The 115,343-nt window shown below is 38.7% G+C and carries 116 protein-coding genes, 1 tRNA gene and 2 pseudogenes (2 of these 119 cut by a window edge); 59 read left to right on the top strand and 60 right to left on the bottom strand.

Going from position 1 to position 115,343, the window contains the following annotated elements:
* Both RMB13_RS18570 and RMB13_RS18565 read right to left on the bottom strand, forming a co-directional pair.
* Positions 1–248 carry the start of an alpha/beta hydrolase gene (locus RMB13_RS18570; RefSeq protein ID WP_311086015.1) on the bottom strand. The gene continues 823 nt to the left of window position 1, outside the view, so only the first 248 of its 1,071 coding nucleotides appear in the window; it begins with the start codon at positions 246–248; its stop codon lies off the left edge, out of view.
* A gap of 45 nt (positions 249–293) precedes the next feature.
* Positions 294–770: a cyclophilin-like fold protein gene (locus RMB13_RS18565; protein ID WP_270902276.1), complete on the bottom strand. Its 477-nt coding sequence runs from the start codon at positions 768–770 to the stop codon at positions 294–296.
* A 285-nt stretch (positions 771–1,055) separates the two neighbouring features.
* Here RMB13_RS18565 and RMB13_RS18560 point away from each other — a divergent pair, with 285 nt between their 5' ends.
* A complete protein-coding gene (locus RMB13_RS18560; protein ID WP_311086014.1) occupies positions 1,056–1,946 on the top strand; it encodes a LysR family transcriptional regulator in 891 nt (296 codons plus the stop codon).
* On the opposite strand, the gene RMB13_RS18555 is transcribed toward RMB13_RS18560, so the two are convergent.
* Entirely contained in the window at positions 1,924–3,129 is a 1,206-nt protein-coding gene (locus tag RMB13_RS18555) for an MFS transporter (RefSeq protein WP_311086013.1), read from the bottom strand. The two genes, RMB13_RS18560 and RMB13_RS18555, sit on opposite strands and share 23 nt — an antisense overlap.
* Positions 3,130–3,390: 261 nt before the next feature.
* Here RMB13_RS18555 and RMB13_RS18550 point away from each other — a divergent pair, with 261 nt between their 5' ends.
* On the top strand, positions 3,391–3,675 hold the full coding sequence (locus RMB13_RS18550) for a GNAT family N-acetyltransferase (RefSeq protein WP_017390443.1): 285 nt from the start codon (positions 3,391–3,393) through the stop codon (positions 3,673–3,675).
* Between the two features lie 107 nt (positions 3,676–3,782).
* Here RMB13_RS18550 and RMB13_RS18545 read toward each other — a convergent pair whose 3' ends face one another.
* A complete protein-coding gene (locus tag RMB13_RS18545; RefSeq protein ID WP_081407530.1) occupies positions 3,783–3,896 on the bottom strand; it encodes a hypothetical protein in 114 nt (37 codons plus the stop codon).
* A 64-nt stretch (positions 3,897–3,960) separates the two neighbouring features.
* Between RMB13_RS18545 and RMB13_RS18540 the strand changes: the two genes are divergently transcribed.
* The 5 genes from RMB13_RS18540 (at position 3,961) to RMB13_RS18520 (ending at position 7,849) form a co-directional block, all read left to right on the top strand.
* The gene (locus RMB13_RS18540; RefSeq protein WP_002114214.1) at positions 3,961–4,620 is read left to right on the top strand and encodes an amino acid ABC transporter permease; all 660 of its coding nucleotides are present in this window, start codon (positions 3,961–3,963) and stop codon (positions 4,618–4,620) included.
* Positions 4,610–5,275: an amino acid ABC transporter permease gene (locus RMB13_RS18535; protein ID WP_311086012.1), complete on the top strand. Its 666-nt coding sequence runs from the start codon at positions 4,610–4,612 to the stop codon at positions 5,273–5,275. Before RMB13_RS18540 ends, RMB13_RS18535 begins: the two co-directional genes overlap by 11 nt.
* A 2-nt stretch (positions 5,276–5,277) precedes the next feature.
* Positions 5,278–6,009: an amino acid ABC transporter ATP-binding protein gene (locus tag RMB13_RS18530; protein ID WP_151744357.1), complete on the top strand. Its 732-nt coding sequence runs from the start codon at positions 5,278–5,280 to the stop codon at positions 6,007–6,009.
* A 30-nt stretch (positions 6,010–6,039) separates the two neighbouring features.
* Positions 6,040–6,900 carry a transporter substrate-binding domain-containing protein gene (locus tag RMB13_RS18525; RefSeq protein ID WP_003651209.1) on the top strand — a complete coding sequence of 287 codons (861 nt, stop codon included), beginning with the start codon at positions 6,040–6,042 and terminating at the stop codon, positions 6,898–6,900.
* Between the two features lie 82 nt (positions 6,901–6,982).
* The gene (locus RMB13_RS18520; RefSeq protein WP_086398872.1) at positions 6,983–7,849 is read left to right on the top strand and encodes a cysteine ABC transporter substrate-binding protein; all 867 of its coding nucleotides are present in this window, start codon (positions 6,983–6,985) and stop codon (positions 7,847–7,849) included.
* 37 nt (positions 7,850–7,886) lie between these two features.
* On the opposite strand, the pseudogene RMB13_RS18515 reads toward RMB13_RS18520, so the two are convergent.
* Positions 7,887–8,005 (bottom strand): annotated as a pseudogene (locus RMB13_RS18515) (hypothetical protein).
* Positions 8,006–8,081: 76 nt separating this feature from the next.
* Positions 8,082–9,017 (bottom strand): LysR family transcriptional regulator, encoded by a 936-nt coding sequence (locus tag RMB13_RS18510; protein ID WP_311086011.1) that lies wholly within the window; start codon positions 9,015–9,017, stop codon positions 8,082–8,084.
* Positions 9,018–9,107: 90 nt separating this feature from the next.
* Here RMB13_RS18510 and RMB13_RS18505 point away from each other — a divergent pair, with 90 nt between their 5' ends.
* The 3 genes and pseudogenes from RMB13_RS18505 to RMB13_RS18495 all read left to right on the top strand — a co-directional run bounded on the left by RMB13_RS18505 (position 9,108) and on the right by RMB13_RS18495 (position 10,624).
* Positions 9,108–9,749 (top strand): alanyl-tRNA editing protein, encoded by a 642-nt coding sequence (locus RMB13_RS18505; RefSeq protein ID WP_311086009.1) that lies wholly within the window; start codon positions 9,108–9,110, stop codon positions 9,747–9,749.
* Positions 9,750–10,388, top strand: a complete 639-nt coding sequence (locus RMB13_RS18500; protein ID WP_281832306.1) for a LysE family translocator — start codon at positions 9,750–9,752, stop codon at positions 10,386–10,388.
* Positions 10,389–10,503: 115 nt separating this feature from the next.
* Positions 10,504–10,624, top strand: a pseudogene (locus tag RMB13_RS18495) (hypothetical protein).
* A gap of 386 nt (positions 10,625–11,010) precedes the next feature.
* Here the strand turns inward: RMB13_RS18495 and RMB13_RS18490 are convergent.
* From RMB13_RS18490 to RMB13_RS18475, 4 genes are all read right to left on the bottom strand, one after another.
* Positions 11,011–12,972 carry a family 2A encapsulin nanocompartment cargo protein cysteine desulfurase gene (locus tag RMB13_RS18490; protein ID WP_311086008.1) on the bottom strand — a complete coding sequence of 654 codons (1,962 nt, stop codon included), beginning with the start codon at positions 12,970–12,972 and terminating at the stop codon, positions 11,011–11,013.
* Positions 12,947–13,879, bottom strand: coding sequence for a family 2A encapsulin nanocompartment shell protein (locus RMB13_RS18485; RefSeq protein WP_004642462.1), 933 nt, complete (start codon positions 13,877–13,879; stop codon positions 12,947–12,949). Before RMB13_RS18485 ends, RMB13_RS18490 begins: the two co-directional genes overlap by 26 nt.
* A gap of 247 nt (positions 13,880–14,126) precedes the next feature.
* Positions 14,127–15,068, bottom strand: a complete 942-nt coding sequence (epsC, locus tag RMB13_RS18480) for a serine O-acetyltransferase EpsC (RefSeq protein WP_080026793.1) — start codon at positions 15,066–15,068, stop codon at positions 14,127–14,129.
* Between the two features lie 18 nt (positions 15,069–15,086).
* Positions 15,087–15,596, bottom strand: a complete 510-nt coding sequence (locus tag RMB13_RS18475; protein ID WP_198078722.1) for a rhodanese-like domain-containing protein — start codon at positions 15,594–15,596, stop codon at positions 15,087–15,089.
* A gap of 339 nt (positions 15,597–15,935) precedes the next feature.
* On the opposite strand from RMB13_RS18475, the gene RMB13_RS18470 reads away from it, so the two are divergent.
* Positions 15,936–16,754 (top strand): AraC family transcriptional regulator, encoded by an 819-nt coding sequence (locus RMB13_RS18470; RefSeq protein ID WP_004642465.1) that lies wholly within the window; start codon positions 15,936–15,938, stop codon positions 16,752–16,754.
* A gap of 47 nt (positions 16,755–16,801) precedes the next feature.
* On the opposite strand, the gene RMB13_RS18465 is transcribed toward RMB13_RS18470, so the two are convergent.
* Positions 16,802–17,404, bottom strand: coding sequence for a LysE family translocator (locus RMB13_RS18465; protein ID WP_311086007.1), 603 nt, complete (start codon positions 17,402–17,404; stop codon positions 16,802–16,804).
* Between the two features lie 155 nt (positions 17,405–17,559).
* Here RMB13_RS18465 and RMB13_RS18460 point away from each other — a divergent pair, with 155 nt between their 5' ends.
* Positions 17,560–17,967, top strand: a complete 408-nt coding sequence (locus tag RMB13_RS18460; protein WP_311086006.1) for a DUF2000 domain-containing protein — start codon at positions 17,560–17,562, stop codon at positions 17,965–17,967.
* A 77-nt stretch (positions 17,968–18,044) separates the two neighbouring features.
* Here the strand turns inward: RMB13_RS18460 and yghU are convergent, their stop codons facing one another.
* The 3 genes from yghU to RMB13_RS18445 all read right to left on the bottom strand — a co-directional run bounded on the left by yghU (position 18,045) and on the right by RMB13_RS18445 (position 20,577).
* On the bottom strand, positions 18,045–18,893 hold the full coding sequence (gene yghU, locus RMB13_RS18455) for a glutathione-dependent disulfide-bond oxidoreductase (RefSeq protein WP_311086005.1): 849 nt from the start codon (positions 18,891–18,893) through the stop codon (positions 18,045–18,047).
* Between the two features lie 33 nt (positions 18,894–18,926).
* Positions 18,927–19,553 (bottom strand): glutathione transferase, encoded by a 627-nt coding sequence (yfcF, locus tag RMB13_RS18450; RefSeq protein WP_311086004.1) that lies wholly within the window; start codon positions 19,551–19,553, stop codon positions 18,927–18,929.
* Between the two features lie 118 nt (positions 19,554–19,671).
* Positions 19,672–20,577, bottom strand: a complete 906-nt coding sequence (locus RMB13_RS18445) for a LysR substrate-binding domain-containing protein (protein ID WP_311086003.1) — start codon at positions 20,575–20,577, stop codon at positions 19,672–19,674.
* 110 nt (positions 20,578–20,687) lie between these two features.
* Here RMB13_RS18445 and RMB13_RS18440 point away from each other — a divergent pair, with 110 nt between their 5' ends.
* Together RMB13_RS18440 and RMB13_RS18435 are read left to right on the top strand one after the other, a co-directional pair.
* The gene (locus RMB13_RS18440; protein WP_311086002.1) at positions 20,688–21,119 is read left to right on the top strand and encodes a CidA/LrgA family protein; all 432 of its coding nucleotides are present in this window, start codon (positions 20,688–20,690) and stop codon (positions 21,117–21,119) included.
* 11 nt (positions 21,120–21,130) lie between these two features.
* Positions 21,131–21,820 carry an LrgB family protein gene (locus tag RMB13_RS18435; protein ID WP_311086001.1) on the top strand — a complete coding sequence of 230 codons (690 nt, stop codon included), beginning with the start codon at positions 21,131–21,133 and terminating at the stop codon, positions 21,818–21,820.
* A gap of 7 nt (positions 21,821–21,827) precedes the next feature.
* Here RMB13_RS18435 and RMB13_RS18430 read toward each other — a convergent pair whose 3' ends face one another.
* Positions 21,828–23,321 carry a PLP-dependent aminotransferase family protein gene (locus tag RMB13_RS18430; RefSeq protein ID WP_311086000.1) on the bottom strand — a complete coding sequence of 498 codons (1,494 nt, stop codon included), beginning with the start codon at positions 23,319–23,321 and terminating at the stop codon, positions 21,828–21,830.
* 115 nt (positions 23,322–23,436) lie between these two features.
* Between RMB13_RS18430 and RMB13_RS18425 the strand changes: the two genes are divergently transcribed.
* From RMB13_RS18425 to madM, 11 genes are all read left to right on the top strand, one after another.
* Positions 23,437–24,072, top strand: a complete 636-nt coding sequence (locus RMB13_RS18425; RefSeq protein WP_311085999.1) for an FMN-binding negative transcriptional regulator — start codon at positions 23,437–23,439, stop codon at positions 24,070–24,072.
* A 42-nt stretch (positions 24,073–24,114) separates the two neighbouring features.
* Positions 24,115–24,708, top strand: coding sequence for a GNAT family N-acetyltransferase (locus RMB13_RS18420; RefSeq protein WP_005047594.1), 594 nt, complete (start codon positions 24,115–24,117; stop codon positions 24,706–24,708).
* A 165-nt stretch (positions 24,709–24,873) separates the two neighbouring features.
* Positions 24,874–26,553, top strand: coding sequence for a malonate decarboxylase subunit alpha (mdcA, locus tag RMB13_RS18415; protein ID WP_311085998.1), 1,680 nt, complete (start codon positions 24,874–24,876; stop codon positions 26,551–26,553).
* Complete coding sequence (locus tag RMB13_RS18410) at positions 26,553–27,437, top strand: triphosphoribosyl-dephospho-CoA synthase (protein WP_311085997.1); 885 nt, start codon at positions 26,553–26,555, stop codon at positions 27,435–27,437. Before mdcA ends, RMB13_RS18410 begins: the two co-directional genes overlap by 1 nt.
* 2 nt (positions 27,438–27,439) lie before the next feature.
* Positions 27,440–27,739: a malonate decarboxylase subunit delta gene (locus RMB13_RS18405; RefSeq protein ID WP_005041355.1), complete on the top strand. Its 300-nt coding sequence runs from the start codon at positions 27,440–27,442 to the stop codon at positions 27,737–27,739.
* Positions 27,732–28,583 carry a biotin-independent malonate decarboxylase subunit beta gene (locus RMB13_RS18400; RefSeq protein WP_311085996.1) on the top strand — a complete coding sequence of 284 codons (852 nt, stop codon included), beginning with the start codon at positions 27,732–27,734 and terminating at the stop codon, positions 28,581–28,583. The genes RMB13_RS18405 and RMB13_RS18400 overlap by 8 nt, the downstream gene beginning before the upstream one ends.
* Positions 28,580–29,407 carry a biotin-independent malonate decarboxylase subunit gamma gene (gene mdcE / locus RMB13_RS18395; RefSeq protein WP_311085995.1) on the top strand — a complete coding sequence of 276 codons (828 nt, stop codon included), beginning with the start codon at positions 28,580–28,582 and terminating at the stop codon, positions 29,405–29,407. The genes RMB13_RS18400 and mdcE overlap by 4 nt, the downstream gene beginning before the upstream one ends.
* On the top strand, positions 29,398–30,006 hold the full coding sequence (locus tag RMB13_RS18390) for a malonate decarboxylase holo-ACP synthase (protein ID WP_311085994.1): 609 nt from the start codon (positions 29,398–29,400) through the stop codon (positions 30,004–30,006). Before mdcE ends, RMB13_RS18390 begins: the two co-directional genes overlap by 10 nt.
* A gap of 14 nt (positions 30,007–30,020) precedes the next feature.
* Positions 30,021–30,959: a malonate decarboxylase subunit epsilon gene (gene mdcH / locus RMB13_RS18385; RefSeq protein ID WP_311085993.1), complete on the top strand. Its 939-nt coding sequence runs from the start codon at positions 30,021–30,023 to the stop codon at positions 30,957–30,959.
* 48 nt (positions 30,960–31,007) lie between these two features.
* Positions 31,008–31,424: a malonate transporter subunit MadL gene (gene madL / locus RMB13_RS18380; protein WP_311085992.1), complete on the top strand. Its 417-nt coding sequence runs from the start codon at positions 31,008–31,010 to the stop codon at positions 31,422–31,424.
* Positions 31,417–32,184, top strand: coding sequence for a malonate transporter subunit MadM (madM, locus tag RMB13_RS18375; protein ID WP_004642493.1), 768 nt, complete (start codon positions 31,417–31,419; stop codon positions 32,182–32,184). Before madL ends, madM begins: the two co-directional genes overlap by 8 nt.
* Positions 32,185–32,240: 56 nt before the next feature.
* Here madM and RMB13_RS18370 read toward each other — a convergent pair whose 3' ends face one another.
* The 5 genes from RMB13_RS18370 to RMB13_RS18350 form a co-directional block, all read right to left on the bottom strand.
* A complete protein-coding gene (locus tag RMB13_RS18370; protein WP_017390472.1) occupies positions 32,241–33,158 on the bottom strand; it encodes a LysR family transcriptional regulator in 918 nt (305 codons plus the stop codon).
* A 102-nt stretch (positions 33,159–33,260) separates the two neighbouring features.
* Positions 33,261–34,679, bottom strand: coding sequence for a PLP-dependent aminotransferase family protein (locus RMB13_RS18365; protein WP_311085991.1), 1,419 nt, complete (start codon positions 34,677–34,679; stop codon positions 33,261–33,263).
* Positions 34,680–34,777: 98 nt separating this feature from the next.
* Positions 34,778–34,912 (bottom strand): hypothetical protein, encoded by a 135-nt coding sequence (locus tag RMB13_RS18360; RefSeq protein ID WP_003651253.1) that lies wholly within the window; start codon positions 34,910–34,912, stop codon positions 34,778–34,780.
* 15 nt (positions 34,913–34,927) lie between these two features.
* On the bottom strand, positions 34,928–35,935 hold the full coding sequence (gene cydB / locus RMB13_RS18355; RefSeq protein ID WP_003651254.1) for a cytochrome d ubiquinol oxidase subunit II: 1,008 nt from the start codon (positions 35,933–35,935) through the stop codon (positions 34,928–34,930).
* Entirely contained in the window at positions 35,928–37,373 is a 1,446-nt protein-coding gene (locus RMB13_RS18350) for a cytochrome ubiquinol oxidase subunit I (protein ID WP_045436368.1), read from the bottom strand. Before RMB13_RS18350 ends, cydB begins: the two co-directional genes overlap by 8 nt.
* A 653-nt stretch (positions 37,374–38,026) precedes the next feature.
* On the opposite strand from RMB13_RS18350, the gene RMB13_RS18345 reads away from it, so the two are divergent.
* The 4 genes from RMB13_RS18345 to RMB13_RS18330 all read left to right on the top strand — a co-directional run bounded on the left by RMB13_RS18345 (position 38,027) and on the right by RMB13_RS18330 (position 43,484).
* Complete coding sequence (locus tag RMB13_RS18345; protein ID WP_045436371.1) at positions 38,027–38,845, top strand: hypothetical protein; 819 nt, start codon at positions 38,027–38,029, stop codon at positions 38,843–38,845.
* A gap of 117 nt (positions 38,846–38,962) precedes the next feature.
* Positions 38,963–40,258 (top strand): acyl-CoA dehydrogenase family protein, encoded by a 1,296-nt coding sequence (locus RMB13_RS18340; RefSeq protein ID WP_311085990.1) that lies wholly within the window; start codon positions 38,963–38,965, stop codon positions 40,256–40,258.
* 175 nt (positions 40,259–40,433) lie between these two features.
* Positions 40,434–41,825: an LLM class flavin-dependent oxidoreductase gene (locus RMB13_RS18335; protein ID WP_311085989.1), complete on the top strand. Its 1,392-nt coding sequence runs from the start codon at positions 40,434–40,436 to the stop codon at positions 41,823–41,825.
* A 192-nt stretch (positions 41,826–42,017) separates the two neighbouring features.
* On the top strand, positions 42,018–43,484 hold the full coding sequence (locus RMB13_RS18330) for an MFS transporter (protein WP_311085988.1): 1,467 nt from the start codon (positions 42,018–42,020) through the stop codon (positions 43,482–43,484).
* A 61-nt stretch (positions 43,485–43,545) separates the two neighbouring features.
* Here RMB13_RS18330 and RMB13_RS18325 read toward each other — a convergent pair whose 3' ends face one another.
* Positions 43,546–44,730 (bottom strand): hypothetical protein, encoded by a 1,185-nt coding sequence (locus RMB13_RS18325; RefSeq protein ID WP_311077119.1) that lies wholly within the window; start codon positions 44,728–44,730, stop codon positions 43,546–43,548.
* Between the two features lie 441 nt (positions 44,731–45,171).
* Here RMB13_RS18325 and tauA point away from each other — a divergent pair, with 441 nt between their 5' ends.
* The 4 genes from tauA to tauD are packed head-to-tail and all read left to right on the top strand — an operon-like array spanning position 45,172 to position 48,772.
* Positions 45,172–46,212, top strand: coding sequence for a taurine ABC transporter substrate-binding protein (gene tauA, locus RMB13_RS18320; RefSeq protein WP_311077118.1), 1,041 nt, complete (start codon positions 45,172–45,174; stop codon positions 46,210–46,212).
* Positions 46,213–46,221: 9 nt separating this feature from the next.
* Entirely contained in the window at positions 46,222–47,016 is a 795-nt protein-coding gene (locus tag RMB13_RS18315; protein ID WP_311085987.1) for an ATP-binding cassette domain-containing protein, read from the top strand.
* A complete protein-coding gene (gene tauC, locus RMB13_RS18310; protein WP_311077116.1) occupies positions 47,013–47,882 on the top strand; it encodes a taurine ABC transporter permease TauC in 870 nt (289 codons plus the stop codon). The genes RMB13_RS18315 and tauC overlap by 4 nt, the downstream gene beginning before the upstream one ends.
* Before the next feature lie 8 nt (positions 47,883–47,890).
* Positions 47,891–48,772: a taurine dioxygenase gene (gene tauD, locus RMB13_RS18305; RefSeq protein WP_311085986.1), complete on the top strand. Its 882-nt coding sequence runs from the start codon at positions 47,891–47,893 to the stop codon at positions 48,770–48,772.
* A gap of 66 nt (positions 48,773–48,838) precedes the next feature.
* Here the strand turns inward: tauD and RMB13_RS18300 are convergent, their stop codons facing one another.
* Both RMB13_RS18300 and RMB13_RS18295 read right to left on the bottom strand, forming a co-directional pair.
* On the bottom strand, positions 48,839–49,573 hold the full coding sequence (locus RMB13_RS18300) for an aspartate/glutamate racemase family protein (RefSeq protein ID WP_311085985.1): 735 nt from the start codon (positions 49,571–49,573) through the stop codon (positions 48,839–48,841).
* Between the two features lie 5 nt (positions 49,574–49,578).
* The gene (locus tag RMB13_RS18295) at positions 49,579–51,039 is read right to left on the bottom strand and encodes an NCS1 family nucleobase:cation symporter-1 (protein WP_311085984.1); all 1,461 of its coding nucleotides are present in this window, start codon (positions 51,037–51,039) and stop codon (positions 49,579–49,581) included.
* Between the two features lie 398 nt (positions 51,040–51,437).
* Here RMB13_RS18295 and RMB13_RS18290 point away from each other — a divergent pair, with 398 nt between their 5' ends.
* Positions 51,438–52,187, top strand: a complete 750-nt coding sequence (locus RMB13_RS18290; RefSeq protein WP_311085983.1) for a GntR family transcriptional regulator — start codon at positions 51,438–51,440, stop codon at positions 52,185–52,187.
* Positions 52,188–52,225: 38 nt separating this feature from the next.
* Here RMB13_RS18290 and RMB13_RS18285 read toward each other — a convergent pair whose 3' ends face one another.
* Entirely contained in the window at positions 52,226–53,116 is an 891-nt protein-coding gene (locus RMB13_RS18285; RefSeq protein ID WP_003651276.1) for a LysR family transcriptional regulator, read from the bottom strand.
* Between the two features lie 198 nt (positions 53,117–53,314).
* Between RMB13_RS18285 and RMB13_RS18280 the strand changes: the two genes are divergently transcribed.
* From RMB13_RS18280 to RMB13_RS18270, 3 genes are all read left to right on the top strand, one after another.
* The gene (locus RMB13_RS18280) at positions 53,315–54,001 is read left to right on the top strand and encodes a hydrolase (protein WP_001043290.1); all 687 of its coding nucleotides are present in this window, start codon (positions 53,315–53,317) and stop codon (positions 53,999–54,001) included.
* A 109-nt stretch (positions 54,002–54,110) separates the two neighbouring features.
* Positions 54,111–55,985 carry an amidohydrolase gene (locus RMB13_RS18275; RefSeq protein WP_311085982.1) on the top strand — a complete coding sequence of 625 codons (1,875 nt, stop codon included), beginning with the start codon at positions 54,111–54,113 and terminating at the stop codon, positions 55,983–55,985.
* A 57-nt stretch (positions 55,986–56,042) separates the two neighbouring features.
* Positions 56,043–56,204, top strand: coding sequence for a DUF1427 family protein (locus RMB13_RS18270; protein ID WP_000784879.1), 162 nt, complete (start codon positions 56,043–56,045; stop codon positions 56,202–56,204).
* A 71-nt stretch (positions 56,205–56,275) separates the two neighbouring features.
* Here the strand turns inward: RMB13_RS18270 and arsC are convergent, their stop codons facing one another.
* A complete protein-coding gene (gene arsC, locus RMB13_RS18265) occupies positions 56,276–56,704 on the bottom strand; it encodes an arsenate reductase (glutaredoxin) (protein ID WP_311085981.1) in 429 nt (142 codons plus the stop codon).
* Between the two features lie 84 nt (positions 56,705–56,788).
* Here arsC and RMB13_RS18260 point away from each other — a divergent pair, with 84 nt between their 5' ends.
* The 4 genes from RMB13_RS18260 to arsH are packed head-to-tail and all read left to right on the top strand — an operon-like array spanning position 56,789 to position 59,353.
* Positions 56,789–57,118 (top strand): metalloregulator ArsR/SmtB family transcription factor, encoded by a 330-nt coding sequence (locus RMB13_RS18260; RefSeq protein WP_005041303.1) that lies wholly within the window; start codon positions 56,789–56,791, stop codon positions 57,116–57,118.
* Positions 57,119–57,122: 4 nt separating this feature from the next.
* Positions 57,123–57,596, top strand: coding sequence for an arsenate reductase ArsC (locus RMB13_RS18255; RefSeq protein ID WP_311085980.1), 474 nt, complete (start codon positions 57,123–57,125; stop codon positions 57,594–57,596).
* 10 nt (positions 57,597–57,606) lie between these two features.
* On the top strand, positions 57,607–58,653 hold the full coding sequence (gene arsB / locus RMB13_RS18250) for an ACR3 family arsenite efflux transporter (protein WP_311085979.1): 1,047 nt from the start codon (positions 57,607–57,609) through the stop codon (positions 58,651–58,653).
* Positions 58,640–59,353 (top strand): arsenical resistance protein ArsH, encoded by a 714-nt coding sequence (arsH, locus tag RMB13_RS18245; protein ID WP_311085978.1) that lies wholly within the window; start codon positions 58,640–58,642, stop codon positions 59,351–59,353. The genes arsB and arsH overlap by 14 nt, the downstream gene beginning before the upstream one ends.
* Before the next feature lie 60 nt (positions 59,354–59,413).
* Here the strand turns inward: arsH and RMB13_RS18240 are convergent, their stop codons facing one another.
* The gene (locus tag RMB13_RS18240; protein ID WP_017390491.1) at positions 59,414–60,316 is read right to left on the bottom strand and encodes a LysR family transcriptional regulator; all 903 of its coding nucleotides are present in this window, start codon (positions 60,314–60,316) and stop codon (positions 59,414–59,416) included.
* A 101-nt stretch (positions 60,317–60,417) separates the two neighbouring features.
* Here RMB13_RS18240 and RMB13_RS18235 point away from each other — a divergent pair, with 101 nt between their 5' ends.
* The 3 genes from RMB13_RS18235 to ahpF all read left to right on the top strand — a co-directional run bounded on the left by RMB13_RS18235 (position 60,418) and on the right by ahpF (position 63,244).
* Positions 60,418–60,978 (top strand): chromate transporter, encoded by a 561-nt coding sequence (locus RMB13_RS18235; protein ID WP_005041294.1) that lies wholly within the window; start codon positions 60,418–60,420, stop codon positions 60,976–60,978.
* Positions 60,978–61,499, top strand: coding sequence for a chromate transporter (locus RMB13_RS18230; RefSeq protein ID WP_003651290.1), 522 nt, complete (start codon positions 60,978–60,980; stop codon positions 61,497–61,499). Before RMB13_RS18235 ends, RMB13_RS18230 begins: the two co-directional genes overlap by 1 nt.
* 179 nt (positions 61,500–61,678) lie before the next feature.
* Positions 61,679–63,244 carry an alkyl hydroperoxide reductase subunit F gene (ahpF, locus tag RMB13_RS18225; protein ID WP_311085977.1) on the top strand — a complete coding sequence of 522 codons (1,566 nt, stop codon included), beginning with the start codon at positions 61,679–61,681 and terminating at the stop codon, positions 63,242–63,244.
* A 54-nt stretch (positions 63,245–63,298) separates the two neighbouring features.
* Here the strand turns inward: ahpF and RMB13_RS18220 are convergent, their stop codons facing one another.
* From RMB13_RS18220 to RMB13_RS18185, 8 genes are all read right to left on the bottom strand, one after another.
* Positions 63,299–65,305 (bottom strand): alpha/beta fold hydrolase, encoded by a 2,007-nt coding sequence (locus RMB13_RS18220; RefSeq protein WP_311085976.1) that lies wholly within the window; start codon positions 65,303–65,305, stop codon positions 63,299–63,301.
* Between the two features lie 116 nt (positions 65,306–65,421).
* Positions 65,422–66,378, bottom strand: a complete 957-nt coding sequence (locus tag RMB13_RS18215; RefSeq protein ID WP_311085975.1) for an ABUW_2363 family tetratricopeptide repeat lipoprotein — start codon at positions 66,376–66,378, stop codon at positions 65,422–65,424.
* Between the two features lie 105 nt (positions 66,379–66,483).
* On the bottom strand, positions 66,484–67,299 hold the full coding sequence (gene cysE / locus RMB13_RS18210) for a serine O-acetyltransferase (RefSeq protein ID WP_017390494.1): 816 nt from the start codon (positions 67,297–67,299) through the stop codon (positions 66,484–66,486).
* A complete protein-coding gene (locus RMB13_RS18205; protein ID WP_311085974.1) occupies positions 67,292–68,131 on the bottom strand; it encodes an RNA methyltransferase in 840 nt (279 codons plus the stop codon). The genes cysE and RMB13_RS18205 overlap by 8 nt, the downstream gene beginning before the upstream one ends.
* A gap of 14 nt (positions 68,132–68,145) precedes the next feature.
* Positions 68,146–71,709 (bottom strand): DNA polymerase III subunit alpha, encoded by a 3,564-nt coding sequence (dnaE, locus tag RMB13_RS18200; protein ID WP_311085973.1) that lies wholly within the window; start codon positions 71,707–71,709, stop codon positions 68,146–68,148.
* A 199-nt stretch (positions 71,710–71,908) separates the two neighbouring features.
* Positions 71,909–72,976 (bottom strand): type II asparaginase, encoded by a 1,068-nt coding sequence (locus tag RMB13_RS18195; protein ID WP_005041275.1) that lies wholly within the window; start codon positions 72,974–72,976, stop codon positions 71,909–71,911.
* Positions 72,977–73,664: 688 nt separating this feature from the next.
* Positions 73,665–74,972 (bottom strand): dicarboxylate/amino acid:cation symporter, encoded by a 1,308-nt coding sequence (locus RMB13_RS18190; RefSeq protein ID WP_017390497.1) that lies wholly within the window; start codon positions 74,970–74,972, stop codon positions 73,665–73,667.
* A gap of 469 nt (positions 74,973–75,441) precedes the next feature.
* The gene (locus RMB13_RS18185; protein WP_231763574.1) at positions 75,442–76,872 is read right to left on the bottom strand and encodes a pyridoxal phosphate-dependent aminotransferase; all 1,431 of its coding nucleotides are present in this window, start codon (positions 76,870–76,872) and stop codon (positions 75,442–75,444) included.
* 239 nt (positions 76,873–77,111) lie between these two features.
* On the opposite strand from RMB13_RS18185, the gene msrB reads away from it, so the two are divergent.
* The 4 genes from msrB (at position 77,112) to RMB13_RS18165 (ending at position 79,555) form a co-directional block, all read left to right on the top strand.
* Positions 77,112–77,531, top strand: coding sequence for a peptide-methionine (R)-S-oxide reductase MsrB (gene msrB, locus RMB13_RS18180; protein WP_005041267.1), 420 nt, complete (start codon positions 77,112–77,114; stop codon positions 77,529–77,531).
* Positions 77,528–78,013, top strand: coding sequence for a glutathione peroxidase (locus RMB13_RS18175; RefSeq protein ID WP_003651303.1), 486 nt, complete (start codon positions 77,528–77,530; stop codon positions 78,011–78,013). Before msrB ends, RMB13_RS18175 begins: the two co-directional genes overlap by 4 nt.
* Positions 78,013–78,858 (top strand): AraC family transcriptional regulator, encoded by an 846-nt coding sequence (locus RMB13_RS18170; RefSeq protein ID WP_311085972.1) that lies wholly within the window; start codon positions 78,013–78,015, stop codon positions 78,856–78,858. Before RMB13_RS18175 ends, RMB13_RS18170 begins: the two co-directional genes overlap by 1 nt.
* A 64-nt stretch (positions 78,859–78,922) precedes the next feature.
* The gene (locus RMB13_RS18165; protein ID WP_311085971.1) at positions 78,923–79,555 is read left to right on the top strand and encodes a LysE family translocator; all 633 of its coding nucleotides are present in this window, start codon (positions 78,923–78,925) and stop codon (positions 79,553–79,555) included.
* A gap of 50 nt (positions 79,556–79,605) precedes the next feature.
* Here RMB13_RS18165 and dapC read toward each other — a convergent pair whose 3' ends face one another.
* The 6 genes from dapC to RMB13_RS18135 all read right to left on the bottom strand — a co-directional run bounded on the left by dapC (position 79,606) and on the right by RMB13_RS18135 (position 86,398).
* Positions 79,606–80,775, bottom strand: a complete 1,170-nt coding sequence (gene dapC / locus RMB13_RS18160; RefSeq protein ID WP_270902577.1) for a succinyldiaminopimelate transaminase — start codon at positions 80,773–80,775, stop codon at positions 79,606–79,608.
* A 25-nt stretch (positions 80,776–80,800) separates the two neighbouring features.
* On the bottom strand, positions 80,801–83,464 hold the full coding sequence (gene glnD / locus RMB13_RS18155) for a [protein-PII] uridylyltransferase (protein ID WP_003651309.1): 2,664 nt from the start codon (positions 83,462–83,464) through the stop codon (positions 80,801–80,803).
* Between the two features lie 27 nt (positions 83,465–83,491).
* The gene (purT, locus tag RMB13_RS18150; protein WP_311085970.1) at positions 83,492–84,709 is read right to left on the bottom strand and encodes a formate-dependent phosphoribosylglycinamide formyltransferase; all 1,218 of its coding nucleotides are present in this window, start codon (positions 84,707–84,709) and stop codon (positions 83,492–83,494) included.
* A gap of 103 nt (positions 84,710–84,812) precedes the next feature.
* The gene (locus tag RMB13_RS18145; protein ID WP_311085969.1) at positions 84,813–85,202 is read right to left on the bottom strand and encodes a tautomerase family protein; all 390 of its coding nucleotides are present in this window, start codon (positions 85,200–85,202) and stop codon (positions 84,813–84,815) included.
* A 130-nt stretch (positions 85,203–85,332) separates the two neighbouring features.
* Positions 85,333–85,674, bottom strand: coding sequence for an L-valine transporter subunit YgaH (ygaH, locus tag RMB13_RS18140; RefSeq protein WP_003651314.1), 342 nt, complete (start codon positions 85,672–85,674; stop codon positions 85,333–85,335).
* A gap of 1 nt (position 85,675) precedes the next feature.
* Positions 85,676–86,398: an AzlC family ABC transporter permease gene (locus RMB13_RS18135; RefSeq protein WP_311086028.1), complete on the bottom strand. Its 723-nt coding sequence runs from the start codon at positions 86,396–86,398 to the stop codon at positions 85,676–85,678.
* 121 nt (positions 86,399–86,519) lie between these two features.
* Between RMB13_RS18135 and RMB13_RS18130 the strand changes: the two genes are divergently transcribed.
* Positions 86,520–86,990 (top strand): hypothetical protein, encoded by a 471-nt coding sequence (locus RMB13_RS18130; RefSeq protein WP_311085968.1) that lies wholly within the window; start codon positions 86,520–86,522, stop codon positions 86,988–86,990.
* A 72-nt stretch (positions 86,991–87,062) separates the two neighbouring features.
* Here RMB13_RS18130 and RMB13_RS18125 read toward each other — a convergent pair whose 3' ends face one another.
* Both RMB13_RS18125 and RMB13_RS18120 read right to left on the bottom strand, forming a co-directional pair.
* A complete protein-coding gene (locus RMB13_RS18125) occupies positions 87,063–87,398 on the bottom strand; it encodes a hypothetical protein (protein WP_231761308.1) in 336 nt (111 codons plus the stop codon).
* Between the two features lie 171 nt (positions 87,399–87,569).
* Positions 87,570–88,277 (bottom strand): Crp/Fnr family transcriptional regulator, encoded by a 708-nt coding sequence (locus RMB13_RS18120; RefSeq protein WP_017390505.1) that lies wholly within the window; start codon positions 88,275–88,277, stop codon positions 87,570–87,572.
* Between the two features lie 92 nt (positions 88,278–88,369).
* On the opposite strand from RMB13_RS18120, the gene RMB13_RS18115 reads away from it, so the two are divergent.
* The gene (locus RMB13_RS18115) at positions 88,370–88,897 is read left to right on the top strand and encodes an Mpo1-like protein (RefSeq protein ID WP_311085967.1); all 528 of its coding nucleotides are present in this window, start codon (positions 88,370–88,372) and stop codon (positions 88,895–88,897) included.
* A gap of 45 nt (positions 88,898–88,942) precedes the next feature.
* On the opposite strand, the gene ychF is transcribed toward RMB13_RS18115, so the two are convergent.
* From ychF to RMB13_RS18075, 8 genes are all read right to left on the bottom strand, one after another.
* Entirely contained in the window at positions 88,943–90,034 is a 1,092-nt protein-coding gene (ychF, locus tag RMB13_RS18110) for a redox-regulated ATPase YchF (RefSeq protein ID WP_017390507.1), read from the bottom strand.
* A gap of 93 nt (positions 90,035–90,127) precedes the next feature.
* A complete protein-coding gene (locus tag RMB13_RS18105; protein WP_003651328.1) occupies positions 90,128–90,787 on the bottom strand; it encodes a methionine ABC transporter permease in 660 nt (219 codons plus the stop codon).
* A complete protein-coding gene (locus RMB13_RS18100) occupies positions 90,768–91,844 on the bottom strand; it encodes a methionine ABC transporter ATP-binding protein (RefSeq protein ID WP_132070197.1) in 1,077 nt (358 codons plus the stop codon). The genes RMB13_RS18105 and RMB13_RS18100 overlap by 20 nt, the downstream gene beginning before the upstream one ends.
* Positions 91,845–91,849: 5 nt before the next feature.
* The gene (locus RMB13_RS18095; protein ID WP_311085966.1) at positions 91,850–92,683 is read right to left on the bottom strand and encodes a MetQ/NlpA family ABC transporter substrate-binding protein; all 834 of its coding nucleotides are present in this window, start codon (positions 92,681–92,683) and stop codon (positions 91,850–91,852) included.
* Between the two features lie 13 nt (positions 92,684–92,696).
* Complete coding sequence (locus tag RMB13_RS18090; protein ID WP_311085965.1) at positions 92,697–93,527, bottom strand: MetQ/NlpA family ABC transporter substrate-binding protein; 831 nt, start codon at positions 93,525–93,527, stop codon at positions 92,697–92,699.
* Positions 93,528–93,541: 14 nt separating this feature from the next.
* A complete protein-coding gene (locus RMB13_RS18085) occupies positions 93,542–94,954 on the bottom strand; it encodes an LLM class flavin-dependent oxidoreductase (protein ID WP_311085964.1) in 1,413 nt (470 codons plus the stop codon).
* Positions 94,954–96,177 (bottom strand): SfnB family sulfur acquisition oxidoreductase, encoded by a 1,224-nt coding sequence (locus tag RMB13_RS18080; RefSeq protein ID WP_151745158.1) that lies wholly within the window; start codon positions 96,175–96,177, stop codon positions 94,954–94,956. The genes RMB13_RS18085 and RMB13_RS18080 overlap by 1 nt, the downstream gene beginning before the upstream one ends.
* Positions 96,178–96,189: 12 nt before the next feature.
* On the bottom strand, positions 96,190–97,425 hold the full coding sequence (locus tag RMB13_RS18075) for an SfnB family sulfur acquisition oxidoreductase (protein ID WP_311085963.1): 1,236 nt from the start codon (positions 97,423–97,425) through the stop codon (positions 96,190–96,192).
* 343 nt (positions 97,426–97,768) lie between these two features.
* Between RMB13_RS18075 and RMB13_RS18070 the strand changes: the two genes are divergently transcribed.
* From RMB13_RS18070 to RMB13_RS18050, 5 genes are all read left to right on the top strand, one after another.
* Complete coding sequence (locus RMB13_RS18070; protein ID WP_005041237.1) at positions 97,769–98,533, top strand: glutathione S-transferase family protein; 765 nt, start codon at positions 97,769–97,771, stop codon at positions 98,531–98,533.
* A 536-nt stretch (positions 98,534–99,069) separates the two neighbouring features.
* On the top strand, positions 99,070–99,963 hold the full coding sequence (locus tag RMB13_RS18065) for an amino acid ABC transporter substrate-binding protein (protein ID WP_005041235.1): 894 nt from the start codon (positions 99,070–99,072) through the stop codon (positions 99,961–99,963).
* 93 nt (positions 99,964–100,056) lie between these two features.
* Positions 100,057–100,899 (top strand): amino acid ABC transporter permease, encoded by an 843-nt coding sequence (locus tag RMB13_RS18060; protein WP_004642555.1) that lies wholly within the window; start codon positions 100,057–100,059, stop codon positions 100,897–100,899.
* Between the two features lie 2 nt (positions 100,900–100,901).
* A complete protein-coding gene (locus tag RMB13_RS18055) occupies positions 100,902–101,579 on the top strand; it encodes an amino acid ABC transporter permease (protein ID WP_003651346.1) in 678 nt (225 codons plus the stop codon).
* Positions 101,580–101,592: 13 nt separating this feature from the next.
* Complete coding sequence (locus RMB13_RS18050; RefSeq protein WP_281833408.1) at positions 101,593–102,336, top strand: amino acid ABC transporter ATP-binding protein; 744 nt, start codon at positions 101,593–101,595, stop codon at positions 102,334–102,336.
* A gap of 52 nt (positions 102,337–102,388) precedes the next feature.
* Here RMB13_RS18050 and RMB13_RS18045 read toward each other — a convergent pair whose 3' ends face one another.
* Entirely contained in the window at positions 102,389–103,702 is a 1,314-nt protein-coding gene (locus RMB13_RS18045; RefSeq protein WP_311085962.1) for a DcaP family trimeric outer membrane transporter, read from the bottom strand.
* 345 nt (positions 103,703–104,047) lie between these two features.
* Here RMB13_RS18045 and RMB13_RS18040 point away from each other — a divergent pair, with 345 nt between their 5' ends.
* Positions 104,048–104,518 (top strand): Lrp/AsnC family transcriptional regulator, encoded by a 471-nt coding sequence (locus RMB13_RS18040; protein ID WP_004642558.1) that lies wholly within the window; start codon positions 104,048–104,050, stop codon positions 104,516–104,518.
* A 43-nt stretch (positions 104,519–104,561) separates the two neighbouring features.
* Here RMB13_RS18040 and RMB13_RS18035 read toward each other — a convergent pair whose 3' ends face one another.
* The 3 genes from RMB13_RS18035 to RMB13_RS18025 all read right to left on the bottom strand — a co-directional run bounded on the left by RMB13_RS18035 (position 104,562) and on the right by RMB13_RS18025 (position 106,777).
* Positions 104,562–105,311, bottom strand: coding sequence for a YebC/PmpR family DNA-binding transcriptional regulator (locus RMB13_RS18035; RefSeq protein WP_005041226.1), 750 nt, complete (start codon positions 105,309–105,311; stop codon positions 104,562–104,564).
* Between the two features lie 160 nt (positions 105,312–105,471).
* A complete protein-coding gene (locus RMB13_RS18030) occupies positions 105,472–106,017 on the bottom strand; it encodes a 1-acyl-sn-glycerol-3-phosphate acyltransferase (protein WP_005041223.1) in 546 nt (181 codons plus the stop codon).
* A 187-nt stretch (positions 106,018–106,204) separates the two neighbouring features.
* Positions 106,205–106,777, bottom strand: a complete 573-nt coding sequence (locus RMB13_RS18025) for a TetR/AcrR family transcriptional regulator (RefSeq protein WP_017390518.1) — start codon at positions 106,775–106,777, stop codon at positions 106,205–106,207.
* 279 nt (positions 106,778–107,056) lie between these two features.
* On the opposite strand from RMB13_RS18025, the gene RMB13_RS18020 reads away from it, so the two are divergent.
* A complete protein-coding gene (locus RMB13_RS18020) occupies positions 107,057–107,920 on the top strand; it encodes an iron-containing redox enzyme family protein (RefSeq protein WP_205469392.1) in 864 nt (287 codons plus the stop codon).
* Between the two features lie 186 nt (positions 107,921–108,106).
* Here the strand turns inward: RMB13_RS18020 and RMB13_RS18015 are convergent.
* A tRNA-Ile gene (locus RMB13_RS18015) sits at positions 108,107–108,183 on the bottom strand.
* 1,267 nt (positions 108,184–109,450) lie between these two features.
* Positions 109,451–110,335 carry a LysR family transcriptional regulator gene (locus RMB13_RS18010; protein ID WP_311085961.1) on the bottom strand — a complete coding sequence of 295 codons (885 nt, stop codon included), beginning with the start codon at positions 110,333–110,335 and terminating at the stop codon, positions 109,451–109,453.
* Positions 110,336–110,424: 89 nt separating this feature from the next.
* On the opposite strand from RMB13_RS18010, the gene RMB13_RS18005 reads away from it, so the two are divergent.
* Positions 110,425–110,862, top strand: a complete 438-nt coding sequence (locus RMB13_RS18005) for a PACE efflux transporter (RefSeq protein ID WP_311085960.1) — start codon at positions 110,425–110,427, stop codon at positions 110,860–110,862.
* A gap of 58 nt (positions 110,863–110,920) precedes the next feature.
* Here the strand turns inward: RMB13_RS18005 and RMB13_RS18000 are convergent, their stop codons facing one another.
* The 3 genes from RMB13_RS18000 to RMB13_RS17990 form a co-directional block, all read right to left on the bottom strand.
* Entirely contained in the window at positions 110,921–112,336 is a 1,416-nt protein-coding gene (locus RMB13_RS18000; protein ID WP_311085959.1) for a cytosine permease, read from the bottom strand.
* A gap of 246 nt (positions 112,337–112,582) precedes the next feature.
* Positions 112,583–113,047: a hypothetical protein gene (locus RMB13_RS17995; protein ID WP_311085958.1), complete on the bottom strand. Its 465-nt coding sequence runs from the start codon at positions 113,045–113,047 to the stop codon at positions 112,583–112,585.
* 254 nt (positions 113,048–113,301) lie between these two features.
* Positions 113,302–114,231: a DMT family transporter gene (locus RMB13_RS17990; protein ID WP_004642568.1), complete on the bottom strand. Its 930-nt coding sequence runs from the start codon at positions 114,229–114,231 to the stop codon at positions 113,302–113,304.
* A gap of 94 nt (positions 114,232–114,325) precedes the next feature.
* Here RMB13_RS17990 and RMB13_RS17985 point away from each other — a divergent pair, with 94 nt between their 5' ends.
* The gene (locus RMB13_RS17985) at positions 114,326–115,177 is read left to right on the top strand and encodes a LysR family transcriptional regulator (protein WP_311085957.1); all 852 of its coding nucleotides are present in this window, start codon (positions 114,326–114,328) and stop codon (positions 115,175–115,177) included.
* A gap of 91 nt (positions 115,178–115,268) precedes the next feature.
* Here the strand turns inward: RMB13_RS17985 and RMB13_RS17980 are convergent, their stop codons facing one another.
* Positions 115,269–115,343: the 3' portion of a sterol desaturase family protein gene (locus tag RMB13_RS17980; protein ID WP_080026919.1), read on the bottom strand. 552 nt of this gene lie beyond the right edge of the window; only the last 75 of its 627 coding nucleotides appear in the window; the start codon falls outside the window, past its right edge; the stop codon is at positions 115,269–115,271.

The raw sequence follows: 115,343 nt of genomic DNA, 5'->3' as shown, positions 1-115,343 counted from the left end.
ATAGCGGGGGCTTTTAGTTTTTTATTTAAGTTCTTGGGGATAACCAGATTACCGACTATATCCATGTTGTATTGATTTTTAAAAGTGACTTTCTGAATAGTCACTTGCTGACTTTGATAAAAGTTATTCGCGCCGTTAGTCATGTCTGCTGCCATAGCTGAGGTTGAGGAGAATAAACCAATTGTTGCAGCGCAAATTGCCGCTGCTGTATGGGTTTTAAGCTTTTTAAATAAGGGAGATGTAGTCATGGATACCTCAATTTAAATAATTTGAATGGGTGAATTTGCTCATGCTTATTTCATTTGGGAAATTGAAATTTTGATGGGTTGTTTTTGCTTGAACTCTTGGGGAATAGCCTCAAGTTTCCCAAGCAAAATAAGACCATTTGCATACCCAACAGTTGAGTCTTTATAGAAAAAAGCCAGATTACCCCAAGGGGCGTAATAGGTAAGATCACCAGCTTGTCCTGCATAGCCATTGGGTGCATTCTGTGTAGTTAGCTTGGTATGTAGGTTGGCTATTTTTTCAGTAGAGTCATAATCTTTAAGGGTTAATGTCAACGGAAGCTGCTTGGCAAAATCTTGAACTGTCGGTGTCATGGGTAATGTTGCAAATAGTGGTTGCTTTGATCCCTCAATATCAATACGGATTTTCATCATCGATAACCTTTGTTGATTGTCGCCCGTAGGCCTTGTGGCATAAGAGATAGATATGGCTGAAAACGAGAAAAAGATGCTGAGTAAAGCGAGAAAAAACTTCTGAGTAGCCATATCGAAGAACCTCATTTCTTTAAGAGAGCGCACTTAAATGCAGAGAAGTTATTCAATTTCTAGCGTAAAGGTATGAGCTGAATTTATTAATTTTTGATAATAATAAAATCAGGTACTTTTTATGCTTGAGCTCCTCTAAATCTTGATACTCACTGCTTGATATAGAGTTTAATAAATCCTCTTTATAATGATTAGCCTAAAAAACAAACATGGACTTATGAGCAATATTCATAAATAGTTTTATCATTTATAATTAAATTAAACCGTGAAAAGAGATAAAAGCAGATGATAAACAAAGAAAACTATAATGATCTTTATGCTTTTTTAATGGTGGCTCGAGAAGGGAGTTTTACGAAGGCCGCAGGAAAAATGGGAATTTCGCAGTCTGCGCTAAGCCATACCATTCGTGGTTTAGAAGAGCGTTTAGGGATGCTACTTCTGACCCGAACCACACGAAGTGTTTCGCCGACAGCCGCGGGTGAAAGGTTAAAGCAAACCATTAGCGCCAGCTTTGACCAGATTGATAATGAATTATCGCTTTTAACATCATTTCGGGATCAACCCGCTGGTACGGTTCGTATTAATGCCAGTAGCCATGCAATACGGGAAGTGCTTATTCCAAAACTTGAAAAGATTGCTGGTGATTATCCTGATGTGCAAGTTGAGCTAGCGGCCAATAGCGGCATGGTGGATATTGTTGCAGAGCGATTTGATGCAGGAGTTCGTTTTGGAAGTCGTGTAGCAGATGGCATGATTGCGGTACGTATTAGCGCAGATGTCAAAATGGCGGTGATTGCAACGCCACAATATTTTGAGAAATATGGGATCCCTACAACCCCCAAAGATCTGGTTAATCATCAATGTATTGCCTTTCGTTTAACGACCCAAGGCAGTGTGTATGCATGGGAGTTTTTGAAGGATGGACAAGAAACAAAAATCAAAATTCAAGGACAATGGATATTTAATGAAAGCTACGATATTGTCGAGGCGGTTAGAGCGGGATTTGGATTGGCTTACATTCCGCAAGAGCTGATCCAACAAGATCTCGATCAAGGCAAACTTGTTCAGGTATTGGAAGAGTACAGTATCCAGTTTCCTGGATACCACCTGTACTATCCACATCGTAGACAGCTTTCGCCTGCATTAAGGTTGGTTATTGATGTGTTGCGTGAGTAGCACTTCGCCATGTAATAAAAGCAATGATAGCACCCAATAACAACATAATAGCGCTCATATAAAACGTAGCACTATAGCCATGCGAGTCATATAACAAGCCGCCTAAAGTTGCACCTAAAGTAATTGCAAATTGGATAATCGCAACCATCAAACCGCCACCAACCTCAGTATCTTGATGCAACGTCTGTGCAAGCCATGTGTTCCATGCGACAGGCGCCGAAGTTCCAATAAAGCCCCATAAACCCATTAATATTGCAACCAACCACAAGTGCTGACCACCAAGCACGAAGGCATAAGCAGTGCTTGCCATCATTAAAGGAATAAGGATGAGGTAGCGATAGACATGTTGATGAAGAATAAAACTAATCACGAATGTACCAACTAAACCCGCGATACCTAATATGAGTAATAAAATGGATAACATGGCCGCATCGACATGACTGACGGTTTCTAGAAATGGGCGTAAGTAGGTAAATAGCGCAAATTGCCCCATAAATAGCAATAAAATCCCTGTCATGCCATAAAACACAATCGGACGTTTGAGTAGTCCAAAGGGATTTTTTGACTTTTCAACAGACATCATTGCTGGAAGAGCGGGCATACTTTTAAATTGCCATACAAGCGCAATAATCGCGATAGGAACGATACAGAAGAACGCACCGCGCCAGCCAATGATTGAACCTAGAAAACTTCCTAAAGGTGCTGCAATTGTGGTGGCTAGAGCATTGCCACCATTTAACAGACCGAGTGCTTTGGGTACTGACAGAGGTGGAACAAGTCTCATCACAATCGAAGTCGACATGGCCCAAAAACCACCAATCACTGCACCTAAAATTGCACGACCCACCATGAATAATGCAGCAGAGTGAGCAAATGTAATCAGCATGCCAGAAACGATCATGAGTAGGGTAAGTAACAGCATGATATGACGGCGATCCCATGTCTTAAATACACGGCTAATAGTTAAGCTGGTTACCACAGCAAAAATGCCTGAAATTGCGATTGCCTGACCGACTTGGCCTTCACTCATATTTAAATCTGAAGAGATTGGTGTGAGTAAACTTACGGGCATGAATTCTGAGGCAATTAATACTGCACAGCATAGTGACATTACAAATACAGCACCCCATGCTGGTGTGCTATTCTCATGTGTATCTTGCTCAATTTGATGAAAAGAAGACATAAAAGTTCCGACTTTAAAACCGTTAAATGTTCATAAAAGAAACGAACAAATCTGGTTGCAGAGCTTATCAGCAAGGGTTTGAAAGGATTAGGCCTAGAATTACGAATAGAATTATGAGTTTTATGCATGAATTGTCTTTAAAAAGCATACAGACTCGCTGCTAAAAACAGGCTATTTTTTTACACTTAGATTTGTTCTTATAGTTCAAGATATACAAAGTCATTTTTAAATAAATATGAGTCGTAAGAAGAGGAATTTATTGTGAATATTCAACAAAAAGATGATACAAAACACGGTAGCTTTAGTTTACTTGATGGTGAAACCGTTGCAGGTGAAATGACTTATACATGGGCAGGCGAAGGCATGCTGATTATTGATGCCACAGATGTGAATGAAAATTATCGGGGACAGGGAGTAGGTCGCCAATTACTGGATGCTTTAGTTGCTTTTGTTCGCGAAAAAGAAGTGAAAGTGATTCCGCTTTGTCCATATGCAAAATCGGTATTTGATAAAGATCCAAGCATTGGTGATGTCCTCAGAAAATAAGCTATACACTGAGAGTTATTTCATAAAAATCGGACGTTGGTGTCCGATTTTTTTTATGGGTTTTTTTATTATATAGACTGTGATGAACATGTTTTAAGCGGTTATATTCAACTGATTTGAATGCTTTCGATTGCCAAATCAAATTTATCAAACTTATAGAAAAGCTTATCTAATAAAAATAGTTTTAGACCACTTGGGAAAAAAATAAACTCGGTACACAAATATTTGATCGCTGATTAGAGCTAAATATTTATAACGTTTTAATATTATTTTTTGGAATTTTCCTTGAACTGGCAGTATATCCATAGTGTGTTGCCGCAATTTTTCTCTGCAACTTTGACCACGCTGAAAATTTCAATTATCAGCATTATTCTGGCCATTATTGTAGGACTAATTTGCAGCATTTTAATCACATATCGCGTGCGGGTACTAAATAGAATTGCCCAGTTCTATATTGAGTTATCTCGAAATACCCCTCTATTAATTCAACTATTCTTTTTGTATTACGGTTTGCCAAAACTTGGCATCAAAATCGATGGTTTTGCTTGTGGTGTGATTGGGCTGACATTTTTAGGCGGAAGCTATATGGCAGAAGCTTTTCGAGCGGGGCTACAGTCTGTTGCAAAAGGGCAGATTGACTCTGCAAAAAGTATTGGTCTGCAACCGATTCAAATTTTTAGATATGTCATTTTTCCTCAAGCGCTTGCTATTTCAATTCCAGCAATTGGAGCAAATTGTCTATTTTTAATTAAAGAAAGTTCTGTGGTGAGTGCGATTGCTGTCGTTGAGCTGCTTTTTGTCACCAAAGACTTAATTGGCATGGATTATAAAACAACAGAAGCTTTGTTCTTATTAATCATGGCTTATCTGATTATTTTATTGCCCGTTTCTATTCTAACCAGTTATCTGGAACACAGAAGCCGGAAGGTGAGCCATGGAACTTGATTATTTATTTCAGGCGAGTCATCTCGAACGTTTAATGTGGGGACTCTGGGCAACCGCAAAAATTGCTTTTATTTCAGTATTTTTCTCTGCGATTTTAGGCACGGTTTTAGGCGTTATTATGACTTCTAAAAACATAGTCGTTAAAGCACTGTGCCGTGTTTATTTAGAAGCGATTCGAATTATTCCGATTTTGGTTTTGCTTTTTGTTTTTTATTTCGGTTTTGCCACATGGTTTAACTGGCAGTTTTCTGCGATGTGGGTGTGTGTTGTTGTATTTGTTTTGTGGGGCACGGCTGAAATGGGCGATTTGGTCCGTGCAGCCATTACCTCGATCGATCAGCATCAACGCGATTCTGCCTATACGCTTGGACTGACTAATGTTCAAGCATTGGTCTACGTTATTTTTCCGCAAAGTCTAAAACGAGTAACACCAGGCGCGATTAATTTATTTACCCGAATGGTGAAAACCAGCTCTTTGGCAGTTCTGATTGGGGTGGTTGAGGTCATTAAAGTGGGCCAGCAAATTATTGAAAATTCGCTTCTGACTGTGCCGAGCGCCTCGCTTTGGATTTATGGCTTTATTTTTATTTTGTATTTTCTGATTTGCTATCCCTTATCTCGTTTGGCGGCACATCTAGAAAAGGTCTGGGAGTAATTATGCCTTTGTTATCGATACAACAATTACAGAAATCATTTGCACAAAGTCATATTTTACAGGGCATTGATCTGGATGTAGAACAAGGAGAGGTGGTTGTTATTTTAGGCCCATCGGGCTGCGGTAAAAGTACCTTACTGCGCTGTATTAATGGATTAGAACCAATTCAAGGTGGTGAGATTCGATTAACAGGTTCGGGTGTGTTGGGTAAAGATGTTGACTGGACTAATGCTCGTCAAAAAATTGGCATGGTTTTTCAAAACTATGAGCTGTTTGGGCATATGAACGTCATTGACAATATTTTGCTTGGACCACTCAAAGTGCAAAAACGCCGACGTGATGAAGCTGAACAAGTTGCAGATGAGTTGTTAAAGCGCGTCGGACTCTTTGAACGAAAACTTGATTATCCGCGACAACTTTCCGGTGGACAAAAGCAGCGTATCGCCATCGTCCGTTCACTGGTCATGCAACCTAAAGTCATTTTGCTCGATGAAATTACCGCTGCGCTTGACCCAGAAATGGTCAGAGAGGTGCTTGATGTAGTACTCAAGTTAGCGAATGAAGGAATGACCATGTTGATTGTGACTCATGAAATGTCTTTTGCCCGAAAGGTTGCCGACCGCATTATTTTTATGGATAAGGGCAAAATTATTGAACAGGCATCACCTGAAGAATTTTTTGAACAGCCGAAAACAGAACGAGCTAAAACCTTTTTAAATATTTTGTCGTACTAAATTTTTATTATTTGAATCATGAGGAAGTGAATGTTTAAACGTAATTCAATAAAAATATTAAGCAGTATTGCTGTTGCTGGGGTGTTATTAACGGCATGTAGTAAAACGCCATCAACTGAGCAAGCAAGTAATACTCAAGAAGACCAGTCTTTAGAGCAAGTCAAAAAAAATGGGGTGTTGCGAGTTGCCGTTTTTGCTGATGATCCGCCGTTTGGTTATGTAGATAGTGCTGGCAATAATCAGGGCTTTGATGTTGCTTTAGCAAAACGAGTCACTAAAGATTTGCTTGGCGATGAAAAAAAAGTTGAGTTTATTGTGACGGAAGCTTCAAATCGGGTGGAGTTTTTAAAATCAAACCGTGCCGATGTTGTGTTTGCGACATTTACAGTAACGCCTGAACGTAAGGAGGTTGTAGATTTTGCCGAGCCTTATTTAAAAGGTGCTTTTGGTATTGTCTCTCCTAAAGCCAAACCAATTACTGACATTGCTCAATTAGAAGGTAAAACGTTAATTGTAAATAAAGGCACCAGTTCAGATACCTATTTTACTAAGCACTATCCGAAAGTGAATTTACTGAAGTTTGAAAGAAACTCCGATGCGTTCAAAGCCTTGACCGACGGTCGTGGTGACGCAATTTCACAAGATAGTACTTATGCTTTGGCGTGGGCCGCGAAGAACCCAAGTTATGTGGCGGGTATCCAGTCTATTGGTGATCAAGAGTTTATTGCACCAGCAGTTAAAAAGGGCAATACCCAATTATTGAATTGGCTCAATACTGAAATTAAGCAGCTAAGAACAAGCGGTGAAATTAAGAAAATTTATGATGAAACCTTAAAACCAATTTATGGTGAATCGGTTAATCCTAATGTGTTTTTAGATGTAGGCCAGTAATTTTCGATATCGCTGGAACAGTGTCTAAAAGTAGGCACTGTGATTTTAAATAAGACTTTTACAAGAACGATAGGGTGAAATAATGACAACACTAACTTTACAAAATATAAAGCATGTCCTCGCTGCATCTTTGCTGAGTTTAGGTTTGGTTGCATGTGATAAAGGCACGCAATCTAATGAAAAAACAGCTGACAGCACTCAAACTGTGTCGAGTATTGAGCAGATTAAAAAGAATGGAGTCGTGCGTATTGGTGTATTTAGCGATAAACCGCCGTTTGGATATTTAGATGCTCAAGGTAAAAATCAGGGCTTCGATGTTGAGATTGCCAAGCATGTTGCTAAAGACTTATTGGGTGATGAAAACAAGGTAGAGTTTGTTTTAACTGAAGCTGCAAATCGTGTCGAATATTTAAAAGCCAATAAAGTGGATATTATTTTTGCAAACTTTACGGTTACACCAGAACGTAAAGAAGTAGTCGATTTTGCTAAACCTTATTTAAAAGTTGCTTTGGGTGTGGTGTCTCCTAAAACTCATCCAATTACAGATATTGCTCAACTCAAAGATAAAACTTTGTTGGTGAACAAGGGCACGACGGCTGATTCATTCTTCACCAAGACTCATCCTGAAATTAAACTGCAAAAGTATGAGCAAAACACTGAAACCTTTGATGCTTTAAAAGACGGTCGTGGTGCTGCTTTAGCACATGACAACTTGCTGGTTTTAGCTTGGGCTAAAGAAAATCCAAATTACACAGTAGGCATCACAAGTTTAGGTGAGCAGGACTTAATCGCACCGGCAGTGAAAAAGGGTGATAAAGAGCTATTGGACTGGTTGAATCAAGATTTAGAAAAATTGGCAAAAGAAGGTGTAATTCATCAAGCTTATGAAAAAACTTTAAAACCAGTGTATGGCGATACGATTAATCCAAAAGATTTATTGGTTGAATAATTCTAATAAAGAGGACTCTAGATAGTATTTGCTTGAGCTAGAAGTCATCTACAGCCTGCCCATAATTTATAAAGATAATGTGTTTGCAATATTTTTATAGATGGAAACAGTGGACAGGTTCTGTAGGTGAAGAAGTTTTTTGGTTACTTTTTTCAAAAAAAGTAAAAGAATTAGCTGTCTGTTTTAGAGATAGAAAGGCAGGATTCTATCGTGTTAATTCCTTGATTCTATATCATTTGAACTTAAATAAAGTCGGCTCTGCTGCCAATTTATCTGCCAAATATTGAATAAATACACTTAATTTAGGCGGTACGTGGCGTGTTGGCGGATAGAGTAACCACAGCCCACCGCTGTAATAGGTCTTAAAATCCCAGTCGGGTAAAACTTGAACCAAAGTCTGTTGTTGTAAAGCATGGCGCGCAACAAAGTAGGGTAAGCTGGCTACTCCTAAATGCTGTAGGGCTGCGCTTAAACGAACACCTGTATGATTTGCAGCATAGCGGCCACGCACACCAACGTTAATGGACTTATTCCCTTGTTGAAATTTCCATTTTGAATCACTGATTTGTTCACCCAAATAGATACATTCATGCTGTTTTAAGTCATGAGGATGGGTTGGTATGCCATGTTTTTCTAAATATTCAGGAGTAGCACAAATCAAGTGATCGATATCAATGAGTTTTCGTCCCATTAAGCCGCCAGAGGGTTGCTCGGTAATTCGAAGCGCTAAATCAACTTCATCATCAATTAAGTCAACGTAACGGTCTTCTAAAAGCATTTGAATATCAATTTTTGGATAACGTTCTAAAAACTCTGGTAAATGTGGGTGAATCATAAAATGTCCAACGGCTTTTGGAACACTCAGACGAATGATTCCTTGCGGTTCGACATGAAATTGGCCCGAACTTTCCATGACCGCTTGTGCAGCATTCACCATATCTAAACAACGTTGATAGACCTGTTGCCCACTTTCACTTAAACGAAGTTTCCTTGTAGTCCGATAGAGTAAGCGGGTGCCTAAAGCACGTTCTAAACGGGCAATCGCACGACTAACAGCGGAAGGCGTAGTACCAAGTTGCCTTGCAGTTTCAGAAAAACTCCCTGACTCGACCACTTTAACAAAAGTCGCCATTTCATTTAAAAGAACTAAACTTTGATTTGTGCTCATGAGGCAAAAGTTATTTGGATTTTGATTGGATTATCGCGTCTAAAAAATCGCAATACAATCTTTTTCATCGTAAGGTATGTAGGAAAGAGTATGACACAAGCATTGTATTTAACAGGTGTTCTTGCCGCTGAGGTTGAAGTTCTAGCGTGTAATTCTTGTGAAGATGGGCGTTTTGCCGTGCATTTATCGGCAACCCCATTTCATCCTCAAGGTGGCGGTCAACCGAGTGATACGGGCAAAATCGCAGAAGTTGATGTAGTGCATGTAGCGATTGAACAAGGGGAAATCATTCATTACTGCACACAACCTGTTGAGTTGGGAGTGGCTTTTGCACAAGTGGATGAAGCAGTACGTCGTTATCATAGCCGCTTACATTCAGCAGGACATTTGCTTGGACATGTAATGCATCTATTTGGCTGGCAAGCTGTAAAAGCACAACACTGGCCACATGATGCGCGAGTTCAGTTCATTGCTTTGGACACAGCTCAGCAGTTAGATGCTCACATGCTTGAACAGCATTGTTTACAATATATTCAGGCTAATTTACCAGCCAATCTTCAGCAACGTGCAGATGGTTTTCGTGAAATCGGGTTTGGTGAGTTTTCTGCATTTCCATGCGGTGGGACTCATGTTGCAGCGTTGGGGGATATTGGTTTTATAGAAATTCAGTCCTATCAGATTAAGAAAGGAAAGCTCAGTGTTAGCTATAGCGTTGCCAAGGAGGCTGAATAAATGTGGCAGTTGTATGGGCATGAGTTTTTAACACTGGCACTCATTCACTTTTTGGCAGTGATTTTACCGGGACCAGATTTTGTGGTTACGGTAAGACAAAGTGTACGTTATGGCTACTTAATTGGATGTCTGACTGCGATTGGTATTGGTGTTGGAATTTCGGTCCATGTGTTTTATACGCTTGTTGGCATTGGTTTTTTGATTCAACAAAGCGAATGGCTCATGTCACTCATCAGAACAGCGGGAGCAGCTTATTTGCTTTATTTAGGATGGCAGTGTTTGCGTAGTCAGCCGAATACTAATATTGAGATTAATGACCAAGCAGACAGTGATACTCCGAGTTTATTTAAAGCCTTTACGATGGGTTTTCTCACCAATGCATTGAATCCAAAAGCTACCATCTTTTTTCTGGCAATTTTTACAACGATTGTGAGTGTAACAACTCCCATGAAAGTTCAGATCTTTTATGGCGTATGGATGTGTATGGTTAATGCGATCTGGTTTATGGTGGTGAGTGTAATGTTTGCTCATCCAATAGTACGTAAACGATTTTTGGAGTTTGGTGTTTATTTTGAGAGGGTGATGGGGCTGTTGTTAATTGGGATTGCATTGAGATTGATTTGGGGATTGTTTGTTTAATTGCCGAGAGTATTTAGTGGGGTTGCAGAAGTACGATTTTAGATTGCTTATATTGTTCAAGGCGGAGTCTTATCGTTTATATACCAATAGAAAGTAGCTAATTCTGTTACTTTTTTTGGAAAAAGTAACCAAAAAACTTTGTCATTTACAGAACCTGTTAACTGTTTTCATCTATCAGGAAATGTTACGAAAACATTATTTTTATAAATTATGGGCAGGCTGTAGATGACTCTTAGCACGAGCCGAAGGTTAATCTAGGAATCGAAATTAAAATAACAAGACTCCGCCGTGATAACCGCTTTGCGTTGTCCGAACTATTGATGACTCTTAATTCGAGCTAAAATCATCTGCAACCTGCGTGGTATTAAACAGTTTATGTTTCTGCGATATATCGATTAGATATAAGAAGAGGACAGGTTTTGCAGATGAAAATGCTTTTGCTTACTTTGGGCGAAACCAAAGTAAGTCTAGCCGAAGGCTAATTCAGAAATTGAATTTAAAATAATAAGACTCCTCTGTGATAGCTACTTTGACTTGTTCGTATATATGAAGTTGAGCTAAAGTAGTTTTAAGAAATAATCCATAAAAAAGACCGCCCAAAAGCAGTCTTTTTTAAATAAATTTAATTGCTACGCCTATTACGCGTCAGTTGATGTAATACCGAAACCAATAAATCAATTTCTTCCGTTGTATTATAAAAAGCCAAAGATGGACGCACGGTTTGTTCCACACCAAAACGACGTAAAATTGGCTGTGCACAATGGTGACCAGAACGTACGGCAATACCATGTTGGTTTAAAGCCTTACCGACCTGTTCGGTTGAATAGCCTTGTAAGGTAAACGACATGACACTGGCTTTGTGATGCGCAGTTCCAATCAAACGTAAACCAGACACACTGCTAAGCGCATTTTGACCATATTCAAGCAAATCATGTTCATAGCGTGCAATGTTATGAATACCTAGACTTTCGACATATTCAAGAGCCGCACCTAAACCGACTGCATCGGCAATGTTTCCAGTTCCAGCTTCAAACTTGTTTGGTGCAGGTTGGTAAACCACCTGTTCGAAGGTAACGTCCTGAATCATGTTACCGCCACCTTCCCAAACCGGCATGGTGTCTAGCAGTTCTGGTTTTGCATAGACGGCGCCAATGCCTGTTGGTCCAAACACTTTATGTCCAGAGAACACAAAAAAGTCGGCATCGAGGGCTTGAACATTGGTTGGTATATGCGAAACAGATTGAGCGCCGTCAACCAATACACGTACCCCTTTGGCATGGGCAATTTTAATGACTTCAGCAACCGGGGTAACTGTTCCCAAAGCATTAGAAACTTGAGTAATAGACAGCAGTTTAGTGCGTTCATTAATCAGTTTTGGCAACTCTTCTAAAATAATTTGCCCCGTGTCATCAACAGGAATGACTCGTAATTTTGCTCCAGTTTTTTTAGTGAGTTGATACCAAGGCACAATATTGGCATGGTGTTCTAAGTGAGAAACAATAATTTCATCACCTTCACCAATATTTTGCTCGCCCCATGTTTTTGCAATTAGGTTAATGCCTTCAGTGGTTCCTCGAACAAAGATAATTTCTTTGGAAGAAGGCGCACCGATAAAACGGGCAACTACATTTCGCGCATGTTCATAGGCGTCGGTCGCACGAGCTGCTAGCTCATGGGCAGCACGGTGAATATTTGAGTTTTCATGCTGGTAAAAATAAGCAATCCGATCAATCACGCGCTGCGGTTTTTGTGTAGTGGCAGCATTATCCAACCAGATTAGAGGTCGACCGTTGACGCGTTCCTGTAAAATTGGGAAATCGCGACGTATGGCATGCACATCGAGTGGTTGAGCACTACTTGCTACAAAGGTAGGTTGAGATGGTTGATAGTGACTATAACTTTGCCCGCTTTGTGGTAAGTCTAAGAAATAAAATCCAGAGCTTGGTGAGGTTTTTGTTGGTGTGTCAGCTGCAAAACGATCTTCAATGAGTAAAGACTTTAGCTGGTCTCCATGCGGCAACTGAAAAGACTGCGCAACCGAATAATTATCTTCAACACCTTTAACAGATGGCTCTGCTGCATTTGGAGCAGAAAAATCATTTAAAAAATAATAAGGTGATTCACCTGCACCCGTTGGTAAGTTTGGTTCAATGCGTGGCACATTGGGTTCACTATGAGCAGCTTGTGGCAAATGTGGCTCAAATGGTGGGCGTGGCAAATTAGCTCCACCAACCACAGGTGCAGACGCTACAATTCGACGTTCAGGGTAGTCTGGCAAATTTGGAATATGCTCAGGATATTCTGGATTGAGACTTTTCTGAAACGCGATATTGGGCGCACGACCACTCAGTGCAGAAAATGGTTCACCCGGTTGCGGTGGGTGCGGTGGCGCTCCGACAGGTAAGTCCAAGTTAAGGCCCGATGGAGAAGCAGAACTGCTTGAACTTGGCAATGCTGAAAAAAACTCATTAGCAAGACGAGCAATGGTGGACTCATCAGGGAAGTTGGCTGGTGGGTTAACACCAGTCACTTCCGATCCTGTTGGACTACCTTGCAGATTACTTGTAGTTAACTGGGTAGTCATGATATTTGTCCACCTCTACATCATCTAATACTGCCAAAGCATCATCAGTCAATACTGCAAGTGAGCAATATAATGAGATGAGATACGACGCAATCGCGTTACGGTTGATTCCCATAAAGCGTACTGAAAGCCCCGGTGACTGTTCACCAGCAAGCCCCGGTTGGAACAAACCAACAATCCCTTGACGCTTTTCACCAACACGAAGCAGCAAGATTTTAGTTTTGCCATCTTCTACAGGAATTTTATTAGATGGAATGAGTGGAATACCGCGCCATGTAATGAATTGCGAACCAAATAAGCTAACCGTTGGAGGTGGTACACCACGGCGTGTACATTCACGGCCAAATGCTGCAATTGCATCTGGATGTGCTAGGAAAAATCCTGGTTCTTTCCAGACTTTACGTAATAAATCATCTAAATCATCTGGAGTTGGTGGGCCATTTAAAGTTGGTATACGTTGGTCATCTGTCACACTCGCCAATAAGCCATATTCAGGGTTATTGATGAGCTCACTTTCTTGACGTTCTTTAATGGTTTCAATGGTTAAACGCAGCTGTTCCTTAATTTGATCGTGGGGGCTGCTGTAAAGGTCAGCAACACGTGTATGTACATCTAAAACAGTCGATACACCATTCAAAAAGTATTCGCGTGGCTCTGGGTCATAATCAACAAAAGTTTGGGGTAAAGTTGCTTCATCACGTTGTGTGCAAGCCACTTGAATATCATCGGTATTATTTACACGGTTTAGGCGATAAATACCTGCTTCAACAGGAAGCCATTGAAGTAAGTGAGTCAGCCATCGGGGAGTAATCGTAGAAAGTTGAGGAGCTGTCTTGGTTGCATTGGCCAGTTGGCGAGCCGCATGGTCCCCAAGCGCAAGTTGGGCTTTATCAGTATTTTTCGCCATGAATCATTTTTCCTTATTACAGTGGCTTGGTAAAATCAAAAAATTAAAAACTCTAGTATTGCTATAAACTAGAATTAGTTCTGGTTTTAAAAAAATAAAAAGGTTTTATAAACTTTTAATAGATGGCTTATTAATTTAAAATCTATCTTTAAAATAAAAATATATTTAAATGAGAAATAAGCATTAATTTAATTCAGCTCTTACTATTTATTTGTCTCCTTATCTATTTATTTCACATCTATAGTTTTTAACCGGGAATATGATTTTTTTGATAAGACTCATTTGGTGACTGTAAAATCTGGCTACCTGCGGCAATACTATGTGTCAGCCAGACATTTCCCCCAATAATGGACCCTCGACCAATCGTAATACGGCCTAAAATAGTGGCACCTGCATAGATCACAACGTCATCTTCAACAATTGGATGGCGTGTATAATCTTTTTTCAAAGCACCATCATCATTGGTTTCAAAGCGTTTTGCTCCAAGCGTTACTGCCTGATAAATACGGACACGTTCCCCAATGACACTGGTTTCACCAATCACTACGCCAGTACCATGATCTATAAAAAATCCTTTACCAATTTGTGCACCCGGATGAATATCAATTCCCGTTGCAGAGTGGGCTAACTCAGAAATAATGCGAGACAGTAGAGGTACTTGGGCATATAACTGATGCGCAATTCGGTGATGAATAATCGCAAATATGCCCGGATAGCAGAGTAGTACCTCATCCACACTATGTGCTGCCGGATCGCCTTCGTAGGCCGCACGCACATCGCCATCTAAAAGACGACGTATAGAAGGCAAGGTATTAGCAAAATCCTGCACAATGTTTTGAGCAAGCTCTTGTGGCTGTTGGGCTGTGCTTGAATGACCCAAATGACGCTTTGCCTCATAATTTAAAGCCAGTTGTACTTGAGCATGTAAGGCTGTGAGTACCCGATTTAAAGTATAGGCAATATAAGAATCTTCAGTTTCCTGACGTAAGTCGGCAGGGCCTAAACGCATTGGAAATAAAATCCCGCAGAGATCATCTAAAATAGCTTTCAAAGCTTCTTTAGATGGAAGTTCACGGCCCCCAAATTCTTTGATTCTGTGCTGTTGCTGACGCCAGTCATGCCTTGCTTGTTGTAAACCCTGTACAACAGCATTAATGTTCCATTGAGTCACAAGCTTTCCTTGATTCACTGAAAATGTGTTGAAGTTTTAGTCTTGTTGCCAAGGGAGTTGATGAATACGCCAGCCGTTTTTTTGATTACGCTGCTGTTTGTCATCTAAGTCACCTTCGAAGCCTTCAAGAACGTTATAAATGTGCTCAAAACCCGCATTAAATGCGGCTTCGGCTGCTAATGCTGAGCGGTTTCCGCTACGACATAACAAAAGAATGGTTTTATCTTTACCCGTCTTGGTTTCGAGTTCTTTTAAAAAACGTGGGTTGCGATTGAAAGAGGTGCCTGTTGCCCATGCAACATGAATACTTTCAGGAACATATCCTACAAATTTGCGCTCTTCGTTAGTGCGTACATCAACTAAAACGGCCTGTCCTTGTTGTACGAGATGCCATGCATCAGTGGGTGATAAACTTCCACTAAAATTAAGTTCATGGTCTTGAGCATATTGTTGTGCTTTAGAAAGAATCTCTTCATTTGACAAGGATGTATTTGAACCCGATGAAATAAAACCAGAACGGTTTTCTGTATTTAATTTGGCATTCATTAAAAATATCCTTTATCTTCTATCTAGATTGTTATTATTGAATTTACGCTGATTTAAATATAAGCAGAAATAATGAATATCTATTTATATATATTTTTTTATAAATAGAGCATGTGGGGATTTTTTAGAAATATTATTAATTAATCTTATTAACTATTATTAAAATTAGATAAGTATAAAAATTAAATAAGTTGATTGTTTAATGTCACCTCATATTTAACAATCAGAGGATTCACTGCTAAAGCGAATAACTGGTTGCTTTGTAAAATAAATGCTTAGCGTCTAAGCTATAACTTGTATACTCAATGGTGTTTAGAAATATAAGAGTTTGGTGACGATGTGATTGAACTGCCCAATGCAAATGATTGGATTGTTAGAAATTCTGATCCAAATAGTCTGGAACGAATCGAAGCATTTTTTAATAATCATGCTTATGAGTCGCATCGCCATGATACATTTGCAATCGGTCGGACATTAACTGGAGTTCAAAGTTTTCATTATCGGGGAGAGATGAAACATAGCTTGCCAGGAATGACCATGGTTTTACATCCTGATGAAAAACATGATGGAGAGTCCGGTACGCGAGACGGCTTCAGATATAGGATGGTGTACGTAGAGCCTGCAACCCTACAGGAAATTATGAAGGGTAAGCCTTTACCATTTTTTGAGAATGGATTAAGCCAAGATATCCGATTATTTAAGGCAACAGATGTTTTATTGCAAGGGATAGACCAGCATATCGACCCTTTAGAAAAGCAAGATGCTTTATATGATTTAGCCACTACACTTTACGAAATTTCAGATAAAAAACAGCGAACTTCTCATTCTTATGACTATGTCGCAGCGGAACGTGCCAGAGAGTTTATACATGCATCTTTATTTGAGAATATTTCTTTAGATGATATTGAAAAAAATATTGGGCGTGACCGTTGGAGTCTTTCACGCGACTTTCGACTGCTATTTGGTACAAGTCCACATCGATATATGACCATGCGTAGGTTAGAGGTTGTGAAGTCTTGTCTAATGTATGGAGAGTCATTGACTCAAGCTTCCTTAATTGCAGGATTCTTTGATCAGAGCCACATGACTCGTCATTTTCTAAAAGCATTTGGATTGACTCCAGCCAGATGGCGGATGATCAACAAGTTATCTTCCTAAACCGATTATTTAAAAGTCAGCCTGTTTAGACTGACATAGACTTTGTCTTAAATGAGATTCATGCCTTCCAAGAAATCGTAAAGCATAAATATGCCAGAAATGATCAGCATCATTGCCATGGTTTTATTTAAGCGATTAAACCAAATTTTATTTTTAATTTTTTTGCCTAACACTGCACCAGCCCACGAATAAAGACAGGGTGCACCTGCTGCACCCATCGAAATGAGCAACGATACTAAGAAGATTTGAATGCCAGTAATGTGCGCTGTCGGGTACATAATCGTTGTAACAGGCAAAATAACCAAAATCCCTTTTGGATTTAATGTTTGTATCCAAAAGCCATTCCAGAAAGAAAGTGTCTGAATTTCAGTGGCTTCATCATTAATATCGATATCCGCCTTTAACATCTGAAACGCAAGATAAAATGTATAACATGCGCCGAGCAAGGCAATATAGTGCAGGGCATTTTGTGGAATGATAGCCGCACCTGCATATCCAAAAATCATGAATAACATCAGCATCGCACAGCCGACACCCATAAAAAAATAAATGGTTTTTTTGAACTGTCCTGTAAGTCCCGCATTCAAACCCATAAAATTTACTGGGCCAGGGCTATACATCACACTTAAGGTATAAAGAAAGATTTCCATAACGCATCTACTGAATCAAAAACAACCCAGCATACTGACTCGTAAATTTAGGGTCTTGTACGTTTGTGATTGCGCTTGCACAAACGTACAAGACGAGAAAAATCGGGATTAGGCATGATGACTGACTTGAGATAAATGATTCAGGATAGAGCTTTATGTTCGACACAAAAATTGCGTTGATTGTCCGTAATGATCTTGCGACTTGGCAAAGGCTAAATGTGGTGGCTTTTTTGGCAACGGGAGTAGCCTCGGCTGTACCTGAAATGTTGGGTAAACCTTATATCGATGCAAATGGTTATGAATATGGCAATATGCTAGGGCAGCCAATGTTGGTATTTGAGGGTGATTTATCAGGACTACAAAAAGCGCATCTTAAAGGAATTGAGCAAGATTTAACGATTATTCCATATGTACATGCCATGTTTTCTACAGGCAATGATGAGGATAATCGAGCGGCTTTTTTGGCCGAAGATGCAAATCAATTAAATTTGGTCGGGGTAGCGTTAAGAGGACCTAAAAAAGCTGTTGATAAGGCAATTAAAGGACTTTCGTTACATCAATAGATTAAATAATTTTTAATATTGAAGATTAATAAAACCCACTATTTGAGCAAAAGTGGGTTTTATTTAAAAAATGACGATTAAATTTTATCTTGCGTTTTAGTCTCAAAATCACTTGCATCATGACGTTCATGTAACTGTGTTTCTAAATCGCCAAAAGTTCGGTTGACCATTCGTCCACGTTGAACAGCAGGGCGCGCCAAAATCGCATCTGCCCAGCGTTTTACGTGTTTATATTCATCAACACCTAAAAACTCCGCGCCGTTATAGACCCAGTTTTTAACAAGACCACCATACCAAGGGAATGCGGCAATGTCGGCGATGGTATATTCAGAACCAGCCAAATATTCATGCTTTGCTAAATGCTGATCTAACACATCAAGTAATCGTTTTGTTTCCATGGCAAAGCGATTGATCGCATATTCAATTTTGACAGGTGCATAGGCATAAAAATGTCCAAAACCACCACCTAAATAAGGCGCGCTGCCCATTTGCCAAAATAACCAATTGAGACATTCAGTACGCGCAGCAATATCGGTCGGAATGAAAGCTTTAAACTTTTCAGCTAAGTAAAGCAAAATTGAACCAGACTCGAAAACCCTCAATGGTGGATTTTGGCTATGGTCAACCAATGCTGGAATTTTAGAGTTAGGGTTAACTTCTACAAAGCCACTGCCAAATTGCTGGCCTTCACCAATTTTAATGAGCCAAGCATCATATTCAGCATCTTGATGACCTAATGCTAAAAGCTCTTCAAGCAAAATAGTGACTTTTTGACCATTAGGGGTTGCTAAAGAATAGAGTTGGAGCGGGTGTTTTCCGACAGGGAGTGTGTGTTCGTATCGAGCGCCTGAAGTAGGCTGGTTTAAATCGGTTTTTTCTCCAGTCCATTGCCAAACTTGTGGAGGAATATAGTTTGAATCACTCATTTTTTTATCTCATGTTTGGTTGAAATATAGGATTTAGTTATGTCGCAAGGCAAGCCATTTTTGAACGCTCGGGCGTTGCCATTGTTGCAGTGCATAATTTTTTAGTCGTTCTGGTACAGCATCACCATTTTGGATGAGGCGTTGTAACATCAGTGCGAGTTCAGCATCCACAATGCTCCATGAATCAAACAGAAATTCGGTATCAGGCGCTAGAAGTTTTTCTGCAACAAAGAAAAGTTTCTCAGCCGCTTTTTGGCCTTCTTCTGAAAGTGGGGTAGATGTGGGGTCAATAAAAATAACATCAGTTGGACGTTCAGTTCTTAAAGCAACCAAGTCTGATCTGAGCCATGCCTGAATTTGTCGAGCTCTTGCACGTGCCTGAATATCTGTTGGATAAATTGGTGTATTTGGATAGAGCTCTTCTAGATATTCCAAAATGGCAGATGATTCTGATAGAGCAAAATCATTGTGTTCAAGTACAGGAACTTTTGCTGTTAATGACTTTTCGAGATAAGATTTTTCAAACTGGCCTTGTTGTGCCAGATTAATCGTATCTATTTCAAATGGAATTTCTTTTTCATGTAGCCCGACAAAAACTGTAAAAGCGTAAGGGCTTAAAAATTGTGAATCTGTGTACAGCTTAAAATGTTCATTATTCATTGTTATTGTCCATGTCATAAAACGGATGGCATCTAGTCTAAGTGAGCTGTTCCAAGATTGGGTAGCTTTTTTGTGGAAAAGCTTTATCGATTTCTGAATTAAGCAATTTCATTGTTCATTACGGTTTAATGTGCTGAAAATGCTGACGAACAATGCTCAGCCACGCTTGTACCGCTGGTGAGACAGGAAGATTCTTTTTCCAAGCCATGACTAAGTGCCATTGAATATTTGGTTTTTCAAGCGGTACTGCTGCAAATAAAGTAGGGTCCAGCATGTCGGTATAGTATTGAGGGAGCAGCGCAATCCCCATACGTTGTAAAACCATATCTGCCAAGAGGTGCCATTGACTGGTACGACAAGCGATAGTTGGATAGAACCCACGCTGTTTACAGGCATCGAGAATAATACTATTTAGAGAGAAGTTTTCTGGAAACATTAAGAACGATTGGTGTTGTAGTTCTTCTAGATTTATTTTTTTGCGAGTTGCCCAAGTGGCATCACGACGTAAAAGTACCATTAAAGGGTAGTTACATAGCTCAATGCTATTAAAAGTTTGTTTATCAAAGGGCTGCAATAAAACGCCAACGTCTAGTTCGTTGTTGAGTAAAGCTTGTTCAATACCGCGCGAACCAACCTCCATAAAAGCCAATTCAATATCTGGCCACTGTTGGTGATAATCAAACAGTGCAGTCGTTAGGAGCTGCGAACCTAAAGGCGGTACGCCAAGTTTTAAAGTACCTGTTTTTAATTGTTGAAAGTTTTCAATTTCAAGAAAGATGTTTTGTTCTGCCTGAAGAAGTTCAATCGCATGTTGATAAATACGCTCTCCAATTGCAGTTAATTCAATTTGTCTTTTCCGTCCGTGATCAGGTTTAACCAAAAGCTGTACCTGAAGCTGCTCTTCGAGCTGTTGTAAGATTTTACTAATCGTCGGTTGAGTCAGATACAACTCTTCAGCGGTACGGGTAAAGCTTTTTGTTTTTACCAAGGTAACGAAACACTGTAATGATTTTAAAGAGAGCATAACGAAGAGTAAATTATTCCATTTTGGAATAATATTAACATGAATAATTCATATTTAGCGGTTTTAATCAAGATAGCATAATGGTGTAGTTAACCATTTAATTTCGCAAAATGAGTACTGAATCTGCTTCTGCAACACCCACACAACCTTCATTTTTAGTTTTAGGTAAACAAATTCTAATTTTGGCTGGATTTTGGTGGGTGGGATATCTCTTACATCAAAAACTTGGCGTACCTGTGTCAGCAGGCATTTTAGGTATGTTTTTATTGCTTTTATGCCTGTTCTTTAAAATTATCAAAATGGATCAGGTAGCAATGGGGGCAACCGTTGTTTTAGGTGAGCTATTACTGTTTTTTGTGCCTGTGGTGGTTGCCGTAGTTCAATATAAAACCTTGTTTATGACTGAAGGTTGGCAAATTGTCTTGAGCATTGCAGTTGGGACTATTTCAGTCATGCTCAGTACGTGTTTGACCATTCATTATTACAATCGTTTGAAGGCTTATTTACAGGCTCGAAAACGTCTTCAACATAAGCATATCTAAGAGAAAATGACATGAATATCTGGTCAATTCTTTGCCTCATCTGGACTTTGGTAGCTTATGTCGTGGCAAAGAAAATCTATCAAAAGCATCCAAAACTTTGGTTGTCACCCGCGATTAGTGTGCCTGTACTCACCATCATTTTGATGACGATTTTTGGAATTTCATATCAAACTTATGTCGAAGATACGCAGTGGATTGTTAATTTATTAGGTCCAGCTACGGTCGCTTTTGCTGTACCGATTTATCGTTATCGGGAAACGATTCGTAAAAACTTAGGTGTTTTATCTATCGCGATTATTGTGGGAATGAGTGTGGGCGTGATGTCTGCCTATGAAATGGCACAGTGGTTCCATTTTAGTCCTGAAGTCACCAATAGTTTGATGGCACGTTCGATTTCAACACCATTTGCCATGATTTTAGCTGAAGATATTCATGGTTCGGCGGCTTTGGTTTCATTATTCACCGTCATTACCGGTTTGGTTGGAATGATTTGTGGCGATGCAATTTTAGCGATTACTAAAATTCGTTCTAATGTGGCAAATGGAGCCGCCTTTGGGAACGCAGCCCATGGTTTTGGTACAGTCCGAGCTCAGCAGCGCAATAGTGAAGAGGGCGTGATTGCAAGTTTAACCATGGTAATTGCAGGTATTTTAATGGTACTGATTGGCCCGTTTGCCATTCATCTATGGTTGCTGTTGTAGGTTTTGTCTACGTTGGCTTGTCATGTTGTTGAATGATTTTTGATAGTTTTTTTATGGCTTGTTCCATAAGTTCGAGTTCAAAGTCGCCCAAGCCAACAATTAAACCCGAACGTTGCTGTTCTTTTGAAAATGTCGGTGAAATTGCTTTAATGGCAATGCCTGCATTGACTGCTGTGCTTGCGACTTCAACGTCATTAATATGTTGAGCAAGCCATAACACCATATGCATGCCTTGATCGCCCGGTTGTAACCAAGCCAGCTCTTGAGGTATGTATTTTTCAATCAAACCAATAATGTGCTCTCGAACTTCTGAGTAAACATTTCGAATACGTCGAATATGCCGCTCTAAATAGCCTTCTTGAATAAAAGCAGCCAAAACATGTTGGTCGGCTGTAGGTGGATGTCTATCTATTAATACCCTCAGTCCACAAAAAGGTGCCACTAGTTCCTTAGGTAACACTGCATAGCCAAGTCTAAGTGACGGAAATAATACTTTGCTGAAAGTACCGAGATAAATCACTTGATCGGGTGCCATGCCTTGCAAAGATGGAAAGGGCTGACCGTTATAGCGGAGTTCACTGTCATAGTCATCTTCAATGATCCATGCATTTTGCTGTTTTGCCCAAGCTAATAAGGCAGTGCGTCTTGCTAGACTCATCGGCATGCCAAGTGGATATTGGTGAGACGGGGTTACAAAAGCTGCACGGGCATTTGGAGAAAGTTTAATTCCAGCTTCAACCTGAATACCTTCTTCATCAACCGGAACACGGACCATACCAATGTTTTGTACAGCATGCTCAAAAATGGCTGTAGTACCACGATATGCCGGATCTTCGATCCAGACCTCATCTTTGGCTTCAAATAAAATCTGGCTGCAAATATAAAGCGCTTGTTGAATGCCGGGCGTAATCACGATTTGTTCAGGTTCGCAGTGTACAGAGCGCGAACGACGCACGTAGTCTGCTATTGCAATTCTTAGTGATAATACACCTTGTGGTTCACCATACCCAGAAGGTGCACCTGCGCCTCGCGATCTAAATTTATTGCCAAACTTACGCCAAATATCACTGGGTTGAGTGCGGCCAACCGGTACAGATACAGCAAATGGAACATGGGGAAGTGGTTTAAATTCCTTCAGCACTTGGGCATAAGAAAGAGCAGATTTGGTCAAAGGTATTGAGCTTGGTTTAATCGATTCTTTTTGAAAATGTTGCTGCGCAGGTGTTTTAACCAAAGCATGAGATACATAAGTTCCAGTTCTTGCTTGAGAATCAAAAACACCTTCAGCTAAAAGCTGATCATAAGCTTCAATAATGGTTCCGCGAGCTACATCAAGGGTTTGAGCCAGTTCACGGGAAGATGGCAAAGGGTCGCCCGGCTGCAAATCGCCACTTTGTACAGCTTCTCGTAAAGCTTGGGTCAGTTGAGCACTAATCTTTCCTTGGCTTTTATCAATCTTTGCAATAGACGGAAGTTCAACAACTTTTGCCATTCTTGCCATAATTCTGGTCTACTTAAAAAAATACAAAGTGGTTCTTTTTAATAAACCACATAAACCAGAAAATTTACAACACAAAATATAAATAACCCTGATATTTACAACGAGGTTCTTAGCCATGTATATCCCTGATGATTTTGCAGAAAACCGTTTGGACGTATTACATTCTCTTATTTTGGAGCATCCGTTTGGTGTGCTTCTTAGTCATGGGAGCAATGGTTTAGATGCAAATCATCTTCCGTTTGAGTTACAGACAAATGAAGGGAACTTAGGGGTGTTGCATGCGCATGTATCTAGGATTAATCCTGTCTGGCAGGTCGTTAAAAATGGAGATGAAGTGCTAGTCGTGTTTCAGGCGGGTGATGCTTATATTTCCCCAAACTGGTATCCCTCCAAACATGAACAGCACAAACAAGTGCCAACATGGAACTATAGAGTTGTACATGCTTACGGTAAAGTGACGATTCGAGATGATGAGCGTTATGTTCGAGGTGTCGTGGCTCGTTTAACCCGTACACATGAAGCATCTCAACCTGAACCATGGAAAATGTCTGATGCACCAAAAGACTATCTAGAACCCATGCTAAAAGCTATTGTCGGTATAGAAATTGAAATTACCAAGCTTCAAGGAAAATCAAAACTTGGACAAAACAAAGATCGTCGAGATATTTTAGGTGCGGCGGATGGTCTATCGAAATCTGGTCATAAAACTATAGCGGATGCTATGTACAGTGTGGCTGAGTTAAACAAATAGTTTTGAAAATATAAAATTTTAATATTCATTAAGGAGAAAAACATGTCTTGGACTACACCTGTTGAGTTGGTAGGCGAACACGTTATTTTAAAGCCGCTAGATGTAACTCAAGCTGAATCGCTCGCAGAAGCAGTTTGCGATGGTGAGCTCTACAATCTTTGGTATACCCGTGTTCCAAGACCTGAACAGATGACTGCTGAAATTGAAAGACGTCTTGGTTTGCAACAATCTGGAAGCATGTTGCCATTTTATATTGAAGACCGAAAAACAGGGCAAGCGGTGGGTATGACGACCTTAATGCATATTGAAGCAGCTCATCGCCGTGCAGAGATTGGTTCGACTTGGTATCGTAAATCTGCACAGCGCACGCCTGTGAACACTGAGTGTAAAAAACTATTGTTGGCTCATGCATTTGAGTCTTTAGACTGCATTGCGGTTGAGTTACGAACATCTTCTTTAAATGTGCAAAGCCAAGCCGCAATTGTACGTTTAGGTGCAAAGCTCGATGGCGTGCTCAGAAGCCATCAAATTGTAAAAGATGATATTTTACGGGACACACATGTTTATAGCATTTTAAAACATGAATGGCCTGCGGTTCGTCAAAACTTGGAATGGCTATTAAGCAAACCGCGTTAGAAATAAGTCGTAGGTTAAAAGTCCTAAAACTCGTTCATTAATAGCTGTTCTTTATTTCAACCATTAACTTCAGGTTAATAACTACCGATGTAGGTTGATTGATCAAAATTCCATAAAGCGTTTTTATAGATTCAGAACAAAACTGCGATCTATATAGGTAAACACATGGAAGGATCAGTTCAGAATAAAGAACGGTTATGGACAAAGCGGCGTCATGCCAAACAGCTAAAACTGGAGATGGCAAGCCAATATACCGACGGAGTTGTCATTCCAACTCAAGATATTATTAAAGTCTTAGAAACGCTGATTACCCCGGGTGACAGAGTCGTACTCGAAGGGAATAACCAAAAGCAAGCAGATTTCTTATCTCGATCTTTGGCACAAACCAATCCAGATGTTTTGCATGATTTACATATGATCATGCCAAGTGTTGGACGCTCAGAACATCTTGATCTGTTTGAAAAAGGCATTGCACGTAAACTCGATTTCTCTTTTGCTGGCCCGCAAAGTTTGCGTATTAGTCAGTTAATTGAAGATGGCCTGTTAGAGATTGGTGCTATCCATACCTATATCGAGTTGTATTCACGTCTTGTGGTCGATCTTATTCCAAATGTGGTGCTTTCGGCCGGTTTTATGGCAGACCGCCAAGGCAATATTTATACAGGTCCAAGTACTGAAGATTCTCCTGCACTCATTGAACCTGCGGCTTTTAGTGACGGCATTGTGATTGTTCAGGTTAATGAATTGGTCGATGACGTAACTGATTTACCACGTGTCGATATTCCTGCTTCTTGGGTTGATTTTGTGGTTGTGGCAGACCAGCCTTTTTATATTGAGCCTTTATTTACTCGCGACCCGAAACATATCAAACCTGTTCATGTGCTTATGGCCATGATGGCAATTCGCGGAATTTATGAAAAGCATAATGTGCAATCGTTAAATCATGGGATTGGTTTTAACACTGCGGCAATTGAACTGATTTTACCGACCTATGGTGAGTCTTTAGGTTTAAAAGGAAAAATTTGCCGAAACTGGACTCTTAACCCACATCCAACCTTAATTCCTGCCATTGAGACAGGTTGGGTTGAAAGCGTGCATTGTTTTGGTACCGAACTCGGTATGGAAAAATATGTTGCAGCTCGTCCCGATGTTTTCTTTACAGGACGTGATGGGGCGCTGCGTTCTAACCGCATGATGTGTCAGCTTGCAGGTCAGTACGCCGTTGATTTGTTTATTGGTGCAACTTTGCAAGTTGATGGTATGGGACATTCTTCGACTGTCACTAAAGGTCGTTTAGCTGGTTTCGGTGGTGCACCGAACATGGGGCATGATCCGCGCGGACGCCGCCATGATACGCCAGCATGGCTAGATATGCGCTTGCAAGGTGCCAATGAAACAGAAACCTATTTGGCCCGCGGTAAAAAACTAGTTGTGCAAATGGTGGAAACCTTTCAAGAAGGCGGTAAGCCGACTTTTGTGGATCGTCTTGATGCGATTGATGTTGCAAAAACGGCAGGTCTGCCTTTAGCACCGATCATGATTTATGGCGATGATGTCACCCATTTACTCACCGAAGAAGGCATTGCTTATTTATATAAAGCAAGCAGCCAAGAAGAGCGTCAAGCCATGATTGCTGCGGTGGCAGGTGTGACCAGTATTGGTTTAAGCCAAGACCCTAAAACCACAGCATGTTTAAGACGAGAAGGTTTAGTGGTGTTCCCTGAGGATTTAGGCATTCGTCGTACCGATGCAACACGTGAACTTTTAGCTGCAAAAAATATTGCCGACTTGGTGACATGGTCAGATGGTTTATATCAACCCCCTGCAAAATTCAGGAGTTGGTAATGATGGCTCAAATTCAATATCAAACACTCAGCGATAGCCAGCTTTTAGCAGATTTAGCAGTAGAGGCTTTAATTGATGAAGTGAATCTGACACCAAAGCCCGCCTTGGTCGACCGTCGTGGCAGTGGTGCACATGATGATCTGACTTTGGAATTAATGGAGCGTTCTGCGAAAAGTCTAGGCCCAATGTTTGATGCGATGGCGCAAGCAGCAATCCAGCACGGAACAGTGTGTCAGGCCTTGCGTGAAGACATTGGTGAAATTGGTCGCCAAGGTGAAAAGGTCATGATGTTGGCAACAGATGGAGTCAACACACACCGCGGTGCAATTTGGGCCTTGGGTTTAATGGTCACGGCAGCAGCATTGGCACGCACAAATCAACAGTACTTATCGGCGGTTGAGCTATGTCAGTTAGCAGGTCAGATTGCCCAGCTAGAAGATCGATTTATTCCCAAACATGCTTTGAGTCATGGTCAGCAAGTACAGAAAAAAATAGCTGTCTTAGGTGCAAAAGAGCAGGCACAACAAGGCTTCCCAACTATTGTGAATTTTGGTTTAAAGCAGCTTTATCAAAGTCGCAGTAAACCCATGAAAGAAGAGTTTGCTCGCTTAGATGCTTTGCTTGCCATCATGACTGATTTGACAGATACCTGTGTGCTCTATCGCTCTGGAACAAATGGCTTAAAGCGTATGCAACAAGGGGCTCAGCAAGTGCTCGATTTGGGCGGTAGTTCAAGCTTAGAAGGCCGACGTGCTTTGCATTTGTTAGAGATTGACCTACTTAGGATGAAGGCATCCGCTGGCGGAGCAGCCGATTTGTTGGCAGCAACATTGTTTATAGATCGTGTTGAGCAGTCATCTTCAAAAAATAAAGAGGGATTTTGATTATGGAAACACTTCATTTTGAGTTTTTGGCGACAGAGCCACCTGTAAAAAAAGCATTAGTCGGATGTGTGGGTTCGGGTGATTTAGAAATTTTGATGGAACCTGGTGAGGTGGGGAAAACTACTATTCAGGTGGTGACTTCGGTGGATGGTAGTGTTGCACGTTGGAAAAATCTTTTTGAACGGATTTTTACAGTGCAAATACCACCAGCCGTCAATATTGATATTCATGACTTTGGTGCAACCCCCGGTGTTGTTCGCTTACGTCTGGAACAAGCCTTGGAGGAGATTGCGCATGACTGATATCCAAAGTTTATTAAATAAACAAGATTTTATTGAACTCAGTGCAAGAGAACGTGCCAAGGCATTATTGGATGAAGGGACTTTTCGTGAGTTACTCGATCCATTTGCACGCGTCATGTCACCTTGGCTTGTTAAGCAAAATATTGTGCCACAAGCAGATGATGGCGTGGTGATTGCAAAAGGAACTATTGAAGAACGACCAGTAGTTTTGATTTCAATTGAAGGCTTATTTCAGGGTGGAAGCTTAGGCGAGGTTGGTGGTGCCAAAATTGCTGGTGCATTAGAGCTTGCGGTTGAAGACAATCTTAAAGGTATTCCAACGGCTGCAATCTTATTACTAGAAACTGGTGGGGTTCGCTTGCAAGAAGCAAATCTGGGTTTGGCTGCAATTGCTGAAATTCAGGCTGCAATTGTGAACTTACGGCAGTATCAACCCGTGATTGCTGTGGTTGCAGGCAGTGTAGGGTGCTTTGGTGGCATGTCGATAGTAGCTGGTCTATGTAGCTATATTATAATGACACAAGAAGGACGTTTAGGCTTAAACGGCCCGCAAGTGATTGAACAAGAAGCTGGTGTACAAGAATATAACGCCAAAGATCGTCCATTTATTTGGAGCATAACTGGGGGAAATCAGCGTTTTGCCAGTGGCTTAGCAGATGCCTATGTTGACGATGATCGCCAGAAAATTCGTCAGCAAGTGGTCGACTATTTAACCCAAGGCGTGCCTCAGCAGCATCGTAGTTCAAACTACTCATTCTATTTAGCGCAGCTACAACAAATCGATACTGCTGAGCAGATTACCCCAGCACAGGTTCAAGCTTTGTATCAAGGAGAGCAAGCATGAATATCGCCGTTGATACATTAAAAGCATCTACTCGTGGCGCACATTGGTTTAAAGCACTTACGCAGGGCTTTAAGACAGTTGAAGGTTTTCCAGCTTCGGTTTGGGTGGCTGATGGTCAGATTGATCAGCAAGCAGTACGCGTGATTGCCGTTGTTCAGGACAGCAATAATTTGTTCCCGCGAGCGAGGCAAGGTGAAGTTGGCCTTTTGGAAGGTTGGAGTTTGGCAAAGGCTGTAGATGACGTGATTCAAGCTGATGCGCATGCCGAGACTAAACGCGGCATTTTATGTCTGGTTGATGTACCTAGTCAGGCCTATGGTCGCCGTGAAGAATTACTAGGTATTCATCAAGCTTTAGCGGGTGCAGTAGACAGCTATGCCAGAGCCAGATTAGCAGGTCATCCTATTGTCAGTTTATTGGTGGGTAAGTCGATGTCGGGTGCTTTCTTAGCGCATGGTTACCAAGCCAATCGTATTATTGCCTTAAAAGATTCTGGTGTTATGGTGCATGCGATGGGTAAAGAATCTGCTGCACGCGTTACCCAACGGTCGGTTGATGAGTTAGAACAATTAGCTGCAAGCATTCCTCCAATGGCTTATGACATCGAAAGTTATGCAACGCTTGGTTTGTTATCTGAACTGTTATCGGTTGAAAACCCTGAACAACCAACAAATGATGATCTTTCATTAGCGAAGCAGGTAGTTGCTCAAGCATTTAAAGAAATTAATGCTGAGCAGTCTAGAGGATTGGAACAAAGACTTCACGGCCAAAACAGACAGATGTCTAAAAAAGTCCGTGAATTATTGCGCGAGCAATGGTCATGAAACTTAAGCTCGAAGCCCATGATTTGCTGTGGGGCATGACAGCCGACTGCTTGGCTGATGATGCTCCGCTTTGGGTGAAAGAGGTGTTACATCGCGGCGATCCTGTTGTGGTTCGGCGGGCAATCACTCCTCTAGATCAGGTGGCTGTGGGTGTAAGAGGACAATTCCGTCATCAACGATATGCCACGCAAATGCCAAGATCTGCTATTACCAAACAACTTAAGCCAGAAGTACTGACTCACGTTAATACACAGCAGTTTGAGCATTTGGCAGAGCGTTTGCAGAGTATTTCTAACATCATGAAAAGTTTTTCAGGATGTTGGGGCTATACAGGAAGTTTCGGGTTTGAGTTGGCAACTGGTATTGAAACAGTCACCCAGCAAAGTGACATAGATTTGTTGATCCGAGCTGAACAGCCTTTTGCCAAAAAGCAAGCAGTCGAGCTACTCGAAAATTTTCAGCAAGCAGGGCTGAATGTGGATATACAGCTACAACTGCCACAGGGTGGTATGGCTTTAAAAGAATGGGCTAGGAATAGCGGAAAAGTTCTATTAAAACGTGCAGATGGTGCTGTTTTAGTAGAAAACCCATGGAATTAGGGAGAATAGATATCATGGCTTCGATTTGGGTATATCCGGGACAAGGTGTGCAACGAAGCAATATGTTGCACGACTTACCTCAAAGCGCTCTGGTTAAAGAATACCTTGAGCGTGCATCGGATGCACTCAAAGAAGATGTCTTGATGCTAGACAGTTCGGCTGCATTGCAATCGACGCGAGCCGTACAACTTTGTTTGCTCATTTCAGGCGTGGTGAGTTCAGCATTATTAGCTGCTGAAAACTTAAAACCTGATTATGTAGCGGGTCTATCGATTGGCGCATGGTCGGCAGCGGTTGTGGCAGGGGTTTTAACCTATGAAGATGCCATTCGCTTGGTTGCCTATCGAGGGGAACTCATGCAAACCGCCTACCCAATTGGCTATGGCATGACTGCGCTAATTGGTACAGACCGTACAGCTGTCGAAGCATGGGTGAAACAAATTTATCAAATAACGCCTGAGGTGTTTGTCGCAAATATTAATGCACATAACCAAATCGTTATTTCAGGAAGTTTTGAAGCCATGAACCAAGTTGCTGTTTTGGCAAAACAACATGGAGTAGTGGCAAAAAAATTAGATGTATCGGTGCCATCGCACTGTGAATTACTAAGTCAGCAAGCAGAGCAACTTGCAGCATCTATGGAGGGACTCACTTTTAAGCAGCCTAAAATTCGATATTTAAGTGGTACAACGGCTCGTACTTTAGGCAAAGCTGAACAGATTAGGGATGACTTGGCTTTTAATATGAGCCGAATGGTGGATTGGGAAAGTACCGTTCAAGCTGCATGGGAGCGAGGTGTTAGGTTGCAGATCGAAGCTTTACCAGGAACGGTGCTTACTACACTTGCACGTCGAACATTTAAAGAAGGAACCGTGTTGTCTTTTCAAGGAACACGCATAGACAGCATTCAGATAGCAATGCAAAAAGAACAGGACAATAGTTTTTCTTTTTGAATCTGATTTTACAAAAGCATAAATGATCCAAGGATATGAGGGATTGTCATGATTATATATGGAGTTGGTTTACTCGCACTTTGCACCTTGGTGGGTGTGATTGTCGGTGATCTGTTGGGCATTTTATTGGGCGTAAAGTCCAACGTTGGTGGCGTGGGTATCGCCATGATTTTACTCATTTGCATACGGTTATGGATGGAAAAACGTGGTGTTATGACAGTTGAAACCGAAAAAGGCGTTTCATTCTGGGGCACCATGTATATCCCTGTTGTTGTTGCTATGGCAGCACAACAAAATGTGGTTTCAGCTTTATCTAGTGGACATATGGCACTCTTTGCCGCTGTGGTTTCAGTTATCGTTTGTACGCTCACGATTGCGGGTTTAAGTCATTATAACAAAGCAACCCCTTTACCTAAGGAAGAAGACACCACATTAAACCGCATTGGAGGCAAAGTTCATGGTTGATCTATTATTAAAAGACTTAACCCATTTAGGTTTAATTACAGCTTTCGCCTTAATTGCTTTAATTATGTGGTTGTCGACCAAGTTATCTAAATATTTAACCAATGGACGAGTGCATGCTTCAGCAATTGCGATTGTGATTGGTTTAATTTTGGCATGGTTTGGCGGAAAAATGACGGGTGGTGAAAAAGGCATAACTGATCTTGCACTCTTCACAGGTGTAGGGCTCATGGGCGGTGCAATGCTCCGTGACTTTACAATTGTAGCAACGGCATTTGAAGTACAAGCCACTGAAGCGAAAAAAGCTGGGTTTATTGGCGCATTCTCTTTATTCCTTGGAACTATTCTGCCATTTATTGTTGGTTGTATGTTTGCTTGGATTTTTGGTTATCGAGATGCGGTGAGTATTACCACAATCGGTGCAGGTGCGGTGACTTATATTGTGGGACCAGTTACGGGCGCTGCAATTGGTGCAAGCTCAGAAGTAATGGCATTGTCGATTGCAACGGGTTTAGTTAAAGCAATTTGTGTGATGGTCTCAACACCGCTCACGGCTAAATTTATGGGGCTCGATAATCCACGTTCTGCCATGATTTTTGGTGGCTTGGCTGGAACTGTCAGTGGTGTATCAGCAGGCTTGGCTGCGACAGATCGCCGTTTAGTACCTTATGGTGCACTGACAGCAACGTTCCATACGGGACTTGGCTGTTTAATGGGACCAACAGTTTTATTCTTTGCGGTTAAAGCATTGGTAGGTGGCTAAGCATCCACGGCTTAAATAAAAAGGGCTGTTGTTATACAAAACAACGGCCCTTATTTTTATCTTTTAAAATTAGAAGCAAACATACGACACTCAGCAATCAGTGCGAGTAAGTTTGGATCTCGTTCTTTACTTTTCAAGAAAACCAAACCAATTTCTTGTTGCATATGATATTGCTGTTTTAGGGGAATAAGCTTAACAGAGCTTTCATAAACCGCAGAAATACGACCCGGTAAAAGGGCAAAACCAACGCCTGAACTGACCATACTAATTAAGGTAAAAATATCGTTCACTTGCAAAGCAACTTTAGGGGAAAAACCTGCTTTCTTAAAAATAACATCACTATCGTTATGGGTTGCAAAGCCTTTGGTTAAAGTGAGGAAGGTCTCTTCTTTTAATAAACTTAAATCAATGTCTTTAAACTCTGCATATTTAGAATCTTTGTTTACCGCCAGAAAAATATCATCTGAAAACATCGGCAAAATTTCAAAGTCATCATCTTGAGTGGTTTCATTGAGTGCCACAATAATCGCATCCAGCTCCGTTGCTTTAAGCTTTTTAACTAAATCCTGATTTGAGCTCAGTAACAATTGAATATCTAGTTCACTACGTCTGAGCTTAAGACCACTAATCACATTTGGAATTGTTTTGACAGTCAAAGAATAAAGAGAGCCTAAATGTAAAACTTTTGCCGCAAAGCCAGCAGCTTCTCTCGTTTTATTAACGGTTATAAAAATGTCCTGTACGATTTTTTGCGCCCGTTCTTCAAATACATAGGCACTTTTTAAAGGGATTAGATTACGTCCTTCATTTTTAAAAAGCGGGCAACGTAAAGCACTTTCTAAAGAGTGCAATGCTTTATGAACACTAACATTGCTAAGCTCCATTTCTGTCGCTGTTTTAGATAAATTGCCACAGCGCATAAATGCTAAAAAAATCTGTATCTTTTTAAGGGTGAGTTCTTCATCAATTTCCATATTAATTCCTTGAACCTGTTTCCTTTAAAAAATATAGATTTAAGCTATAAAGTTACCACAAAATCACCACTATAAAATTGTGCTTAGGTCGAAGTACTTTATTTAAGAAACAGCTTCAACTCTTTGTTGAATTGTCTTAATGATTTGTTCTAATGCACTTTGAATTTTAGGTGTTGATTCAAAAGAACAGTTGATTCTTAAATAATGCTGCTGCGCGGGTAAAACACTAAACAATGGGCTTGGAGCTACTCCAATGTTTTGTTGAATTAACTCTTCATAAATTTGCATACTATCTAAACTATTCGGCAGCTTAACCCAAAGAAAATAACCACTTGGGTAATAATACACTTCGCAAGATGGTGGCAGATTTTGCTTTAAATAATGATAAAACTGCTTTTTATAACGCTCAAGTGAAAGCCTGAGAGTACGTAAGTGCTTTTCATAGTGATGATGAGACAAAAACTCGACCAAGGCATTTTGAATGAGTGCATTCACTGAAATGGTACTCATGAGTTGTAAGTGTTGAATATGGTCTGAAAACTTCCCCGCATAGACCCAACCCACCCGAAAACCTGCACCTAGAGTTTTAGAAAACGAAGAGCAGTGAAGCACCAGATTTTGTTGATCAAAATACTTCATTGAAAGAGGCTTTTGCCCGCCATAAAACAGCTCTTCATAGACATCATCTTCAATCAAATAAATCTGGTGCTCATGAAGCAATTTGGCAATTTTATATTTAATCTCATCGCTGACTGTAAACCCAATTGGATTATGGCTATTGAGCATGAGCCAACATACTTTAATTGGATAATTGTTAATGACCTGTTCAAAAGCTTCTAGATCAAAACCATGTTGAGGATGTTCAGGAATGGTAATAACTTTTAGCCCTAAACGTTCTGCTGCTTGCCAAGCTCCATAAAATACGTTTTGCTGTAATAAAATATAGTCGCCTGGTTGGGCAACTGTTTGTAAAGAAAGATTGAGCGCATCCAATCCTCCAGATGTAATGACAATGTCATCTGGATCGGTCTGTATGCCTTGCATACAGTAGCGTTGAGCAATGAGTTTTCGTAAAGCTAAATTACCCGGAGGTAGGCTCGTAGTCTGGTCGTAACTTTGTTTCTGGCGGGCAAGCTGCCCCATAATCTGAATGAGTTTAGGTGCATATAAAAGCTGACTATCGGGAAAGGCCGAACCAAAAGGGATGACAGACTCATGTTGAATTGACTTAAGATATTTAAAAACCAAAGAGTTAATTTCAATTTTAGAATTGAGTGAAACAACAGAATATTGTTCTAAAGGTTTAAGCGTAATTTGCTCGGCAACGAAGTATCCCGATTTTTCTTTGGAATAGATCAAGCCTTGTGATTCAAGCTCTTGGTAAGCATTCATTACCGTCATTAAACTAAAACCAGAGCGTTGAACCTGATCTCTTAAAGAAGGTAACTTCTCGTGTGCATTTAAAGTACCGCTCTCAATGAGTTGGCGAATGCTATGGGCAAGTTGTTCTGATTTATACATGTATTGGCTGCACGAAATGACAAAATGAAAGATGCACTTAATCAATAATAAATGCCGTTTGTAGAATCCACAAACGGCATTTGCTTATAAAAATAAGTTTACTTTAGGTAAGGGGCTGCATAAATCAATATCACTTTAAACAAACCAGCAATAACAGCTAATGCTAAAAAACCACCTAGCCATAGCAAAATAAACCATTGGGTTTGAGACAGTTTAGAAGATAAATTTTTCATAAAACCCTCCTAACTTTAATGATAGCCTTCATCACCTACACGTACTTTGTCTCTAAATACCCAGTAAGACACAATAGTGTAAGCAATAATGATTGGAATCAGAATGAGCGCACCGACTAAAGCAAACAGTTGGCTTGAATGTGGAGCTGCGGCTTGCCAGATGGTGACTGATGGCGGAATAATATAAGGCCACAAACTAATCACAAAACCTGTAAATGCAAGAAAAACGAGGGCTAGCGTATATATAAATGGCTTAAGGTCATGTTGCTGCTTTTTACACGCCGATAAAATCAGGCCAACAAACAATAAAACCAAAATAGGTACAGGACTAAAATAGAACAGATTCGGTAAAGAGAACCAGCGATCTGCAATTTCAGGATGAGTCAACGGAGTATATAAACTCACTCCACCAAAAATAATGAGCAGTGCAATAATCAGCTTTGGCATAAGCTCATACATACGTTGCTGCAAGCCTTTTTCGGTTTTTAAAATAAGCCATCCACATCCTAAAGTGGCATACATGGCAACTACACCAATACCAGTAAAGAAGGTAAATGGTGTCAACCAATCAAGCGATCCGCCAGAAAAAATACCATTGGTGGTTTTAATGCCTTGAATATAGGCACCCAAGATGATGCCTTGAAGGAAGCTAGTTAACACTGAACCCCAAATAAAAGCTAAGTCCCAAAGGTATTTGGTGCGATGAGCTTTAAAGCGGAATTCAAATGCGACTCCACGGAAAATTAAGGCAATTACCATAAAAATAATAGGTAAATACAGTGCCGATAAAACCGTTGAGTAAACTAGTGGAAATGCAGCATAGAGACCAGCACCACCCAGTACCATCCATGTTTCGTTACCATCCCAGACAGGGGCTACAGTATTCATCATCACGTCACGTTCTTGGCTGTTCTTAATGAAAGGGAACATGATCCCGATTCCTAAGTCAAAGCCATCCATCACGACATAAATCATGACACCTAAACCGATAATACCGACCCATATTAAAGAAAGATCAATCATGACGGTTCTCCCCGGAATTTTGTTTACTGTCAATGTTTTCATCGACAGCACTGAGTGGGCGCATGGGTGTTTTAAAGTGTCCAACACCGCCTGCTTCCATATTTGGCGTATCGATAAATACAGGGCCCTTATTAATCAATTTTAAGGTGTAGTAGATGCCGCTGCCAAAAACGATGGTATATACCACTACAAAAATAAACAGGCTAAGGCCGACTTGTTCTGCCGACACAGTATGAGATAAACCATCTTTAGTTCGTAGGATGCCATATACCACCCATGGTTGACGGCCGACTTCAGTGGTTACCCAACCTGCAAGCATGGCGATATAACCAGATGGCCCCATCACTAAAGCAAACTTATGGAACCATGAAGTTTCATAAAGTTTTCCACGCTTACGTAACCAAAGAGCAATTAAAGACAGCGTGACCATGAGTACGCCAAGCCCGACCATCACACGGAAGCTCCAGAAAACGATGGTTGAGTTTGGTCGATCTTCAGGTGCGAAGTCTTTTAAACCTGTAACTTGGCCATCTAAACTGTGAGTTAAAATTAAACTACCTAAATATGGAACACCCACTTCAAAATGGTTTCGTTCTTCTTTCATATCTGGAATTGCAAAGAGTAACAGTGGCATAGGTTCATTGTGATTCGTTTCCCAATGACCTTCCATCGCTGCTAGTTTGGCAGGTTGATGCTCACGGGTATTTAAACCATGGTTATCACCAATTACGACTTGCAAACATGAAGTCACAAGCACCATCCATAGACCCATCGAGAACGATTTTTTTACCAATTCATCACGACGGCCTTTCACTAAGTGCCATGCAGAAGTTCCTACCACTAATAAAGAAGAAACTAAAAAGGCTGCTGCACCCATGTGGGCAAAGCGGTAAGGGAAGGATGGGTTAAAGACAATTGCAAACCAGTCTTTTGGCACAATAATGCCATTTTCTATAGCGAAGCCTTGAGGGGTCTGCATCCAGCTATTGGATGATAAAATCCAGAACATGGAAATACAGGTACCAATCGCAACCATTAGTGTGGCAAAGAAATGGGCTCTGGGACCGACACGTCCCCAACCAAATAACATAATGCCTAAGAAACCAGCTTCTAAAAAGAAGGCACTCAAGACTTCATAGGTAAGTAAAGGACCGGTAATACTTCCTGCAATACGAGAAAACTCACTCCAGTTGGTACCGAACTGATAACTCATGACCACGCCCGAGACCACACCCATACCAAAGGCAACGGCAAAGATCTTAATCCAGTATTTAAATAGATCTTTATAAATCGGGTTTTGGGTTCTTAACCACTTCCACTCTAAAACTGCTAAAAAGCAGGCAAGACCAATGGAGGTGGCTGGAAAAATAATATGAAAGGATACTGTGAAAGCAAATTGTATTCGTGCTAATTCTAAAGCGGTTAGACCGAGGCTCATATACATTCCCCCTGTGAACTAGCTGATGATGATTGATTGTGTTAAATACTTATTTTCAGGCAATAAAGTATTCTGACGATTGAACTTACTTCTGTGATAAATGTTCTTAGCAAGTAAAATGCCAGAAGGGCGAAGTAATATAATTGCTTGATATTTCAATAGAATAGATCGATTGATTGTTCTCAATCTGTTAACAAAGCTCATGCTTGATGTTGCATTTGTAAAAATGCATGTTGCATTGAAACATTGATGAAATATCTGACGATGAACCATAGATCGTTTCATGAAAACTACCTACCTTAAGAAGTTTTCTTAATCATGCACTCACTCATTTTGTATATGTAGATACAGAAATTTTTTATAAAACTATAACAGTCCGAAGTCATTATTATGGGTGCTATAGTTTTTTTTCAATTATCTGTAGCTATATATCCATTCATCTAAAGTCCAAAATAAAAATGAACAAGATTTATGGCTAACCAAAATCAATCTTCAAAAATACCATGAATGCGACTTTGGGGTTACATATGAGCACAGGATAAATTTCTTCTTGTCTATTCCCTTGTTGTTTTGTATGAGGTCTGGTTGTTACGTAGGTTATTAAAGACCTTGGTTTAAGTGTAGCTCTTCTAAAATAGCTTGGATATTAAAAAATGTTTATTACTTCTCAACTCAATATCCTAAATAAAATTATTAAAAATCAGGCTATTCCAGCACCTATAATGGCTCAATTAGAGCAGGCCTATGTTAATCTTGAAGCAACTTTATTAAGAGCAAAAGTCTTAAGAGACTTTTCTAAATCTCAAACTGTTTATTTAATTCAATCACATATTCATCCAAAGCAAAGCAGTTTGGCTTATCTATTTTCACCTTTTGTTTTTGCTAACCTCAATAAGCCTGCTATTTATACAACACCAGCGACAAAGCCCGTTCTTGCTATTCTCAATAAATATTATCAAGCCGAAAAGAAAGTTTTGTTTAAAGTAGATGAAGTTCTTGAAAGTCTAAAAATATATCTAGATTTAGAATTATCAGAGTTGAGTGAAGTTGGGTTTATTTATTTAAGCTTAATCAAAGCGCTGTGCCGAAGTGATATCTCCACAATTTTTTTAATTACAAATTTAGATATAGACCTAGAGCATTTAGAAGAGCTTGCATTGTTTTTAAAAGTCAAAATTTATTGGATTAATCCTCAACAAAATACTGGTTTAAACGATCTAAATGATTTAGATATGCGTCAATTATTATTTAAAAATAAAGATGAAACCTATGTGAAATTGTGTGCCCAATTTGCCCAGCTAAATGCACAGCTTGTAGGCTTATGCGATACTTTCACCGCCTCTCAAATGACCCATTTAATTGATGATATGTTTTATTCGGAACATATTTTTGAGAAGTTATCTGTCTATTCAGAATATATGCAAACCTTATTGCAAAGTCAGCATAGTCTTCAAAAGAAAGAGATCGCTTAATGTTGGTAGGCATTTTCTGGCGTTATATGAAGAATGAATACTGTTATAAAAAAATAATCGTTTTCATGTGAAATAAATATTTTATGGTAAAAGCAAAGCAATATTGGTTTTACATAAATGACAAATCTAAATTTTGAGCATCATCTCGGTTCATTAACTCACGCTGCACTTAGTCAGGCCTCAATCATTTCTCGGGTATGGGGTGAAGGGCCTTCTGAACGTTATGATGAATTGGCAAAAAATTTCAGACCAACTTTTGCCCGTATTAAAGAAGGGGCTTTAATCCGTGAGCAACAGCATATTTTGCCATATGAACAACTTCAGTGGCTCAAAGATATTGGTTTTACACGGTTAAGACTTCCTAAAGCACATGGTGGCTTTGAGGCAACTATTCCTGAATTATTTGCATTGTTAATTGAACTTGCTGAAGCAGACTCAAATTTACCGCAAGCGTTGCGTGTGCACTTTGGTTTTACTGAAGATGTCTTGGTCAGCAAAAATAAAGAATTTCAACAGCGCTGGTTAAGCCGGATTGCAAATGGTGAAACCGTTGGTAGTGCTTGGTCTGAAGGTGGGAAAGAGTCAATCGATCAATTCGAAACTCATTTGTATCGGGATGCTGACGGAAAAATTCGAGTTAAAGGTCAAAAATACTACACCACAGGTAGCCTATATGCGGACTGGGTTGACGTTGGTGTAACAGATTTAAATAGAGAGTCTGGCTCAGTCGTTGTCCGCCGTGAAGATGAAGGCGTTGAAATTGTAGATGACTGGAATGGCTTTGGTCAGCAACTTACCGCAAGTGGCACGGCATATTTCCACGATGTATTAGTGGATGAAACCGAAATCTTACCTGATGATGATCGTTTTAAATATTCGGCTGCCTATTATCAACTTGTGCAACTGGCAATCATTACTGGTTTAGGACGAGCTGCGACATATGAGGTTTCACAAGCTGTTGCTAAACGTACCCGAAACTACACTCATGCGAATGCCCAATTTGTAAAACAGGACCCGCAAATTTTACAAGTAGTGGGACAAATTCGTGGTGCGGCTTACAGTGCAGGGGCGATTGTTGAAAAAGTTGCACGCAGCTTACAGCGCGCTTACTTGGCAGCATTTCAAAATAATGAGCAGCTTGAAGAAGAGCAAAATGCACTTGCCGAGCTTGAAAGTGCGCAGTCTCAAACAGTTATTACCGATTTAATCTTAAACGCATCTACAATTTTATTTGACGCATTAGGTGCTTCAGCGACAGACAAAGATTTAGGCCTAGATCGATACTGGCGTAATGTACGAACCTTATCTTCACATAACCCAAGAGTGTTTAAAAATCGAATAGTAGGTGATTTTAGTGTGAATGGAACATTACCGCCTTATCAGTGGCGAATTGGTAACGTAGCTAAACAATAATTTTAGAGTTTAGATATTAAGCTGCTATTTTTAGCGGCTTAATATTATTTTTGTTTTTAAAGTAATTTATAAAAATCTATTAGAATAAAATCATATTTTGTTTGGGGTTTATATTATAAAGAATAGATGAAAATTGTTTTAGTATAAAAGTAATTAAAATGTTGGTTGATATTTTATGACTAAGAAGATTAGTTTTAATGCTTTTGAAATGAATTGTATTGCACATCAATCTCCGGGATTATGGCGACATCCCCAAGATCGCTCTGTTGAATATAAAGATTTAGAATATTGGACAGATTTAGCCCAAATTTTGGAACGCGGTTTTTTTGACGGTATTTTTATTGCAGATGTGTTGGGGATTTATGACGTTTACCATCAGAATGCTGAACATGCCTTAACAGGCGCAGTGCAGGTTCCGGTCAATGATCCTTTGCAGATTGTGCCAGCCATGGCGGCAGTCACAAAGCACTTGGGCTTTGGCGTCACGACTTCTATTTCCTTTGAGCATCCTTATCCTTTTGCTAGACGTATTAGTACCCTAGACCATTTAACCAAAGGACGAGTTGGATGGAATATCGTGACTTCTTATTTGGAAAGTGGCTCGAAAAACTTAGGTTTAAAAACTCAGGTCAATCATGACAATCGTTATGATATTGCTGATGAATACTTAGAAGTCCTTTACAAACTTTGGGAAGGTTCTTGGGAAGAAGGTTCGGTACTTCGTGACCGTGAAAGCGGTATCTTTGCTGACCATAAAAAAGTGCATCCAATTCAGCATGAAGGTAAATACTTTACTGTACCGGGCATCCATATTTGTGAGCCATCACCACAGCGGACGCCTGTACTTTATCAAGCAGGTGCTTCCTCACGCGGGCAGAAGTTTGCCAGCCAAAATGCCGAATGCGTATTCATTGCAGCGCCGTCTAAAATTGCCACAAAAAAAGTGGTACAGGGCATTCGCCAAAAATTGGCTCAAGAAGGCCGTGACCCGTACTCTGTCAAAATTTATGCACTTTTGTCGATTGTCACTGATGAAACAGATGCAAAAGCTCAGGCTAAGTTTAAAGAATATCAAAGCTATGGAAGCTATGATGGTGCTTTAACGTTGCTGTCTGGCTGGTCAGGTGTGGACTTCTCACAATATCAACCGACTGACAAAGTTGAATATATTCAAACCAATGCGATTCAATCTTTATTAGATTCTTATGTAAATGCAGATCCAGAGCGTGTTTGGACGATTGAAGAAATTGCAAACTGGAACAGCTTAGGTGGTAATGGTCCAGTATTGGTGGGTTCGGCAGAAACAGTTTCCGATGCTTTACAGCAATGGGTTGAAGATACCGATATCGATGGCTTTAATCTTGCCTATATTTTGGCTCATCAAACCTTTGCAGACGTAGTTGAGTTTATTGTTCCAGAGTTGCAAAAACGTGGGGTATATCAAACCTCATATGCACAAGGAACATTAAGAGAAAAATTATTTGGTGCAGGTCCTTATTTACCTGAAAATCACCGCGGTGCTAAATATCGCAATCTAAAAGAATTAAAACTTGCTGAGGCGAGTTAATGTTGTAAATAGTACTTAAATAAAGGCTGGTTAAATATCAGCTTTTATTTTGTCTTTTATATCGATTTTACTGCTGAGTTAATAATGAAAATATAATTCTATAATTCAGATTAAAACATCAGATTAATTTGTTTTTGTATTATGTGAATAATCATTATTTTGTTTCTGTGATTAAAATACAGGAATTATTAAGTGGGCACACAAGAACTTGATCATAACCACCGTTATGAAATTAAATCTCCCGATGATGTTTCACAATTAATTTCCAAGTTTGCAGGGAAGGGTAAGTCGAATAAAGTCATTTGGTTGGCGCTGATTGGCGTGTTTATTGATGCCTATGATTTGACCACGCTCTCTTTTGGTATTGAGCAAGTCATATCAGAGTTTTCTTTAAGTCCCGTTATGACGGGTGTGGTGGCTTCAGCCATTGTCTGTGGAACCATTGTAGGTAATTTAATTGGCGGTTGGCTAACGGATAAAATTGGTCGTTATCGAGTGTTTATGGCTGACATGGTGTTGTTCGTCATTGCGGCAATTGTCGCAGGCTTTGCACCAAATGTATGGGTTTTAATTTTAGCCAGGTTTATTATGGGAATTAGTGTCGGGATCGATTTACCCGTCGCAATGTCTTACTTATCTGAATTTTCCAAATTTAACGGCAGTAGCAATAAAGCAGCCCGTTTAGCGGCATGGTGCCCAATGTGGTATGCGGCTTCTTCTGTCTGTTTTGGTTTGGTTCTGGCACTTTATTTTCTTTTACCACCTGAACATAGCAACTGGTTATGGCGAGCATCTTTAATTTTTGGAGCAGTGCCTGCGCTATTCATTATTTTCATTCGCGGTAAATATTTAACTGAATCACCAATCTGGCTTGCAAACCAAGGTGATTTAAAAGGGGCGGCTAAAGTTTTACAAGAGTCCTATGCAATTAATGCAGTGGCTACAGTTGAAAAAGTAGAAAGAACCGCTGAAAAGAAAAAGCGTGAGGGTTTTGCAGTTTTATTTAATAAAACCTATTTGCCAAGAACTATTGTGGCCATTGTGATTCATATTTCGGTGGCGTTTCAGTACACCACCATTGCCTTCTTTTTACCTTCTATTTTGACACGGTTCTTTCATACAGATGTTTTGACGACCATTACTACAACGCTCGGACTCAATTTACTGTTTGCATTTACGGGTGGGCTATTAGGTGTATTTGTCGCCAGCAGATTTAAATCTCGGCATGTGCTGCTTACAGGTTTTTTACTTCAGTTTATTGCCCTCATTGCATTGGCATTGATTGGTGAACCGGGTAATAGCTTTTTACTCTATACCGCAATTGGCATGCTAGGTTTATGGCTTTTTGCTGAAGGTTTTGGGCCAGGTGCGCAAATGATGGTTTATCCAACCATGGCTTATCCAGCTTCGATTCGTGGCGTTGGTGTCGGCTTTAACCGTGCAGTAACGGGTGTTGCTCAAGCAATTGCTTTGTTTGTGTTGCCAATTTGGATGGCGGGTTATAAAACTGATGTTTATCTGATTATTTCTGTGTTTGCCTTTATTCCTTTAATTGTGATTGGACTACTTATTAAATTTGAGCCTACTGCCCAAGATGTAGATGTGATTGATGAAAACAGTCCAGAACTTCCACTCAATAATTCACCTGTAATTGATTAGTTAAATCTAAATTTTTAGATAAAAAATAAAGGCCAACATGTGTTGGCCTTTATTTTGTGGGTTAGAAATAATAAGCAAAAATCACAAACGCTTTTTTATTCCATTTATCATTGGTTCCACCAGCTGCCAGACCTTCGCTATCGCCTAAATATGGATCATGTTTGCCAACTAGCAACTCGGCTTGTACTGTCAATTTTTGATAATTAAACGCAATGCCGGGTATAAAACGGGTTGAGTCTTTAAAGCCATCTTGTTCTTTTCGATAAGAACTATAGTTTAGGTACGGGCGAACTGAAGTAATCGGGCCAAACTGCTGAGGAAATAAATAGCTGAGTTCGGCTGAATAAATTTGACCTTTGGTTGCAGAGTTAAATGAATAATCGAAACCGCCCAGAGTCAGATGATCTTTATATTCAGTGTCGGCATTATCAATGTCTTGATAACCAGCCAAAAGCTGTAAATTCCATTGGTTATAATTGGTATTGCTAAAAATTGAATACACTTGGCGATCGCCATCTTGTCCTGAACGTTTGTTTTCAATGGTGGAATACCACGCAGAGGCACCAAGTTGGGTAGAGAAATTTTCTTGGCCTAGAACATTTTTAAAGGTATGAGCACCGCGAACAACAATGGAGTTCTTTTCTTTGGTATTGGTGCCTTGCGGTACAGAGTCATCTGCATTGACAGGGTTGATACTAAATCGGCTTGAGTCTTTGCTTTTACCTCTATAGGTACCACCATCGGTCGGGTAAAAGGCGAGTTGTGCTTCATTGATTCCATCATTGAAGTCATATTTCACCCCAAGGTTATGCACATCTTCCCAACCTGCACTATTGGCAATCCCTAAGTAATAAGTATTTCCCCAAAAGCGACCCAAGCCAAAAGGAACGGGGTTTAAGCCAGCAATAATTTTACTGTTGTCATTAATTTTATAACCCATCCATGCATCGGTCAGCCAATTGGCATCGCCTAGACGCCCGTAATATTCATAAACCCGATAATCTAAACGACCAATCCATTTCGGGGAGTTGTAGTCCAACCATAATACTGCGTCGTTAAAGGAAAATTTGCTCGTAGAAGGTTCAGAGTCAAAATCATAAACATATTTAGCCCGAACAGTACCACTCACTTTAAGTTGGCCTTCTTCAGCATTACCAAAGGTAAGGGCTGCATGACTTGAAAGGCTGAATGTAATTAAAGTCGTTGCGATGAATATTTTTTTGAAAGTTGTGGGATGTTTAAACAAAAGATTCTTTCTCCTCTTAAAAAATAAAAATTAAATTTGCCTCATGTATAAACCAGAAAAAGATTTGTCCAAATCTCAATATTTGCAGAAGATTAAAGATAAAAAGATAATAAAATCTGTACTTTATATAAAAGAATGAAAATTAATTAGATGCAAAACTCTGGTTGCGATAAGCAAAAACAAAAATGATGAAATGAGTAGGATAAAATAATTAGAGGGTGTGTGTCAGGTGTTCATCATCATGTATTTTTTGAATATCGTTTTTAATTATTGATATATAAGTATTTTAATTTTACCTCTAACCTGTAAGTTTGTTTGATATTTTCTTTTTACCAAAAGATAAAAACTTATAAGGAAAAGTTATTTATAAAAACCTGATAAGCAACTCATATTTTTTTATTTTTCATTATAAAGGCGGCTGCATACCATGGGCTTATATTATTGAAAGATCATGAAATTATGAGCACAAAGACCAAACCGTTGATTATCACGGCAATTGTGGTTGTAGCAATTGTTGCATTTATCGTATGGCAAAATAAGAAAGACAATAATACAAGTGCTTCAGTTGGTGACAGCAAACCAGTCATCATTGCTTATCAAACTGGGGTTGACCCAAGCAAAGTGGCACAAGCAAATGGGGAATATGAAAAGCATAGTCAACGTACCATTCAATGGAAAAAATTTGATGCCGGCTCAGACGTTGTAAACGCTCTGGCTTCAGGTGATGTTGTGCTTGGAAATATTGGATCAAGCCCACTTGCAGCTGCGGCAAGCCGTGATTTACCGATTGAAGTATTTTTAATTACTTCAAAACTTGGTGCATCTGAAGCATTGGTAGTAAGTAATAAATCAGGCATTAAAACCCCTCAAGATTTAATTGGTAAAACCATTGCAGTACCTTTTGTTTCAACTACGCATTACAGCCTATTGTCTGCGCTTAAACATTGGAATATTCCAGAAGATAAAGTAAAAATTATTAACTTGCGTCCACCTGAAATTTCAGCTGCTTGGGAACGTGGTGATATTGATGCTGCCTATGTATGGGAACCAGCTTTAAGTAAAGCTAAAGCATCTGGCACGGTTTTAACTGATTCAAAACAAGTGGGTGAATGGGGTGCTCCAACCTACGATTTATGGGTGGTACGTAAAGACTTTGCAGAGAAAAACCCTGATTTCTTAAAAGCTTTTGTTAAAACCACACTTGAGCAACTCGAAAAATATAATCAAGACCCAGCTACTTACGTTAAAAATGCCGATAACGTTGAGAAAATTGCTCAGTTAACAGGTTCTGATCCAAAAGATATCCCGCTTTTATTAAGTGGAAATATTTACCTTGACCACGCTCAGCAAAAACAAACTTTAGATGGTGAATTTGCGCAAAATATTTTTGATACTGCGAAGTTCTTAAAAGGTCAGGGCAAAGTCGACCAACTTAAAGCCGATTATAAAGGCAATGTGAACTCTTCATTTTTGCAGCCTTAAGGAGTTGTCATGAGTGTATTAGAAGCCAAACATATTCATCTGACTTTTCCTAAACAGCAAAAGCCAGTTTTACAAGACATTAACCTAACGATTGAAGAAGGTTCTTTAACTGTCATTTTAGGTGAGTCGGGTTGTGGCAAAACAACTTTGCTTAATATCTTGGCTGGTTTTCAAAAGCCAAGTTCCGGTGATGTGCTTGTAAATCATGAAGTCGTAAATGGACCAGATGTAACCCGCGCTGTGGTGTTTCAGGATCATGCATTACTTCCTTGGTTGAATGTTGCAGATAATGTTGGCTTCGCTTTGCAGTTAAAAGGTTCAAAGCGTGCGGATATCGAAGCGCAAGTGGGCGCAATTTTAAAAATTGTGGGTTTAAGTCACGTTGAAAAAGCCAATATCTGGGAGCTTTCCGGTGGTATGAAACAACGTGTCGGCATTGCAAGAGCTTTGATTAGTCACGCGCCATTTATTTTATTAGATGAACCTTTTGCAGCACTCGATGCTTTTACACGTGAAAACATGCAGCAGTTAGTGCTCGATTTATGGATTCAGCAAAATAAAAGCTTCTTTTTAATTACCCATGACATTGAAGAAGCATTGTTGCTCAGCAATCAGTTAGTTCTGATGACAGCTCATCCAGGCAAAATTGTAGAAACTCTACATCTCGATTTTGCGAAGCGATATCGTCAGGGCGAGTCTATTCGCTCGATTAAATCTGACCCTCAATTTATTCAGCTTAGAGAACAGCTATTTGAAAGTTTAAGGGCACAAAAGCAAAGCGGTAAGGAGGCGTTAACCACATGAGCACTAAAGATAACGTCTATGAATATGACAAAGCAGGGCTAAAACTTAAGCCAGATGTGCAAACAGAAAATCCTTCATTTTTATCGTCATTTTTTGAGAAACATCGAACTCTGGTGGTAAGCATAATCAGTGTGGGAAGCGTTGTTGCGCTCTGGTTTCTCATTACTGCTTTGCATATCGTACCTGAACTGTTTTTACCTAGCCCACAGGCAGTATGGCAAAAATTTATATCGGTAAGCCAAGAAGGCTTTATGAAGGCAACCTTGTGGCAACACTTAGCAGCCAGTATCTCTCGTGTATTTTTAGCTTTGATTGCTGCTGTGGTGATTGGTGTTCCCTTAGGTTTATGGATGGGGTTGAACAAATGGGTACGTGCAGTTTTAGATCCTTTGGTTGAATTATTACGTCCAATTCCACCGTTAGCTTATTTGCCATTACTCGTAATTTGGTTCGGTATTGGCGAAACCACAAAAGTACTTTTGATTTTCTTCTCGATTTTGGCGCCTGTCATTATTAGTAGTGCGCATGGTGTGTTGAGCCATCAGCTTAATCGTGAACGAGCTGCCTTGTCGCTAGGAGCAAGTCAGTCACAAGTCTTTTGGCATGTCATTTTGCCAACAGCTTTACCTCATATTATTACCGGTATCCGTATTGGTCTCGGGGTAGGTTGGTCAACATTGGTTGCAGCGGAGTTGGTTGCAGCGGACCGCGGTATTGGGTTTATGGTGCAGTCGGCAGCACAGTTCTTAATTACCGATACGGTGATTTTGGGCATTATTGTGATTGCGATTGTCGCAGTTAGTTTTGAGCTGTTTTTACGTTGGTTACAAAAACAGTTTTCTCCTTGGTATGGTCAGCAGTTGTAGTAAAGAAGATGAATACAGTAGTAGCAAACTTAAATATTGAAGTGATCAAGCCTACCATTGGCGCAATTATTCACGATATTGATTTGAATGCGTTAAATGAACAGATGACGCAACAAATCCAGCAGGCTTTGCTTGATCATCAGGTCATTTTTTTTCGAAAGCAACAATTAGCGCCTCAAGCACAAGCAGATTTGGCACGTAGTTTTGGCACCTTACATGTGCACCCGATTTATCCTTCTATTGAAGATGTACCAGAAGTCATGGTGCTCGACAGTTGGAAACAAGATTTGCGTGACAATGAACTCTGGCACACAGACGTGACTTTTAGCAAAAACCCACCATTAGGGTGCGTGTTGCAAGCCATTAAAATTCCACCTGTAGGTGGCGATACATTATGGTCGAGTAATACAGCAGCTTTTAAAGGCCTTCCGCTTGAATTACAGCAAAAATTACGTGGTTTAACGGCAACACACGATATTCGTAAATCTTTTCCACTTGAGCGTTTTGCCCATAACGATGAAGAACGTGAAAAGCTTTTACAAACCTTTAAGCGTAACCCGCCAGTGGTTCACCCAGTGGTGCGTACTCATCCGGTTACAGGTGAGCCTTTGTTGTTCGTAAGTGAAGGCTTTACCACTCGCATTAATGAGTTACCTGAACAAGAAAGTGAGCAATTACTTAATTTCTTGTTTGAACATGCGACCCAAGAGCAATTTCATTTGCGTTGGAAGTGGCAAGATGGTGATATCGCGATTTGGGATAACCGTTGCACACAACATAAAGCATTATTTGATTATGGCGATGCTCATCGCATCATGCACCGTGCAACTATTAACGGTGATGTGCCATTTTATAAAGAAGAACAACAGCCAGAGTTAGCCGAGGTTTAATTCTTTGGTTTTCAGCCGTTTCAATTCCAACGCAGCGTTTTGAGTTGGAATTGAAACAATAACTCTTTAGCGCATTCCAAATCCTGATAATATGCCTGTGTAACTCTTTACAGGAGGTGAGGCCCAATCACCAACTTTGCTGGTTTTTAAATTTAACTGAACTAACATTTCTGCTTGTTTAACTGCTGCTGCAACGCCATCAATAACAATCACTCCCAACTCATTTTGTAGCTTTAGATACAAATCACTCATGCCTGCGCAGCCTAAAACAATCGCATCGCTTTTATCTTCTACTAGTGCTTTTTTGCACTCATCTCGTACAATTCGGTAGGCGTCTGAGTCAGGAAGCTCCAACTCTGCAACTGCGATATCACAAGCTCGAACATTTTTACAAAATGGCGTAGCGCCATAGCGATGAGCCAGATGCCAACTCATATTCACTGTCCGCTGTAATGTAGTGACTACACTAAACCCAGTACTCACATAACTTGCAGTTCGCATGGCTGCTTCAGCAATCCCAATTACAGGTGCTGAAGTAATTTCACGGGCAGCATAAAGCGCAGGGTCACCAAAACAGGCAATAATATAGGCATCTACATTTAGCTGTTCACCTTGTCGGATTTCCTCCAGCACACCTACTGCACTTAATACTTCATCATAATAACTTTCAATCGTTGCAGGGCCCATTTGAGGACTCACTGCAATAATTTGAGTATCAGCCCCCGCGACTATCTTTGCAGAAGCAGCAATTTTGTCTGTCATGCTTTGAGTGGTATTGGGGTTAATAATTTTAATTTTCATTGTACTTATACCTTAGTCATTACAGATTTTGCATGAGTAAGCGGTTGGTTAAGAAATCGGTAAATCACAAAACCAAGCCCCATGCCAATAAACCAAGTGAAATTAGCAAGCGCGGATAATTGCGGTAAAAGCACGCACAAAACAGGAATTAATGAAGCTGGAATTAAGGCATAAAAAGCAGAACGGTTATAACCATTTTTATACCAATACAAACCCTTAGCGTCTAAGGTATATAAGTCATCTACTAAGATTTTTTGTTTTTTCACGAGGTAAAAATCAGCTAGCAATACGCCAAAAAGTGGGCCGATAAATGCGCCTAAAATATCAATGGTGTAGTGAATCACTTGAGGATTATTAAACAGATTCCATGGGGTGATGAAAATTGAACCTACTGCTGCAATCATTCCACCCATACGCCAGCTAATTTTGCTCGGTGAAACATTCGAAAAATCAAAGGCAGGCGAAACAAAGTTAGCGACAATATTAATCCCGATGGTCGCAATCATTAAGGTCAAGCTGCCTAAAATGACTACAAAAGTGTTATCCAATTTGCCCACCATTTCGACAGGGTCGGTAATGAGTTTGCCGTAAACAGGTAGTGTTGCTGCAATACAAACCACGGTAAGTAAAGAAAAGCCTAAAAAATTAATGGGTAAACCAAGAAAGTTACCCATTTTAATGGCACTAAAACTTTTGCCGTAACGAGCGAAGTCGCCAAAGTTCAGCATAGGCCCTGAAAAATATGAAACAACAAGAGCAATAGCACCAATCATGACAGGTACAACTGCGAAACCGTCGTATTGAACACCACTCAAGTTTAAATCAATATTTTGCCATCCAGCTTTCCAGATGAGCCATACTGCCATAGCAAACATCACGATATAAACCGCGGGGCCAGCCCAGTCTATGAACTTACGAATGCTGTCCATGCCAGACCAAAAAACAATAGCTTGTAGTAGCCAAAGCAGCATGAAGCCGATCCATCCTAAAACAGACAGTCCAAGAAATCCATAATTTGAAACATCTGCATAGACTGACCATTCCGGAAAGAACTTTAAAATGACCAATAAGAATGCACTTGAGGCCAAATAGGTTTGAATGCCATACCATGCAACAGCAATAAGGCCACGAATAATGGCAGGAATATTTGCACCAAGCACACCGAAAGTGGCACGACAAATAACAGGATAGGGAGTACCTGTTTGTTGGCTAGACTTGGCAATCAGATTTGTAAAAAACTGAACAATTGCAATACCGATGAGTAAAGATAAAAGTACCTGCCAGCTATTCAGCCCAAGTGCAAAAAGGCTTCCAGCCATAACATAACCACCGACACTATGAACGTCAGACATCCAGAAGGCAAAAATATTGTAAGCACCCCATGTTTGCTTTTTTAAAGGGGCTAAGTCTTGATTTGTCAGTTTTGCATCATAAGAAGGTTTAATTATTGCTTCGCTATTATTCATCTTGAACGCTCACTTCCCTAAGATGGTGGGTACTTTCAGCAGCTTTGGACTTCTGTCTAAAAGAATGAAATTAAGATTGTGTGCAATCTGATATTTAAATTGTGCACAATCTTAATTGAGCAAAAGTTATGCCAAATTCTGAAATCAAAGCTTGTGAGTTTTTCCGTTCAACTAATAGTTTGTGTATTTAGAGGTAAATGAATGAAAGTTGGTTTGCTTAATCTGTTATAAAAAAATGAGTAAATTTAAAGGAATGGAACAATCTTATAATGTTAAATCTTGAATAGATCTTCCAGCATAGATATTGTTCTTATGAGAGAAATATTTCCAAATGGTTAAGTTGGACATACACTGTTCAAATTAAATAATGTTTTAAAAAAGAGAGGGCGTTAATAAAAATGGAGAAATCAATGCCATCGAATGCACCAAAAAAAGCCCTAGAAATGAGCAATGATGAAATTGATGACCATATATATAACGCTATTGTAGATGCCATTTTAAATAGGCAACTTACACATGGAGCACGCTTGGTTGAAGCGCCATTATGTGAAGCATTTGGTGTGACACGGGGAGTCTTAAGACGCGTTTTTGTTAAACTCGCCCATGATAGAGTCATCGAAATACAGCCCAATCGTGGGGCACTCATAGCAGAACATAGCCTTGATGAAACAAAAGAGGTCTTTGAAGCACGCAGCATGCTTGAAATCGCCACGGTAAAAAAACTTGCACAAAAGTCTCATCACTTAGATTTTAGTGAGCTTAGAGCTTTAGTCGATCAAGAATCTCATGAGCGTTTAGCTGGAAATTGGGCTGAGTGGATTAAGCTATCAGGTAAATTTCACCTAAAGCTTGTTGAAGCAAATCAGAATACGATTATGACCAGTTATTTGCAGACACTTATTGCGAGAACATCATTGTTAATTGGTTTGTATGAAATTCCAAAACATAATAATTGTTCGGCAGATGAACATCGTGCAATTTTAGATGCTATTGAACAAGGCGATGAAAAACGAGCCACACAACTGATGGAAAAACATTTAGAACACTACGCGACGACATTTATTGAAGAAAACAGCGTAGTAACAGCAGAGCAAAATTTATTAAATTTATTTAAAAATAAGAAGATTGAAGCTACTCAAACCAACTAAAAAAGTGGGCCAATTCTTATAGAAAAGGCCCAGACCACTTATTTTATAGGAGCGATTTGATGTGTTAAAAAATCGATAAATAGTTTTACTTTCTTCGACAAAATTTTACGGTTTGGCCATGTCACATATAAGTGAAGTGGCTGACTGGTGTAGTCCTCCAAACATTTCTGTAATTTACCTTCCTTGTAGTAAGGCTCTGCAATAAACTCTGGAAGAAAGACAATACCGTGATCTTTTAGGCACATATCTAATAATAATTCACCATTATTACAGGTCATCACAGGGAAACAATTAAAGGACACTTCTTTTTGATCTTTTTGGAAAATCAACTTCTTATGACGGCTATCTTGATAATAAATTAAAAATTTATGATCTTTGAGTTCCTCTAAAGAGGCGGGTAATCCATGCTGATTAAAATACTCAGGCGTTGCATATAAATATCGTTGATAGGTATTTAATATTTTACTATTTGCCAAATTTGGAGGAGAGCCATCTACACGAATTGTTAAATCAAATTTATTATTATTCATGTCTAATAACTGATCGGTCATGAACAAATCAATTTTGATACTGGGGTATTTTTCAATAAAGTCTGAAATTATATTTTGAAGAAAAATGTTGCTAAAAGACATTGGTGTATTGAGCTTGAGTTCTCCTTCAGGGTACTGCTGGTTGTAGCTAATTTCATAGGCAGCCCATTCAAACTCACTTAAAATGACTTTGCTATGTTGATAAAACTTTTCTCCACAAGAGGTGAGGTTCATCTGTCTTGTAGTTCTGGTTAATAGCGTGGTTTTTAGGTCATTTTCGAGGTAGCAAACGCGTTTGGCAACCAAGTCACGAGAGATATCGAGTGCTCTGGCTGCACTACTAAAATTACCATGTTCTACGACACTTACAAAAGTGGAAATACAGTCTAATCGATCCATGGATAAGCGAAAGTTAAAAAAAATATATATCAATGATTAAACTATAAAAATTAAAAAGCAATCATTGTTTTTATTGTATTCGTACAGGATACAGATTCGTGCTGATTTGCTGTCTATGCTTTTACATTTTTATCTGTTTTGATAGTGACCAGTAAGCAATTTTAATGCACTACTCATAAGGAATAATGGAGTTTACCCATGAATAAATCACTTTTAGAACAACTATCACCAACGAATTGTCAGGTTATTTTTATTGATCACCAGCCACAAATGGCTTTTGGGGTACAGTCAATAGACCGCCAAGTATTGAAAAATAATACGGTAGGGTTAGCAAAAGCAGCTAAAACTTTCAATATTCCTGTCACTATTACCACGGTTGAAACTGAAAGCTTCTCTGGTCATACCTATCCTGAGCTTTTAGATGTATTTCCCGATGCTCCATTATTAGAACGTACTTCAATGAATTCATGGGATGATCAAAAAGTACGTGATTCACTTGCAAAAAATAACCGTAAGAAAGTGATTGTTTCGGGTTTGTGGACTGAAGTGTGCAATAACACTTTTGCTTTTGGTGCCATGCTTGAAGGTGATTATGAAATTTATATGGTTGCGGATGCTTCTGGTGGTACATCGAAAGAAGCACATGACTATGCCATGCAACGTATGATTCAAGCAGGTGTTGTTCCAGTAACTTGGCAACAAGTATTACTTGAATGGCAACGTGATTGGGCACACCGTGATACCTATGATGCAGTTATGGCAATTGTACGTGAGCATTCTGGTGCTTATGGTATGGGCGTTGATTATGCTTATACGATGGTACATAAGGCACCTGAACGTACCACATCAAAACACGAAGTACTTGCACCAGTTCCTGCAAAATAAAATAGTACTTATTTAGGTAAAGGCATGTCTAGTATTCAATATTGAAGTGATATTAATACGGATATGCCTTTATTTTTTAGAACGATAATTCACAAGAATGGAGTTCAGAATGACCGAAATAAACCTCATACTTATAAACGGTAAAATCACCACACTAGATCTTAAAAATCCAGAAGTACAAGCAATTGCTATAGCAGATGGTAAAGTCGTACGCACCGGCACAAATGATGAGATCATGAAGCTGGCATCAGCGACGAGCAAAGTTGTAGATTTAAATGGTCGTCGCGTTATACCGGGTCTAAATGACAGTCATCTACATATTATTCGTGGTGGCCTAAATTACAATATGGAACTGCGCTGGGAAGGTGTACCTTCTGTAGCGGATGCACTACGCTTACTCAAGGAACAAGCCGATAATACTCCAGCTCCGCAATGGGTACGTGTGGTTGGTGGTTGGACTGAATTCCAGTTTGCCGAAAAGCGTTTACCGACTTTAGAAGAAATTAATAAAGCCGCTCCTGATACTCCAGTATTTGTTTTACATTTATATGCTAGCGCCTTGTTGAACCGAGCTGCGCTTGATGTATTGGGCTTTAATAAAGACACGCCAGACCCGCCCGGCGGCAAGATTGTACGAGATGAAAAGGGTGAGCCAACAGGTCTATTGCTCGCAACTCCATCCGCTATGATTTTATATTCGACCTTGGGCAAAGCACCGAAATTGCCAGTTGAAGATCAAGTCAATTCAACTCGTCATTTCATGCGTGAACTCAATCGATTAGGTATTACTTCTGCAATCGATGCGGGTGGCGGCGGGCAAAACTATCCTGAAGATTATGATGTGATTAAGCAATTGCATGATCAAAATCAAATGACGGTGCGAATTGCTTACAATTTATTTGCTCAAAAGGCAGGTCAGGAGCTTGATGATTATCGTCGCTGGACAGAAATGACATTCCCAGGCGATGGTGATGAACTATTTAGAATGAATGGAGCGGGTGAGAACCTGACTTGGTCGGCGGGTGACTTTGAAGATTTCTATGAGCCGCGTCCAGATTTACCAGAAAAAATGGAAGGTGAACTCGAAGCCATTGTAGAGCATTTATCTGAAAAGAAATGGCCATTTCGTATTCATGCAACCTATGATGAAAGTATTAACCGATTACTCAATGTATTTGAAAAAGTAAATTCAAAACAGCCATTTGCAACTCGATTTATTATTGACCATGCCGAAACCGTATCTGAACGTAATATTGAGCGTATTGGCGCGTTGGGCGGTGGTATCGCCATTCAACACCGTATGGCATATCAAGGTGAGATTTTCGTAAAACGCTATGGTGCAGAAGCTGCTCAAGCAACGCCACCAGTTAAGAAAATGTTAGAGCTCGGTGTTCCTGTAGGTGCGGGAACAGATGCAACACGTGTTGCATCTTATAACCCTTGGGTTTGCTTATATTGGTTGAGCACAGGTAAAACTGTTGGTGGTTTACCTTTGTATGATGAAAAAAATCTGTTAGATCGCCAAACAGCGCTTATGCTCTGGACCAAAGGTTCGGCTTGGTTTTCAGGTGAAAAAGATGTCAAAGGCTCACTAACAGCAGGCGAACTTGCCGATCTGGTTGTATTGTCTGATGACTACTTCAAAGTTGAGGCAGATGATATTCAGTGGATTGAGTCTGTGCTCACTGTTTTAGGTGGAAACGTTGTGTATGCCGGAGCAGAGTTTAAGCAAGATGATCCACCATTACCACCAGCATCACCAACATGGTCGCCAGTAAAACGCTTTGGTGGACAATGGCGTTTATCTGAAAACCGTAATGCACCTTCGAATCAATCATTACAGTCACAAAGTGCATTGTGTGAATGTGCTAGCAGTTGTGGCATGCATGGACATAGCCACTCATGGATGCTTGATGTTCCTGTAAATGATAAAGATAAAAAATCTTTCTGGGGCGCACTGGGTTGTTCGTGTTTTGCATTTTAAATAAAACAGTATGGGAACCTGCTGCTTTAAATGGCTTGGTTCTCTAAGGTATGTACCATGAAAATGTACTTATTATCTTTGGCTGTAGGGTTGCTCGTTGGTGTCTTATATTATGTTTTAAATGTGAAGTCGCCAGCTCCACCTCTTGTTGCATTAGTCGGTTTATTAGGCATGGTGATAGGAGAACAACTCCTTCCTTTTATTAAGTCCTACTTTTAACCGTTTTCATTTAACAAAAAAGCTAAATGGTATTGCGCCATTTAGCTTTTTATATTGATGAGAATCTTAAATTATTTTACTCGTTGACCTTGTTCATTAATGATTACTTCACCATCTTCTTTTGCAAAAAAGCCTAAGTTTTCTGAATCTAAAATATCAAGGACAATTTCAGAAGGGCGGCACAGACGTGTACCTTTTGACGTCACCACAAACGGGCGATTGATTAAAATTGGGTACTGAATCATAAAATCAATTAACTGTTCATCTGTCCAGCGGTCTTGTCCCAAATCTAAATCTTTATATGGATCAACATTTTTACGAATTGCATCACGAACAGTTAATCCAGCTTGTGAAATGAGTTGAGTAAGCTCATCTTTACTAGGAGGTGTCTGTAAATATTCAATAACAATGGGTTCAATCCCAGCGTGACGAATAAGTGCCAGCGTATTACGTGAGGTTCCGCAAACAGGGTTATGGTAAATCTTCACTAGCTCAGTCATGACAAATTTATCGCCGAATTAAGATATTGCATTTATATATGGATATCCGTATATTTGCAATAACGAATATGAATTGTTGCTGACATGATCACTCAAGTCGATTTTTTTAAATGTCTTTCGGACCCTACTCGGTTAAGCATTCTTAAATTGGTTTTAAGCAAACAAAACATATGTGTTTGTGAACTGACCGAGCAACTTGATTTAAGCCAACCAAAAATTTCCCGACATTTAGCGCTATTACGTACTCATGGCATTTTACTTGACTCAAGACAAGGGCAATGGGTGTATTACAGCGTCAACCCAGATTTACCAAGTTGGGCCGTTGAAGTTTTGAAAATTATAGGAAACCAAGATGAAAGTTTAGTGAATCAATCATCTTCACAGTTTTCTTCTATTTCAACTTATTGTGAGTAAGATCATGAAATTCTTATTTTTGTGTACAGGAAACAGTTGTCGTAGCATTTTGTCGGAAGTTTTATTTAATAGCCGTGCGCCAGAAAGTTGGAAAGCATATAGCGCAGGCAGTAAACCATCAGGACAGGTACATCCATTAACCATTGAAACTGTTGAAAACTTAGGCCTTTCAACAGATGGGCTATGGAGCAAAACCATTGATGACTGCGAGCAGTATCAACCAGATGTTGTGATTACAGTCTGTGATTCTGCTGCACAAGAAGCATGCCCACTTTATTTAGGCGGTGCAATCAAAGCACACTGGGGCTTAAGTGATCCATCTCATTTGGACTTGCCAAAAGAAGAAAAATTAAAAGCTTTCCAAGAGACTGTAGATCATATCAACCGTCGTTTAGATGCATTGTTTGCACTTGATGTTGCGAACTTAAACCGTTCACATTTGATTACTGAGATTAATAAAATCTCTCATATTGAGTAAGAGAGCCGAGATGACTAAGCAAAAGCTTTCTTTTTTAGACCGGAATCTGACGCTATGGATTTTTATTGCCATGGGTTTAGGGGTGGCAATAGGTGTTTTCTTTCCTCAAGCCTCGGTTTCTTTGAATCAACTCAGTGTAGATAACGTCAATATTCCGATTGCAATTGGTTTAATTTTAATGATGTATCCACCTTTGGCAAAGGTAGATTACGCAGCTTTACCGGAAGTATTTAAAGATAAAAAAACGTTGGCTTTGTCTTTAGTACAAAACTGGTTAATTGCTCCAATTTTGATGTTTGCTTTAGCGATTATTTTTCTGCATAACTATCCGGAATATATGACAGGTCTAATCTTGATAGGCTTGGCACGATGTATTGCAATGGTATTGGTCTGGAACGGTTTGGCATGTGGGGATAACCAATATGTTGCTGCTTTAGTTGCTTTTAACAGTATCTTCCAGATTTTATTCTTTAGTACTTATGCATGGCTTTTCTTAACTTTCTTGCCGCCTTATTTTGGTGTGGCAGGACAAGTCATTGATGTGAATTTCTGGACCATTACCCATGCTGTGTTGGTGTATTTAGGTATTCCATTTTTAATGGGTTTTCTAACGCGACTCATTTTAGTGAAAGCAAAAGGATTAGATTGGTATCAAACTAAATTCTTGCCAAAAATCAGTCCGATTAGTTTGATTGCATTACTTTTTACCATTGTGGCGATGTTCAGCTTAAAAGGTGGTGAGGTGGTGAGCTTACCTTTAGATGTACTGCGAATTGCGATTCCACTGACGATTTACTTTGTGGTGATGTTCTTCATTAGCTTCTTTATGAGTAAACGTATGGGAAATAACTACCCACGTACCACTGCTATTTCATTTACCGCTGCGGGTAACAACTTTGAGCTCGCTTTAGCCGTTGCGATTGCAACATTTGGTTTAGCGTCACCTGTAGCATTTACTACAGTCATAGGACCATTAGTTGAGGTTCCGGTTTTAATTTCACTCGTTTCAGTTTCTCTTTGGCTAAAGAAAAAGTATTTCTCACATGAACAGTCTTAACAATGATTTATCCAATGTGGCATTAAATCTTTTAGATAAGCCTACTTTGGAACAAGTGCAAGCACAGCAACTTGAACATCCACCACGCATTTTACTGCTATATGGGTCTAATCGTGAGCGTTCTTACAGTCGTTTTGCTGTGTTGACGGCTGGACGAATTCTTGAATATTTAGGTGTCGAGGTTAAAATCTTTCATCCTAAAGGTTTACCTTTACCAGAGGATGCAGAAACAGATCATCCTAAAGTGCAAGAGTTGCATGAGCTTTTGGCTTGGGCAGAAGGTATGGTTTGGTGTTCACCAGAACGTCATGGTGCAATGAGTTCGATTTTAAAAGCTCAGATTGATTGGATTCCCTTAGCTGGTGGAGCAATTCGTGCAACACAAGGTAAAACCTTAGCAGTTATGCAAGTTAGTGGAGGTTCTCAATCTTTCAATGCTGTGAATCAAATGCGCATTTTAGGGCGCTGGATGCGTATGATTACGATCCCAAATCAGTCCTCAGTTGCTAAAGCTTTTTTAGAATTTGAAGAAGATGGAAGTATGAAACCATCCTCTTACTATGACCGAATTGTCGATGTAATGGAGGAACTCTATAAGTTCACTTTATTAACACGTGGACAAAAACAATATCTGACAGATCGCTATTCGGAACGTAAAGAATCGGCAGAAGAATTATCTAAACGAGTGAACCAAAAATAGACTGTTTTACTCAATAAAAAGTGCTCCGATAGGGGCATTTTTTATTGAGTAATTTTTTGCTTACGTAATTGTTGGTAATAATTTTTGTAATAAATTAATAAAGTTTGAAACTTTGGCTGAATTTTCATTTTCTCTTGTAATCAAGTAAAGAGGAGCATTAAGTTTTATTGAACTATCAAATTCGCGATAAATAATTTCATGGTCCCAGAAGTTATGCATTGAGGCTGGTACAATAGTTATACCAATTCCAGCAGCAACTAAATTTAATGTTGCGGTAGGTCGAGGTGCTTCCTGAATAATACGTGGGCTAAAACCCGCTTGGTAGCAGCTATATAAAATGTTGTCATATAAACCTTGTCCCGAAGAACGACGGTATAAAACAAAATTTTCATCTGATAAGTCACTTGAACTAATTTTTTCTTTTTGCGTAAGTGGATGCCCTATAGGCAATGCCACCATCATTGGCTCATCTAATATATGAAGATGTTTTAACCCAATATCACGACTAATCGGAGCTCTTAAAAAGGCGATATCAAGTTTTTCCGAGATTAACCGATCTAATTGCTTTTGGCTGCCTGCTTCTTCAAGTTTGGTTTGTACCCCTGGATATATTTCTCGATAGGAGCGCAATACTAATGAAATCAGTGGATGCAAGCCTGCAGAACTTGTAAAACCAATATTGAGTTGTCCTGTTTTACCTTGGCTGACATCTTGAACTAATTTAGGAATATGCTTGGCATGCTCTAATAAAATTTGTGCTTCTTTAAATAATGCTAAACCTGCTTCGGTCGGTTCAATCCCTCGTGGTTGTCGAACAAGTAATTGTGTACCGAGTTCTTCTTCCAGTTTTTTGAGTAAACGCGTTAAAGGCGGCTGTTGAATAAATAATCGGTTTGCCGCGTGGGTAATATTTCTTTCTTCAACAACCACAACAAAGGCATGAAGCTTGTGCAAATCTAGCATAGGAATACCTTTAGGGTATGGTTAAAGAAAATAAAAGCATTTGTAGATATGTCATAAAAGTATCATTCTATCTTGGTCAGATAAAGTGAAAAGTAACGAAAATGAACCATGTTGAGATTGCCGTGCAGAAGGAGAGTGTACCGAGCTGCACAGAACTATTTTTAGGTTTTTTAACATTAGGTTTAATTGGATTTGGCGGCGTGTTGCCTTTAGCACGAAAAGTCGTTGTAGAGCAGAGACAGTGGCTAAGTCCTGAAAAATTCACTGAATTACTTGGTCTGTGTCAATTTTTACCGGGTGGCAATATTATTAATTTATCTGTTGCGATTGGCATGGAGTTTCGTGGTATTCGTGGTGCAGTGAGCTCACTGATTGGCTTAATCTTTGCACCGACGGTAATTGTTGTACTTTTACATTATGTCTATGAGCAGTTCCAAGATAACCTCATGGTTAAGCATCTTTTTGAAGGACTAGCAGCAGCAGCAGCTGGACTACTGGTTGCAACAGGGTTGAAAATGCTCAAGCCTTTATTACGTAATCCATTAGCGATGTGTGTAGTTGTAGTGGCAATTGTCAGCATCGCTTTTCTGAAAATCTCCTTGCTTTTGACCATGCTGGTTTTGTTGTCATTTTATTCAGCTGTTATTTGGAGACGTGTGTAATGGGCGCAGTTCTACTTACTTTAGCCATCATTTTTACCCAGTTATCACTTATTGCTTTTGGTGGCGGCAATACAATTTTGCCTGAAATGCAACGTCAAGTGGTCGATATTCATCACTGGATGACTGCGCAAGAATTTAGTGCCTTATTCGCAATAGCCCAAGCTGCCCCTGGTCCAAACATGATGATTGTACCGCTCGTTGGTTGGCATGTAGCAGGTCTATCGGGTTTACTTGTGACATCAACCGCCAAATTTCTACCTTCATCCATTATTACTGTATTTGTAATGAGAGGTTGGTCAAAATTTAAAGATAAGAAATGGCGCCGTGTTTTACAGCTTGCTTTACAACCCGTCACTGTGGGAACTGTGCTTGCCAGTGCGTGGATTATTTCTGAGGCGGCTGCAATAAATACTTTACTTGTCATTATGGTAGTCATTGCAACTTTATTATCTTTAATTAAAAAGGTTCATCCCTTACATGTCCTGATTGCTGGGGCTGTATTTGGCGTGGTGTTACTCTAGTTTAACCAGTTTGCCGACCTGCGCTGGATGAGTTCAGGTCGGCTTTTTTTGATTGAAGTAAATAATAATTAAATCTAAAAAACCGATTAAATCTATAAAAACATACTGTTTCACCTATTTTATGTTTTGACGTACTATGCATCTATTGAAAGAATTTGGATGCATTGGAGTAAAAACAGATGTTAGATCAAAACATTAAAACTCAATTAAAAGCTTACTTAGAACGTTTAGAAAGTCCAATCGAATTAGTTGCTGCTTTAGATGAATCAGATAAAGCTGCTCAAATTAAAGAGCTGGTTACCGAAATTGCTGAACTTTCTGACAAGGTGACTGCCCGTTTTGATGGCAACAATACACGTCGTCCAAGCTTTGGTGTGGCTAAAGCAGGTGAACAACCACGTGTGTTCTTTGCTGGCTTACCGATGGGCCATGAGTTTACATCTTTGATCTTGGCGCTGTTACAGGTGTCTGGCTATGCTCCTAAAGTGTCTGATGAAGTATTGAACCAGATTAAAGGTTTAAACCTCAAAGCGGACTTTGATGTGTTTGTATCGCTAAGCTGTCATAACTGTCCGGACGTAGTACAGGCGCTTAACCTGATTGCGATTTATAACCCGAACACCACTGCAACCATGATTGATGGTTCATTCTTCCAAGATGAAGTAGAACAACGCAAAATCATGGCGGTTCCAATGGTGTTCCAAGACAATGAACACATTGGTCAAGGTCGTATGACACTTGAAGAAATTGTGGCAAAACTCGACACCAACTCAGCTGAAAAAGATGCAGCGGCATTGAATGCCAAAGATACGTTTGATGTGTTAGTGATTGGTGGTGGACCTGCGGGTGCAACAGCTGCCATCTATGCAGCACGTAAAGGCATTAACACAGGTATCGTGGCTGAACGCTTCGGTGGTCAGGTGATGGACACCATGGACATTGAAAACTTCACCTCTGTGCAAAAGACCCAAGGTCCTAAGTTTGCTGCCGAAATGGAAGCACATGTTCGTGAATATGATGTTGATATCATGAACCTGCAACGTGTGAGCAAAATCGTTGGTGCAGATCAAACCGTAAATGGCTTGGTTGAAGTTGAACTTGAAAATGGTGCAAAGCTTGAATCGAAAACAGTAATCCTTTCAACAGGTGCACGTTGGAGAGAAATGAATGTACCGGGTGAGCAAGAATACCGTACCCGTGGTGTCGCGTACTGCCCACACTGTGATGGTCCATTGTTCAAAGGCAAACGTGTTGCAGTGATTGGTGGTGGTAACTCAGGTGTAGAAGCTGCGATTGACCTTGCAGGGATTGTTGAGCATGTGACTCTGGTTGAGTTCGACACTAAACTACGTGCAGACCAAGTCTTGCAAAACAAACTGCATAGCTTGCCAAACACCACTGTGATTATGAATGCCTTAAGTACTGAAGTTTTGGGTGATGGTTCACAAGTGACAGGTCTTAAATATAAAGACCGTGCCACTGATGAAGAGCATGTGGTTGAACTTGCAGGGATCTTTGTCCAGATTGGTTTACTCCCAAACACTGACTTCTTGAAAGACAGTGAGCTTGAGTTAACCAATCGTGGCGAGATCATTGTGAATGACCGCAACGAAACCAATGTAAAAGGTGTATTTGCTGCGGGTGACTGTACTACAGTTCCGTACAAACAAATCATTATTGCCACAGGTGAAGGTGCTAAAGCATCACTCTCTGCATTTGATTACATTATCCGTTCTGGACAATAAGATTTCCATCCAGAAACAAAAGAGCCAAAGGTTATCCTTTGGCTCTTTTTATTTTTATGGTTTATATAAACCATGTTCGACTAAATGCTCTCGTAAAATACGACGCAGTTCTAAAACGGCTTGCGGCGTTAACTGAATTGAATGTCCACCTGGAAGAACCTTCTCAGATTTGGCACCCTCTAAGTGAGCACTTTTATACGGAACAATACCATCAGTAATTACATTTGGATCATCGCTCTTGGTGATATTTCCCATAATTGAGTGAAAAACCAAGCCTTTATGAGGATTAATATTTTCTGTGAGCTCCATAAATTTGGACTGATGACTCAAATCGCTTGGACCATTTTGAATCAAACCACTATCAATATTACTCAAGAAATCTTTAACATCTAAATTTTCGGTGGTGAGTGAAGTTGCTACAGCTGATAAAAAAGCACCAGGTAGACGAATAACTTTACGCGCTGCTAATGTAAACCAGCGATCTGCATAATCTGTACCTCGATGAGGAGAAGCCAAGAAAATTGCACGATCAAAATTATTAATTGAATGCATTTGCAATCGTTCAGTAACCATTGGATGTTTCTTAAAGCGATTTTGCTGACGTGTCGTCATTAGCTCTAAAGCAGGCTTGGTAATATCTCCATCACTTACCAGTAAACGGCTAATAATACCTCCCATACTATGTCCAACCAGTACGGCATCATGTGCAGCAGGATCATTAGGGTTCAAAGAACCAAAAGCTTGCTTAAGAAGGGCATAAGTTTGGAAACGGCTTTCCAGAATCGGCATATTAGTCGAATAGAAAACTTGCCAAACTTGATAATTATCTCTTAAAACCGTGTCACCCATAACATCATTAGTCAAAGCAATCCATGCCTCAGGACTACTTGCGAGCCCATGGATTAACACAATAATTTTCTTATTTGGGTTGTATGGTTCAAGCATATATAGGTGTGGCATGGTCAAGTGTTGATCACGATCAATCAGACTTAAATAAGCCGCGACACCTAAATTATTCTCGGCTAACCATAGGCCGTAAGGCGCGGAAAAGTTGGCCGCTAGAGGATATTGTTTTCCTGCTACACTAATATTATCGGTCCGATATGGATCGTAAACCCGAATCACGAATTCAGGATTATTAATAATTTCTTCAACAGTGGTCGCATGTTTTGGTTCAGCTACAATAGTTGCAGCTAAATAACGTGCATTGTGAATATTTGGATTGATACCATTTTTATAACTGTAATGGAGAGGGTCTAAAATATATTCATTGATATCTTCTTTTCCTGAACCCGGAAAAACAGCTACAAATTCAGATCCAAAACCATCACGACGGTTAATGGTTCTTAAGCCTGAAAAATTTAAATTATAACTAGAAATTAACTTCTCTAATTTTTGCCCAGCAAGCTGCTGGTGAAATTCGAAATCAATCGAATAGACACTTTTACCAATATGTATTTGAGGTTCTACTACATTTTTTTTAGGGTAGCGTAAATCATAAACACTCACCATTTTTGCGATGGCTTGATTATAAAAGTCTCGAATTTGAACTTGTCTATTATCAAAAATACGGTCATTAGGCTGACGTTTTGTTGAGAATAGGTAGGCATAGCTATAACGAATACTTTTATCCAGTAAATTCAATTGCTGGTCTAAGCAATCATCATATTTACTCTGAATATTCGTTTGTTCTTCTTCGGACTTATGTTTAGTAAATCTACTAATTTTACAATTAGACGAATCTGACAAGGCCATTGCTTTTGCCAAATACATTTCACTTGCAGCAGATAAGAACTGTTCATCTAAAATTTGAGGTAAATTTTTGAGTTGATTTACACAGGTATCAGGTGTGTCAGTACAAACTTTAGCTTCCTGACCAGACATTGATAAAACGTTCAGACTGGCTTCGCTGAGTTTATCTTGTGTAAGAATGCTATTACGTTCATTTGCAATAGTTACATTCAAAGCTTGCTGTTTAACATTGACGACCTGGCATCCACTCAGAATTGAACCGAGGAGTATGACCGTCAATACTGTTTTGCTTCTTTTTATTGAAAACATTATGGTCAAAATATAGTGGCTCAATGGTAGGTAGATCATACAAATTTTAAAATATTTTTCAAATGATCAAATAAAAAAAAGGGCTGTCAAAACAGCCCTTTTTTATAAAATTAAGCTTATTTTTTTGATGTTGTACTAGGAGCTGTTGTACTAGGAGTAGTTGCAGACATTGCAGGGTTCGTTAAAACTTGCCATACGTTCCAACGGCCTTGTTTTTCAATTTCTTGAATTAAACGATCAGCAATTTCCGCTTCATCTGGATATTTAACTTTATAGTTTTTAAGTGTTTGGATCGCATTTTTCTTCTGCTCCATTGCAATATAGTTATTTGCAGCAGCTAGATATGCTTCTTGAACATTACCTTTAATTGCTTTATCTAAATAGGGAATGGCTTCACGTTGACCACCACCTTCAGATAAGCCAAAACCGAACCAGAAGTTTGCTTCCGCATCATCTGGATTAATTTTTAAAAGTCTTTGAGCATAATCTAAAGATTTAGTGGTATGAACAGTACCTAAATCAAGGTTACGTGCAAGAACACTTGCTTTAAACGCGCGAAGTAAAATATCAAATGATGCATTTTCATTTGCAGCAAGTGTATCAAGCTGCTGTGTTACTTCTTTTAGTTTACTTTCAAAGCCCTTACGTTCTTGGCGATCAGTAAAGCGAGGTGGGTAGTGACGTGCTTTGCCTTCTACTAACTGTAAGAAGTCATCAATACTTGTAACGTCAATTTCATTCTCACCTGCCAAAACTGCGTATTTCATTGAGCGCTGTGAATTATTTACAGTCGGAACAATCAGTTTATTGGTATCGAGAGTAAGCTGTTTGGTTGGGTCATCTTGACGGTTAACCACCATTTTCGTTACCGGCTGTGCAGCAGCTTCTTTTAACGCAACTTCAAATGCTGGCGGTTGATCATAGTTAAAAGGATTTAGTGCATAAAAAGGAGGAGTAAGCTCTGGTTCCTTGAAAACAAAAGGCTCAATTTTTTGTTCTTTTACGGGTGCCATTGTACAAGCTGTTAAACTTGAGGTCGCAAGGATGATATATGCCAAAGGCTTAAAATTCATAGGATCTTCCGTTCATTTTAGTAAAGTCAGATTTGGTACTGGTAAGTCTAGGAAAAGCTAAACCGACATGCAAGGGTAAGCGTGTTACATTATGAATCAAGAATATTACGTTTTTGATATCTTGTTTTGTGCGCCACATTCACGACGAACTTCTTCAAGTATTTTTAGCTCTTCATCACTAAAAGGCTGTTCATCTTGGCTTTCTTTTTTGAAGCTAGGGTCTAGCTCTGATAAACGCTGGCATAAATTATTCATACGCGTTTCATTGTGCTGAATACGATCAAGCAAAACGCGCATACCTTCTAAAATAGGGTCTGACTGATCAGCAGTTGTCGCATATGGGGCAAAACCAATACTTTGTGCATAATCACGGCGACGTTCTTCATCTTTATCTTGGTTCTTGTCGGTATCTTTATAGATATAGCGAGCAGGATTTCCAACAGCAGTCACCCCCGCAGGAACAGCTTTAGTCACTACAGCATTTGAACCGACTTTAGCACCTTTACCTACCGTAAATGGACCCAAAATTTTCGCACCGGCACCGACAACAACACCATCTTCTAAAGTTGGATGACGTTTGCCTGTCTTCCATGTTGTACCCCCTAAGGTAACACCATGATAAAGCGTAACATCATCGCCAATTTCAGCAGTTTCACCAATCACAACACCCATGCCATGATCAATAAAAAAACGCTTACCGATTTTAGCACCCGGATGAATTTCGATTCCTGTGGCAAAACGGCTAAATGACGAAAGTAGGCGAGCTGCACCTTTACAATCTTTTTGCCATAATTCATGTGCAACACGATGCATCATAATTGCATGAATGCCAGGATAAGTCGTAAGAACTTCGAGCGTATTGCGGGCAGCAGGATCTCGCGCAAATACAGCCTTTATATCTTCTTTAAGCTGTTTAAGCATTGGTTTGATCCTCCTTGTCAGATAATGCTTTTTTCCATTTACCACTGGTTAGAGCTTGTACACGACTAAAAATACCGCGAAGTAAATGATATTCCATACGATCTAAGTGTATACGACCAAACAAACGACGCAAGCGCAAAGGCAATAAACGTGGATTCTCTGGATCTAAAAATTCAATTTCAGTCAGCATTTTTTCTAGATGAGGATAAAACTCTTCCATTTGTTGCTGAGTAACCAAAGGTTCATCCCATTGCATGCTTTGACCTTGCACTAATGGCATTTCATCTACATTCTGATCGACTTGGTCTTGTTCCAGAGCAGACATTCGAAGCTCATAACATACGACTTGAATCGCTTGAGCTACATTTAACACGCCATAGTCTGGATTTACAGGAATCGTTAAATGGTAATTTGCTAGTGCTAATTCTTCGTTAGTTAAACCACGGTCTTCGCGACCAAAGACAATCGCAATTTGTTGTCCTTGAGCCGTTGCTTTAATGGCTTCTTTAGCTGCAGGTCGCACATCCAGTAAAGGCCAAGGAATGGTGCGACTACGTGCACTTGTTCCAAAAACCAAATGGCAATCTTTAATCGCATCTTCTAAGGTGTCTACAATCTCAAGGTGCTCAAATAAATCTTGGGCCCCGGCAGCAAGTGCTTGTATATCTGGATGAGGATATGTTTTGGGTGCTACGAGAACTAATTTAATGAGTCCCATTGTTTTCATGGCACGTAAAGCACTGCCAATATTAGCAGGCAAAGTTGTATTTACCATGACAATACGCACTTGTGCTAATTGTTTTGACACGGTGTTGTGGTCAAACGAACTCATAAGATTTCCAGAAATTACGAATATTGAGAAACTTCGCTTTGGTATAAATCCAATGCATCGTCCATAGACATACCCGCAGGAGGAGAGGCAACAGCATGTGGACGAACAGGGTCTGCTGCTTTAGCCGCTTTCGACTTTACTTGATATTCAATATAAATATTATCTTTACCAAAATAATCTCTGAGCTTAGCAAGTAATTCATCTAGAGGAGCGACTTTCCATTGCGGACCAAACAGAAGCTCGGCTTGAGCATAGGGCTGATCAATCTGTAACTGTAGAGCGATATGTTGATGCATATCTACATTGCAAAATGGCAAGATCATGTTTTGCAAATCTTTTGCCAATGTTGGTTGCATGAACTCTTCTGTTAATTTGATTTGAATACTGTTAGCACGTTTTTGTCTTATTTCATTTAAGGTGAAAGCTTTGGTTAAACGTCCCATTGGACGATCAAAGCCTTCTCGCTCATAGATTTCGCCTTCGAAAACTACAACACGTTCCACTTGAACGATATCTTTAAAACGTTGAAAGCGCTCATGGTTACAGCTGACTTCAATACGTGCCGTACCATCATCAAGTACAATAACCACTCGGTTCGGGAAGTTTGCGACATCAATGACCAAACCTGCATAAACCGTAGTAACGCCACGACGCGTAGCTGTAATTTCATTTAGTTTTACAGGAATAAATGCTTTGAGTTCTTGTCGGTAAACATCAATTGGATGGCCCGTTAAATATAAACCAAGCGTATCTTTTTCGCCTTTGAGACGAACTTCATCGCTCCACGGTTTTACAGGTTTAGCTGGCTTACGCTGAACTTCTTCAACCTCACCAAATAAATCCATAATACCGCTTTCACGGTTACTTCGAGCTTGTTCAGCAGCTTGAACAGCTTCAGGCAATTGAGCCATTAAGCTTGCACGTTCAATACCTAAGCAATCGAGTGCACCCGCACGAATTAAAGCTTCAAGAGTACGCTTATTGATTTTCTTTAAATCAATACGGTGGCAAAAATCGAATAGATCTGTATAAGGGCCATATTGTCGACGAGAGTCAATAACTGACTGCATTGCTTGTTCGCCGACGCCTTTAATTGCACCTAAACCGTAAACAATCGTTTTATCATTACTCGCATGGAAGTGATAAGTCGACATGTTGACCGATGGTGGTAAGACATCAAGATTATTATTTCGACAGTCATCAATCAAGAATACAACACTGTCCGTGTTTTGCATTTCCGATGTCATGACGGCTGCCATAAACTCAGCAGGGTAATGAGCTTTCAACCATGCTGTATGGTAGGCAACGAGTGCATAAGCAGCGGCGTGAGATTTGTTAAAACCATAGCCTGCAAACTTTTCCATATAGTCAAAGATATGGTTGGCTGTGCTTTCGTCAATACCTTTTTCAGCAGCACCTTCTAGGAAAATTTGGCGTTGTTTAACCATTTCCTCAGGTTTCTTTTTACCCATTGCACGGCGTAATAAGTCTGCGCCGCCTAACGTGTAACCTGCACAGATCTGTGCAGCCTGCATAACTTGTTCCTGATAAACCATAATCCCGTATGTTGGCTCTAATACACCTTCAAGAAGGGGGTGAAGATATTCAAAATCTCCACCATGCATACGGTGAATAAAGTCAGGAATAAGGTCCATTGGACCTGGACGATACAATGATACGAACGCAATAATTTCTTCGAATTTGCTTGGACGTGCTTCTTTAAGCATCCGTTTCATGCCGACGGATTCAAACTGGAATACCGCTGTTGTATTTGCATCGGCAAAGACAGAATATGCTTTAGCGTCGTCTAGAGGAACATGCAAGATATTGAGCTGATCATTACTGTCGCGGTTTTTATTAATATTTTGGATCGCGTCTTCGATAACGGTTAAGTTACGTAAACCCAAGAAGTCGAACTTGACCAGACCTGCTGCTTCTACATCGTCTTTATCATATTGAGCAACACGGTTTGTTCCATCTGCATCACAAAGTACAGCCGAGAAATCGGTAATTTTACCTGGTGCAATGACTACACCACCGGCATGTTTACCAGTATTTCGGGTTACACCTTCTAATTTTAATGCCATTTCCCAGATTTCACTTGCATCGTCGTTATCTGGGTTAGATGGGTTGGTCACAATATCTTTAAGCTGAGGTTCCATATCAATAGCGGTGGCTAAGTCCACACCGAGCGGTTTGGTAGGCACCATTTTTGAAATACGGTCAGCTAAACCGTAAGATTTACCTAATACACGCGCAACGTCACGGATTGCACCTTTTGCTGCCATGGTTCCGAAAGTTGCAATTTGTGAAACGGCTTCGCGACCATAAGTACGCGATACGTAATCAATGACGCGGTCACGTCCAGCAATACAGAAATCGACGTCAAAGTCAGGCATCGATACACGTTCTGGGTTCAAGAAACGTTCGAAGAGTAGATCGTAACGAAGTGGATCAAGGTCTGTAATTTTTAAGCTATATGCGACTAAAGAACCCGCACCTGAACCACGGCCTGGTCCTACAGGAACACCATTATTTTTTGCCCATTGAATAAAGTCCATGACGATGAGGAAGTATCCTGGGAAACCCATTTTTAGGATAATACCGACTTCATAATCAATTCGTTCATCGTAAGGCTTACGAATCTCTGCCCAGTCCTCGCCACGTTTTTCAACTGGGTAAAGATAATTTAAGCGCTCTTCCAAACCTACTTTTGATAAATGTTCAAAATAAGTGTCAATGGTAAAACCATCTGGAATTGGATAGTCAGGTAAAAAGTAAGTGCCGAGTTGTAATTTAACGTTGCAGCGTTTGGCAATATGATAGGTGTTCTCGATAGCACTAGGAATATCGGAAAACAACTCGATCATTTCATCTGAGGTTTTAAAGTGCTGCTCAGGGCTATATGTCCGTGGACGGCGATTATCTGCTAATACATAACCATCAGCGATACAAACACGTGCTTCGTGTGCCTCGAAATCTTCTTTTTCTACAAAGTGCACATCATTATGTGCAACTACACCAATATTATATTGTGCAGCAAGCTTAGCTGCTTCTTGAATAAAGTCTTCTTCACCGGGGCGGTCAGTACGTGTTAAAGCAAGATAAACACGGTTACCAAACTTTTCGAGCCATGCTTCTAAAAGGGGAGCAGCTTTTTGAGGGTTAGATGAGCAAAGCATCTGACCAACATCACTATGCTGGCCAAGTAAAACGATAATGTCTTGATGCTGTTCAAGTACCCATTCTTTTTGTACACATGGAATACTGAGCTGTTGTCCTTCAATAAAACCGCGTGAAACGATTTCGGTCAGACTTTTCCACCCAATATCACTCATTGCAAGTAAGGTGACACGATGTTGAGCATCATCAAGGCGAATTGTGCTACCTAAAAGCGGCTTAATTCCTTTTTTCAAACAAGAATTATAAAACTTTACCGCCGCATGGAGGTTAGAGAGATCAGTTAATGCCAATGCAGGCATTTGGTCTTTAACCGCAGCATTGACCAAGTCAGGTATGCGAACTATCGACTCTGTAATCGAAAATTCTGTATAAATACCTAGATGAACAAACTGCATAAACCAATCCTTAATGCGACCGCAGCATAGTTTAACACGCAAAGTTAAAAGGAAATGGTTAATATTTTGGCAAACTGTTAAGGATTTTATTATTTAAGAAGAATGAGTTGAACATCTATTGTACAGATTTAATATAAAAGACATTATTTTTATAAAATATGACCAGCCCAAACTTCTAGGTTTGAGCTGGTTGAAAAACTTAGTACTGCCAGAACATGCGTTGAATTTCTTTAGCATCGGTAGTCTTGGTAAGAGCTAATGCTGCAAGAAGACGCGCTTTCTGAGGATTTAAATCATGTGCTGCTACCCAGCCATATTTAGAGTCAGGTTGTTCTGCATCACGCACTACAAAACCTTGTTGAACACGTGATGAACGGATAATTTGAATACCATTCTTGTCGTGAAGATTTTGTAAAGTTGGTACGATATAGTTCGCAACTGAACCGTTACCAGTACCTGCATGGATAATCGCTTTAGCGCCAGCTTTTGCATATGCTTCATAAGCATCTGGAAGCATAGAGTCTGAGCCATAAACGATCTGTACCATTGGAAGTGCATCACCTTTAATATTTTCAATATTAAATTCTGAAGCATTTGTAAAACGTTTTACAGACTGTCTGAACCAGTATGGCTTGCCTTCAACTAATGTACCTAAAGCGCCCCATTGGCTAACAAAAGCATTTGTATGAATGTTAATGCCTTTAGTTACATCACGCGCAGCAAAAATAGAGTCGTTCATAAGAACCATAACGCCTTTATTTTTTGCATCATCAGAAGCTGCTAAAGCAACTGCACTATAAAGGTTAAGTGGGCCATCTGCTGAAAGAGCAGTTGAAGGGCGCATTGAACCAACAATAACAATCGGCTTATCAGTGTGAACAACCAGATTTAAGAAAAATGCTGTTTCTTCTAAAGTATCTGTACCGTGAGTAATCACAACACCATTAACAGATGGTTTTTTTACCAGCTCATTTACTTGACGAGCAATTTGTAATAATTCCTTGTCAGTAATACTTTCAGAAGCGACCTGTAATGCCTGAATACCAGTTACATTCGCCAAATCTTTGATTTGTGGAACTGCATTAATTAAGGCATCAACTGGGACTTTCGCAGCAGTGTAAGTTGCACTGTTTGCTGAACTTGCACCAGCACCTGCGATAGTACCGCCAGTGGCAACAACAACTACATTGTTTTTTGCGTAAAGTGGGAGAGAGCAGGCCAATAAGCCCATCGCTAAACCTAAAGATTTAACAGTTTTAGTCAACATCGAAAATATCCTTATGAAGTGACGAAAGTAAAAAAAGTTTGTCGAATATGTCTGCTTTTCCTAAGCAAAATACATACCATGTAAAACATATTCGTAACTTGCTGAATAAGAAGCATCCCTGAATAGCATTTTGTTTCACCAACAATTACTTAGTCATTGCTTTTATTCAGCGTTAATAAATATCATGAATAAAATAAAAAATCTATTAAGTTTTTCTAATTTATCTCGATTTGTTTACTTTTTAATATAAAGAAAACAAATGATTTTTCTATCTTTATAAAATTAAAAAATAATGGGTGTGATGGGGTTTTTATTTACCATTTGGTATTTATATAGTGTTGATTATAAAAAATATTATTTGTAAATAAAATTATATAATTTTTTTAGTAGAGAAGCTAAATAATTATTACAATAGTTTAATATAATTAAGTTGTAATAAAATGAATTAAAATTTAATCACTTGATGTTTGTTTCTAAGAATATAAATTCTATTTGGGTGATTTTTATTCTCTTTTTAAGGTTTACTTTAAGAAAATTTAATAGGAGTTAAAAGCTGTTATTTGGTTCATTATTTAATATGAAAATACAGATAAATTTTTATTATTTAATTTTAGAATAAAAAGAAGAGCAATTTTATAAGGTCATATAAAATTGCTCTTAAGTTGGGAGAGTGGGAGAAAAGAGAAACTTAAGCGGTCGTTTGTTCTTGAGTTGATTTAATTAATACAGGCTCTGGTAGTTCTTCAGTGTCAGCTACTTTATCACCTTCAAGTTTGGCAACTACGGCAGTAGCAATACTGTTGCCTACTACGTTTGTTGCAGTACGACCCATATCAAGGAACTGATCGATACCAAGCAATAAGAGAATGCCTGCTTCAGGTAAATGGAACATGGTAAGTGTTGCTGAAATAACGACGATAGAAGCTCGTGATACACCCGCAATACCTTTACTTGTTACCATAAGCGTTAACAGAATTAAGATTTGTTGAGTGAAGCTAAGATCGATGTTGTAAGCTTGAGCAATAAACAGTACTGCAAACGTGGTGTACATCATTGAACCATCTAGGTTGAATGAATAACCCAAAGGTAATACAAAGCTAGTCACTTTTTTAGGTACACCAAATTTATTTAGTGCATCCATTACTTTAGGGTAGGCAGATTCACTTGAAGCTGTAGCAAAAGCAAGCGTTACAGGTTCGCGAATTAATTTGCCTAAGCGGAAAATATCTTTTTTAAGTACGATTGCACCAACAGAGAACAAAATAATCCAAAGCAACAGAAGACCGAAGTAGAACTCTGCGATTAGAATACCGTAGTCAACAATCAAGCCTAAACCCTGTACCGTAATTGCTGAAGCGATTGCAGCAAATACTGCAAAAGGGGCAAACATCATGACGTAATCGGTAATACGGAACATGATCTTGCTAAGTTCTTCAGTCAAACGGATAATGACAGAGTCTTTTTCTTTACCTTGATTTACAAAAGCAAGAGCTGAACCAAAGAAGATTGAGAAAACGAGCACTTGTAGGATGTCATTGTTGGCCATTGCTTCTGCAATGCTGCGTGGGAAAACATGGCTTAAGAATGATTGTAGTGTAAAGCCAGTGGTCGCTGGGAGAGAAGCGCCACTAAGTTGTTGAGCTGTTGGTAATGCTAAATCTAAAGCTGCACCAGGTTGGAAAAAGTTAGCTAATCCCATACCGATTGCAAGCGATACAAACGAAGCAGTAATAAACCAAGTCATTGACTTAAGTGTAATACTTCCAATTGATGTAGATTTCCCCATTGATACAATGCCTGCAACAATTGTGGCAAATACCAATGGAGCAATAATCATTTTGATTAAGCGTAAAAAGATGTCTGAAATAATGCTGAAATAAGAAGCGATTTGCTTCAATTGTTCACCTTCATTAAAGAAGTGGTGACAAATCCAACCTGTCAGTATGCCAAGTAAAATAGCAACAACAATATACTTGAGCAATTTCTTTTGCTTCATATGAACCTCTATCCATTTGATTCAATCATCCTTTGATGGGATTTGAATGATTGAAAGCTTTCCTTGTTAGTTCAGTCCGGTCGTTTTAACGATTTTATCTTCCTAGATATCTGTTTAAACCGAATCGAATATGGTGATGTTGTTATGGAAGGGGATTGTTGCTCGATTTTGAAGCAGTGTGAAATGCAAAAATATATTGATCCATGCATTTTTTGCATAATGAAGATTGAGGAAAATGCGAAATTACATACAAATTTAAACTTATGGTAAAAAATATATAAATGAATTATTAAAGTTAATTTAAAGATAAAAGAATTAAATTTCCAATGAAAAACATTTAACTTCAAAGTGTTGTTATTGAATGGGTAGAAAGGTGAAAGTATTTGCGATAATTATTTTTTTTAAATAATAAAGTGGAATTATCAAAAAAGGCATCCAATTTAAGATGCCTTCTTTGATATGCATTTTTTTAACGACGGTTGGCTAAGAAGCGACCTAAACGGGTAATTGCTTCTCGTAATTCATTTTCAGCAGGTAAGAAAACCACGCGGAAATGATCTGGAGTTGGCCAATTAAAGCCCGTACCTTGCACCAATAACACTTTTTCTGCACGTAACAAATCAAGCATTAACTTTTCATCATCTTCAATTGGATAGATGTTCGGATCGAGGCGAGGGAAACAGTACATTGCTCCCTCTGGTTTCACGCAGCTTACCCCTGGAATTTCATTTAGCATTTCCCAAGCAATATTACGCTGTTCGTATAAACGGCCACCCGGACGAATCAAGTCATTAATTGATTGATATCCTCCGAGGGCGGTTTGAATCGCATATTGAGCTTGAACGTTTGCACATAGGCGCATAGATGCCAACATATCTAAACCTTCGATATAGTCAGCAGCACGGCTTTTATCACCAGTAATTGCCATCCAGCCTGAACGGAAACCTGCAATACGATAAGCTTTTGATAAGCCATTAAAAGATACACAAAGCTGGTCACCAGCTAATGATGCCACTGAAACATGTTCAATGCCGTCATAAATAATTTTGTCGTAAATTTCATCAGCAAATAAAATTAAGTCATGTTTCTTTGCAAGTGCGACAATTTGTTCAAGCACATGACGTGGATATACTGAACCAGTCGGGTTGTTCGGGTTAATAATGACAATGCCGCGTGTGTTCGGCGTAATTTTACTTTCAATATCAGCAATATCTGGATACCAGCTATTTTCTTCATCACATTTATAGTGGACTGCTGTACCACCTGAAAGATTAACCGCTGCTGTCCAGAGAGGGTAATCTGGCATCGGAATTAGCATTTCATCGCCATCATCTAATAGGCCTTGCATAGCCATGACAATAAGTTCAGATACCCCATTACCGATATACACGTCATTCACGTGCATATTTAGAATGCCTTTTTGTTGGTAATACTGACAAATTGCTTTACGTGCTGGAAAGATACCTTTTGAGTCAACATAACCAATTGCATTTGGTAGGTTTAAAGCAACGTCATTAATAATTTCTTGTGGGGCTTCAAAACCAAATGGAGCAGGGTTGCCGATATTTAGCTTAATGATTTTATGTCCTTGCTCTTCCATTTCATTGGCGGCTCGTAATACTGGTCCGCGAATGTCATAACAAACGTGCTCAAGCTTCGATGATTTCTTTATTTCTCGAGAAGTTGGCATGGATTGGAGGGTAGCAGTATTTTTAGACATAGCTGGATTCACTTTTGCATATCGGTATAAATAACTTTTAAATGTTTTAACTGTTACCAAATTCAGATCGTGTTGATCTTTTAGTAATTCAACAATTTTTTCATGGGTAAAGCCCGATTGCTGATACTGTTTGATAACTGGTAATAGTTGCTGGAAAAGCACACTTTTTTTCTGAGACATGTTTTGTCCTATACAACCGTGCCAAACAAGAATAGCACCATCTTTGCTTCCTTGGAAGAAAATAAAACATAAATTTGCTTACTTTTGATTTTGAGTTTCGCTTACTTTTTGCTTTCTATTGCTTAGATGATTAAATTCCAACAAATTTTACGTTCAGAGACTAGTGTTTTTGTGATGAATGGCGTAAATATAAAAACTCAATCATCAGAAATGTTTACATCAGAATAAAGGTGCATGTCATGGGAAAAGTCAATAAAACAGACCGGGAATGGCAAAGAGAGTTATCACCAGAAGAGTATCGGATTACACGACAAAAGGGCACTGAACCTGCATTTACGGGGCAATACTGGAATACTAAGCAACATGGTACCTATGTCTGCCGTTGCTGCGGCGCAGAATTGTTCTCATCAGATACTAAATATGACAGTGGTTGTGGTTGGCCTAGCTTCTTTAAACCGATTGAGGCAACCGCAATTGAAGAACATGACGATTTATCGCATGGTATGGTCAGAACAGAAATTGTTTGTCATGATTGCGAAGCCCATTTAGGGCATGTTTTTGAAGATGGACCACAGCCGACTGGTTTGCGCTATTGTGTAAACTCGGCATCATTACAACTGAAATCACAAGAAAAAAATGATGAGGAAACCTATCCATGAGTAATATTTATCAGTTTGAAGCTGAACTGTTAGAGGGTGAAGTTAAGCAATTAGCTGATTACAAAGGTAAAGTTTTACTAATTGTAAATACTGCGAGTAAATGTGGTTTTACACCACAATTTGCTGGCCTTGAAAAACTTTATGAGAAATATAAAGATCAAGGTTTGGAAGTTTTAGGGTTTCCCTGCAACCAGTTTGGGGGGCAAGATCCAGGTAACAATAAAGAAATCGGTACGTTCTGTCAGCGCAACTATGGGGTGAAATTCCCGATGTTTGCAAAAGTTGATGTAAAAGGACCGGAAGCTCATGTGATTTTTAGATACTTAACACGTGAAGCTAAAGGTATTTTAGGCAGTAGCACGATTAAATGGAACTTTACTAAATTTTTGGTGGGAAGAGATGGCGCTGTGTTAAATCGCTATGCTCCCACGACTAAACCAGAAGCTTTAGAAGCTGATATTGAAAAAGCATTAGCAAGTTAGTGAATTCAATGAACGCTATTCCCCAAGATTTTGAGTTTTGGCAAGATGGGCGAATGCCTTATGTTGAAACCAGAAGATCTTGTTTTAGCCGAACATGTTATAAGTCTCATAGTCATCCAACATTTTCAATTGGAGCTATAGACGAAGGGAATAGCGTTTTTCAAAGCTCATTTGGTACAGCACAAAAGATTTCTGCCGGCACATTAGTGATTGTGCCTGCCCACATTGAACATTCTTGTAACCCGGTTCCTGATCAGGCTTGGAGTTACCAGATGCTGCATCTGGATATATCTTGGCTTAATCAATGGTACGCCGAGTTTCAAAAAGAGGGCTTTGATTTAAATTTGCCCCAGCATAGACCTCTCATTATTAAAGATGAAAATTTATATCAGGCTTTTTCTGATATGAATGAAACTTTATTTGATTCTCAAAAATTAATTCTCGAAAAAGAACAGTCGCTGATCTATTGCCTTACACAGTTGTTATTACCTCATTTTATATTAGAAGAAATACAGAAAACTCAATATTTGTATGAAAGCTTTTTGGACTTAATTCATATTATTAAATCATCCGAACGATTTATTTCTTTAGAAGAGCTTGCCCAACAGGTGGGTCTTAGTCGATATGCAATCATTCGCCTATTTAAAGCCAATGTGGGCTTAACACCGCATGCATTTCAAATTAATTTAAAGATTAATCAGGCCAGAGCACAATTAAAACAAGGCATTCCACTCGCAGAGCTGGCTGTAAATTTAGGCTTTAGTGATCAGAGCCATTTTCATAAAGCTTTCAAAGCCCATACAGGAATCACTCCTCGTCAGTTCCAACTCGTTGCCGCGCAATAATTTACAAGAAATTATTTTTCTCTATTTTTAAGCTATTCCATACTGTTTTACAGATGAAGCCGTTATGGAAGTTTTTTTAGTTATTGCCTTTACCCATTTTTTAGCTTTGTTATCTCCTGGACCTGACTTCTTTCTGATTCTCACCAGCCTTTTGCAAAAAGGTTTGCGCTATACATATGGTGTCATTGTGGGAATTACTTTTGGTAATGCCTTGATTTTGATGGCGTGTATGTTTGGATTTATGTTGCTTGGAAATTTGAGTACAAACATTCTTTTAGTACTTAAATGGCTTGGGGCTGGGTATTTGGTTTATTTGAGTTACCATTGTTTTAGTGCTGCTCGGTCTGGCACCTTAACTTTTGCTATTGAAAAAAATGGTTTGATAGATCAAGAGCATCGACAGCAGGATAAAGTTAAGAGCTTAATGTTAGGAATACAATCTAGTCTTCTTAATCCGAAAAATATTATGTTTTATAGCAGCTTAATGTTGCTCATTCAGCATGACTTTAGTCTGTTTCAAAAATTACTGATGAGTACGTGGATGACTGGAGTGGTTCTTGCTTGGAACTTATTATTGGTTCGCTTATTGCTTCAAAATCGGGTTCTAGAACAGATTAAACGTTCTGCTAAGGGCCTATATTATTGCTCTAGTTTGGCTTTTATATTTTTCGCAGTACTGCTGGTTATTTATAGTTAATGTAGTGTACAGCCTTTAATATTACTAAAAGCTGTACAATTTACTTATGCTTAGAGAATTGCTTTTAAACGCTTAACCACTTCTTCGCATTGCGCTAAATCGGCAACTAAAGCCATACGCACATGATTTTCCCCAGGGTTACCTTGATCTGTGTCACGAGATAAATAACGGCCAGGTAAAACCTTAATATGTGCTTTTTCCATTAACATCTTGGCAAAAGTTTCATCGTTATCAACTTTTAACCAATAATAAAAACCAGCATCTGGCTTTTGCAGAGGTAATAAGTGACCTAATTCGTTTTGGAATAAATCAAATTTTGCACGATATTGCTTACGGTTTTCTTCAACATGGTTTTCATCATTCCATGCTGCAATTGATGCAAGCTGATGTTGAACAGGCATTGCTGCACCATGATAAGTACGATACTGCAAATATGGTTTTAATAATTCTGCATCACCAGCAACAAAACCTGAGCGTAAACCCGGTAAGTTTGAGCGTTTAGAAAGTGAATGGAATACGACACAGTTTTTATAGTCATCACGACCAAGTTCTGCACAAACTTCTAGCAAACCTGTAGGTGCTTGATCGAACCAAAGTTCTGAATAGCATTCGTCAGAAGCAATAACAAAATTATATTGATCAGACAAGGCAATTAACTTTTTGAATTGCTCTTTAGAAAGCACAGTACCTGTTGGGTTACCTGGTGTACATACGAAAAGAAGGGCTGTTTTTTCCCATACTTCTGCTGGTACAGCATCAAAATCACCTAAATAGCCATTTTCTTCGGTGCAATTGATGAAATAAGGTTTTGCACCAGCGAGTAGAGCTGCACCTTCATAAATTTGATAAAACGGATTCGGCATTACTACATACGGCGCGTCTTCACGGTTAATGAGTGCCTGAACAAATGAGAAAATCCCTTCACGAGTACCTGATACAGGTAAAATATGATTTTCTGCACTAATGCTATTCAGTTTGAAGCGTTTGGTTAACCACTCTGCAATACTTTGGCGAAGCTCTGGCAAACCCTTACTATTCGGATAAGTTGATAGATGGTTAAAGTTGTCAATGATTGCCTGTTTAACAAACTCTGGTGCTGGGTGCTTAGGTTCACCAATTGATAGTGGAATCAATGGAAGATTAGCAGGAGTGATATCCTTAAAAAGCTGGTTTAACTTTTCAAATGGATACGGGTGCAATAACGACAAGCTAGAGTTCATTAAACAGTTACCAATTAGTTGAGTTTCAGTGCTGACAAATTTGATTAGATGCTTCATCTAATGCAGCTTTAAGCTTTTCCGAGAAGAGTTTGACCTCTTCGTTATTTAACGGTTTTCCATCTTTTTTCGTGACAAAGAAAATATCTTCGGCACGTTCACCTAAAGTTGCAATTCTAGCTGAATGGATGTCTAAACCTTGCATCATAAATAAGCCACCTACGCGTGCAAGTAGGCCAGGGTGATCAAGTGTTGAAATTTCGACCATGTTTTGCTGTAACGCTTCATTCAATGTAACGTCGACTGTGTTTTCAATATCAAAATGACGCAGTTGACGTGGAATTCGGCGTTGCATGAGTCCTGGATATTGATCTGGCTGACTAAGCGCTTTTACTAATGCAGTTTTAACGGTTTCTTCGCGTTCAGGGTCGGTCAGCAATGTACCGAAACGATCAAGCACAACATAGGTGTCTAAGCTAAATGCCGTACTTGCCGTGATAATTTTTGCATCTTGAACGTCTAAATTCATTTTGTCCAAAACTGCAACAGTGGTGGCAAAAAGGTTAGGTTGGTCACGTGTATATATAAAGATTTGCACTGCATCTTGGGCAGCTTTACGGTGAGCACGCAACAGTACTAATGGCTCTGGATTATCACCGTGTTTCAAAATTGCTTGAGTGTGCCATGCAATTTCATCTGCTGATTCTTTAATGAAGTATTCATCACCAAGTTCTTGCCATACTTTTTCGACGTCTGCCAACGAGAAGTTATTTACCAGTAATTCACTCGCTGCAAATTTGGTATCTTCGATCAGCATTTGATAATCAACAGGACGACTTAAACCTGTACGAATTACATCACGGGCATGCGTATAAAGTTGACGCATAAGTGAAGCACGCCATGTGTTCCATAGTTTTGGATTTGTTGCATTAATATCGGCAACCGTTAAGGTATATAGATAATCGAGATGTTCCATATCGCCAAGTTTTTCAGCAAAATCTTTAACAACATCCGGATCGGAAATATCCTTTTTCTGAGCGGTCAGTGACATGAGCAAATGGTTGTGGATGAGCCATGCAATTAGTTTGCATTCACGCTCTGTAAAACCGTGCGCACGTCCAAATTCGATTGCATCTTCTGCACCGAGTTCACTATGGTCTCCACCGCGGCCTTTAGCAATGTCATGAAATAACGCAGCGATAAATACAATATCTTGACGTGCAAGACGTTGGAAAACAGAGCTTACAACAGGGAACTCTTTAGCAAACTCAGGTTCTTTAAAACGGTTTAAGTTGCGCAGCAATAATAATGTGTGAGCATCGACCGTATAAATATGGAATAGGTCATATTGCATAAGACCCATAATTTGGCCAAATGCTGGAATATAGTTTCCTAAAACACCATAGCGCTTCATCGCAACCAAAGTATCGTATAGACGATAGGGTGAGCGAATAATCGACATAAATAGCGCTTGATGCTCGGGATTATCTCGATAATTTTGATTAATGCGTTTTGCAGCAAGAATAAGTAAGCGTAGAGTGCGAGCGCGGATCCCTTCAATATCTGGTCGATTAGCCAAAATATAGAACAATTCTAAAATAGCACTTGGGTGTTCTGCGAATATTTTGTGGTGCTGTACGGCAAGCTTGTTATCCACAATTTTAAAATGATTATTAACTTCTTCAATTTTACGTTCGTAATTTGGTAAGCGCGGAGTAATGACCGATTCGCTAAAATAGGCCAACAACATTTCATTCAGTGTTGAAACCTGTTGAGCAGTACGGTAGTAGCGTTTCATGAATTGCTCAACACCGTAATTTACAGGTTGACCTTCTTGACGGACATAACCAAATTGAGCCGCAATTTCTCTTTGATGATCGAACAGAAGACGGTTTTCATCACGTTTCGCTAAGCGGTGTAAGTGGTGGCGAATTTCCCAAAGAAAACTTTCAGCTTCTTCTAAAACTGTTAATTCAAACTCTGAAATAAAACCTAAATGTACTAAGTCATAAATGCGGTTTACGCGGAAATGACGCTTGGCAATCCAGCCAATCTGGTTAATGTCACGAATGCCACCCGGTGCATTTTTAATATCGGGTTCTAAATTGCTTTCAGTATTGTTGTGTTGGTGGTAACGCTTAGCTTGTTCAGCCATTTTTGCATCAAAAAATGTTTTGTCTGTCCACGTTTGCGAAACAATACGACGCGGCCATTTTGCAAGTTGACTATTACCGGTAATTAAACGAGCTTCAATGAGTGTAGTTGCAACAGTTAAATCGGTAGCAGCTTGTTCAACACAGCTTTGGATGGTACGAACGCTAATGCCGGGTTTAAAATTACCAACGTCCCATAAAGAGGAAATAAATGTAGAAATACGCTTTTCGTTTTCTTCGTTAATTTCATGTTCTGACAAAATCATGATATCAACGTCGGAATAGGGCAACATTTCACGGCGCCCATAACCACCTACAGCAAAAAGACCTAATCCTGTCTGGTCGAGTTCGGCATGTTTCCATAAAAAGATCAGTGCTTCATCAACGAGGTCTGAGCGCGCTTTAATGACTTCTCGAATCGATTGCCCATTTTCATATGAATCCTGCAATTGCTTTTCTACATCCGTTCGCCATTGATTAATGGCTTTAATATCATGATGGCTTGTAACGTAGTTCAGCAATGGCGATGTATTGATCATGAAAATGGGTCTACCAATAAGTAAATATTAAGAGTTGGTTTTTACGCTTACTTGATCAGCGGTTTCTTTCGCTAAAGTACGAGCAAGATCAGTATTTTCTGCACGAGCAGTTGCTACACCCATACGACGTCGTTTGAAACCTTCTGGTTTACCAAACAGGCGTAGGTCAGTATTTGGATTGGCTAACGCCGTATTTAAGCCACTGTAGCTTAAGTTGTTGGCATCCACTCCTGCATAAATAACTGCACTCGCAGCAACACTATGACGAGCTGTGTTCACTGGTAATCCTAAAATTGCACGAGCATGCAGTTCAAATTCGCTTTGAAATTGCGATGCTAGAGTCACTAGACCTGTATCATGTGGGCGAGGTGATACTTCACTGAACCAGACTTTATCGCCTTTAATAAACAGTTCTACACCGAAAATACCACAGCCACCCAGTGCTGTTGTCACTTTATTTGCAATACGTTTTGCTTCTTCAAGTGCAGCAAGTGTCATTGGTTGAGGTTGCCAGCTTTCTACATAATCACCTGCATCTTGACGGTGACCAATTGGGTCGCAGTAGTGAGTTTCGATTTCACCAGTTTCAGGGTTTTTAGCGCGAACGGTAAGTAATGTAATTTCAAAGTCAAAATCAATTTGAGATTCAATGATGACCGTACCTTGGTTAACACGACCACCTTGCATCGCATATTCCCAAGCAGCATCGACTTCATCGAAACTTTTTACACGAGATTGGCCTTTACCTGAAGATGACATCACTGGTTTTACAAAATTTGGATAACCAATATCATCAGAAGCGGCGCGGAAGCTTTCTAGTGAGTCGGCAAAGCGATAAGCAGAGGTAGGTAAACCAAGTTCTTCAGCAGCAAGACGACGAATACCTTCACGGTTCATTGTCAGGTTTACAGCTTTAGCTGAAGGAATGACAGTTGCAGTTTGGCTCGCTTCAATTTCAACAAGAACTTCTGTAGCGATGGCTTCAATTTCTGGAACAATTAAATTCGGTTTAATTTTTTCGATGAGTTGTTTTAATTGAGTAGGATCAGCCATATTTAGCACATAAGAAAAATGCGCAACTTGCATGGCTGGCGCATGATCATAACGGTCGGCTGCATGTACTTCTACACCAAGGCGTTGTAGTGAAATCACAACTTCTTTGCCAAGCTCTCCTGAACCTAACAATAAAACTTTAAATGCAGAAGATTGAAGTGGGGTACCGAGTGTCACGCTCATGCGAATCATCCTGACAAAATTATTTTTTTAAGCATAGCAGAACTTATGGTGGAGTTAAGCCTTATAACGCATAAAAAATGAATTTTGTCGGACAATTAAGAATGTACTTTATTTAGACATTAACTTGATAGTTTAAAAGTAGCTCATCTGCATTTTTACCGCGAATACCCCAATTTTCTTTAGGTGTTTCAAAAATTGTAATTTCGATATCTTGAGGTGCTATTTTGCATTGTTCTTCAATATTGCGAAATAATGTTTGGATAAGTCTCTTTTTCGTTTCTGTATTACGACCTATAAACATTGAAAGCTCAATGATGATGTAGTGTTGGCTACGGTCCGAAGGATAGATAAAGTTTCCTGGTTTAAGGCTAATAAAACGTTGAAATCTTTTCTCAACAGGGTATTTCAATTCTTCAATGAGTGCTTGATGTATGGCATGAGAAAGTAATTCTCGATATTGCATAATCGTTTGTTCATTTGCGTAAATTTTAACTTGTGACATTTTTATCTCTAATGGGTAGATGAAGTTATCTTTTTAATCAATTTAAAAAATTAGTTTTTACGCCAGAAGTTTCAATCTTAAACGCTTCTGGTTGTGATTTATTTTATATAAGGAAAATGAGTTTATCTATTTATAAAGGTAAATAAGTATAGATCAGGCCATAAACAATTGCGGCAGTTAACGTTGCTGGAACAATTTTTTTAAATTTAAAATAAAGTCCTGCTAAAACTAAAAAGCCGATAAGCATGGCGAAACTCTTATCTGGATTTTCAAGAAGTGGTGGAAGAGTGGCAACGACAAGCATGGCGCTAATTGCAGATATACCAATGCTTCCCAAAGCAATTTTTAACCAGACTGAACCGCGTCTTTGCTGTGTACCTTGTAGCTTTTGTATAACAAAGAATGGTCCAAAACGTGAGGCGAAATTAGCAATACCCACAATTATGCCGACCAGAATAATCTCTAGGTTCATTTTAAACTTCGACCTCTTCTTGTTGTCTTAAAACATAATGTTTAAACAGGCCTGCTAAAATGCCTGAAAGAATGCCAATAAAAATGGCAGCAGATAAGTTAATCCAATAGCAGGCTAAAGCTGAAACGACTAAAGATACAGCGACTACAAGGCTATGTTTTCGCTCAAAAGCCGCTAACAAGAAACTCAAAAATAAAGCTGGAAGTAAAAAGTCTAATGCTGCTTGTAAAAACTTTGGAAGATGAGACACCTGATCTGCAAATAATCCGCCTAACAATGAGCCAGTTGCCCAAGCCATCCAACTAAATAGGCTAAGTCCTAACATCCAAGACTCAGACCATTGCTGACGACGTTGTGAAAGTTGGATCATGCCACTTGCAAAAACTTCATCGGTTAATCCCCAAGCCCAAAGTGCTGTTTTCTTAAGATTGAGTTTACTTGGAATAAGGTTATATAGGGCTGGCCCATAAAGCACATGACGAATATCAAGTGCAATCACTGTTAATGCCGTTAACCAGATAGATGAACCACTGGCCAAAAGTGCGACAACCAAGAACTGGCTGGCTCCAGCATACATTGAGCAAGATAGGAAAAAAGCTTCCCATGGTGTAAAACCAAACTGAGATGCAGAAACACCGAAGGCAAAAGAAACGGGTAAATAGGTGAGTACGATAGCTTGACTATCTTTGGCACCTTGCCAAAAAGTTGCCGTTTGATCAGCTATCAATTGTTGTTTGGACACAATGCACCTTGGCAATAAACCAAATGATAAAAATACTTGAAAGATTGAGTATTGTAGCCGAATTTAATAGCATAGTGCCGAAATGTTTAATCGGCAGTTTGATATGTTCAACGCAAAGATTCGTTTAGTTTATATCGCCATGTTGGGTGCAGGTATTTTTATATTGCAGGGCTGTGACAATGGTAATCAGGGTGCAGAAAAAAAAGTAGAAATTAAGCCAGCACCAAAACTAACCAATGATGCAACTGTTTATGCTCAAAAAGCATGGACATTAATTAATACGGTTGAGCATTTGGTTTATGAAAAGCAACTGAGTCAAATCGATGACGAAGTTCGTAAACCTTTACGTCAATTGAGTACGGACTGGCGTATTAATGTGAAAATGACGGACTCAGTGACAGAAGGAAAATATGCGCTTTGTCGTAAAGCTCTTACTAGTCTAGATGTGTGGGCTCGCGAAACGCTTGAAAATAATGATTCGGTTGCTAAGAAGCAGGCAGATTATGAGCGAGATAAAGCTCAATGTAAGGATGCAATTGAGAAGCCAAGCCTTGGAAATACTTCTCCAAAATAAAGCAGACAAATATAAAAAGCGAGATGATCAATCTCGCTTTTTTGCTTTTAAACGATAATGAGTGAATGTTAATTACGGTTTTGTCGCAGCTTTAGCGGTGTTTGCAGTTTTCACAGCATCCTGTTTCATTTGATGAGCCATTTGTTGCGACTTATGTTGAGCATGAGTCGCGCTGGTCATTGCATCATGTTTTTGCGTGGTTAAATCCTTTTTCACATCCTGTTTAGTTTTAGTTGCTTCTTTCTTCACTTTTTGAGCGGCAGTTTTTCCATGTACCGCTACACATTTTCCACCTTTATGATTTGGTCCTGTACCGCCTTGTAATTGAGTTCCTTTAGGACATGCAAATGCCGAAACACTTAACATAGCCAATACGCCTGCTGTAAGAATTGTTGATAATTTTTTCATGTTAATCAGTGCCTTGTTGAGTATTATTGCTCAGCTTGAGTGTAGGGTGAAAATATCTGCTTTAACACATTTATTTTGTGGAAATAGAGTTTGAACAATGTTTTGATTTGCAGTGTTATCTAATTTTTTAATTTAATTTTAAGTTTTTATTATTTAGCCGCTTTTAAAAAATTAGGATTGTGCTTGAGCAACTACTTTCAATTTCTCAATATCTAGAATCTCAATTTTTCTAAAAGCAATTTTGATGATTTTCTGTTTTTCGAGCAGGCTCAGCTCATGGTTGATAGTCTGTCTAGATGTGGTCAGCATATTTGCCAATTGTTCTTGAGAAATATGGATGTGATGATCTTGAATGAGAATATGATTACCATAACCTTCTAAAATAAATAGAAGACGCTGAGCAAGCCTTTGAGAAATACTGCGTGTTTGTATAGCAATCTGTTCTAAGAAGACATACCTGAGTTTTTGACTAGTTAAACGTGCAAAATAATACCAGTAATAGGGATTTTCTTTGAGTAGCTCATTTAAGGGCCTTGCAGGAATATGCAGAACCGTACTTTTTTTCAAAGCAATCGCATCGTGCGAGCGCGGTTCATGGTCAATGAGGGATATTTCACCAAACCACATGATTGGCTCAGCAATAGCAGAAAGTGCTTCATTACCATTTACATCGACATAACCTAAGCTAATTGAGCCTTCAAGCACGGTATAAATGCCATCAAACACATCTTGGGCACGGAAAACATAACTATTTTTTTCAAAGGTTCTTTGCTTACCATGTTCTAGAATAAAGTTTTGGAATGCTTCTGGAAGCACACTAAACCATGTGTTTTCTTTTAGTCGGTTAATATAAATAATGTCCAATATTGGGCCATCCATGAAAAAAATCATTAATTTGTCAAATAGCTGACAACTTTAAGTTTTCCTTATTTGTACAGTATGACTATATGTTGATGAATAGGGAATAACTCATGTCAAATCTGGAGCAACAGCTTAGCAAATATGCGGCTTACCACTTAAATCATAAAAATATTTTGACGCATTTTATTGGTATTCCACTCATCGTGTTTTCAATTTTATGTTTAACAGCAAGAGCTGGGATAGATATTAGTGATTTTAAACTTACTTTAGCCATTGTGTTGATTGCAGCTAGTACGATTTATTATTTTATTTTAGATAAAGTATTTGGTTTACTCATGCTAGCTCTTTTAGTCGCTGTCTATCCACTCGCGAGCCAAATTGCTCAATTATCTTGGGGAGAATGGTTAGCAGCAAGTATTGGCTTCTTTGTGGTGGGATGGGTCTTTCAGTTTGTTGGGCATTATTTTGAAAAGAAAAAACCAGCTTTTGTTGATGACATGATTGGACTTGCGATAGGGCCGTTATTTGTATTGGCAGAATTTATATTTATGCTGGGTTTTAGAAAGCCATTGCATGAGCGAATTTTGAAAGAAGCACGTAGTAAACGAGAGATGATGGATCTGAATCATTCCTTATAAATATAAAAAAGCCCCAATATGAAGGGGCTTTTTTTATATTTAAACTTAAACGTTAAAACGGAAGTGCATTACATCGCCATCTTGAACGATGTAAGTTTTACCTTCTAAACGCCATTTACCAGCTTCTTTAGCGCCGTTTTCACCGTTGTATTGTACGAAGTCATCATATGCAACAACTTCAGCACGGATAAAGCCTTTTTCGAAGTCAGTGTGAATAACACCAGCTGCTTGAGGAGCAGTTGCACCAACTTTTACTGTCCATGCACGTACTTCTTGTACACCAGCAGTGAAATAAGTCTGTAAACCTAAAAGTGCATAACCTGCACGAATAACCACATTTAAGCCTGGTTCTTCCATGCCCATTGCTTCTAGGAACTCAGCACGATCTTCATCTTCTAATAATGAAATTTCAGCTTCGATCTGGTTGCAAAGAGGAACAACAATTGCATTTTCTTCAGCAGCAAGTTTTTTTACTGCATCTAAATGCGGGTTATTTTCAAAACCGTCTTCAGCAACATTTGCAATATACATCGTTGGTTTTAAAGTCATTAAACCAAAACCACGAACTAATTTACGTTCGTCATCAGACAAATCAGCCGCACGAGCTGGTTTACCTTCGTCTAGTAATGGTTGGATTTTTTCTAAAACTGCTTTAGTTGCAACAGCTTCTTTGTCACCGCCTTTAGCAACTTTAGTTAAGCGTAAAATTGCTTTAGCAACAGTTTCAAGGTCTGCAAGTGCAAGTTCAGTATTGATGGTTGCGATGTCATCTAATGGATCAATTTTACCATTTACGTGAATCACGTTTTCATCTTCGAAACAACGTACCACGTGAGCAATTGCATCAGTTTCACGAATGTTAGCAAGGAATTGGTTACCCAAGCCTTCACCTTTTGATGCACCAGCAACAAGACCTGCAATATCTACAAATTCCATTGTAGTTGGCAAAATACGTTGCGGTTTAACAATCGCAGCAAGTTTGTCTAGACGTGGATCTGGTACAGGAACAATACCTGTGTTTGGTTCAATGGTACAGAAAGGGAAGTTTTCCGCTGCAATTGCTGCTTTCGTTAATGCATTGAAAAGGGTAGATTTCCCTACGTTTGGCAGACCAACAATACCGCAATTAAAACCCATGAAAACCACTCACAAATGTGTAAATTAAAAATTGTCGCTGATTTTACATGAAAGCCATGACAAAGTCATGGCTAGAGCAGGGTTCTCTTGCGTTTAAACTTTACGTTTATCAAGTTGCTGGGCTAATGCATCACCAGTCGCTTGCACTAACATGACTAAAACAATCAACACTAAAATTACAGCGACCATAATTTGCATATCAAAACGTTGATAGCCATAACGATAAGCAATGTCTCCTAGGCCACCTGCACCAATAGCACCAGCAATCGCAGAGGAGTTAATCATGGTAACAATTGTGACAGTAAAGCCCGCAACAATACCTGGCAAAGCCTCTGGTAAAAGCACATGCCAAATAATTTGTTTACGGTTACAACCCATCGCTTGTGCAGCTTCAATTAAGCCTTGATCGACTTCACGTAAGCTGACTTCTGCAATACGGGCAAAGAAAGGAATTGCAGCAATCGTTAATGGAACAACGGCTGCCCATACACCGTAACTTGTACCTACAATCCAGCGAGTAAGCGGAATCAGGGCAACCATTAAAATAAGAAAAGGTACAGAACGAGTAATGTTGATTACCCAGCCCAAAGCCTGATTAATCTTTTGTGATGGGTGAATGCCATGCTCAGAAGTACTTACTAAAACTACTGCAATGGGTAAGCCAATTAAAAAAGCAATCAATGCAGATGCACCCACCATCAGCAAGGTATCTACAGTTCCACTAATTAATAGATCAATGAGCTGGTCGGGCATAGCCAAGTACCTCAAATTGTGCAATTGCTGTTAATGCGTCTTGTTGGATGGATGAAATATCAATTTCTACATTAGGAATACCGACTAAAAGTGAACCAATAATGTGCCCTTGAATGGTATCGACCTGACTTTGATATAAATTGACTGGTGCTTTAAACTTAGCAAGTAGTTCTTGAATATCTGGAACCTGATGAGCTTCAGACTCATATTTAAGTTTTATAATAATATGAGTCGAATTTTCATCCGGTAACGGACTGATCTTAAAAGGCAGGGTGATCTGTTCAAGATTCAGCAATTCTTGAGTAATTTGTTGCTCTGGCCGTGAAAACACGGACCAAACTTGTCCAGCCTCTACAATCTCACCTTGATCAATCACTACGACTTGATCACATATTTCTCGAATAACCTGCATTTCATGAGTAATTAATACAATAGTTAAGCCAAGCTCCTGATTAATCTTTTTAAGCAAAGCCAAAATAGTGGCTGTGCTTTCTGGATCAAGTGCTGAAGTCGCTTCATCACAAAGTAAAATTTCAGGGTGATGAACAAGTGCACGTGCAATACCGACACGTTGCTTTTGCCCACCAGAAAGTTGTGATGGATAATAGCTAGATTTATCTGCTAGCCCGACTAAAGCCAAAACTTCATTTACACGTTGGTCGATATCTGCTTTGTTGTAATTGGAAACTTTTAAGGGCAATGCCACATTTTCCCAAACTGTTTTTGCAGACATTAAATTGAAATGTTGGAAAATCATTCCAATGCGTTGACGGGTTTGAATGAGTTCGGCATGACTCAATTCAGCAATGTTTTGTTGATGAATATGAATACTGCCAGTATTCACTTGTTCCAAGCCATTTAAAGTACGGAGCAAGGAAGATTTGCCTGCACCGCTTTTCCCAATAATGCCTAAGATTTTACCTTGGGGAACATCAAGGTTAATTTCTTTTAAGGCATGCAGTTTTTGACCCTGCGATTGATAAAATTTATTTAAACCGCGAATTTTGATATGGGGTAGAGAAAAATCAACTTGTGATCCAAAACTCACCATCGTCATTCTCCTTATTTCCAGCCTTGAAACCACATACCTTGGCCAAAGTCTTTATCCAGAATATCCTGCGCTTGTTTTGAGTTCTGGAATGCTTTAACAAAGGTTGCTAGTTTTTGGTTTTTATCTTGGTAATCGCGACGGGTCACAAACAAAATTGCATATTTTTTATCAATTGGATCTAAAAATAATGCGCTATGCGGGTCGGTTACCTTTGCCATTTTTAAGTAGTGAGGGAAGCCGAAAATTAAATCGACATCGTTATATGCATGTGCTGTCTGCGGGCCTTCAACCTCAACAAAATTTAGCTGTTTAGGATTAGCAATAATGTCTTGGGTGGTCGAAAGTTCATTGTTGCTGTCTTTTAGCTGAATTAAGCCAGCACGGTGCAATAAAATTAAAGCGCGAGCTAAATTGACTGGGTCGTTTGGAATAGCAACGCGTGCCTGTGAAGGTAAATCATCAAATGTTTTATATTTTTTTGAATATAAACCTACGTGACTTCCTGAACCCACAGCAAATGCGTGTAAGTCATATCCTGCTTCTTTAACGGCATTGCGTAGAAATACACTTTGCTGGAAAAAGTTTGCATCAATATCACCGTTTTGTACGGCAACATTCGGTGCTCGCCAGTCAGAAAATTCAACAAGCTTGACGTGAACACCTTGCTTTTCAACTTCATTGGCAACGCTTTGTAATAGCTCAGCATAAGGTGGGCTAATGCCAATCGTTAAAACATCATCGGTTTGCTTATTTTTAATATAGCGATAACCGATGAGACCCAGAATCACGATTAAAATCGTAATTCCGAGTAACCAAGGCTTATATTGTTTGAACTGAATAGCCATAATCTTTCCGTTATTACTTCCAGCCTGGGAACCAAAGTGTTGGCCCAATCTCAGCGTCTAAGACAGCTTTAACTTTTGGCGAGTTCTGATAAATCTCAACAAATTTCTTCAATTTGTCGCCCTTGTCCTGATAGTCATCACGTACTACAAACAAGATGGCATAACGTTTATTGGTATTGTCATCAAGTAAAAGTGCACTCTCAGGGTCAGCTGTTTTTGCTAAGCGTAAGTAATGTGGGTAGCCAAAAGCCAAGTCAACATCGTCAATTGCACGAGCAGTCTGTGGTCCTTCAACTTCGATGAATTTCAAGTTTTTAGGGTTTGAAACAACATCTTTGAGTGCAGATAAATGATTGTTTGAATCTTTAAGCGTAATTAATTTAGCTTGCTGTAAGAGTAGCAGGGCACGACCTTGATTCACTGGATCATTTGGAATGACTACACGTGCGTTTTGTGGCAATTCATCTAAGCTTTTATATTTCTTTGAATAAAGCCCCACATGTGATGCTGCACCCACTGCAAATGCCTTTAATTTAAAGCCTGTTTCTTTAATTGCATTGTCTAAGAAAGGTTGGTGCTGGAAAAAGTTCGCATCAATATCCCCATGATTTAAAGTAATGTTTGGTGTATTCCAGTCAGAAAATTCAACCAGTTTCACATTTAAACCCTGTAGCTTTGCTTCATCGGCAGCAGCTTGTAAAGTTTTTGCAAATGGTGGACTAATGCCAATTACAAGTTCATTTGAGCCACTTTGACGGTGTTTATTCCAAAAGAATAAAGCAACAAAAAGGACTACAACGACTAAGCCTACGCCTAGCCATTTTTTAGAGGCTGTTTGAGCCATGTCTATCTCCAAATTTAAGCAGTTATTTCTTCAATTTTTGTTAAGTTTTTGCTGTTGTTATAGGGACTACATCGGAACGCTTGAACAGGGTGCTGTTTCGGTAATTGATCACCCCGATTAAAGATTTTGTTCCGTAGTGAACCCGTTTTATATGCAGTTTTATAGCGACCACGTTGTTGCAGCTCAGGAATGACCAAGCGAATAAAGTCGTGGTGAGACTCAGGTGCAACAGTACGCGTCAAATTAAAGCCATCAATATCGGTTTCATCTAAAAGATGAATTAAATATTCAGCAACTTCTTCGCCACTACCGACAATGAGTGGATAACGACCACCCAAAACATGTTGAGCTTTTAAATCATTTTTAGTGATTTGCTGTTCTTTAAATTTTTCGGTAATGGAAACAATGCTGTTACTTTTTTGGTAAGGAATCGCTTCATCATCGTCAAACTTACTTAGGTCAATACCTGTTGAACTCGCATAATGAGCTAAGCCTGCTTCAGGACTTGCGTACTGACGATATTCATTAAGTTTTTGTACAGCTAAATCATGTGTTTCAGCAACAACAACGGTTATACCGACAAAGACTTTAATGTCATCCGCTGAACGACCTTGTTGTTCGGCAAGCGCACGAATCTTTTTCACTTGTTCGCGTATTTTGTCGGGTTTGTCGCCGCCAATAAATACACACTCAGCATGACGAGTAGCGAACTGCATACCTTTGGGTGAAGCACCAGCTTGAAACAATGTTGGGGTGCGTTGCACAGAAGGAGACACCTGAAATACACCTTCACTTTGGTAATATTTTCCGTGGTGGTGAATGGTGTGAACTTTAGATGGGTCTGTAAAAACACGTTGGACTTTATCTTTTTTGACTGCGTCGTTTTCCCATGAACCTTCCCAATATTTATAGCAAAGTTCTAAAAACTCCTCGGCTTGTTCATAACGTGCATCGTGATCTTTTAAACCTTTTTGACCAATTAGGCGTTCTGCACTATCTAGATAACCGGTAACGATATTCCAGCCAATACGACCTTGAGTTAAATGATCAAGACTCGCAAAGCGACGAGCAAACTGATACGGATGCTCATAGCTCAAATTAACAGTAACCCCAAAACTCAAGTTTTGAGTGACTGCCGCCATAGCTGAAATGAGTGTGGACGGATCATGACTCGGAAGCTGAATTGACTCTTTTAAAGTCAGATCAATGCCATTTTGATAGACGTCATACACACCTGTAATATCGGCAATAAACAAACCATCAAATAAGCCACTTTCTAAGGTCTTAGCTTGTTCTGTCCAATAGCTCAATTCATTAAAACGGTGTGATTCATCACGTGGATGTGTCCATAGACCATGATTAATATGCCCAACACAGTTCATATCAAAGGCATTCAGCAAAATCTCTTTAGCTTTAAAGTCTGTCATTACAATGTCCCCCGACGAGGTGGTAGAACACCATTCAGAACATAGTTGCCGATAAAGTAATATTTCCAACGTGCAGCATCATGCAACGTATGCACGCGTGCATTGCGCCAGAAACGGTCTAAGCCATCTTGTGCTTGACTACCACGGCTACCAGCAAGTTCAATCAGCTTCGATGACGCTTTTAATGCGATATCGCTACTATGAGCACGTACTTTGGCAACATCAATTGAAGCCTTAGCAATCCTTTCAGGTGTGGTTTCAATTTTTGCGGCATCAATTGATTGAGCAGCTTGTTTTAATAGAACTTCACTTGCTCGTACATCTACGGCAATGCGTCCTAATTCATAAATCGTTAAAGGATCTTGGCTTGCCGTTTCTACTTGTGAATCAATCCATGGGCGAGCTTGATGTACTCTTTGCAAGCTTTCTTCAAAGGCTGCTCGTGCAATACCAACTTCAATCGATGCATGCATAATTTGAGCAAAAGGGCCCACTAAGGTCGGTTGTAAAAATGCAGTATCAAAAGGAATAACATCGTCTGCATCTACAAAAACCTGATCAAACTTAACTGTGCCGCTACCTGTGGTTTTCTGTCCAAAGCCAGACCAGTCATCGACAAGTTTTAATCCTTGCGAACCACTTTTTACAAACGCCAGATATTCTCGGCCTGCATCATCTAAAACTAACGTTGGAATACGGTGAGCAAATAAACTTCCTGTGCAGTAAAATTTTTCACCCTGAATCAAGTATCCATTTTCATGAGGACGGATATTGGTTTGTTTGTGAGTCGAAGTTTTTGTTTTAAATTCAGCAAGCGCATTACCAAAGCGCGTGCCATTTAAGACTTCGCCATATAAGCGTTGTTTTTGAGCTTCTGTTCCCGTATTGCGCAATACTTCTAAAGCATAAAAATGGTTTTGTGGAATTTGACCAATTGAACCATCTGCACCACTTAAAAGGGCAATTACTTTAGCTACTGTATGGCTTGAAACTTCGGCACCACCATATTGCTTTGGCACTGTAATTGCCCATAGCCCAGACTGGCTCAAAGCATCAATTTCGGTATACGGTAAAATTCGCTTGGTATCGCGTTCTACTGCGGTTTTTTTAAATTGCTCAGCAAATTGTTTAGCAATTTCCAAAGCTTCAGCATCATTTTGAATAATGTGTGCTTGGTTTGATGCCGATGTTTGTTTAGTTTGAACCGATTGATATGAAGTCATGACAATTTCTCCTTAAATCCAGGCATGGCGGGCAGGGAAATGACCATTAAGGTAATAATTGCCAATGGCATGTAATTTCCAGCGAACAGGGTCGTGTAATGTATGTACACGGGCATTTCGCCAATGTTGATCTAAATTGTGCTGGCTTAAACTTGAACGGCTACCGCCAAGTTCCAGCAGTTTTTCAGAGATTTGTAGAGCGGCATCATTGGCATAGACTTTCGCTTCAGCAACCAAAATTGAAGCTTTCGCTACTTGTTCATCAGTCACATTTTCAAGTTGATCCAGTTCATCTAAATATTCAGCAGCTTCATCAAGCAATAAAATTGCAGCATCGAGCACAATATTTAACTTACCAACTTCTTGCAGGATGTAATGCTCAAAGCTGGCTTTTTCAACATTTGCATCAATAATCGGTCGTGCTTTATGAATGGTCGATAAGGTATCTTCAAAAGCGGCTTCTGCAATTCCAACATCAATTGCAACTTGTAGTAACTGCGAATAAGCACCGCGATAAGTTGGGACTTGTGTTAATAAGCGTTCATCAAAAATAAGTTCAGGATTAACTTCAACATCATTTAATTTAACTGTACCGCTCGCAGTTGTACGTTGACCAAAGCCATTCCAGTCATTAATGACTTCAATGCCTTGAGTATCTCGGTTAACAATCACTAAAACGACATGGCCTTCAGGATGAACAGCCTTAATTGCAAGCCAGTGAGCAAAACTTGTTCCAGTCGAATAAAATTTCTCACCGTTTAAAATATATTTACCATTTTCAATGGTGAGCGTGGTTTTTAGTGTTTTTGAGTCATGTGTATTACGTTCTGGGCCACCATTGGCAAGACGTTTTCCTGCTAATATTTCTGAAAAGATAAATTGTTTTTGTTGTTCTGTACCCAAGATTTCGATCAGGTTTAAAAGGCTAATCTGATTTTGTGGAATCTGACCAACATTTGCATCGCCTTTACTTAAAATACGGAAAACTTGTGCCAAGGTTTTATTGGACACAAAAGCTCCGCCATATTTTTTTGCAATTCGGATTCCGCCTAAGCCTTTTTGGCTAAAGCTTTCGATTTGCTCATGAGGTAATAAGCGTTGTTGATCACGTGTATTACGACCCTCTAAAGCATAATCCGCCACTTGATAAGCGGCATTAATGGCTTGTTGATCATTTTGAATGACTTGGACGTATGCCGTCGTTTTAGATAGAGAATTAGACATAATGACACCTTGTATTGCTGTCATTACCTTACAAAAGAAATATTTTTCCACTAAACGAGGACTTATGCTCAGCTTATGAAATAAAGTGCAAAGCATTTTTTTTGATTTTTAAAGGATAAATAAAGATATATAAAGTTTATATTAATCAATACTTTATATTTTTAATGCAAAAAAGTAATAACAAAACTCGTTTTAATATGAAAAAGAGCAATAAGTACGGTAAAAAAAGATATAAAAAAATAGACTTAACTGTCAGCAAAAATGAGCACAATATCCATTGTTTTCACTAAAAATAGCTTCTAAAGTATCTACTTACCATCGACCATTTTTGTACAAATAGTCAAATAAAAATAAACGTGGAGATTTTATGCGGGTTTTGTATCAGTTTCCTTTGTCCCATTATTGTGAAAAAGCTCGCTGGTTGTTAGACCATAAAGAACTTGATTATGTGGCTCATAACTTGATTCCAGGGTTTCATCGTGCTTTCGCACAACTCAAAACAGGGCAAAATTTGCTGCCAATTTTGAAAGATGATCATCAATGGATTGCTGAATCAACCAAAATTGCACTTTATTTGGATGATACCTACCCAGAACACGCGCTTTTGCGCCGTGATGAGCAACTTAGGCAACAAATACTGAAAATTGATAGTTTGGCTGATGATCTTGGGATACATGTGCGCCGTTGGGCATTAGCACATAATTTAGCCCAAGGGGACCATGCTCTAGAAATTATGATGGGTGAACAAGGCTATTTACGTCAGTTTGAAAAAATATCAAAACCTTTTCTCAAAACACTCGTAAAAAAGAACTATAAGCTTGAAGAAGAGTTGGTGAGCCAGTCCAAAAAGCAGATGGACGAACTCATAAATGAATTAAACCAGTATCTAATAGAAAATCAAGCGCGCTATATGGTGGGCGATCGATTAAGTCTTGCTGATATTTCTGTCTGTTCGATGCTTGCACCACTATTAGAGGTGAAAGGTACGCCATGGGAGCGTGAAGAAGCAGAAGAAGTGTCTGAGGAATGGAGCAACTATCAAAAATATTTGCTTGATTTACCTCTAGGCCAATATGTTTTAAGAATATATCAAACCGAAAGAAACGCACGTGTAGATTGGCGAGGAATTTAAAATTTATAAAATGCCCTGATTTTCTCAGGGCATTTTTGTAATATTTCTAAGTTCAGTCATTAACTTAAATATTACTATCAATTTTCTAAATGATTTTTATTAAAACATTTATATATATTATTTTGCTATAGGAATTTCTTTATTTACCTCATTATTCAACTTTAGTCTAAATACTTAATAATTTTAATTTTTATGATTTTCACAAAATACAATTTTTCTAAAAACAGTTTTTAGCTCAAGTTAAGCCTCTTTATTGTGCATGTGTTTACATTGTAATCAATAATTGCCACATTAAAGTGTAAATAGATGAGCTTAATAATAGACAGAAGATTAAAACATAGATTAAAGTAGAAACATGTTAGCAGTTTTAAAGGTATTAACTCTGCAAAACAGACTGAATAAAATAAGTGAAGCAAATGGATGTGTCCTACTTGGAAAAGTTGGCGCGATAATTGCAATTTAATAATAAATCACTCTATTGCTCTATATGAATGATTCTATAGATAAATAGAGAGAATGATCATCAAGGAGTTCTTATGAAACGTTCTGCAACCTCTCTCATTATTTCAACATTTATGCTTTGTACGGTTGGTGCTACTTCTCAAATTCAGGCAGCAGATACATTAGCTAAAATTAAAAGCAGCGGAAAAATCATCATTGGCCACCGAGAATCTTCTGACCCAATTTCATATGTTGTTGCAGGTAAACCAGTAGGTTATGCAGTCGATATCTGTAACCAGTTTGCAAATGACATTAAAAAAGAATTGAAAATGCCTGGGCTAAAAGTTGAGTACAAGGCAGTAACTTCATCAACTCGTATTCCTGAACTTTTAGCAGGCAATATCGATATGGAATGTGGTACGACCACAAACTCTAAGCAACGCCAAGAACAAGTTGGTTTCTCAACAAACTACTATGCGACTGAAGTACGTATGGCAGTTAAAGCGAACTCTGGCATTAAGAGTTTGGCAGATTTAAATGGCAAGGCTGTTGTAACAACTCAAGGTACAACATCTGATAAATACATCAAGATGAATGAAAAAGGCCAAGCGCTTAATATCCAAAACATCTATGGTAAAGATCACTCTGACTCTTTTGCAATGATGGCATCAGGCCGTGCTGCTGCATTTGTCATGGACGATAATATTTTAGCTGGCTTAGTTGCCAAGTCTTCTACACCTAAAGCTTTCGCAATTGTTGGTCCGGTACTTTCATCAGAGCCTTATGGCATTATGCTTGCTAAAGGTGATACAAAGTTTAAAGCGATTGCTGACCGTACTGTAAATAATCTATGGAAAACTGGTCAAATGGACGCTTTATATAAGAAGTGGTTCTTATCGCCAATTCCACCAAAAAATACAAATTTGAACATGCCACAAAGTTCATCTTATAAAAAATTAAAAGCTCACCCAACAGATGCAGGGATCTAACAAGATCTTTTTGTCCTAAATTTACTTAAGCAAGTGAGACCTCACTTGCTTAAGCGGTCTATTTTCCTAAAGATATTCATTTAAGGGGCAAACATGTCAGTCGGCTCGCTAAACTGGACTATATTCTGTGCGGAGTCTAATGAATATGGTGTCGATAAAGCCGCATGGGCAGAATCAGTCTGTAGAGTAATTGGTAGCTCAAGCTACAATGCTCATGCTGAAGCGCCCACATGGTTACAAATGTTAGGTTCAGGCGTCTTTACTATGGTTTGGACAGCTGTTATAGCCTTTCTTATCGCATTTTTATTAGGTTCTCTCCTAGGGGTAATTCGTACATTACCCAACAAACCTCTCGCATTTATTGGCAATTGTTACGTTGAAATTTTCCGTAATATTCCACTTATTGTGCAGCTATTCTTCTGGGCATTTGTTTTTCCGGAATTTTTACCGGATAGCATAAGTGCAGGCAGTGGAGATGTTGTTGCTGGTGGATGGTGGAAAAATCTTTTAAATCAGCAACCTGCGGTTATTGGTGTTTTTGCATTAGGTCTCTACACAGCTGCGCGTGTATCTGAGCACATACGTGCTGGTATTAATACTGTTTCAACAGGACAAAAATTTGCTGCTTCCGCAGTAGGTTTTACCACTGCACAAAGCTATCGTTATGTCATTTTACCTGTTGCATATCGTACTGTGTGGCCCACGATTACTTCTGAAGCAATGAACGTTTTCAAAAACTCAGCTGTTTTATATGCATTAAGTGTTTTGAACTTCTTCGCTTATACAAAAACCATGCGGGAAGAAACTTCTCAGGACATCATCATTCTTATTCTCTCTACACCTGTTTATTTGATTATCACTTATAGCATTAAGTTTGTGATGGCATGGATTGAGAAACGAATGGCTGTACCTGGCTTAGGTTCAGGAGGGAAGTAATTATGGATTTTTCTTTATTACAAAATCCTGACGTGATCGCGGCACTCAAAGAAGGTTTCATTTTTACCCTTACCGTGACTGTATTGGCGATGCTGGGTGGTATCCTGATCGGAACTCCATTGGCAATGATGCGTTTATCAAGCAATGCCATCGCAAGTAATTTCGCAAAATTTTACGTCGATCTGTTTCGTGGTATTCCATTGATTCAGGTAATCTTTATTTTCTACTTTTTGTTGCCAAAAATATTTGAGTTTCAATCTGATACATATTGGGGACCGTTGTTTTCGAGTGTTGTGACTTTTGCTATTTTTGAGGCTGCATTTTTCTCGGAAATTGTACGTTCCGGAATTCAGTCTATTTCAAGAGGTCAGGTAAATGCAGGTTACGCGCTAGGTTTTACGTATGGTCAATCAATGCGCTACGTGGTTTTACCTCAAGCTTTTCGTAACATGCTCCCAGTATTGTTAACTCAAACAATTATTTTATTTCAGGATATCTCATTAGTGTATGTGATTAGTGCGCCAGACTTTTTAGGTCGTGCAGATACCTTGGCTAATACTTATGGTCCTGAAACGAAAGCAACATTCTATTTAATCGTCGCTGTAGTGTACTTCTGTAGTTCGTTTGTGCTGTCGCAATTAGTCAAACGCTTACAGCAAAAAATTGCCATCATTCGCTAATTGGAGATTTTAAATGCCAATGATAGACATCCAACATATCTCTAAATGGTATGGTGATTTTCAGGTTTTAACAGATTGCACGACGAGTATTGAAAAAGGTGATGTCGTTGTTGTTTGCGGACCATCTGGTTCAGGAAAATCAACACTCATTAAAACAGTAAATGCGTTAGAACCATTTCAACAAGGTGACATTATTGTTGATGGAGTTTCTCTGAAAGATTCAAAAACGGATCTTGCTAAATTCCGTTCACGGGTGGGAATGGTCTTTCAGCACTTTGAACTTTTCCCGCACATGACTGTTTTGGAAAATTTAACAATTGCTCAAGTTAAAGTGTTAAAGCGTTCAGTTGCCGATGCTCGTGAAAAAGGTCTGAAATATTTAGAGCGTGTAGGTTTGCTTGCGCATAAAGATAAATTTCCGGGCCAATTGTCTGGTGGACAACAGCAACGTGTAGCGATTGCGCGTGGCTTGTCCATGGACCCAATCTGTATGTTGTTTGATGAACCAACTTCTGCACTTGACCCTGAAATGGTCGGTGAAGTACTTGAAGTGATGGTACAACTTGCACATGAAGGTATGACCATGATGTGTGTTACACATGAAATGGGTTTTGCTAAAAGAGTATCTAACCGTTTAATTTTTATGGATGAAGGTAAGATTTTAGAAGACTGCCCAACGCATGAATTTTTTGATAATTTAGATGCTCGCCACGAACGTGCGAAGCTTTTCTTAGAAAAAATTCAAGCCATGCATTAATACCGCTAATAAAAAAGAGCCTTTTGAAAGGCTCTTTTTTTACATCCAATTTTTAGAAACTATATTTTGCTAATAAATTAATACGAGAGTAATCACCCTTATCGCCTGCGAAAGTTTCTCGTTGGCCATAAGTATATTCTGCACCTAAATCAATACTTTTAACTGGATTCCAGATTAAATTGACCAAGGCATTATAAATTTCTTTGTTATAACTGGTACTGGTTAAATTGCTATTTGCGTAAATGCTATCATCTTTATATTGAATACCGCCTATTGCAAAAGTAGAGCGGAGGATAGGGCTCCATTTTCGTTGATAGCCAATAACGGCACTATCAAATTCACCTAAATTAATATCTTGTGTTGTTGTGTCATAGGCATAAGCAGAATTGCTATAAGATAAATAGCGGCCATCTCCTTTAACATGATAGTAGTTAGCAACTAAGCTATCCTGAGGAGTTAAATCATATTTACCACCAACCCCAACACCCCAACCAAATTTTTCTTCAGAAGAGCTATCTTTGGGCGCCACTCGATTTTCATGTGCAAGACCATGCAATTGTAATAGGCCTTTATTATCTGCAGTTTTAAAATCATATCGTGCTGTTAAAGCAGGAAAGCGGCTTCCCCCAGCAGCATTACTCACTTTTTCAACATCACCCCCTTCTAAGGCAACTAATATTTTCTGTTGTGCATTAATTGGCTGAGTGTAACGAACCTGTACCGTACGTGTAGTGCCTGTACCAACAGCTCCAGTGAAATCTAGTGTTTCTGGTGAGGTATCAGTATTTACAAAAGGTGAAGTCGTTTGACCTGCTAACCATTTACCTAAAGACATGTAGGCATGGCGAACACGGAAGGTTCCATTGCCATTATCACCATTTCCACCCATGAAATCGGCTTCAATTTTACCCGTTAAATCTCCGTATTGAGTAGGCCGAGTAATATCTAGACCAATTCGTGAGGTCGCAGCAGATACATTTAACGAATCTTGTCTTGGATCATCTTTATTTAAAGGGTAGTTGGCTGCATTTGAAATGCTTCCATTTGAACCTTTAAAGTCGTAGGTAGCATCTACTCGGACATTACCATAAAGTTTAACTTGGGTTTGCCCATCAGCCATTGCCATCCAACCCGGTTTTGATACAGGAGAGGTAGAAGCAGCAGGTGTTGCGGGAGGTGCTGGTGGAGTACTGACTGACAAAGCTGTTTTTTGTTGATCAGATAGTTTCTGGACGAGTTGTTTTAAATCATTTACTTCATTACGCAACGCATTAACTTCAGCATCTGTAGCTGCATGCACAGGCATTGTCACGCTAATTACACCTAAAGAACTCATTGCTAGCACTAGTGTTTTGATCTTATTCACAGGCATTCCCCGACATGGATAAAAATTTTCCTGTAAATACATAACAATAATAATGCCAACTTTAAGAATTTAGAAAAATAGTCAAATTTCTATTCTTATCATTGCTTTATGTCAAAATAGAAGTGTAAATAGGACCTTTAATTAAAAAAAATAAATGAGAGCATGAAATTGACTCTCTAAAATGAGTCATATGCTCCACTATTTGCACGGTTAAAATGCATAACTGCAATAAAATATGTAAAAGAAATAAATGTTTTAGCTATTTTTAAACCTTCGTATTTTTCAATGCGTGGGAGTTGTATAGGGTATACTGTCCTCATTGTAAAATTCTGGCTGGAGATAGGAATGGAGTTAGATCGTTTTGATAAACAAATTCTAGAAATTTTGTCTCATGAAGACTTAAATTTGAATGAACTTTCAGAACGGATCAATCTGTCAGTCAGTTCTGTGCATCGCCGGATTAAGCACCTGATTGAAGCCAACGTTATGGGTCAGCTCAAAAGGGAAATTAATTTTAGTAAACTTGGCTTTACCTTGCACATCTTATTGCAAGTTTCATTGAGTAAGCATGACACTGAAACATTTGACAAGTTTCTTTCCGAAATAGAAGCAATTCCAGAAGTGACCAATGCATTTTTAGTGACAGGGCAAAGTGCCGATTTTATTTTGGAACTTGTAGCACGCAACATGGATGACTACAGCGAAATTTTATTAAGACGTATTGGAAAAATTGACAATGTGGTTGCTTTGCATTCCAGCTTTGTTATTAAAAAATATAATGTTTTTAACTGCTATAACTTACTAAATAAACTATAAAAAAACGCACCCAATGGTGCGTTTTTTAATTCAAATGTTTGATTTAGGCATCAAGTTGAGCCAAAACCTCATCTGTAAACTCAACGTTGGTATAAACGTTTTGCACATCATCGAGATCTTCAAACATATCAATCATTTTAAGAATTTGTTTTGCTTGGTCGACATCAGTAATTTCAGCTTTGGTTGATGGACTCATAACCACTTCTGCATTGTCAGATTTTAAACCAGCAGCAGTCAGAGCATCTTGAACTTCACCAAAAGTTTCTGGTGAAGTGATTACCAAAATTTCATCTTCTGAAACTTCAATATCTTCAGCGCCAGCTTCTAAAGCAACTTCCATGATTTTGTCTTCTAAAGAAATATCTTCAAAAGTAATTTCACCACGTTTAGTAAATAGATAAGCTACAGAACCCGCAGTTCCTAGGTTACCATTTGTTTTACTAAAACAGTGACGTACATCTGGTACTGTACGGTTCAAGTTATCTGTCATTGTTTCAACAAGAACAGCAACACCGCCAACACCATAACCTTCGTAAGTTACTTCTTTTAAATCATCATTATCTTCACCACCGGCACCACGTTGGATTGCACGGTTGATGGTGTCACGTGTCATATTAACTGAAAGAGCTTTTTCAACTACTGCACGCAGACGAGGGTTGCTAGCAGCATCTCCACCGCCAAGTCTGGCAGCAGTCACAATTTCACGAATATATTTAGTAAAAACTTTACCGCGACTTGCATCTTGTTTCGCTTTACGATGCTTAATATTGGCCCATTTAGAATGACCCGCCATGGACGTGAACTCCAAAAAAGAAAATGCAAAAGTGCTGGAATATTAGCATAGGCTTGGTTTTGTTGAAAACTGTTGCCCTGCGTTTTGTTAGCCGATTGAATAAGAATAATAAGCTTAAGGCCTAATGAGTGAGATTAGGCCGAATCAAGTCCAATTTGATTTAGCTAATTTTGATGTCTATGTCAAACTGTGCATATAGCTCTTTAATCGTTTCCAAATCTTTTTGTAAGTCTGTTGGGTAAATTTTGCCTAGAATTCCGCCTTGTTTGCTTCGGGCGTTGGCATACATAAGTACAATAGGAACATTGGCTGCTTTTGCAATATGCCAAAAACCTGTACGGATAGGTTTACGTTCAGAGCCATCTTTGGCACGAGTAGCTTCAGGAGCAATCACCAAGTTAAAAGTTTCATGAGTTTGAAATTGTTCAACCATTTGAGAAACAATATCTTTACTCGCTTTGCGGTCAACGGGAATGCCACCAAGTTTTTCTAGAATTGGCTTAAGGGGACCCTTAAAAAGTTCTTTCTTTATTAAAGTATGAATCTTAATGTCTAAAATTTGAAAGAGGGCAATAGATAGCACTGCATCTAGATTAGAGGTATGTTCAAAGCCAATAATAACTTGTTTTTTCTCAAGAATTTCTGGATCTACATTATAGGTCCAGCCAGCAGCTTTAAAGATAGAGTTACCTAGAAATTTTTTCATAGATCAGTGCAAGGTGATAAATTTTCAGGATTCTAATATGAGTTTGTAAAAAAGCCTAGAAAAATTATGAAAGCTAAAGTAGCGCATTCAAAATTAAGATTATCTAAGCTATAAAAGATTTAAAATGTTTATTTATTTTTCTTTTAAACTTAATATTAAAAATAATAAACTTAGATAATTTTAAAATTTAAGATACCTGCTGAGGTATCTCTTCATTAATCAAATATTCAATATATTGCCAAATTTTTTCAGAGTTAATAAGCGTTTTATCTGTTGTTCCATCAATAATCATCCCATCAATAATAGAAATAATGATGTGAGTAAGTGGAGTAGGGTTTTCTATCCCTAATCGAGTAAGTTGTTCTTGTAATAAATGAGTCAACCACTTCGTATATTCATAAAATGGTTCACGAATTGAAGTATATTGTTTAGACACTTCAATAAATGCTTTTTTAAATAAACATCCATTAAATGTTTCACTATTGATCCATTCAATATACCAATTAAAAATAATATGAATTTTCTCAAGTGGGTTAGCATCTTGATGTAAACTTAGTTGTTCATTAATTGAGTTTTGAATATTTAAATTTCGATGTTGCAAACACTCCATAATTAAATTTTCTTTCGAAGGAAAATATTTATAAAATGTCATCTTTGCAACGTTAGATTCAGCAATAATACGGTCAACACCAGTAGCATTGTAACCAATCTGATTAAATAAATTTAAAGCAGTATTTATAATATCTTCTTTTTTTGACATTACTATTCCATATAGTTAGCACTAATTATAACGTAATCTAAAAAATTAAAATTTTAATATGAATTATCATAATAAAAAAAGGGATTAGATACAAGTTTATATTGTGATAATGATTATCATTAACTAAGTTTTTTTAAAATTTTCTATTTGATTTCGTATGATTTTAATTCTAATATTGATTGATAAAGGAACATATTTAAATATTAATTTAAGTCATTGTTTTTATAATAAAAGATGTAAAAAATCGATCAGGCTTCAATAAGTTTAATGAGAGTGGATATGCCTAAGAAATTTGAGAATTTTAATAATCCTAGAAAGAAAGCACTCGCAGGGATGAAGCAAAGCATTTCAGCCGAACTATGGAAAAAAAATTCAGACTTTTTGATCCGTTTAAGAGCAAAAATTGCTAACCATGCCGTCTCAAATCATCCAGCAATTAATATTTTAAATGACGGAAAAATTAATAAAGAAAATTTAAAAAAAATTCACTTAGAATATCGTCATGCAATTGTGCAAACTTTTACTGATGCACTGCTTATGGCCCAATTTCAAACTAAACAATTAGAGCCAAGATTGCATGCTGGCGCAAAAATGTTTCCACGTTTTCTTTTAAGCCTAAATATTTTTGATGAGTTTGGATTTCGACCCGGTTTAGATAAAGATGGTTATTATCAGGGAAATCCAGAATATGCTCACTATCCTTTATTTGAAGATGTATTAAATGATTTCGGTATTACGGAAGAAGATCGTCTGACTTATCAACCCAGTGACATTGCAGATCAAGTTAGAGTATTTTTAGAAAATGCTTATCATGACTATAAAGCTGTTTCAGCCTTATTAGCAGTCGCGGAAGAAGAGGTTATCCTTTACAGTCCACCTTTACGTAAAGCAACTAAAGCCGTCGGTTTGGAGGTGGAGGGTGGTGGTTATTATCATGTACATGGTATTTCTGAGGATGAGAGTGCCGAAGCCGCGGATGATGATCATGAAGAAGACTTATGGTATGTCTTGATGCAAGCTTGTACAGAAGAAGATTATAACTATATTGAAAAGATATGCTTAGAGTATTGTGATTTATGGGAAAAGTTCTGGGATACTCAATTAGAACATTCGGAACCTATGCGGAAACAAATCTTAGCCTAATAGATGAAGCAGAAATATTCAGTGCACAAAGAAAATTTATTTTAAAAAAGCTGAAGTTTGGGAATAAAAATAAATTTTAAAATTTGATAATTAAATTTTAAGTATTGTTTATAACGGTGAACCAAATTCTATTTGAATACATATTAAAAACCCCCATAAACTTTTTAGTTTATGGGGTTTGGTATTTGGTGGGCCCACACAGACTTGAACTGTGGACCAACGGATTATGAGTCCGCTGCTCTAACCAACTGAGCTATAGGCCCTATAAGCAAGAAAAGCTTTTAATCTCAAGGCTTTTCAGTGCGTGCAATACTAATCAATTTTTTAATTAAACACAAGTCATTTTCTAAAGTTGGCGCATAGTAGCCCAAAAAATATTGTGTTGTTTTGGTTAAATATTACAAGCGATAGTGATTCTAGCGTATGAGGACTTCGCGAGTAAAGTGAACTAAGTTATTTATCGATCAATTAGAACTTATTCCAGCCAGCAACTTATTGTGGTAGAGGCTTAATTATCTTTTCGATTCGAATTATTAATTCTTTTTAAATATATATTGTTTGAAATACAACCAATTTGTGGGAGGTTATTTGAATAATGCTGACAAGATTAGGTTAGATAAGTTTACCGAAAAATAGTAGAGTACAAGCAGATTTGTGCATGTATGTATCGTGTGCAATTTATAAATTTTCGATCGAAAATTATTTTAATAAAACTATGAGAATGTTTAGAATAAAACTAATTCATAAAATTATATTTATAGAGTCAATCACTTCTTATCCTAGTCAAGTTTACATCTTACTAATGGTAATTATTCTTTGGATTTTGCTGAAAAACTGTAATAAATATATTGATGATGAGTAAATTTTCTTCTAAGTAATCTAAGTCAGGATACATAATTAATATTTAAAAAGTTAAGAATAAAAAATGATAATATTTATAGGATTAATTTTTTAGAACTTGTAAAGGACTTGTCCTTTGATTTTTGTAAGTCTGGATATAATCGAAAAATTACTTATAAAATATTGAGAGTCAAAGTATTTCAAAATAAATAAGCTAATATAAGATGGATATAGCTTTAAAGATGAAAAGAGAAAAGAGATGAATAAAGGCCAGCTTATTTTTAAAATTAAGCAATTTATCTCATTTTATTAAAAAAAATAGAACTTTTAAGTGGAAAAGTTGGAAATTTTTATCATTGAAATTTCTTTCTTTTTCTAATGTGTTTTCTATATAAAACTTAAAGTGTGACTGCTTTCACGTGGAATACAAATGATTGTATTTTATTGATTTTATTCTTGACTAAAATGCTAGGTTTTAATAAAGTATAAATGTATTTTTCCAAAATAAAAAACTATTGCTTAGTCCTGAAATACAGTAAGAAGCCTGCTTTTTAAGTAGGCTTCTTGCTTTGTATAATATTTATGGAAATAGGGGTTGAACAATAAGCTAAATTTTTAAAGCAAGTATATTTAATCTGAAGTAAAACTATAAAAGAGATTAGATGTACTCAGAACTAAAGTATAAAAAAATTATAAATTTTCTTGAATAATTTGGATGAGTTCTCGAGCCGCTTTAGATAATGGGCGGTCTTGAAGCCAAATTAAGTAAATGGATAGAGGTAAATGATTTTTGGTATTTTTAAAATCTAAAAGAACTAAATGACCTTGATCGATTTTTTCTTGTACTAATGATAAAGGGAAATTTCCCCAGCCGAGTCCTGCTTCAACCATATTAATTGCTGTTTGTAGACTATTCGTTTTCCAGTACATTGCACCAATAATTGAACGAGAATCTGTCATTTCATGGTCACTACTCGCTACTACAATTTGCCTAATATTGATTAACTCTTCAATAGAAAACTGCTTTGTTTTTTCTTGTAGAAGACTATGTCTAGACGAAATAGTGGCAACTACTGTTTCAGTCATTACCAATTGCAGATTTTCACGCATTTTTATATTTAGGTCTGAACCTGCTAAGCAAAGACTAATTTCTTCCTTATAAAGTAAATTGACGATGTCATCTTGAGGGGCAGTAATAACTTCTATATTAAGTAATGGGAATTTATCGGCTAATTTTTTTATTGAATAGAATAATAATTTTGTATTTACATCAGAGACAACACCAATACGTAATTTACTTTCAAGCCCTAAAGAAAGTTCATGAGCATGAGTACTAAATAGCCTAAGCTGTTCAGAAATAATGCGAGCCTGTGGTTCTAAAGCTAATGCTGTAGAAGTTGGAATGACCTTTCGATGGGTTCGTTCAAATAAGATATAACCCAATTCTGCTTCCAAATTAGCAATGGCCATGCTGACTGCTGAGGGGACCCGATTTAGTTTACGAGCGGCCGCAGAGAAAGATCCCGTATCTAGTACGGTGATGAAGAGTTCAATATTTTCACTGTTAAAATTCATTTTGATATCAGTCAAACTGAAAGCTATTAACTTTATATATGATTTTAACTGAAATTAAAATATAAAGAATTAAGCAGAGTTTATTGATTATGCAAGGTGTAAAGCGTCGAATCGTATATGTTTCTTCTTATGAAGTGATCGGAATGATTATTTCATCAGTAGGATTAGCTATCTTGGCCGGCGATAGTGTGGAACATACTGGGCCTCTATCTGTCATGATTACGACCATCGCTGTAACTTGGAATTTTATTTACAATGTTATATATGAGAAGTGGGAAGCTAGGCAAAGCAGTAATATTCGTACAGTCAAACGTAGGGTTGGGCATGCAATTGGTTTTCAGCTTACCTTAGTTTTATTTTTGATTCCTCTTATTGCATGGTGGATGGATATTTCTCTGATTGCAGCTTTTTGGCTAGATGTAGCTTTTATTATCATTATTCCTATCTACACTTTTATATTTAATTGGAGTTTTGATAAGTTGTTTGGGCTTCCTGCTTCAGCACAGGTTAAAGCATTACAAGAATAGCTTTTTATCAATTTCAGTAAGATATCAAAGTCATACTTTGATATCTTATGTTTGGGCTTTACTTAACTTGTTCGATAGGTAACTGTTTTACAAACTTTAGTTGAGCTCTTTTAGCAAAAAAATAGTAGATCAAAGCTGTAGAGATAAGTCCCACTAGCCATGATAGATCTATGCCTCCCAACATTGCCGCGATTTGACCTGTATAGAATTTGCTATCAATAAATGGTAGTTGAATTAAAATACCTAAAAAGTAGCAAGTAATACCAATTCGATTCCAGCGACCATACTTGCCATTTGGATCATAGAGTGCATCTACATCACATTCTTCTTTGGAGATAAAGTAGTAATCAACCAGATTAATTGCGCTCCATGGAATAAAAAAAGTGAGTAAAAACAAAATAAATGCTTTAAAAGCACTTAAGAAAGTGTGCTCGCCAATAATTGCTATAAAGGTCGAAATCACAACCATAGCAAGGACAATGAGCAATCTTGTTATTTTTGAGATTTGATTTGTCGATTTGAAACTGTTCCAAACCGTAGCAACACACATAAAACTACCGTAAGCATTTAAGGTCGTCAGAGTAACTTTGCCAAAAGCAATACTAAAATATAAGAAGGTAACAACTAAGGCAATAGGGTTCATTCCAACCACATATTGAACCTCATTTCCAACAAAATTCCCGTTTGCAACCTGAGCAATCAAAACGCCTAAGCTCATAGAAATTTGTGAACCCACTAAAGAACCTAAGCCAACGGCCCAGAAAACGCGAGATGAAGACGTTTTAGTTGGAAGATAACGAGAGTAGTCTGCAACATACGGTCCAAAAGAGATTTGCCAAGAAGCAGAAAGTGAAACTGCTAACAAAAATGAAGACCAACTGAAATGACGTACTGCTAAGAGTTCGGAGAAATCAGAAAGAGCTAAAATTTGAGTTAGAATAATAACAAAAGCAATCAAGCCAATAATACTGGCTACTTTGCCTACCACATGAATTAAACGATATCCAATCGTTGCAAATAAGATAATAAAGCAGGCATAAATTAAGATGCCAGTTGTATTGCTGACATGTGCTAGATGTGCAATAGCTTTACCCGCGAGTACCTCACCAGTTGCAGTAAACCCCAGATACATGAGACAGACGAGTATGATTGGAATACACGCACCATATACCCCAAATTGAACACGACTTGAAATCATTTGTGGAAGGCCAAGTTTTGGACCTTGAGCAGCGTGTAGAGCCATGACAGCAGCACCAAAACACTGTCCCACAAATAAACCAATAATCGACCAAAAAACATCCCCGCCTAATACAACTGCTAGTGCCCCCGTCACAATGGCCGTGATTTGCAAATTGGCACCAAACCAGAGGGTGAATTGGGCAAACACTCCGCCATGTCTTTCATTCTCTGGAATAAAATCAATGCTTCGGTTTTCAATAAAACTACTATTTGGTTTCTCAGCCGATGAGTCCATTACACTCTCCTTGTCCTTTAAGAGTCCACTCTATTTTTATTAAGTCTGCATTTGTACAAACAAATACAAACATGTATATACAAGTAATTTTAAAAAGAATCAAATACTTTTTGAGGCTGTAGAACCTAAAAGTGGCTTAAATATTTCATAGATAAATAAAAAAATAATTAGACTGATATTATTTTTTAATAGATTTAAATGATATAAAAATAATATATAAAAAAGCCCTCTATTGAGGGCCTGACTTTATACATCCGTGTCTAAGATAGCTTGAAAGAAAGTTGGAAGTTCAGAAAATTGGACGAGCTTGGTTTTATCTTCTTGTTTATAATAATACTGATAGTTTGGAGCTTCTGAATGATTATCGAGATATTGAGTTGCATCGGTAAATTGTGCTTTTGCAACTGGTTTGTCTTTTTTAAATTTCACAATAATAGGATTTACTGAGTTTAATTTTACCGGTACACCATTCTCAAATTTAGCAGTTTCAATTAATAAAGAAATTTTAAAATTTCCGAATGTTACGCAACAATGACCTCCATTTTCTGTTTTAATTTCTTGATCATGAAAAAGCTCTTTAAATAAATTCTTTAAAGATTCTCTATGCTTATCTAAAGCGATCTGAAAATCATGATCTTGTTGTCCAATTTTTTCTTGCTCTTCTTGCAGCAATTGGGCTTGCTTTTCAATGGTGGTGAAATCCAGCTTCATTTTAATATCTCCTTAGGTTGTTTTAAAACTATATATGGCAATCTTTTATTAAGTTTTAAAGAAACATATATTATTTGTTACAACGCAATAATTAAGATGAGCTTTTGTGATAAATAATTGAAAATGTAAAAATATATTTTTAAAAGTAAAACTTATAAAATTAAAGAATTTATTAAGTAAATATTTTTTCTATTTTTTATTTGAAAATGCTGCTACATGATAAACATATGATTTTTAATGTAGCAGCATATTTCCTATTTTGTACAATGTTTTACTATAAGTGGCGTGCCTTTAATTTTAAAAAAACCTCCGCTACTCATTACACCAAACATCACTAAAGCTGTTCCTATTAATTGCCAGATATTGAGAGACTGCCCTGTAAGTAGGGCGATGAGCATACTAAATACAGGTACAAAGTTAAAAAAGACGGAAGCACGTCCGGCTCCTAACTTTTGTATGCCATTAAACCAGAATAGATAAGCAATCATTGTAGAGCAGATAATGACATAACCCATGGCCAGATGTGCATTCACAGGCGCAGAAGTAATGGCTGTAAGAGGATCTTCAAATATCATACTTAACACGCCAAGTGTTATTGCCCCGAACATCATAGAAAAAGTCGTTGTTTCTAAAGGCGTGGCATTTTTTACATAGCGACGAGATAGAACATTTGCTAAGCAAAATCCAAAAGCCCCTAATAATATAAATAGATCTCCAATGTCTATTTTTAGGTGAAGTAAAGTTGTTATATGCCCCTGACTAATGACGAGTAACACACCACTTAAGCCGAATAAAACACCTAAAAATTTACTAGGGGTAAGTTTTTCACCGTCCAAAATAATTGTCATTAATAGAGTCATCAACGGTGTGGTTGCCATAATTAAAGCACCATTCACAGCAGATGTAGTCTGTAAGCCATAAAAACAACCTATGTTGAATCCTGCAATGCCGACAACCCCAATAATAAGATAGATAAATAAATTTTGACTTAAGGCTGCCCATCTTAGTTTGCCTGTTATTGAAAAGATCAGAAGTAAGCTTAGGCTTGCAATTGAAAACCGTTCAGATGCGGCAGATAGCGGAGGCATATGTTGAATAATATAAGACATTGCATTAAATGCTGATCCCCAAAAAAACATCGTTAATACAACACCAGCATAGGCATAAGCCACCGTTCTGTTCATCGACAGGCTCCCACTAAGAAAGGTTTTATTCTGGGCAATTATATAAAGGTGTACAATTCCGTATTAATACACTTCTAATGTGAAAATTTGCACAATGATTGATTGGGAAAATTTACATTACTTTTCAGTTTTTACCGAAGAGAAGTCACTGTCAGCTGCCGCAAGAAAGTTGGGGGTAGACCATGTAACTGTATCCAGAAGAATTGCTCAACTAGAACAAAATTTAAAACTCAAATTAGTTGATCGTAGACCACGCACATACATACTTACCCCAGATGGGGAACGTCTTGCACAAGTAGTTGCTCGTATGATGGAAGAAACATTTTCTATTGAACGTTTAACTCAGGCTGGTCAGCAAGAAGTGATGGGTAGTGTTTCTATTAGTATGCCTCCTTTAACGGCTGCGCATCTTATCATGCCTCATCTGGGAAGGTTTTATCGTCATTATCCCCAATTAAAATTACGTGTACTCGGCGACGTTCATTATGTTTCTTTGCAGCATAGTGAGGCTGATATTGCTGTACGATTTGGTCGTCCTAAAGATGAAAACTTAGTTGCTCGTAAAGTAGGCGAAATTCCTTTTGGAATATATGCTGCTCCAAATTATTTAGCTTCAACTGATTCTGAAAGTTATGAATGGATTAGCGTAGAGGTCGGGGGTGTACATGGTCAAAAACAACAGAAGTTAAAAGAAAGATTAGGCGATAAAGAACCTGTAATGGTTACAAATCATCCTGAACTTCAGTGGAGAGCAGCATGTGGCGAAGTTGGGTTAGCTGTGTTACCTGATTTTTTAGGCACACTGAGTAACTTGGTCAGATTGCAAGATGATCATCCTATGAGTGCTGAAATCTGGTTGGTAACCCATGAAGATCTACGACATAGTCCTGCAATACGTGTAGTAATGGATTTTCTGGTGAGTTGTTTCGAGTCTTTTAGAACTTAAACTTGGTTAGTTAAATGCTAACGCTTAGACGTCTGTTTAAAGAAGCTGCCATTTTTCCGCAGCTTCTTTTGAATTTAGTTAGATCAATACACTAGGTCAGACTAACTTCTATGCCTTCACGTAAATTAGATTGATCTTGACGAGAGTTTAAATCAATTTTGGCAAA

The organism is Acinetobacter sp. V102_4 (assembly GCF_031799005.1).
Taxonomy (GTDB): Bacteria; Pseudomonadota; Gammaproteobacteria; order Pseudomonadales; family Moraxellaceae; genus Acinetobacter; species Acinetobacter calcoaceticus.
Note: the sequence above shows the minus strand (reverse complement) of the source record. Positions and strands in the feature narration are given on the sequence as shown.

Bases quoted from the DNA above. Each gene is read 5' to 3' on its own strand.
- RMB13_RS18400 (WP_311085996.1), top strand. From the start codon at position 27,732: ATGACTGATATCCAAAGTTTATTAAATAAACAAGATTTTATTGAACTC.
- RMB13_RS18195 (WP_005041275.1), bottom strand. From the start codon at position 72,976: ATGTTGACTAAAACTGTTAAATCTTTAGGTTTAGCGATGGGCTTATTG.
- tauD (WP_311085986.1), top strand. From the start codon at position 47,891: ATGAATACAGTAGTAGCAAACTTAAATATTGAAGTGATCAAGCCTACC.
- RMB13_RS18055 (WP_003651346.1), top strand. From the start codon at position 100,902: ATGGATTTTTCTTTATTACAAAATCCTGACGTGATCGCGGCACTCAAA.
- RMB13_RS18435 (WP_311086001.1), top strand. From the start codon at position 21,131: ATGAATATCTGGTCAATTCTTTGCCTCATCTGGACTTTGGTAGCTTAT.
- RMB13_RS18060 (WP_004642555.1), top strand. From the start codon at position 100,057: ATGTCAGTCGGCTCGCTAAACTGGACTATATTCTGTGCGGAGTCTAAT.
- RMB13_RS18565 (WP_270902276.1), bottom strand. From the start codon at position 770: ATGGCTACTCAGAAGTTTTTTCTCGCTTTACTCAGCATCTTTTTCTCG.
- ahpF (WP_311085977.1), top strand. From the start codon at position 61,679: ATGTTAGATCAAAACATTAAAACTCAATTAAAAGCTTACTTAGAACGT.
- RMB13_RS18555 (WP_311086013.1), bottom strand. From the start codon at position 3,129: ATGTCTTCTTTTCATCAAATTGAGCAAGATACACATGAGAATAGCACA.
- RMB13_RS18350 (WP_045436368.1), bottom strand. From the start codon at position 37,373: ATGAGCCTCGGTCTAACCGCTTTAGAATTAGCACGAATACAATTTGCT.
- RMB13_RS18430 (WP_311086000.1), bottom strand. From the start codon at position 23,321: ATGGCAAGAATGGCAAAAGTTGTTGAACTTCCGTCTATTGCAAAGATT.
- cydB (WP_003651254.1), bottom strand. From the start codon at position 35,935: ATGATTGATCTTTCTTTAATATGGGTCGGTATTATCGGTTTAGGTGTC.
- RMB13_RS17990 (WP_004642568.1), bottom strand. From the start codon at position 114,231: ATGAACAGAACGGTGGCTTATGCCTATGCTGGTGTTGTATTAACGATG.
- RMB13_RS18420 (WP_005047594.1), top strand. From the start codon at position 24,115: ATGTCTTGGACTACACCTGTTGAGTTGGTAGGCGAACACGTTATTTTA.
- RMB13_RS18260 (WP_005041303.1), top strand. From the start codon at position 56,789: ATGATCACTCAAGTCGATTTTTTTAAATGTCTTTCGGACCCTACTCGG.
- RMB13_RS18050 (WP_281833408.1), top strand. From the start codon at position 101,593: ATGCCAATGATAGACATCCAACATATCTCTAAATGGTATGGTGATTTT.
- RMB13_RS18390 (WP_311085994.1), top strand. From the start codon at position 29,398: ATGGTCATGAAACTTAAGCTCGAAGCCCATGATTTGCTGTGGGGCATG.
- ychF (WP_017390507.1), bottom strand. From the start codon at position 90,034: ATGGGTTTTAATTGCGGTATTGTTGGTCTGCCAAACGTAGGGAAATCT.
- RMB13_RS18255 (WP_311085980.1), top strand. From the start codon at position 57,123: ATGAAATTCTTATTTTTGTGTACAGGAAACAGTTGTCGTAGCATTTTG.
- RMB13_RS18270 (WP_000784879.1), top strand. From the start codon at position 56,043: ATGAAAATGTACTTATTATCTTTGGCTGTAGGGTTGCTCGTTGGTGTC.
- RMB13_RS18205 (WP_311085974.1), bottom strand. From the start codon at position 68,131: ATGAGTTCGTTTGACCACAACACCGTGTCAAAACAATTAGCACAAGTG.
- RMB13_RS18530 (WP_151744357.1), top strand. From the start codon at position 5,278: ATGCCTTTGTTATCGATACAACAATTACAGAAATCATTTGCACAAAGT.
- RMB13_RS17995 (WP_311085958.1), bottom strand. From the start codon at position 113,047: ATGAAGCTGGATTTCACCACCATTGAAAAGCAAGCCCAATTGCTGCAA.
- RMB13_RS18105 (WP_003651328.1), bottom strand. From the start codon at position 90,787: ATGCCCGACCAGCTCATTGATCTATTAATTAGTGGAACTGTAGATACC.
- RMB13_RS18285 (WP_003651276.1), bottom strand. From the start codon at position 53,116: ATGGATCGATTAGACTGTATTTCCACTTTTGTAAGTGTCGTAGAACAT.
- arsC (WP_311085981.1), bottom strand. From the start codon at position 56,704: ATGACTGAGCTAGTGAAGATTTACCATAACCCTGTTTGCGGAACCTCA.
- RMB13_RS18190 (WP_017390497.1), bottom strand. From the start codon at position 74,972: ATGAAGCAAAAGAAATTGCTCAAGTATATTGTTGTTGCTATTTTACTT.
- RMB13_RS18085 (WP_311085964.1), bottom strand. From the start codon at position 94,954: ATGACAGACTTTAAAGCTAAAGAGATTTTGCTGAATGCCTTTGATATG.
- RMB13_RS18280 (WP_001043290.1), top strand. From the start codon at position 53,315: ATGAATAAATCACTTTTAGAACAACTATCACCAACGAATTGTCAGGTT.
- dapC (WP_270902577.1), bottom strand. From the start codon at position 80,775: ATGAACTCTAGCTTGTCGTTATTGCACCCGTATCCATTTGAAAAGTTA.
- purT (WP_311085970.1), bottom strand. From the start codon at position 84,709: ATGATTCGCATGAGCGTGACACTCGGTACCCCACTTCAATCTTCTGCA.
- RMB13_RS18165 (WP_311085971.1), top strand. From the start codon at position 78,923: ATGGAAGTTTTTTTAGTTATTGCCTTTACCCATTTTTTAGCTTTGTTA.
- RMB13_RS18090 (WP_311085965.1), bottom strand. From the start codon at position 93,527: ATGGCTCAAACAGCCTCTAAAAAATGGCTAGGCGTAGGCTTAGTCGTT.
- madM (WP_004642493.1), top strand. From the start codon at position 31,417: ATGGTTGATCTATTATTAAAAGACTTAACCCATTTAGGTTTAATTACA.
- RMB13_RS18115 (WP_311085967.1), top strand. From the start codon at position 88,370: ATGTCAAATCTGGAGCAACAGCTTAGCAAATATGCGGCTTACCACTTA.
- RMB13_RS18230 (WP_003651290.1), top strand. From the start codon at position 60,978: ATGGGCGCAGTTCTACTTACTTTAGCCATCATTTTTACCCAGTTATCA.
- RMB13_RS18340 (WP_311085990.1), top strand. From the start codon at position 38,963: ATGACAAATCTAAATTTTGAGCATCATCTCGGTTCATTAACTCACGCT.
- RMB13_RS18020 (WP_205469392.1), top strand. From the start codon at position 107,057: ATGCCTAAGAAATTTGAGAATTTTAATAATCCTAGAAAGAAAGCACTC.
- RMB13_RS18505 (WP_311086009.1), top strand. From the start codon at position 9,108: ATGACACAAGCATTGTATTTAACAGGTGTTCTTGCCGCTGAGGTTGAA.
- ygaH (WP_003651314.1), bottom strand. From the start codon at position 85,674: ATGAACCTAGAGATTATTCTGGTCGGCATAATTGTGGGTATTGCTAAT.
- RMB13_RS18440 (WP_311086002.1), top strand. From the start codon at position 20,688: ATGAGTACTGAATCTGCTTCTGCAACACCCACACAACCTTCATTTTTA.
- RMB13_RS18000 (WP_311085959.1), bottom strand. From the start codon at position 112,336: ATGGACTCATCGGCTGAGAAACCAAATAGTAGTTTTATTGAAAACCGA.
- mdcE (WP_311085995.1), top strand. From the start codon at position 28,580: ATGAATATCGCCGTTGATACATTAAAAGCATCTACTCGTGGCGCACAT.
- madL (WP_311085992.1), top strand. From the start codon at position 31,008: ATGATTATATATGGAGTTGGTTTACTCGCACTTTGCACCTTGGTGGGT.
- arsH (WP_311085978.1), top strand. From the start codon at position 58,640: ATGAACAGTCTTAACAATGATTTATCCAATGTGGCATTAAATCTTTTA.
- RMB13_RS18405 (WP_005041355.1), top strand. From the start codon at position 27,440: ATGGAAACACTTCATTTTGAGTTTTTGGCGACAGAGCCACCTGTAAAA.
- dnaE (WP_311085973.1), bottom strand. From the start codon at position 71,709: ATGCAGTTTGTTCATCTAGGTATTTATACAGAATTTTCGATTACAGAG.
- RMB13_RS18130 (WP_311085968.1), top strand. From the start codon at position 86,520: ATGTTCAACGCAAAGATTCGTTTAGTTTATATCGCCATGTTGGGTGCA.
- RMB13_RS18445 (WP_311086003.1), bottom strand. From the start codon at position 20,577: ATGCTCTCTTTAAAATCATTACAGTGTTTCGTTACCTTGGTAAAAACA.
- RMB13_RS18275 (WP_311085982.1), top strand. From the start codon at position 54,111: ATGACCGAAATAAACCTCATACTTATAAACGGTAAAATCACCACACTA.
- RMB13_RS18175 (WP_003651303.1), top strand. From the start codon at position 77,528: ATGAGTAATATTTATCAGTTTGAAGCTGAACTGTTAGAGGGTGAAGTT.
- RMB13_RS18010 (WP_311085961.1), bottom strand. From the start codon at position 110,335: ATGAATTTTAACAGTGAAAATATTGAACTCTTCATCACCGTACTAGAT.
- tauC (WP_311077116.1), top strand. From the start codon at position 47,013: ATGAGCACTAAAGATAACGTCTATGAATATGACAAAGCAGGGCTAAAA.
- glnD (WP_003651309.1), bottom strand. From the start codon at position 83,464: ATGATCAATACATCGCCATTGCTGAACTACGTTACAAGCCATCATGAT.
- RMB13_RS18345 (WP_045436371.1), top strand. From the start codon at position 38,027: ATGTTTATTACTTCTCAACTCAATATCCTAAATAAAATTATTAAAAAT.
- RMB13_RS18030 (WP_005041223.1), bottom strand. From the start codon at position 106,017: ATGAAAAAATTTCTAGGTAACTCTATCTTTAAAGCTGCTGGCTGGACC.
- cysE (WP_017390494.1), bottom strand. From the start codon at position 67,299: ATGCTTAAACAGCTTAAAGAAGATATAAAGGCTGTATTTGCGCGAGAT.
- RMB13_RS18215 (WP_311085975.1), bottom strand. From the start codon at position 66,378: ATGAATTTTAAGCCTTTGGCATATATCATCCTTGCGACCTCAAGTTTA.
- RMB13_RS18560 (WP_311086014.1), top strand. From the start codon at position 1,056: ATGATAAACAAAGAAAACTATAATGATCTTTATGCTTTTTTAATGGTG.
- RMB13_RS18365 (WP_311085991.1), bottom strand. From the start codon at position 34,679: ATGTATAAATCAGAACAACTTGCCCATAGCATTCGCCAACTCATTGAG.
- RMB13_RS18335 (WP_311085989.1), top strand. From the start codon at position 40,434: ATGACTAAGAAGATTAGTTTTAATGCTTTTGAAATGAATTGTATTGCA.
- RMB13_RS18425 (WP_311085999.1), top strand. From the start codon at position 23,437: ATGTATATCCCTGATGATTTTGCAGAAAACCGTTTGGACGTATTACAT.
- RMB13_RS18460 (WP_311086006.1), top strand. From the start codon at position 17,560: ATGTTCGACACAAAAATTGCGTTGATTGTCCGTAATGATCTTGCGACT.
- RMB13_RS18185 (WP_231763574.1), bottom strand. From the start codon at position 76,872: ATGTCTCAGAAAAAAAGTGTGCTTTTCCAGCAACTATTACCAGTTATC.
- mdcA (WP_311085998.1), top strand. From the start codon at position 24,874: ATGGAAGGATCAGTTCAGAATAAAGAACGGTTATGGACAAAGCGGCGT.
- RMB13_RS18005 (WP_311085960.1), top strand. From the start codon at position 110,425: ATGCAAGGTGTAAAGCGTCGAATCGTATATGTTTCTTCTTATGAAGTG.
- RMB13_RS18025 (WP_017390518.1), bottom strand. From the start codon at position 106,777: ATGTCAAAAAAAGAAGATATTATAAATACTGCTTTAAATTTATTTAAT.
- RMB13_RS18240 (WP_017390491.1), bottom strand. From the start codon at position 60,316: ATGCTAGATTTGCACAAGCTTCATGCCTTTGTTGTGGTTGTTGAAGAA.
- RMB13_RS18510 (WP_311086011.1), bottom strand. From the start codon at position 9,017: ATGAGCACAAATCAAAGTTTAGTTCTTTTAAATGAAATGGCGACTTTT.
- RMB13_RS18535 (WP_311086012.1), top strand. From the start codon at position 4,610: ATGGAACTTGATTATTTATTTCAGGCGAGTCATCTCGAACGTTTAATG.
- RMB13_RS18095 (WP_311085966.1), bottom strand. From the start codon at position 92,683: ATGGCTATTCAGTTCAAACAATATAAGCCTTGGTTACTCGGAATTACG.
- RMB13_RS18465 (WP_311086007.1), bottom strand. From the start codon at position 17,404: ATGGAAATCTTTCTTTATACCTTAAGTGTGATGTATAGCCCTGGCCCA.
- yghU (WP_311086005.1), bottom strand. From the start codon at position 18,893: ATGAGTGATTCAAACTATATTCCTCCACAAGTTTGGCAATGGACTGGA.
- RMB13_RS18220 (WP_311085976.1), bottom strand. From the start codon at position 65,305: ATGTTTTCAATAAAAAGAAGCAAAACAGTATTGACGGTCATACTCCTC.
- RMB13_RS18360 (WP_003651253.1), bottom strand. From the start codon at position 34,912: ATGAAAAATTTATCTTCTAAACTGTCTCAAACCCAATGGTTTATTTTG.
- RMB13_RS18065 (WP_005041235.1), top strand. From the start codon at position 99,070: ATGAAACGTTCTGCAACCTCTCTCATTATTTCAACATTTATGCTTTGT.
- RMB13_RS18410 (WP_311085997.1), top strand. From the start codon at position 26,553: ATGATGGCTCAAATTCAATATCAAACACTCAGCGATAGCCAGCTTTTA.
- yfcF (WP_311086004.1), bottom strand. From the start codon at position 19,553: ATGAATAATGAACATTTTAAGCTGTACACAGATTCACAATTTTTAAGC.
- RMB13_RS18100 (WP_132070197.1), bottom strand. From the start codon at position 91,844: ATGACGATGGTGAGTTTTGGATCACAAGTTGATTTTTCTCTACCCCAT.
- RMB13_RS18120 (WP_017390505.1), bottom strand. From the start codon at position 88,277: ATGGATGGCCCAATATTGGACATTATTTATATTAACCGACTAAAAGAA.
- RMB13_RS18145 (WP_311085969.1), bottom strand. From the start codon at position 85,202: ATGTCACAAGTTAAAATTTACGCAAATGAACAAACGATTATGCAATAT.
- RMB13_RS18075 (WP_311085963.1), bottom strand. From the start codon at position 97,425: ATGACAGCAATACAAGGTGTCATTATGTCTAATTCTCTATCTAAAACG.
- RMB13_RS18315 (WP_311085987.1), top strand. From the start codon at position 46,222: ATGAGTGTATTAGAAGCCAAACATATTCATCTGACTTTTCCTAAACAG.
- RMB13_RS18525 (WP_003651209.1), top strand. From the start codon at position 6,040: ATGTTTAAACGTAATTCAATAAAAATATTAAGCAGTATTGCTGTTGCT.
- RMB13_RS18500 (WP_281832306.1), top strand. From the start codon at position 9,750: ATGTGGCAGTTGTATGGGCATGAGTTTTTAACACTGGCACTCATTCAC.
- RMB13_RS18125 (WP_231761308.1), bottom strand. From the start codon at position 87,398: ATGAAAAAATTATCAACAATTCTTACAGCAGGCGTATTGGCTATGTTA.
- mdcH (WP_311085993.1), top strand. From the start codon at position 30,021: ATGGCTTCGATTTGGGTATATCCGGGACAAGGTGTGCAACGAAGCAAT.
- RMB13_RS18300 (WP_311085985.1), bottom strand. From the start codon at position 49,573: ATGAAAATTAAAATTATTAACCCCAATACCACTCAAAGCATGACAGAC.
- RMB13_RS18520 (WP_086398872.1), top strand. From the start codon at position 6,983: ATGACAACACTAACTTTACAAAATATAAAGCATGTCCTCGCTGCATCT.
- RMB13_RS18290 (WP_311085983.1), top strand. From the start codon at position 51,438: ATGGAGAAATCAATGCCATCGAATGCACCAAAAAAAGCCCTAGAAATG.
- RMB13_RS18040 (WP_004642558.1), top strand. From the start codon at position 104,048: ATGGAGTTAGATCGTTTTGATAAACAAATTCTAGAAATTTTGTCTCAT.
- RMB13_RS17985 (WP_311085957.1), top strand. From the start codon at position 114,326: ATGATTGATTGGGAAAATTTACATTACTTTTCAGTTTTTACCGAAGAG.
- RMB13_RS18070 (WP_005041237.1), top strand. From the start codon at position 97,769: ATGCGGGTTTTGTATCAGTTTCCTTTGTCCCATTATTGTGAAAAAGCT.
- RMB13_RS18370 (WP_017390472.1), bottom strand. From the start codon at position 33,158: ATGGAAATTGATGAAGAACTCACCCTTAAAAAGATACAGATTTTTTTA.
- msrB (WP_005041267.1), top strand. From the start codon at position 77,112: ATGGGAAAAGTCAATAAAACAGACCGGGAATGGCAAAGAGAGTTATCA.
- RMB13_RS18490 (WP_311086008.1), bottom strand. From the start codon at position 12,972: ATGACTACCCAGTTAACTACAAGTAATCTGCAAGGTAGTCCAACAGGA.
- RMB13_RS18235 (WP_005041294.1), top strand. From the start codon at position 60,418: ATGAACCATGTTGAGATTGCCGTGCAGAAGGAGAGTGTACCGAGCTGC.
- arsB (WP_311085979.1), top strand. From the start codon at position 57,607: ATGACTAAGCAAAAGCTTTCTTTTTTAGACCGGAATCTGACGCTATGG.
- RMB13_RS18295 (WP_311085984.1), bottom strand. From the start codon at position 51,039: ATGAATAATAGCGAAGCAATAATTAAACCTTCTTATGATGCAAAACTG.
- RMB13_RS18475 (WP_198078722.1), bottom strand. From the start codon at position 15,596: ATGAATGCCAAATTAAATACAGAAAACCGTTCTGGTTTTATTTCATCG.
- RMB13_RS18080 (WP_151745158.1), bottom strand. From the start codon at position 96,177: ATGACTTCATATCAATCGGTTCAAACTAAACAAACATCGGCATCAAAC.
- RMB13_RS18485 (WP_004642462.1), bottom strand. From the start codon at position 13,879: ATGGCGAAAAATACTGATAAAGCCCAACTTGCGCTTGGGGACCATGCG.
- RMB13_RS18035 (WP_005041226.1), bottom strand. From the start codon at position 105,311: ATGGCGGGTCATTCTAAATGGGCCAATATTAAGCATCGTAAAGCGAAA.